General features: G+C 70.9%; 113 protein-coding genes, 4 tRNA genes, 1 pseudogene and 2 riboswitches (2 of these 120 running past the window's edge). Of the genes and pseudogenes, 76 read left to right on the top strand and 42 right to left on the bottom strand.

Annotated features, from left to right (window positions below):
- The 10 genes from ACF09C_RS20135 to ACF09C_RS20090 form a co-directional block, all read left to right on the top strand.
- Positions 1-1,233, top strand: partial view of an extracellular solute-binding protein gene (locus ACF09C_RS20135; RefSeq protein ID WP_392092909.1) — the 3' portion only. Its footprint begins 72 nt before the window's first position; the window shows 1,233 of its 1,305 coding nt (coding positions 73-1,305); its start codon lies beyond the left edge, outside the window; it ends in the stop codon at positions 1,231-1,233.
- Positions 1,234-1,238: 5 nt separating this feature from the next.
- Positions 1,239-2,198 (top strand): carbohydrate ABC transporter permease, encoded by a 960-nt coding sequence (locus ACF09C_RS20130; RefSeq protein WP_392092907.1) that lies wholly within the window; start codon positions 1,239-1,241, stop codon positions 2,196-2,198.
- Positions 2,195-3,043 carry a carbohydrate ABC transporter permease gene (locus ACF09C_RS20125; RefSeq protein ID WP_392092906.1) on the top strand — a complete coding sequence of 283 codons (849 nt, stop codon included), beginning with the start codon at positions 2,195-2,197 and terminating at the stop codon, positions 3,041-3,043. The genes ACF09C_RS20130 and ACF09C_RS20125 overlap by 4 nt, the downstream gene beginning before the upstream one ends.
- Before the next feature lie 4 nt (positions 3,044-3,047).
- A complete protein-coding gene (locus ACF09C_RS20120) occupies positions 3,048-4,673 on the top strand; it encodes a beta-N-acetylhexosaminidase (RefSeq protein ID WP_392092904.1) in 1,626 nt (541 codons plus the stop codon).
- A 225-nt stretch (positions 4,674-4,898) separates the two neighbouring features.
- Positions 4,899-5,774, top strand: coding sequence for an FAD binding domain-containing protein (locus ACF09C_RS20115; RefSeq protein ID WP_392092902.1), 876 nt, complete (start codon positions 4,899-4,901; stop codon positions 5,772-5,774).
- The gene (locus ACF09C_RS20110) at positions 5,771-7,198 is read left to right on the top strand and encodes a 2Fe-2S iron-sulfur cluster-binding protein (protein WP_392092900.1); all 1,428 of its coding nucleotides are present in this window, start codon (positions 5,771-5,773) and stop codon (positions 7,196-7,198) included. The genes ACF09C_RS20115 and ACF09C_RS20110 overlap by 4 nt, the downstream gene beginning before the upstream one ends.
- Positions 7,195-9,516, top strand: coding sequence for a xanthine dehydrogenase family protein molybdopterin-binding subunit (locus tag ACF09C_RS20105; protein WP_392092898.1), 2,322 nt, complete (start codon positions 7,195-7,197; stop codon positions 9,514-9,516). Before ACF09C_RS20110 ends, ACF09C_RS20105 begins: the two co-directional genes overlap by 4 nt.
- Positions 9,517-9,614: 98 nt before the next feature.
- Positions 9,615-10,040 (top strand): hypothetical protein, encoded by a 426-nt coding sequence (locus ACF09C_RS20100; protein ID WP_392092896.1) that lies wholly within the window; start codon positions 9,615-9,617, stop codon positions 10,038-10,040.
- Positions 10,041-10,051: 11 nt separating this feature from the next.
- Positions 10,052-12,418: a hypothetical protein gene (locus ACF09C_RS20095; RefSeq protein WP_392092895.1), complete on the top strand. Its 2,367-nt coding sequence runs from the start codon at positions 10,052-10,054 to the stop codon at positions 12,416-12,418.
- Between the two features lie 208 nt (positions 12,419-12,626).
- A complete protein-coding gene (locus tag ACF09C_RS20090; protein WP_392092893.1) occupies positions 12,627-13,136 on the top strand; it encodes a hypothetical protein in 510 nt (169 codons plus the stop codon).
- A gap of 37 nt (positions 13,137-13,173) precedes the next feature.
- Here the strand turns inward: ACF09C_RS20090 and ACF09C_RS20085 are convergent, their stop codons facing one another.
- Both ACF09C_RS20085 and ACF09C_RS20080 read right to left on the bottom strand, forming a co-directional pair.
- Complete coding sequence (locus ACF09C_RS20085; protein WP_392092892.1) at positions 13,174-13,560, bottom strand: hypothetical protein; 387 nt, start codon at positions 13,558-13,560, stop codon at positions 13,174-13,176.
- A 44-nt stretch (positions 13,561-13,604) separates the two neighbouring features.
- Positions 13,605-13,679: transfer RNA gene (locus tag ACF09C_RS20080), tRNA-Cys, on the bottom strand.
- A gap of 169 nt (positions 13,680-13,848) precedes the next feature.
- Here ACF09C_RS20080 and ACF09C_RS20075 point away from each other — a divergent pair.
- From ACF09C_RS20075 to ACF09C_RS20055, 5 genes are all read left to right on the top strand, one after another.
- A complete protein-coding gene (locus ACF09C_RS20075; RefSeq protein WP_392092891.1) occupies positions 13,849-15,297 on the top strand; it encodes an MFS transporter in 1,449 nt (482 codons plus the stop codon).
- 36 nt (positions 15,298-15,333) lie between these two features.
- On the top strand, positions 15,334-15,534 hold the full coding sequence (locus ACF09C_RS20070; RefSeq protein ID WP_392092890.1) for a CopG family transcriptional regulator: 201 nt from the start codon (positions 15,334-15,336) through the stop codon (positions 15,532-15,534).
- Entirely contained in the window at positions 15,531-15,914 is a 384-nt protein-coding gene (locus ACF09C_RS20065) for a type II toxin-antitoxin system death-on-curing family toxin (protein WP_392092888.1), read from the top strand. Before ACF09C_RS20070 ends, ACF09C_RS20065 begins: the two co-directional genes overlap by 4 nt.
- 102 nt (positions 15,915-16,016) lie before the next feature.
- Positions 16,017-17,807 (top strand): DEAD/DEAH box helicase, encoded by a 1,791-nt coding sequence (locus ACF09C_RS20060; RefSeq protein ID WP_352187429.1) that lies wholly within the window; start codon positions 16,017-16,019, stop codon positions 17,805-17,807.
- A gap of 444 nt (positions 17,808-18,251) precedes the next feature.
- On the top strand, positions 18,252-18,893 hold the full coding sequence (locus ACF09C_RS20055) for an IclR family transcriptional regulator (RefSeq protein ID WP_260229619.1): 642 nt from the start codon (positions 18,252-18,254) through the stop codon (positions 18,891-18,893).
- 177 nt (positions 18,894-19,070) lie between these two features.
- Here ACF09C_RS20055 and ACF09C_RS20050 read toward each other — a convergent pair whose 3' ends face one another.
- Positions 19,071-20,039: an ArsR/SmtB family transcription factor gene (locus ACF09C_RS20050; protein WP_392092886.1), complete on the bottom strand. Its 969-nt coding sequence runs from the start codon at positions 20,037-20,039 to the stop codon at positions 19,071-19,073.
- Positions 20,040-20,162: 123 nt separating this feature from the next.
- Between ACF09C_RS20050 and ACF09C_RS20045 the strand changes: the two genes are divergently transcribed.
- Both ACF09C_RS20045 and ACF09C_RS20040 read left to right on the top strand, forming a co-directional pair.
- On the top strand, positions 20,163-21,320 hold the full coding sequence (locus ACF09C_RS20045) for an alpha/beta hydrolase family protein (protein ID WP_392092884.1): 1,158 nt from the start codon (positions 20,163-20,165) through the stop codon (positions 21,318-21,320).
- A 9-nt stretch (positions 21,321-21,329) separates the two neighbouring features.
- Positions 21,330-22,121 carry a S16 family serine protease gene (locus ACF09C_RS20040; RefSeq protein ID WP_392092882.1) on the top strand — a complete coding sequence of 264 codons (792 nt, stop codon included), beginning with the start codon at positions 21,330-21,332 and terminating at the stop codon, positions 22,119-22,121.
- Here ACF09C_RS20040 and ACF09C_RS20035 read toward each other — a convergent pair.
- From ACF09C_RS20035 to ACF09C_RS20020, 4 genes and pseudogenes are all read right to left on the bottom strand, one after another.
- Positions 22,054-23,431: pseudogene (locus tag ACF09C_RS20035) on the bottom strand (MFS transporter). The gene ACF09C_RS20040 and the pseudogene ACF09C_RS20035 overlap by 68 nt on opposite strands.
- A complete protein-coding gene (locus ACF09C_RS20030) occupies positions 23,428-23,631 on the bottom strand; it encodes a hypothetical protein (protein ID WP_392092881.1) in 204 nt (67 codons plus the stop codon). Before ACF09C_RS20030 ends, ACF09C_RS20035 begins: the two are co-directional and overlap by 4 nt.
- Before the next feature lie 44 nt (positions 23,632-23,675).
- The gene (locus ACF09C_RS20025; RefSeq protein ID WP_392092879.1) at positions 23,676-24,314 is read right to left on the bottom strand and encodes an ArsR/SmtB family transcription factor; all 639 of its coding nucleotides are present in this window, start codon (positions 24,312-24,314) and stop codon (positions 23,676-23,678) included.
- An 85-nt stretch (positions 24,315-24,399) separates the two neighbouring features.
- Positions 24,400-24,876, bottom strand: a complete 477-nt coding sequence (locus tag ACF09C_RS20020) for an Lrp/AsnC family transcriptional regulator (RefSeq protein ID WP_362011812.1) — start codon at positions 24,874-24,876, stop codon at positions 24,400-24,402.
- Between the two features lie 121 nt (positions 24,877-24,997).
- Between ACF09C_RS20020 and hppD the strand changes: the two genes are divergently transcribed.
- Positions 24,998-26,143: a 4-hydroxyphenylpyruvate dioxygenase gene (hppD, locus tag ACF09C_RS20015; protein WP_362425017.1), complete on the top strand. Its 1,146-nt coding sequence runs from the start codon at positions 24,998-25,000 to the stop codon at positions 26,141-26,143.
- 184 nt (positions 26,144-26,327) lie between these two features.
- Here hppD and ACF09C_RS20010 read toward each other — a convergent pair whose 3' ends face one another.
- On the bottom strand, positions 26,328-27,914 hold the full coding sequence (locus ACF09C_RS20010; protein ID WP_392092876.1) for a tetratricopeptide repeat protein: 1,587 nt from the start codon (positions 27,912-27,914) through the stop codon (positions 26,328-26,330).
- A gap of 97 nt (positions 27,915-28,011) precedes the next feature.
- On the opposite strand from ACF09C_RS20010, the gene ACF09C_RS20005 reads away from it, so the two are divergent.
- Positions 28,012-29,391 (top strand): FAD-binding oxidoreductase, encoded by a 1,380-nt coding sequence (locus ACF09C_RS20005; protein ID WP_392092874.1) that lies wholly within the window; start codon positions 28,012-28,014, stop codon positions 29,389-29,391.
- Positions 29,392-29,480: 89 nt separating this feature from the next.
- Here ACF09C_RS20005 and ACF09C_RS20000 read toward each other — a convergent pair whose 3' ends face one another.
- Positions 29,481-29,972, bottom strand: a complete 492-nt coding sequence (locus tag ACF09C_RS20000) for an SsgA family sporulation/cell division regulator (protein ID WP_392092873.1) — start codon at positions 29,970-29,972, stop codon at positions 29,481-29,483.
- 322 nt (positions 29,973-30,294) lie between these two features.
- Here ACF09C_RS20000 and ACF09C_RS19995 point away from each other — a divergent pair, with 322 nt between their 5' ends.
- Positions 30,295-31,794 (top strand): RDD family protein, encoded by a 1,500-nt coding sequence (locus tag ACF09C_RS19995; protein WP_392092872.1) that lies wholly within the window; start codon positions 30,295-30,297, stop codon positions 31,792-31,794.
- An 85-nt stretch (positions 31,795-31,879) separates the two neighbouring features.
- Positions 31,880-32,641, top strand: a complete 762-nt coding sequence (locus tag ACF09C_RS19990; protein ID WP_392092871.1) for an RDD family protein — start codon at positions 31,880-31,882, stop codon at positions 32,639-32,641.
- 24 nt (positions 32,642-32,665) lie between these two features.
- Here ACF09C_RS19990 and ACF09C_RS19985 read toward each other — a convergent pair whose 3' ends face one another.
- Complete coding sequence (locus tag ACF09C_RS19985) at positions 32,666-32,953, bottom strand: hypothetical protein (protein ID WP_392092870.1); 288 nt, start codon at positions 32,951-32,953, stop codon at positions 32,666-32,668.
- A gap of 380 nt (positions 32,954-33,333) precedes the next feature.
- Here ACF09C_RS19985 and ACF09C_RS19980 point away from each other — a divergent pair, with 380 nt between their 5' ends.
- Both ACF09C_RS19980 and ACF09C_RS19975 read left to right on the top strand, forming a co-directional pair.
- Positions 33,334-35,778, top strand: a complete 2,445-nt coding sequence (locus ACF09C_RS19980) for an immune inhibitor A domain-containing protein (RefSeq protein WP_392092868.1) — start codon at positions 33,334-33,336, stop codon at positions 35,776-35,778.
- A 124-nt stretch (positions 35,779-35,902) separates the two neighbouring features.
- Positions 35,903-36,220, top strand: coding sequence for a hypothetical protein (locus ACF09C_RS19975; protein ID WP_392092867.1), 318 nt, complete (start codon positions 35,903-35,905; stop codon positions 36,218-36,220).
- 30 nt (positions 36,221-36,250) lie between these two features.
- Here ACF09C_RS19975 and ACF09C_RS19970 read toward each other — a convergent pair whose 3' ends face one another.
- Both ACF09C_RS19970 and ACF09C_RS19965 read right to left on the bottom strand, forming a co-directional pair.
- The gene (locus ACF09C_RS19970) at positions 36,251-36,838 is read right to left on the bottom strand and encodes an isochorismatase family protein (RefSeq protein ID WP_392092865.1); all 588 of its coding nucleotides are present in this window, start codon (positions 36,836-36,838) and stop codon (positions 36,251-36,253) included.
- Positions 36,839-36,949: 111 nt separating this feature from the next.
- A complete protein-coding gene (locus ACF09C_RS19965; RefSeq protein ID WP_392092863.1) occupies positions 36,950-38,278 on the bottom strand; it encodes a nicotinate phosphoribosyltransferase in 1,329 nt (442 codons plus the stop codon).
- Positions 38,279-38,414: 136 nt separating this feature from the next.
- Between ACF09C_RS19965 and clpS the strand changes: the two genes are divergently transcribed.
- The 10 genes from clpS (at position 38,415) to ACF09C_RS19915 (ending at position 46,132) form a co-directional block, all read left to right on the top strand.
- The gene (clpS, locus tag ACF09C_RS19960) at positions 38,415-38,729 is read left to right on the top strand and encodes an ATP-dependent Clp protease adapter ClpS (RefSeq protein ID WP_315892238.1); all 315 of its coding nucleotides are present in this window, start codon (positions 38,415-38,417) and stop codon (positions 38,727-38,729) included.
- A complete protein-coding gene (locus tag ACF09C_RS19955; protein ID WP_392092861.1) occupies positions 38,729-39,316 on the top strand; it encodes a DUF2017 domain-containing protein in 588 nt (195 codons plus the stop codon). Before clpS ends, ACF09C_RS19955 begins: the two co-directional genes overlap by 1 nt.
- Before the next feature lie 291 nt (positions 39,317-39,607).
- Positions 39,608-41,059 carry an amino acid permease gene (locus ACF09C_RS19950; protein ID WP_392092860.1) on the top strand — a complete coding sequence of 484 codons (1,452 nt, stop codon included), beginning with the start codon at positions 39,608-39,610 and terminating at the stop codon, positions 41,057-41,059.
- 130 nt (positions 41,060-41,189) lie between these two features.
- Positions 41,190-41,618 (top strand): Mov34/MPN/PAD-1 family protein, encoded by a 429-nt coding sequence (locus ACF09C_RS19945; protein WP_392092858.1) that lies wholly within the window; start codon positions 41,190-41,192, stop codon positions 41,616-41,618.
- 4 nt (positions 41,619-41,622) lie between these two features.
- Positions 41,623-41,748, top strand: a riboswitch (cobalamin riboswitch).
- Positions 41,749-41,784: 36 nt separating this feature from the next.
- Positions 41,785-42,759, top strand: a complete 975-nt coding sequence (locus tag ACF09C_RS19940; RefSeq protein WP_392093015.1) for an ABC transporter substrate-binding protein — start codon at positions 41,785-41,787, stop codon at positions 42,757-42,759.
- Complete coding sequence (locus tag ACF09C_RS19935) at positions 42,756-43,832, top strand: FecCD family ABC transporter permease (protein WP_392092856.1); 1,077 nt, start codon at positions 42,756-42,758, stop codon at positions 43,830-43,832. Before ACF09C_RS19940 ends, ACF09C_RS19935 begins: the two co-directional genes overlap by 4 nt.
- Positions 43,829-44,644 carry an ABC transporter ATP-binding protein gene (locus tag ACF09C_RS19930; RefSeq protein WP_392092855.1) on the top strand — a complete coding sequence of 272 codons (816 nt, stop codon included), beginning with the start codon at positions 43,829-43,831 and terminating at the stop codon, positions 44,642-44,644. Before ACF09C_RS19935 ends, ACF09C_RS19930 begins: the two co-directional genes overlap by 4 nt.
- Before the next feature lie 44 nt (positions 44,645-44,688).
- A complete protein-coding gene (locus tag ACF09C_RS19925) occupies positions 44,689-44,787 on the top strand; it encodes a putative leader peptide (RefSeq protein WP_361962636.1) in 99 nt (32 codons plus the stop codon).
- Positions 44,788-44,896: 109 nt separating this feature from the next.
- The gene (locus ACF09C_RS19920) at positions 44,897-45,175 is read left to right on the top strand and encodes a MoaD/ThiS family protein (RefSeq protein ID WP_392092853.1); all 279 of its coding nucleotides are present in this window, start codon (positions 44,897-44,899) and stop codon (positions 45,173-45,175) included.
- A gap of 6 nt (positions 45,176-45,181) precedes the next feature.
- Positions 45,182-46,132: a PLP-dependent cysteine synthase family protein gene (locus ACF09C_RS19915; RefSeq protein WP_392092851.1), complete on the top strand. Its 951-nt coding sequence runs from the start codon at positions 45,182-45,184 to the stop codon at positions 46,130-46,132.
- A gap of 56 nt (positions 46,133-46,188) precedes the next feature.
- Here ACF09C_RS19915 and ACF09C_RS19910 read toward each other — a convergent pair whose 3' ends face one another.
- Complete coding sequence (locus ACF09C_RS19910) at positions 46,189-46,686, bottom strand: type II toxin-antitoxin system PemK/MazF family toxin (RefSeq protein ID WP_392092849.1); 498 nt, start codon at positions 46,684-46,686, stop codon at positions 46,189-46,191.
- Positions 46,687-46,874: 188 nt separating this feature from the next.
- On the opposite strand from ACF09C_RS19910, the gene ACF09C_RS19905 reads away from it, so the two are divergent.
- On the top strand, positions 46,875-47,627 hold the full coding sequence (locus tag ACF09C_RS19905; protein WP_392092847.1) for an MBL fold metallo-hydrolase: 753 nt from the start codon (positions 46,875-46,877) through the stop codon (positions 47,625-47,627).
- Between the two features lie 94 nt (positions 47,628-47,721).
- Here ACF09C_RS19905 and ACF09C_RS19900 read toward each other — a convergent pair whose 3' ends face one another.
- Both ACF09C_RS19900 and ACF09C_RS19895 read right to left on the bottom strand, forming a co-directional pair.
- The gene (locus ACF09C_RS19900; RefSeq protein ID WP_362426162.1) at positions 47,722-48,987 is read right to left on the bottom strand and encodes a PTS transporter subunit EIIC; all 1,266 of its coding nucleotides are present in this window, start codon (positions 48,985-48,987) and stop codon (positions 47,722-47,724) included.
- Positions 48,988-49,256: 269 nt separating this feature from the next.
- Positions 49,257-50,558, bottom strand: coding sequence for a PTS transporter subunit EIIC (locus ACF09C_RS19895; protein WP_362426164.1), 1,302 nt, complete (start codon positions 50,556-50,558; stop codon positions 49,257-49,259).
- Positions 50,559-50,746: 188 nt separating this feature from the next.
- Between ACF09C_RS19895 and ACF09C_RS19890 the strand changes: the two genes are divergently transcribed.
- The 4 genes from ACF09C_RS19890 (at position 50,747) to rdgB (ending at position 53,070) form a co-directional block, all read left to right on the top strand.
- Positions 50,747-51,028: a glucose PTS transporter subunit EIIB gene (locus ACF09C_RS19890; RefSeq protein ID WP_392093014.1), complete on the top strand. Its 282-nt coding sequence runs from the start codon at positions 50,747-50,749 to the stop codon at positions 51,026-51,028.
- Positions 51,029-51,261: 233 nt separating this feature from the next.
- Entirely contained in the window at positions 51,262-51,993 is a 732-nt protein-coding gene (gene rph / locus ACF09C_RS19885; RefSeq protein ID WP_362426170.1) for a ribonuclease PH, read from the top strand.
- Positions 51,994-52,075: 82 nt separating this feature from the next.
- Positions 52,076-52,459, top strand: coding sequence for a hypothetical protein (locus tag ACF09C_RS19880; RefSeq protein ID WP_362426173.1), 384 nt, complete (start codon positions 52,076-52,078; stop codon positions 52,457-52,459).
- An 8-nt stretch (positions 52,460-52,467) separates the two neighbouring features.
- Complete coding sequence (rdgB, locus tag ACF09C_RS19875; protein ID WP_392092844.1) at positions 52,468-53,070, top strand: RdgB/HAM1 family non-canonical purine NTP pyrophosphatase; 603 nt, start codon at positions 52,468-52,470, stop codon at positions 53,068-53,070.
- A gap of 50 nt (positions 53,071-53,120) precedes the next feature.
- Here rdgB and ACF09C_RS19870 read toward each other — a convergent pair.
- The 4 genes from ACF09C_RS19870 to bcp form a co-directional block, all read right to left on the bottom strand.
- Positions 53,121-53,204, bottom strand: a tRNA-Leu gene (locus ACF09C_RS19870).
- 49 nt (positions 53,205-53,253) lie between these two features.
- A complete protein-coding gene (locus ACF09C_RS19865) occupies positions 53,254-53,919 on the bottom strand; it encodes an HNH endonuclease signature motif containing protein (protein WP_392092842.1) in 666 nt (221 codons plus the stop codon).
- On the bottom strand, positions 53,916-54,554 hold the full coding sequence (locus ACF09C_RS19860) for an HNH endonuclease signature motif containing protein (RefSeq protein WP_392092841.1): 639 nt from the start codon (positions 54,552-54,554) through the stop codon (positions 53,916-53,918). The genes ACF09C_RS19865 and ACF09C_RS19860 overlap by 4 nt, the downstream gene beginning before the upstream one ends.
- A 155-nt stretch (positions 54,555-54,709) precedes the next feature.
- Positions 54,710-55,177 carry a thioredoxin-dependent thiol peroxidase gene (gene bcp, locus ACF09C_RS19855; protein ID WP_392092839.1) on the bottom strand — a complete coding sequence of 156 codons (468 nt, stop codon included), beginning with the start codon at positions 55,175-55,177 and terminating at the stop codon, positions 54,710-54,712.
- A 123-nt stretch (positions 55,178-55,300) separates the two neighbouring features.
- Between bcp and ACF09C_RS19850 the strand changes: the two genes are divergently transcribed.
- From ACF09C_RS19850 to ACF09C_RS19840, 3 genes are all read left to right on the top strand, one after another.
- The gene (locus tag ACF09C_RS19850) at positions 55,301-55,621 is read left to right on the top strand and encodes a DUF3618 domain-containing protein (protein WP_362426188.1); all 321 of its coding nucleotides are present in this window, start codon (positions 55,301-55,303) and stop codon (positions 55,619-55,621) included.
- A gap of 82 nt (positions 55,622-55,703) precedes the next feature.
- Entirely contained in the window at positions 55,704-56,042 is a 339-nt protein-coding gene (locus ACF09C_RS19845; protein WP_392092837.1) for a GroES family chaperonin, read from the top strand.
- A 52-nt stretch (positions 56,043-56,094) separates the two neighbouring features.
- Positions 56,095-56,164, top strand: a riboswitch (guanidine-III (ykkC-III) riboswitch).
- Between the two features lie 34 nt (positions 56,165-56,198).
- Positions 56,199-56,519, top strand: coding sequence for a multidrug efflux SMR transporter (locus tag ACF09C_RS19840; RefSeq protein ID WP_362011746.1), 321 nt, complete (start codon positions 56,199-56,201; stop codon positions 56,517-56,519).
- Here the strand turns inward: ACF09C_RS19840 and ACF09C_RS19835 are convergent.
- Positions 56,513-58,786, bottom strand: a complete 2,274-nt coding sequence (locus tag ACF09C_RS19835) for a transglycosylase domain-containing protein (protein ID WP_392092835.1) — start codon at positions 58,784-58,786, stop codon at positions 56,513-56,515. The genes ACF09C_RS19840 and ACF09C_RS19835 overlap by 7 nt on opposite strands.
- Before the next feature lie 178 nt (positions 58,787-58,964).
- Here ACF09C_RS19835 and ACF09C_RS19830 point away from each other — a divergent pair, with 178 nt between their 5' ends.
- The 4 genes from ACF09C_RS19830 to ACF09C_RS19815 all read left to right on the top strand — a co-directional run bounded on the left by ACF09C_RS19830 (position 58,965) and on the right by ACF09C_RS19815 (position 63,026).
- Entirely contained in the window at positions 58,965-59,765 is an 801-nt protein-coding gene (locus tag ACF09C_RS19830; RefSeq protein WP_392093012.1) for an ABC transporter permease, read from the top strand.
- 82 nt (positions 59,766-59,847) lie between these two features.
- Complete coding sequence (locus ACF09C_RS19825; RefSeq protein WP_392093010.1) at positions 59,848-60,624, top strand: ABC transporter permease; 777 nt, start codon at positions 59,848-59,850, stop codon at positions 60,622-60,624.
- 60 nt (positions 60,625-60,684) lie between these two features.
- Entirely contained in the window at positions 60,685-61,683 is a 999-nt protein-coding gene (locus ACF09C_RS19820; RefSeq protein ID WP_392092834.1) for an ATP-binding cassette domain-containing protein, read from the top strand.
- A 17-nt stretch (positions 61,684-61,700) separates the two neighbouring features.
- A complete protein-coding gene (locus tag ACF09C_RS19815; protein ID WP_392092832.1) occupies positions 61,701-63,026 on the top strand; it encodes a DUF445 domain-containing protein in 1,326 nt (441 codons plus the stop codon).
- A gap of 171 nt (positions 63,027-63,197) precedes the next feature.
- Here ACF09C_RS19815 and ACF09C_RS19810 read toward each other — a convergent pair whose 3' ends face one another.
- The 6 genes from ACF09C_RS19810 to ACF09C_RS19785 form a co-directional block, all read right to left on the bottom strand.
- Positions 63,198-63,503, bottom strand: a complete 306-nt coding sequence (locus tag ACF09C_RS19810) for a hypothetical protein (RefSeq protein WP_392092830.1) — start codon at positions 63,501-63,503, stop codon at positions 63,198-63,200.
- Positions 63,504-63,552: 49 nt separating this feature from the next.
- A complete protein-coding gene (locus tag ACF09C_RS19805; protein ID WP_392092829.1) occupies positions 63,553-64,140 on the bottom strand; it encodes a class IV adenylate cyclase in 588 nt (195 codons plus the stop codon).
- A 5-nt stretch (positions 64,141-64,145) separates the two neighbouring features.
- A complete protein-coding gene (locus tag ACF09C_RS19800) occupies positions 64,146-64,814 on the bottom strand; it encodes a class I SAM-dependent methyltransferase (protein WP_392092827.1) in 669 nt (222 codons plus the stop codon).
- On the bottom strand, positions 64,732-65,373 hold the full coding sequence (locus ACF09C_RS19795) for a hypothetical protein (protein ID WP_392092825.1): 642 nt from the start codon (positions 65,371-65,373) through the stop codon (positions 64,732-64,734). Before ACF09C_RS19795 ends, ACF09C_RS19800 begins: the two co-directional genes overlap by 83 nt.
- Complete coding sequence (locus ACF09C_RS19790; RefSeq protein WP_392092823.1) at positions 65,366-66,268, bottom strand: radical SAM protein; 903 nt, start codon at positions 66,266-66,268, stop codon at positions 65,366-65,368. Before ACF09C_RS19790 ends, ACF09C_RS19795 begins: the two co-directional genes overlap by 8 nt.
- Positions 66,269-66,341: 73 nt before the next feature.
- Complete coding sequence (locus ACF09C_RS19785; RefSeq protein WP_392092821.1) at positions 66,342-67,067, bottom strand: HAD family hydrolase; 726 nt, start codon at positions 67,065-67,067, stop codon at positions 66,342-66,344.
- A 95-nt stretch (positions 67,068-67,162) separates the two neighbouring features.
- Between ACF09C_RS19785 and ACF09C_RS19780 the strand changes: the two genes are divergently transcribed.
- Positions 67,163-67,936 carry an XRE family transcriptional regulator gene (locus tag ACF09C_RS19780; RefSeq protein ID WP_392092819.1) on the top strand — a complete coding sequence of 258 codons (774 nt, stop codon included), beginning with the start codon at positions 67,163-67,165 and terminating at the stop codon, positions 67,934-67,936.
- Entirely contained in the window at positions 67,923-68,390 is a 468-nt protein-coding gene (locus tag ACF09C_RS19775; RefSeq protein ID WP_392092817.1) for an NUDIX hydrolase, read from the top strand. The genes ACF09C_RS19780 and ACF09C_RS19775 overlap by 14 nt, the downstream gene beginning before the upstream one ends.
- On the opposite strand, the gene ACF09C_RS19770 is transcribed toward ACF09C_RS19775, so the two are convergent.
- From ACF09C_RS19770 to ACF09C_RS19760, 3 genes are all read right to left on the bottom strand, one after another.
- Positions 68,378-68,962, bottom strand: coding sequence for an HD domain-containing protein (locus ACF09C_RS19770; protein WP_392092815.1), 585 nt, complete (start codon positions 68,960-68,962; stop codon positions 68,378-68,380). The genes ACF09C_RS19775 and ACF09C_RS19770 overlap by 13 nt on opposite strands.
- A 959-nt stretch (positions 68,963-69,921) precedes the next feature.
- Positions 69,922-70,125 (bottom strand): DUF397 domain-containing protein, encoded by a 204-nt coding sequence (locus tag ACF09C_RS19765; RefSeq protein WP_392092813.1) that lies wholly within the window; start codon positions 70,123-70,125, stop codon positions 69,922-69,924.
- A complete protein-coding gene (locus ACF09C_RS19760; protein ID WP_392092812.1) occupies positions 70,125-70,970 on the bottom strand; it encodes a helix-turn-helix domain-containing protein in 846 nt (281 codons plus the stop codon). The genes ACF09C_RS19765 and ACF09C_RS19760 overlap by 1 nt, the downstream gene beginning before the upstream one ends.
- A gap of 218 nt (positions 70,971-71,188) precedes the next feature.
- On the opposite strand from ACF09C_RS19760, the gene ACF09C_RS19755 reads away from it, so the two are divergent.
- The gene (locus ACF09C_RS19755; protein WP_392092810.1) at positions 71,189-71,818 is read left to right on the top strand and encodes an ATP-binding protein; all 630 of its coding nucleotides are present in this window, start codon (positions 71,189-71,191) and stop codon (positions 71,816-71,818) included.
- 50 nt (positions 71,819-71,868) lie between these two features.
- On the opposite strand, the gene ACF09C_RS19750 is transcribed toward ACF09C_RS19755, so the two are convergent.
- A complete protein-coding gene (locus ACF09C_RS19750; RefSeq protein ID WP_392092808.1) occupies positions 71,869-72,474 on the bottom strand; it encodes a hypothetical protein in 606 nt (201 codons plus the stop codon).
- 403 nt (positions 72,475-72,877) lie between these two features.
- On the opposite strand from ACF09C_RS19750, the gene ACF09C_RS19745 reads away from it, so the two are divergent.
- The 3 genes from ACF09C_RS19745 to ACF09C_RS19735 are packed head-to-tail and all read left to right on the top strand — an operon-like array spanning position 72,878 to position 76,835.
- Positions 72,878-73,561 carry a hypothetical protein gene (locus ACF09C_RS19745; protein WP_392093008.1) on the top strand — a complete coding sequence of 228 codons (684 nt, stop codon included), beginning with the start codon at positions 72,878-72,880 and terminating at the stop codon, positions 73,559-73,561.
- A gap of 11 nt (positions 73,562-73,572) precedes the next feature.
- Positions 73,573-75,009: a hypothetical protein gene (locus ACF09C_RS19740; RefSeq protein WP_392092807.1), complete on the top strand. Its 1,437-nt coding sequence runs from the start codon at positions 73,573-73,575 to the stop codon at positions 75,007-75,009.
- Positions 75,009-76,835, top strand: coding sequence for a DEAD/DEAH box helicase (locus ACF09C_RS19735; RefSeq protein WP_392092805.1), 1,827 nt, complete (start codon positions 75,009-75,011; stop codon positions 76,833-76,835). Before ACF09C_RS19740 ends, ACF09C_RS19735 begins: the two co-directional genes overlap by 1 nt.
- Here ACF09C_RS19735 and ACF09C_RS19730 read toward each other — a convergent pair.
- On the bottom strand, positions 76,808-77,845 hold the full coding sequence (locus tag ACF09C_RS19730; RefSeq protein ID WP_392092804.1) for a DNA cytosine methyltransferase: 1,038 nt from the start codon (positions 77,843-77,845) through the stop codon (positions 76,808-76,810). The two genes, ACF09C_RS19735 and ACF09C_RS19730, sit on opposite strands and share 28 nt — an antisense overlap.
- A 136-nt stretch (positions 77,846-77,981) precedes the next feature.
- Here ACF09C_RS19730 and ACF09C_RS19725 point away from each other — a divergent pair, with 136 nt between their 5' ends.
- Together ACF09C_RS19725 and ACF09C_RS19720 are read left to right on the top strand one after the other, a co-directional pair.
- Positions 77,982-78,689, top strand: coding sequence for an HNH endonuclease (locus tag ACF09C_RS19725; RefSeq protein ID WP_392092803.1), 708 nt, complete (start codon positions 77,982-77,984; stop codon positions 78,687-78,689).
- 93 nt (positions 78,690-78,782) lie between these two features.
- Positions 78,783-80,015, top strand: a complete 1,233-nt coding sequence (locus tag ACF09C_RS19720; RefSeq protein WP_392092801.1) for a DNA cytosine methyltransferase — start codon at positions 78,783-78,785, stop codon at positions 80,013-80,015.
- Here the strand turns inward: ACF09C_RS19720 and ACF09C_RS19715 are convergent.
- Together ACF09C_RS19715 and ACF09C_RS19710 are read right to left on the bottom strand one after the other, a co-directional pair.
- Complete coding sequence (locus ACF09C_RS19715) at positions 79,926-80,405, bottom strand: very short patch repair endonuclease (RefSeq protein ID WP_392092799.1); 480 nt, start codon at positions 80,403-80,405, stop codon at positions 79,926-79,928. The two genes, ACF09C_RS19720 and ACF09C_RS19715, sit on opposite strands and share 90 nt — an antisense overlap.
- Before the next feature lie 78 nt (positions 80,406-80,483).
- On the bottom strand, positions 80,484-81,494 hold the full coding sequence (locus ACF09C_RS19710; protein ID WP_392092797.1) for an SEC-C metal-binding domain-containing protein: 1,011 nt from the start codon (positions 81,492-81,494) through the stop codon (positions 80,484-80,486).
- A gap of 63 nt (positions 81,495-81,557) precedes the next feature.
- Between ACF09C_RS19710 and ACF09C_RS19705 the strand changes: the two genes are divergently transcribed.
- The 4 genes from ACF09C_RS19705 to ACF09C_RS19690 all read left to right on the top strand — a co-directional run bounded on the left by ACF09C_RS19705 (position 81,558) and on the right by ACF09C_RS19690 (position 84,504).
- Positions 81,558-82,346, top strand: coding sequence for a class E sortase (locus ACF09C_RS19705; protein ID WP_392092796.1), 789 nt, complete (start codon positions 81,558-81,560; stop codon positions 82,344-82,346).
- Positions 82,347-82,400: 54 nt separating this feature from the next.
- Positions 82,401-82,691 (top strand): DUF6412 domain-containing protein, encoded by a 291-nt coding sequence (locus ACF09C_RS19700; protein WP_392092795.1) that lies wholly within the window; start codon positions 82,401-82,403, stop codon positions 82,689-82,691.
- A 95-nt stretch (positions 82,692-82,786) separates the two neighbouring features.
- On the top strand, positions 82,787-83,509 hold the full coding sequence (locus ACF09C_RS19695) for a YidC/Oxa1 family membrane protein insertase (protein WP_392092793.1): 723 nt from the start codon (positions 82,787-82,789) through the stop codon (positions 83,507-83,509).
- A gap of 137 nt (positions 83,510-83,646) precedes the next feature.
- Positions 83,647-84,504, top strand: a complete 858-nt coding sequence (locus ACF09C_RS19690; protein ID WP_392092792.1) for a fumarylacetoacetate hydrolase family protein — start codon at positions 83,647-83,649, stop codon at positions 84,502-84,504.
- A 1-nt stretch (position 84,505) separates the two neighbouring features.
- Here ACF09C_RS19690 and ACF09C_RS19685 read toward each other — a convergent pair whose 3' ends face one another.
- Complete coding sequence (locus ACF09C_RS19685; protein WP_392092791.1) at positions 84,506-84,985, bottom strand: heme-degrading domain-containing protein; 480 nt, start codon at positions 84,983-84,985, stop codon at positions 84,506-84,508.
- A complete protein-coding gene (locus ACF09C_RS19680; protein ID WP_392092790.1) occupies positions 84,982-86,064 on the bottom strand; it encodes a Gfo/Idh/MocA family oxidoreductase in 1,083 nt (360 codons plus the stop codon). Before ACF09C_RS19680 ends, ACF09C_RS19685 begins: the two co-directional genes overlap by 4 nt.
- Here ACF09C_RS19680 and ACF09C_RS19675 point away from each other — a divergent pair.
- From ACF09C_RS19675 to ACF09C_RS19615, 13 genes are all read left to right on the top strand, one after another.
- Positions 86,063-87,388 carry an ROK family protein gene (locus ACF09C_RS19675; protein WP_392092788.1) on the top strand — a complete coding sequence of 442 codons (1,326 nt, stop codon included), beginning with the start codon at positions 86,063-86,065 and terminating at the stop codon, positions 87,386-87,388. The two genes, ACF09C_RS19680 and ACF09C_RS19675, sit on opposite strands and share 2 nt — an antisense overlap.
- Positions 87,389-87,536: 148 nt before the next feature.
- Positions 87,537-88,382: an LPXTG cell wall anchor domain-containing protein gene (locus ACF09C_RS19670; RefSeq protein WP_392092786.1), complete on the top strand. Its 846-nt coding sequence runs from the start codon at positions 87,537-87,539 to the stop codon at positions 88,380-88,382.
- A gap of 69 nt (positions 88,383-88,451) precedes the next feature.
- Positions 88,452-89,216, top strand: a complete 765-nt coding sequence (locus ACF09C_RS19665) for a GntR family transcriptional regulator (RefSeq protein WP_362427725.1) — start codon at positions 88,452-88,454, stop codon at positions 89,214-89,216.
- Positions 89,217-89,396: 180 nt separating this feature from the next.
- Entirely contained in the window at positions 89,397-90,533 is a 1,137-nt protein-coding gene (locus ACF09C_RS19660) for a TIGR03364 family FAD-dependent oxidoreductase (RefSeq protein WP_392092784.1), read from the top strand.
- 5 nt (positions 90,534-90,538) lie between these two features.
- A complete protein-coding gene (locus tag ACF09C_RS19655; protein ID WP_392092783.1) occupies positions 90,539-91,231 on the top strand; it encodes a phosphonatase-like hydrolase in 693 nt (230 codons plus the stop codon).
- Positions 91,232-91,317: 86 nt separating this feature from the next.
- Positions 91,318-92,379: an ABC transporter ATP-binding protein gene (locus tag ACF09C_RS19650; RefSeq protein ID WP_392093007.1), complete on the top strand. Its 1,062-nt coding sequence runs from the start codon at positions 91,318-91,320 to the stop codon at positions 92,377-92,379.
- On the top strand, positions 92,372-93,268 hold the full coding sequence (locus ACF09C_RS19645; protein WP_392092781.1) for a 2-aminoethylphosphonate ABC transporter permease subunit: 897 nt from the start codon (positions 92,372-92,374) through the stop codon (positions 93,266-93,268). The genes ACF09C_RS19650 and ACF09C_RS19645 overlap by 8 nt, the downstream gene beginning before the upstream one ends.
- On the top strand, positions 93,255-94,052 hold the full coding sequence (locus ACF09C_RS19640) for an ABC transporter permease (protein ID WP_392092779.1): 798 nt from the start codon (positions 93,255-93,257) through the stop codon (positions 94,050-94,052). Before ACF09C_RS19645 ends, ACF09C_RS19640 begins: the two co-directional genes overlap by 14 nt.
- A gap of 79 nt (positions 94,053-94,131) precedes the next feature.
- Positions 94,132-95,199 (top strand): 2-aminoethylphosphonate ABC transporter substrate-binding protein, encoded by a 1,068-nt coding sequence (locus ACF09C_RS19635; RefSeq protein ID WP_392092778.1) that lies wholly within the window; start codon positions 94,132-94,134, stop codon positions 95,197-95,199.
- A gap of 152 nt (positions 95,200-95,351) precedes the next feature.
- A complete protein-coding gene (locus ACF09C_RS19630) occupies positions 95,352-96,887 on the top strand; it encodes an alkaline phosphatase family protein (protein WP_392092776.1) in 1,536 nt (511 codons plus the stop codon).
- Positions 96,888-96,968: 81 nt separating this feature from the next.
- Complete coding sequence (locus ACF09C_RS19625) at positions 96,969-97,748, top strand: HAD-IIA family hydrolase (protein ID WP_362427746.1); 780 nt, start codon at positions 96,969-96,971, stop codon at positions 97,746-97,748.
- An 88-nt stretch (positions 97,749-97,836) separates the two neighbouring features.
- Positions 97,837-98,454 carry a hypothetical protein gene (locus tag ACF09C_RS19620; protein WP_392092774.1) on the top strand — a complete coding sequence of 206 codons (618 nt, stop codon included), beginning with the start codon at positions 97,837-97,839 and terminating at the stop codon, positions 98,452-98,454.
- A gap of 82 nt (positions 98,455-98,536) precedes the next feature.
- Positions 98,537-99,178 (top strand): class F sortase, encoded by a 642-nt coding sequence (locus ACF09C_RS19615; RefSeq protein ID WP_392093005.1) that lies wholly within the window; start codon positions 98,537-98,539, stop codon positions 99,176-99,178.
- Positions 99,179-99,617: 439 nt separating this feature from the next.
- On the opposite strand, the gene ACF09C_RS19610 is transcribed toward ACF09C_RS19615, so the two are convergent.
- Positions 99,618-99,691 (bottom strand) — tRNA-Lys (locus tag ACF09C_RS19610).
- Between the two features lie 184 nt (positions 99,692-99,875).
- Here ACF09C_RS19610 and ACF09C_RS19605 point away from each other — a divergent pair.
- The 6 genes from ACF09C_RS19605 (at position 99,876) to ACF09C_RS19580 (ending at position 108,203) form a co-directional block, all read left to right on the top strand.
- Positions 99,876-101,228, top strand: coding sequence for a peptidoglycan-binding protein (locus tag ACF09C_RS19605; protein ID WP_392092773.1), 1,353 nt, complete (start codon positions 99,876-99,878; stop codon positions 101,226-101,228).
- Positions 101,229-101,252: 24 nt separating this feature from the next.
- Entirely contained in the window at positions 101,253-103,718 is a 2,466-nt protein-coding gene (locus ACF09C_RS19600; protein WP_392092772.1) for an SPFH domain-containing protein, read from the top strand.
- Between the two features lie 191 nt (positions 103,719-103,909).
- Positions 103,910-104,500: a lytic polysaccharide monooxygenase gene (locus ACF09C_RS19595; RefSeq protein ID WP_392092771.1), complete on the top strand. Its 591-nt coding sequence runs from the start codon at positions 103,910-103,912 to the stop codon at positions 104,498-104,500.
- Between the two features lie 25 nt (positions 104,501-104,525).
- Positions 104,526-106,196: an AMP-binding protein gene (locus tag ACF09C_RS19590; protein WP_392092769.1), complete on the top strand. Its 1,671-nt coding sequence runs from the start codon at positions 104,526-104,528 to the stop codon at positions 106,194-106,196.
- Positions 106,197-106,311: 115 nt separating this feature from the next.
- Entirely contained in the window at positions 106,312-107,610 is a 1,299-nt protein-coding gene (locus tag ACF09C_RS19585) for a sensor domain-containing protein (RefSeq protein WP_392092767.1), read from the top strand.
- Entirely contained in the window at positions 107,547-108,203 is a 657-nt protein-coding gene (locus ACF09C_RS19580; protein ID WP_392093003.1) for a response regulator, read from the top strand. The genes ACF09C_RS19585 and ACF09C_RS19580 overlap by 64 nt, the downstream gene beginning before the upstream one ends.
- A gap of 67 nt (positions 108,204-108,270) precedes the next feature.
- Here ACF09C_RS19580 and ACF09C_RS19575 read toward each other — a convergent pair.
- The 6 genes from ACF09C_RS19575 to ehuB form a co-directional block, all read right to left on the bottom strand.
- Positions 108,271-108,344, bottom strand: a tRNA-Lys gene (locus tag ACF09C_RS19575).
- Between the two features lie 95 nt (positions 108,345-108,439).
- A complete protein-coding gene (locus ACF09C_RS19570; protein WP_362011669.1) occupies positions 108,440-109,198 on the bottom strand; it encodes an IclR family transcriptional regulator C-terminal domain-containing protein in 759 nt (252 codons plus the stop codon).
- Between the two features lie 167 nt (positions 109,199-109,365).
- Entirely contained in the window at positions 109,366-110,118 is a 753-nt protein-coding gene (ehuA, locus tag ACF09C_RS19565; protein ID WP_392092765.1) for an ectoine/hydroxyectoine ABC transporter ATP-binding protein EhuA, read from the bottom strand.
- Positions 110,108-110,758 carry an ectoine/hydroxyectoine ABC transporter permease subunit EhuD gene (ehuD, locus tag ACF09C_RS19560; RefSeq protein ID WP_392092763.1) on the bottom strand — a complete coding sequence of 217 codons (651 nt, stop codon included), beginning with the start codon at positions 110,756-110,758 and terminating at the stop codon, positions 110,108-110,110. Before ehuD ends, ehuA begins: the two co-directional genes overlap by 11 nt.
- On the bottom strand, positions 110,755-111,414 hold the full coding sequence (gene ehuC, locus ACF09C_RS19555) for an ectoine/hydroxyectoine ABC transporter permease subunit EhuC (protein ID WP_392092761.1): 660 nt from the start codon (positions 111,412-111,414) through the stop codon (positions 110,755-110,757). Before ehuC ends, ehuD begins: the two co-directional genes overlap by 4 nt.
- A protein-coding gene (ehuB, locus tag ACF09C_RS19550) for an ectoine/hydroxyectoine ABC transporter substrate-binding protein EhuB (protein ID WP_392092759.1) crosses the window boundary here: on the bottom strand, positions 111,411-111,423 show its end. The gene runs 854 nt beyond the window's last position; the window shows 13 of its 867 coding nt (coding positions 855-867); its start codon lies beyond the right edge, outside the window — the gene reads right to left on this strand; it ends in the stop codon at positions 111,411-111,413. Before ehuB ends, ehuC begins: the two co-directional genes overlap by 4 nt.

Below are 111,423 nucleotides of genomic sequence, written 5' to 3'. Positions count from 1 at the left end.
GCCCCGCAGACCTCCGACGGCAAGGCCGCGAGCGACGAGAAGAGCGGCACCCTGCGCGTCTGGCTCTTCCAGGAGGTCGACAACGCGCCCAAGAAGAAGGTCGTCGACGAGGCCGTCGCCGCCTTCGAACAGCGCAACAAGGGCGCGCGGGTGGAGGTCGAGTACATCCCGGTCGAGACCCGCGCCCAGCGCGTCAAGGCCGCCTTCAACGACCCGAAGTCCGCCCCCGACCTCATCGAGTACGGCAACACCGACACCGCCGGCTACGTGAAGGACGGCGGACTCGCCGACATCAGCGCCGAGTTCGGCGCCTGGGACCAGGCCAAGGACACCGACGCCACCGCCAAGGCCTCCGTCACCGTCGACCGCAAGATCTACGGCGCGCCCCTCTTCGTCGGCGTCCGCGCGCTCTACTACCGCACCGACGTGTTCAAGGACCTCGGCCTGGCCGCGCCCAAGACCCAGACCGAACTGATCGCGACCGCGAAGAAGGTCCGCAAGGCCAAGCCCGAGCTCTACGGACTCGCCGTCGGCGGCGCCTACACCTACGGCGCCATGCCCTTCATCTGGGCCAACGGCGGCGAACTCGCCACACAGAACGGCACCTCGTACACCTCGGCCATCAACAGCGAGGCCGCCCGCACCGGCATCACCGCGTACACCTCCCTCTTCGGCGACGACAACTGCCCGGCCGCCAAGTGCGCCCAGATGGGCGGCAACGCCACCGTCACCGCCTTCGCCTCCGGCAAGGCCGCCATGGCCATCGGCGGCGACTTCAGCCACGCCGCGATCGAGGCCGGCGCCGTCAAGGGCAAGTACGCCGTCGTCCCGCTGCCCGGGCTGACCCCCGGATCGATCGCCCCGGCCTTCGCGGGCGGCAACAACATCGGCCTGATGAAGAGCAGTTCGCACCGGACCCTCGCCGTCGACCTGATGAAGTCGCTGACCGGCAAGGAGACCCAGGGCAAGCTCTTCGACGCGATGGGCTTCCTGCCCACCTACACCGACGTCCGGGCGAAGGCCGCCGAGAAGCAGCCCTTCGTGAAGCCGTTCATCGACACCCTCGGCGCCGGCGCGAAGTTCGTCCCCGCCTCGCCCGGCTGGGGCCAGATCGACGCCTCGCTGGTGCTGCCGACGATGTTCCAGGAGATCGTCAGCGGCCGTAAGGACGTGAAGACGGCCTCCGACGAGGCCGCGAAGAAGATGGACGCGGCGTTCGCGGCCGCGGGCTGACCGGCATGACCCTGACCACCGCCCCCAAGACGCCCGGGGCGCCGACCGCGCCCGCCGTCCGCCCGCCCCGCCGCCCCCGGCACCCCGGGGGCGGCTCCGGCTGGACCCCCTGGCTCTATCTGCTCCCCGCCCTCGTCGTCCTCGGCGGGCTGCTGCTCTACCCCATCTACCAGCTCGGGCTCATCTCCTTCCTGGAGTACACCCAGGCCCAGGTCAGCGGCGGGGAGCCGACCTCCTTCCAGGGCTTCGGCAACTACGCCACCCTCTTCGGCGACCCACAGTTCTGGCAGGTCCTCCTCGCCACCGTCCTCTTCGCAGCCGCCTGCGTCGTCACCACCCTCGCGGTGGGCTGCGCGCTCGCGGTGCTCCTGACCCGCGTACGGGCCGTGCCCCGGCTCGCGCTGATGCTCGCCGCGCTCGGCGCCTGGGCCACCCCCGCCGTCACCGGCTCCACGGTCTGGGTCTTCCTCTTCGACCCCGACTTCGGCCCCGTCAACCGGCTGCTCGGGCTCGGCGACTTCTCCTGGACGTACGGGCGCTACAGCGCCTTCGCGCTCGTCCTCTTCGAGGTCGTCTGGTGCTCGTTCCCGTTCGTGATGGTCACCGTCTACGCGGGCATCAAGGCCATCCCCGGCGAGGTCCTGGAGGCCGCGGCCCTCGACGGCGCCTCGCAGTGGCGGATCTGGCGCTCGGTCACCGCGCCGATGCTCCGGCCGATCCTGGTCGTCGTCACGATCCAGTCGATCATCTGGGACTTCAAGGTCTTCACCCAGATCTACGTCATGACGAACGGCGGCGGCATCGCCGGCCAGAACCTCGTCCTCAACGTGTACGCGTACCAGAAGGCCTTCGCCTCCTCCCAGTACAGCCTGGGCTCGGCGATCGGCGTCGTCATGCTGCTGATCCTGCTCGCGGTGACGCTGGTGTACCTCCGTCTGCTGCGCCGTCAGGGGGAAGAACTGTGAGCAGCCTCCGCACCCTCCGCGTCAGGCGGCCCGGGCGCCTCGCCGCCGAGGCGACCGCCCTCCTCGTCGCCGTCGTCGTCGCCTTCCCGCTCTACTGGATGGTCCTCTCGGCCTTCAAACCGGCCGGCGAGATCCAGTCGACCCAGCCGCGACCATGGACCCTCGCCCCGTCCCTCGACTCCTTCCGGCGCGTCTTCGAACAGCAGGACTTCGGCCGGTACTTCCTCAACTCCCTGACGGTCGCCTGCGCGGTGGTCCTCGCCTCCGCGCTCATCGCCTTCCTCGCGGCGACCGCCGTCACCCGGTTCCGGTTCCGCTTCCGCACCACGCTGCTGATCATGTTCCTCGTCGCGCAGATGGTGCCGATCGAGGCGCTGACCATCCCGCTCTTCTTCCTGATGCGGGACTTCGGGCAGCTCAACACGCTCGGCTCGCTGATCCTGCCGCACATTGCCTTCTCGCTGCCGTTCGCGATCTGGATGCTGCGCGGCTTCGTCAAGGCGGTGCCCGAAGCGCTGGAGGAGCAGGCCGCGATCGACGGCGCGAGCCGCACCCGCTTCCTCTGGCAGATCCTCTTCCCGCTGGTCTTCCCGGGTCTCGTGGCGACGAGCGTCTTCTCGTTCATCTCCACCTGGAACGACTTCCTGTTCGCGAAGTCGTTCCTCATCAGCGACACCTCGCAGTCCACCCTCCCGATGGCGCTGCTCGTCTTCTTCAAGCCCGACGAGAACGACTGGGGAGGCATCATGGCGGGATCGACCGTGATGACCATCCCGGTGCTCGTCTTCTTCGTACTCGTACAGCGCCGCCTGGTCTCCGGACTCGGCGGGGCGGTGAAGGACTGACGTCATGACCGACTTCAAGGACCTCGTTCCGGCGCCCTCGAAGGTCGAGGGACCCCACAACGACGCCCTGGTACTGGACTCCCGTACGTCCCTGACGGCCGCGCCCGGCACCGAGTCGACGGAGCGCTGGCTGCGCGCCGCCCTCGGCGCCGCCTTCGGCCTGCCGCTGCCGCCCGCGCCGGAGGGCGCCCCCGGCGGCCTGTCGCTGCGCGTCGACGGCGCCCTGGGCCCGGAGGCGTACCGGCTGACCGTGACGACGGACGGCGCCGAGATCGCGGGCGGCGACCCGGCCGGTGTCTTCTGGGGCGCCCAGACGCTGCGTCAGCTCCTCGGTCCCGACGCCTTCCGCAGGGCCCCGCGCCCCGGCGCGGTCGCGTCCGTGCACACCCAGGTCGTCACCGACGCCCCCCGGTTCGGCTGGCGCGGGCTCATGCTCGACGTGTCCCGGCACTTCCTGCCCAAGGACGACATCCTGCGCCAGCTCGACCTGCTGGCCGCGCACAAGCTGAACGTCTTCCACTTCCACCTCACCGACGACCAGGGCTGGCGCGTCGAGATCAAGCGCCACCCGCGCCTCACCGAGGTCGGCGCCTGGCGGGCCCGTACGAAGTGGGGGCACCGGGCCTCCCCGCTCTGGAACGAGACCCCGCACGGCGGCTTCTACACCCAGGACGACATCCGCGAGATCGTCGCGTACGCCGCCGAGCGGCACATCACCGTCGTCCCCGAGATCGACATCCCGGGCCACTCCCAGGCCGCCATCGCCGCCTACCCCGAACTCGGCAACACCGACGTCGTCGACACGAGCGCGCTCACCGTCTGGGACACCTGGGGCGTCAACCCGAACGTCCTCGCGCCCACCGACGCCACCCTGCGCTTCTACGAGGGCGTCTTCGAGGAGATCCTCGACCTCTTCCCGTCCACCTTCGTCCACGTCGGCGGCGACGAGTGCCCCAAGGACCAGTGGAAGGAGTCCGCGACGGCCCAGGCCCGCATCAAGGAGCTGGGCCTCGCCGACGAGGACGAGCTGCAGTCCTGGTTCATCCGCCACTTCGACAGCTGGCTCGCCGACCGGGGCCGCCGTCTCATCGGCTGGGACGAGATTTTGGAGGGCGGCCTCGCGCCCGGCGCCGCCGTCTCCTCCTGGCGCGGGTACGCGGGCGGCGTCACCGCCGCCGAAGCCGGCCACGACGTCGTCATGTGCCCCGAGCAGCAGGTGTACCTGGACCACCGTCAGGCGCCGGGCGAGGACGAGCCGATGCCCATCGGCTACGTACGGACCCTGGAGGACGTCTACCGCTTCGAGCCCGTCCCGCCGGGCCTGAGCGACGAGGCCGCCGCCCACGTCCTGGGCACCCAGGCCAACGTGTGGACGGAGGTCGTGGAGAACCGCTCCCGGGTCGACTACCAGACCTTCCCGCGCCTCGCCGCCTTCGCCGAGGTCGCCTGGTCCGCCCTGCCCGCTCCGGCCGAGCGGGACTTCGCCGCCTTCGAGCGCCGGATGGCCGCCCACTACCGGCGCCTGGACGCCCTCGGCGTCGACTACCGGCCGCCCGCGGGACCCCACCCGTGGCAGCAGCGGCCCGGCGTCCTCGGCAGGCCCATCGAGGGGGCGCCCCCGATCGTGTGAGGCACCTCGCTTCCCCACGTCACCCAAGAGCGGCAAAACGGAAGTTAACGTCTCCGGTGGGGCTTCCTGGACGGAACCGTCCTTCGCGGACCCTCGCGTCGGACGGCTCGGAAGATGTGCCAGAGTTGCCACGATCAGCCTGTGAGCACGTACGGTACGGCCACACAGGCAGGGCAGCCGGGGACGAGTCGGGGACCGCCGGGGACACCGGGAAGGGGCAGCGGGTTGACCACGCACGCACCACAGACGGCGCAGTCCGTGACGCTGCCGGCCTCGCTCGACGAGGCCGTGGCGGCGCTCACCGCCATGCCCGCCGCCGTACCCGTCGCGGGCGGCACGGACCTGATGGCCGCCGTCAACAAGGGGCAGCTCAGGCCGGCCGGCCTGGTCGGCCTCGGCCGGATCAACGAGATCCGCGGCTGGCAGTACCAGGACGGCCACGCCCTGCTCGGCGCCGGCCTCACGCACTCCCGGATGGGCCGGCCCGACTTCGCCGCCCTCATCCCCGCCCTCGCCGCGGCCGCGCGCGCCGCAGGGCCGCCCCAGATCCGCAACGCGGGCACGCTCGGCGGCAACATCGTCACCGCGGCGCCCACGGGCGACTCGCTGCCCGTCCTGGCGGCCCTGGAGGCGGACCTCGTCGTCATGGGCCCGCTCGGCACGCGCGAGATCCCGGTCTCCCACCTGCTCGCCGGCCGCGACCTGCTGGCCCCCGGCGAGCTGGTCGCGTTCGTCCGCGTACCCCTGCTGCACGCCCCGCAGGTCTTCCTCAAGGCCACCGGCCGCACCGGCCCGGCCCGCGCCACGGCCTCCGTCGCGGTCGTCCTCGACCCGGCGCGGCGCGGCGTGCGCTGCGCGGTCGGCGCGATCGCCCCGATGCCGCTGCGGCCCCTGGAGGCCGAGCACTGGATCGCCTCGCTGGTCGACTGGGACGCCGACCGGGGCCTCGCCCCGGAGGCGCTGACGGCCTTCGGGGAGTACGTGGCGGCGGCCTGCATCCCGGACCCGCCGGGCGAGGAGCAGCTGCCACCGGCGGTACTGCACCTGCGGCGCACGGTCGCCGCGCTGGCTCGACGGGCACTGGGGAGGGCGCTGTCGTGAGCAACGAACCGAACGAGAACCAGCACGGCAACGGCTACGCGGGCGGCTGGGAGCCGATCCCGCAGAGCGAGGGGTACGACGGCGACGCCACGGCCTTCGTCCACCTGCCCCCGGAGTTCATGCTCGACGGCGTCCCGCTGGAGGCCCCCGGCCACGGCTACGTACCGCCGATGATCGTGCCGCTGACCCCGCTCACTCCGGCCGCGGGGACGGACCCGGCGGCGACGGGCCAGTGGGTGGTGCACACGCCGACGGCGGCGGAGCACGTGGAGCAGCCGGCCGCCGCCCCCGTGGCCGAGCCGGACCCGCAGGCGACGGCCGAGTGGACGTTCCCGGAGGCCGCTGCGGCGTCGACGCCGGGCGAGCCCGACCCGCACGCGACGGGCCAGTGGAACTTCACCGACCCCGGAGCGACCGGCCAGTGGACGATCCCGGTCGTGGCGGAGGGCGCCGAAGCCTTCGAGGAGTCGGGCGAGTACACGACGTCGATGCTGGCGCAGTACGCGAGCAGCGCTCCGGCGACCCTGCCGGGCGGCGCTCCGGCGCCGTGGGCGGTGCAGCAGCCGGAGGCGGCGGCCGAGGAGCACCCGGCGGAGGAGGAGCCGACGGAGGAGGCGATGGCGGGGGCCGAGGAGCAGTCGGCTGCCGTGTCCGGGGACCTTCCGTTCGAGGAGCACCTGTCTGAGGAGCACCCGTCTGAGGGGCACCCGGATGGGGACCATCCGCTCGAAGACCATCCGCTCGAAGACCATCCGGTCGACGAGCATCCCGTCGACGAGCAGTCGGCCGGGGAGCACCCGGCCGAGGAGCCCGTTCCCGCGGCTTCCACGGGCAGCAGCGCGGACAGCGACGAGCACCCGCACATCTCGTACGTCCTGCGTGTGAACGGCGCGGACCGTCCCGTGACGGAGTCGTGGATCGGCGAGTCGCTGCTCTACGTCCTGCGTGAGCGGCTCGGCCTCGCGGGTGCCAAGGACGGCTGCTCGCAGGGCGAGTGCGGCGCGTGCAACGTCCAGGTCGACGGCCGGCTCGTCGCGTCCTGCCTGGTGCCGGCGGCGACGGCGGCCGGCAGTGAGGTGCGTACGGTCGAGGGCCTGGCCACGGACGGCGAACCCTCGGACGTCCAGCGGGCCCTGGCCCGCTGCGGGGCCGTCCAGTGCGGCTACTGCGTACCGGGCATGGCCATGACGGTCCACGACCTCCTCGAGGGGAACCACGCTCCGACCGAGCTGGAGACCCGCCAGGCGCTCTGCGGCAACCTCTGCCGGTGCTCGGGCTACCGGGGCGTGCTCGACGCCGTGCGCGAGGTCGTCTCCGAGCGCGAGGCGCACGCCCAGGCGCAGGCGGCGGCCTCGGCCATGGCGTCGGACGAGGCGCGCATCCCGCACCAGATTCCCCACCCGCACGACGGAGGCATGGCGTGAGCAGCGACGCGACCACCGCGCCACCCACCCCCACGGTGGTCGACCCCCTCGAACTGCCGGAGGAGGCGCCCCACGGCCTGGGCACCTCCCTCCCGTCGGCCGACGCGCGGGCGAAGGCCGAGGGCACCTTCCCGTACGCCTCCGACCTGTGGGCGGAGGGCCTGCTGTGGGCGGCGATCCTGCGCTCGCCGCACCCGCACGCCCGGATCGTGTCGATCGACACGAGCGCGGCGGCGGACCTGCCGGGCGTACGGGCCGTGGTCACGCACGCCGACGTGCCCGGGGAGGCGACGTACGGCAGGACGGTCGCCGACCGTCCGGTCTTCGCCTCCGAGCTGGTCCGCCACCACGGTGAGGCGATCGCGGCCGTGGCCGCGGACCACCCGGACACGGCCCGGCTCGCGGCGGCGGCCATCGCGGTCGAGTACGAGGTCCTCGAACCGGTCACGGACCCGGAGAAGGCCTTCGCGGCCGAGGCGCTGCACCCCGACGGGAACCTGATCCGGCACATCCCGCTGCGGTTCGGGGACGCGGACGCGACGGGCGAGGTCGTGGTCGAGGGCCTGTACCGGATCGGACGGCAGGACCCGGCCCCCATCGGTGCGGAGGCCGGCCTGGCCGTGCCGCGCCCCGACGGCGGGGTCGAGATCTACACGGCCTCCACCGACCCGCACACCGACCGGGACCTCGCGGCGGCCTGCTTCGGCCTGGCGCCCGAGCAGGTCAAGGTGGTCGTGACGGGCGTTCCCGGGGCGACGGGCGACCGCGAGGACCCGGGCTTCCAGATCCCGCTGGGCCTCCTCGCCCTCCGCACGGGCTGCCCGGTCAAGCTCACCGCGACGCGCGAGGAGTCCTTCCTCGGCCACGCCCACCGCCACCCGACGCTGCTGCGCTACCGCCACCACGCGGACGCGGAGGGACGCCTGGTGAAGGTGGAGGCGCAGATCCTCCTCGACGCCGGCGCCTACGCGGACGCCTCGTCGGAGTCGCTGGCGGCCGCGGTGTCGTTCGCCTGCGGCCCGTACGTCGTGCCGCACGCCTTCATCGAGGGCTGGGCGGTCCGTACGAACAACCCGCCGTCCGGCCATGTGCGGGGCGAGGGCGCGATGCAGGTGTGCGCGGCGTACGAGGCGCAGATGGACAAGCTGGCGGCGAAGCTGGGCGTGGACCCGGTGGACGTACGGCTGCGGAACGTGCTGGCGACGGGCGACATCCTCCCGACGGGCCAGACGGTGACGTGCCCGGCCCCGGTGGCCGAACTCCTGGCCGCCGTCCGTGACTTCCCGCTCCCGTCCCTTCCGATGGACACACCGGAGGAGGACTGGCTGCTGCCGGGCGGACCGGAGGGTGCGGGCGAACCGGGCGCGGTGCGCCGGGGCGTGGGCTACGCCCTCGGCATGGTGCACATGCTCGGCGCGGAGGGCGCGGACGAGGTCTCGACGGCGACGGTGAAGGTCCAGGACGGCGTGGCGACGGTCATCTGCGCGGCCGTGGACACGGGTTCGGGGTTCGCGACCCTGGCGCGCCAGATCGTCCAGGAGACGCTGGGCCTGGAGGAGGTCCACGTCGCGTCGGTGGACACGGACCAGCCGCCGGCGGGCGCGGCGACGCACGGCCGCCACACATGGGTGTCGGGCGGCGCGGTGGAACGCGCGGCGAAGATGGTCCGCACCCAGCTCCTACAACCCCTGGCCCACAAGTTCGGCATGTCGACGGAGCTGCTGCAGATCACGGACGGCAAGATCACGTCGTACGACGGCGTCCTGTCGACCACGGTCACCGAGGCGATGGACGGCAAGGAGCTCTGGGCCACGGCCCAGTGCCGCCCCCACCCGACGGAGCCGCTGGACGAGTCGGGTCAGGGTGACGCGTTCGTGGGCCTGGCGTTCTGCGCGATCCGCGCGGTGGTGGACGTGGACATCGAGCTGGGCTCGGTGCGCGTGGTCGAGATGGCGGTGGCCCAGGACGTGGGCCGCGTGCTCAACCCGGCCCAGCTGGCGGCCCGTATCGAAGCGGGCGTGACCCAGGGCGTCGGCGCGGCCCTCACGGAGAACCTCCGCACGGCCCGCGGCCTCCTGCGCCACCCGGACTTCACCGGCTACGCCCTGCCGACGGCCCTGGACGCCCCGGACATCCGGATCGTCAAGCTCGTCGAGGAGCGTGACGTGGTGGCCCCCTTCGGCGCGAAGGCGGCGAGCGCGGTGCCGGTCGTCACCTCCCCGGCGGCGGTCGCCTCCGCGGTCCGCGCTGCCACGGGCCGCCCGATCAACCGCCTCCCGATCAGGCCCCAGGCGGCGGTGGGGGCACCGAACGCGTAGGGGGCGTTTGCTGGCCGGAACCCATCGCCGACCACGATCCGCGACCTGCCGCTTCGCTAGAGTGACGGCCCTTGTTCGTGTCAACGGGGGAGGCGCGTGTGTCGTTCGAGGCCGAGTGGAGCGGGCTCAAGAAGGCCGTGGCGGACCGCGATTCGCGCATGCGACTCAACCAGCTGCCGTCCGAGAGCGGCAGCGGTGGCCCCGCCGACCTCAGCGTCAACCAGGACAGGCTGGGGGCGATCGGCGGCGCGGCGTACGCCCTGCACGGCCGGCTCGTGAAGGACGGCAACCACGCCCGGACGACCACCGAGGCCGCGGCGACGGGCCTGTCGAGCACGGGCTTTCGCACGGGCGCGGCGCTGACGACGGTCCAGGACACCTGGCGCTCCCAGCTGAACACCCTGCTGGACGCCTGCGCCCACATCTCCAACCACCTGGACTACAGCGCGGCGCAGCACGCCAAGGACGACGAGGACATCAGAGCCTCCCTGTCGGTCTCCGCGATCACCGGCTACTTCACGTAAGGCGGGCGGACATGCTGACGTTCGACCACGTCTACCGGGCGCCGCTCGCGAAGATGAAGGCCGCCGCCGACGACTGGTCGGAGATGAAGGCCAAACTGGACAAGCTGGCCGAGGACGCCCGTACGACCATGGCGGCGAAGGCCAAGGACGACTACTGGCGCGGCCTGAACGCCGAGGTCACCAAGCCCTTCGTGGCGAAGACGGCCAAGGAGTTCGAGGACGCGGCGAAGGCGGCGGCCGGCATCCACAAGATCCTCGACGACGCGCACCAGGCCTTCAAGAAGGCACAGGACGAACTCAAGAGGATCGTGGAGACGGAGGCGCCGGCGCAGGGCCTGTTCGTGAGCGCGGACGGCACGGTCGCCTCCCGGCAATCGGTCCTGGGTACCAGGGAGAAGGTCGGTCCACAGAACCCCGACTTCCACGTCCTCGTCGACAAGGAGCGCGCCGCTGTGGAGGCGATGCGGCGACGGATCGACGCTGTGATCGAGACCTGCGACGACGCGGACGTGGCCTGCTCCAACGCCCTCAAGGCCAACATCACCTCGGACAAGCACAACTTCAGCGCTCCGAAGTACGGCAGCCTGGACGCGGAGGAGGCGCACCGCGCCCTCGACCTCGCCAGGAAAGGCCGTGACCTCTCCCACGAGGAGCTGCAGCGGCTCAACGAACTCCTCAAGGACAACCACGCGTCCAAGGACTTCGCCCGGACCTTCTACAACGGCCTGGGCCCCAAGGGCGCGCTGGAGTTCTTCGGTCAGCTCTCCACGGACACGTACCGGTACGCGGAGCTGGACACGCAACGGCTCGCCGATGTGCAGGCGCTGCAGCGGAACCTGGGCCTGAACCTCGCCGCCGCCACCCAGGGCGGTGACCAGTGGACCGAGAGCTGGTCGGCGGAGATGCGCCGGCTCGGCACCGAGCGGATGCCGCTCGCGAGAAACGACTACAACGGGCCATTCGGCTACCAGTTGCTCGGCGGCATCCTGCGCCACGGCGACTACGACCCGAAGTTCCTCACCCCGATCGCGGAGCACGTGACCCAACTGCACGCGAAGGACCCGCACATGTTCGCCGGCAGTGGATCCATGGGCGGCTGGCAGAAGAACCCGTTCAACCCCTCGGGGATCAACGGCGCGGGCCATGACCCCGTGGTGGCCGTGCTGGAGGCTCTGGGGCACAGTCCCGAGGCGGCGAAGCAGTTCTTCTCGGCCGAACCGACCGCGTACAACAGGGACGGCACGGCGGGCGGGACCCTCGACCTGGGCAAGCACAAGGACGGTGCCAAGGTCACCAGCTATCTGGACTTCTTCGGCAACGAGAAGTACGCGTCCTTCCCCGACATCGACGGGCACCACCCGGACGACGTGAAGAAGTCCGGGGCGTACATGCCCGACGCCCTCGGCCACGCCCTGTCCGCTGCGACTCTCGGCCATGCCTGGGACGATCCGTCCCCGAAACTCCTCAAGGACGCGACGACCGTCGAGATCATGGAGGCGGTCGTCGAGAAGTACGGCAACGACCCGGGGCTGCTCAAGAAGCAGGAAGCAATGGCCGACAGCCTTGGAGTCATGGGCGCCGGCTACCTCGACGACATCAACTGGGCACTCAACGAGAACCATCCCGGCGGCATCTACGCTCCGAACACGGCGGACATGGACCAGGCCGCGAAGGACCGGATCCTCAGCAGCCACGCCACCTTCGGACGCGAGGGGGCGCTGAACTTCCTCAGCACCCTGGGGCAGCATCCGGACTCGTACGCGACGATCGCAACCGCCGAGCGCGTCTACGCGAACGGCATGCTCGAAGTCCACGCGGTCGACTCGAACGGAAGGATCGACCCCGGCCATGCGCGCTCCGTCATCTACACGGGCTCCGAAGTGCAGGGCATCCTCGACCAGGCGCGGGCCGACCAGGTGACGGAGGAGACCCTCAAGACCGACGAGGAGTACAACAAGGCCCTGGAGGAGAGGGCCGGTTGGATGCAGTTCGGCGCTGCTGCGGTCGTCGGAGCAGGTGTGGCCTTCTTCCCGGCGACCGTTGCCGCGGCGGGAGCCGCCGCCATCCTCGTCCCGCTTGCGGTGGACACCGGCAGCGGTGCGGTGGAGCAGCTTGCCGGTCAGTTCATCGGGGACTGGTCCGAGGCCAAGCAGGAGGAGCACAAGGACGCGGTCGACGAGCAGATCCGCGAACAGAGGACGAACATCTACACGGCCGGGGAGGAGAACTCGAAGGCCGTCATGCGGGACTTCGTCGAGCGCCACGGCATCGCGCCGGACAGCTCCTTCGGGCAGGACCTGAAGGAGTCGGCCAACGGGGGCTACAACAACGGGAATTCCAAGGAAGACCAGCAGGGGCAGGACCCCGAGACGGGCTGACAGGACGGACCAGGTGGACAAGCGTTGGCGAGCGGCATCGAGTGCGGCAAGCGTCCTGCTGCTTCTCGGCGCCGCGGCGTGTGCGGAATCGGGCGACGAAGCGGTACGGGGGCGTACGAACTCGGGGACCGCTTCTTCGGCGTCGGCGGAGCTGTGTGGGGGAGCTGTCACCGCACGGGCGCGGGCCGCCGTGGTGGAGCTGACGGGTGTGTCCGCACTCCACCCGACGGACGCGGACGAGACCCCCCGAGTGACCGCCGAGGCACTGGTCGCGAACTGGGCGCCCTCGGACCGGCCGCCGCATCGGCGGGAACCGGTCCCGCTCTGCGCGATCTCCACCGAGGAGAACCTCGGGTCGGGCCCGCCGGACCTACGCATCGACTTCCTGCTGTCGGATGCCCAGGCCGCCCAGGGTGAAGGGAAGATCGCCCCGTCCCTGGAGTCGTACGAGATGGGCGTGCGGTCCTCCATCGGTACCCAGCGGGCCTACTTGTGGTTCTCGTGCGAGAGCAACCGGTTGAACGGATCGGACCGGACACCCGCGTATGTCCTCGGGCAGGTGGAGGCGCGGAGCGCGCCGGAGGGTGACGAGGGACGGCTCAAGGATGCCAATGCCACGCTCGTGCACTCCGCCTCGACCGCGGTGGCGCGTGAACTCGGCTGCGCGGAGGGCGCAGGACTCGGCGAGAAGCCGGTGACGAAAAACCCGCGCACATGACCCGCCCGTGGCCGCCGACGGTTGGTGTCCGTCGCCGTCAGTCCGTCGCCGGCTCCGGGGAGCGGCCCAGGAGGGACAGGGTCAGGATCGAGGCGCGGGTGATCAGGGCGGCCAGGAGGATCGGGGTGAGGCCGTCCACGGTGAGCATGCCGCTTTCGGTGCCCAGCCAGGACAGGAGCCACCAGATCAGGGCGTCCTGGAGGAAGCCGGCGGCCGCGAAGGCCAGCAGGGGGGCCGGGGGGACCGGGGCCGACGGGCCTATGTAGATCAGTTGGGTGAGGGTGGCGATCACCAGGCCGGTCAGGACCACGGCGAGGATCGCGTCCGCCGTGTCGCCGGTCGGCGTGATGCCCGGCAGCAGCGCGCAGGAGAGGCCGGCTCCGACGAGGGCGCCGAGGCGGCGCCGCGTGCCTGTGTCAGTCATGCCACGGACTCTGGCACAGGCCGGACGCGCTTGTGAAGATCTTGTGGAGGCCGTGATCGGAATCGAACCGACGTAACTCGCTTTGCAGGCGAGCCCCTGAACCACTCGGGCACACGGCCGTGTTGTGCACGAGTACGACCGTAGGCGGGGCGGGGCGAGGGGCTCAAGGGATTCCGGTGGCGTGCAACATGACTGTCATGGCGCGTTCATGGTCGTAGGTCCAAGGGACCAGGGGAGTGCCTGCTCCGGACAGGGGTCATCCCGGGTCATGCCTCTTACTCTGGGGGTATGAGCGCCCTCGAACCCCGCGACGCAGACGTCGCACCCGCCACCGCCGTCCCCGCCCCGGGCGGCGGCTCCGTGCTCGATCGGGAGCATCGGGCGCTCAGCGTCGGCATCGTCTCCGTCGTGCTGCTCATCGCCTTCGAGGCGACCGCCGTCGGGACCGCCATGCCGGTCGCGGCGCGCGAGCTGAACGGCATCGGGCTGTACGCCTTCGGCTTCTCCGCGTACTTCACCACCAGCCTCTTCGCCATGGTCCTCTCCGGGCAGTGGTCCGACCGCAGCGGGCCCCTCGCGCCGCTCACCGTCGGCATCAGCTCCTTCGCGGCCGGGCTCGTGCTCTCCGGGACCGCCGGGACGATGTGGCTGTTCATCCTCGGGCGGGCCGTACAGGGGCTCGGCGGCGGGCTCGTGATCGTGGCGCTGTACGTGGTGGTGAGCCGCGCGTACGCGGAGGAGCTGCGGCCCGCCATCATGGCCGCCTTCGCCGCGAGCTGGGTCGTCCCGTCCGTCGTCGGGCCGCTCGCCTCCGGGACCATCACCGAGCACCTGGGCTGGCGGTGGGTGTTCGTGGGGATTCCCGTTCTGGTTGTCTTTCCGCTTGCGCTCGCTCTGCCCGCGATACGGCGGACCGCCTCCGGGCCCGCCGACCCCGCCGCGCCGCTCCCGCCGTACGACCGGCGGCGCATCCGGCTCGCGCTCGGCATCTCCGCCGGCGCCGGGCTCCTGCAGTACGCCGGACAGGAGCTGCGCTGGCTCTCGCTGCTCCCGGCCGCGGCGGGCGCCGCGCTGCTCGCGCCGGCCGTGCTCGGGCTGCTGCCGCACGGGACCTACCGGGCGGCTCGGGGCCTGCCGTCCGTGGTGCTGCTGCGCGGGATCGCGGCGGGGTCGTTCATCGCGGCGGAGTCCTTCGTGCCGCTCATGCTCGTCACCCAGCGCGGCCTCAGCCCCACGCTGGCCGGTCTCTCGCTCGCCCTCGGCGGCCTGACCTGGGCGCTCGGTTCGTGGCTCCAGGCCCGGCCGTGGATGGAGCCGTACCGGGAACGGTCGGTGGTCGTCGGCATGGTGCTCGTCGCCGCCGCCATCGCCGCCGCGCCCAGTGTGCTGATCCCCTGGATGCCCGCCTGGATCGTCGCCCTCGCCTGGGCGTGGGGCTGCCTGGGCATGGGCCTGGTGATCTCCTCGACGAGCGTGCTGCTGCTCAAGCTCTCCGCGCCGGATGAGGCGGGCGCCAACTCCGCCGCCCTCCAGATCTCGGACGGGCTGTCCAACGTGCTGCTGCTCGCCGTCGGCGGGGCGGCGTTCGCGGCGCTGGGCGGGGGCGCGGTCGGGCACGCGGTGACCACGGGCGGGGCCGCCGCCCACCCAGGGGCCTTCGCCGCCGTCTTCCTGCCGATGGCGGGGGTGGCGCTGGTGGGGGCGTGGGTCGCTACGCGGTTGGGCGTACGGAAGTAGTACCACCCTGGCCCCAGAGGGTGGGACCATTCTCGTATGGCCATGAACCTGCGCCTCCGTGACGACCAGCACGAAGCTCTGAAGCGGCGCGCCCAGGAAGAGGGCGTCAGCATGCACGCGCTCGTCCTTCGGGCCGTGGACGACTACCTGGCGCGAACCGCACACGAGGCCAGAGTGCGGCAGGTTTCCCGCGAGCAGGCGGCCAAGTGGAGCGGGCTCCTGGAGCGCCCTTCATGACGTACGTCCACCTCTCGGGCGAGGACCTCCTCGGCATCGCCGAGGAGGCATGCGGGCGCAAACCCTACGCACGGGACGTGGGCCTGGTCGCGACAGCCGCCTACCGCGCAGCGTCCGGGGGAGACGCGTACTACCCCAGCGTCCTCGACAAGGCCGCCGCCCTCCTGCAGTCGCTGGCCTTCACCAGACCGTTCGTCGACGGGAACAAGCGGACGGCGTGGCTGGCCTGCGTCACCTTCCTGAGCCTCAACGGAGTAGAACTGCGCCCGGACGCCGACGCCGCCGTTCGCCTGGTCAGCGCCGTGACGGCAGGCGAACCGGACGACGTGGCGACGATTTCAGGGGCGCTGCGCGCGATGGCCCTCTCCGACGTGAGCTGAGTCGCACCCGCCCGTACCCCGGGGCGTTCGCACGAGGTTCCGGCCGGGCCGCCGGTAAGGTGGCCCGGTTGTCATATCTGGACGAGCGTCGAACCGGAGACCGTGACTACCACCGCCACCTCCTCCCATCACCTCTCTCCCGCCTTCCCCGGCCGGGCCCCCTGGGGTACCGCGAACAAGCTGCGAGCCTGGCAGCAGGGCGCGATGGAGAAGTACATCCAGGAGCAGCCGCGCGACTTTCTCGCGGTCGCGACGCCCGGCGCCGGCAAGACCACCTTCGCGCTGACCCTCGCGTCCTGGCTGCTGCACCACCACGTCGTGCAGCAGGTCACGGTCGTCGCCCCCACCGAGCACCTGAAGAAGCAGTGGGCCGCGGCCGCCGCGCGGATAGGGATCAAGCTCGACCCCGACTACAGCGCCGGGCCGCTCAGCAAGGAGTACCACGGCGTCGCCATCACCTACGCCGGTGTCGGCGTGCGCCCCATGCTCCACCGCAACCGGTGCGAGCAGCGCAAGACCCTCGTCATCCTCGACGAGATCCACCACGCCGGTGACTCCAAGTCCTGGGGCGAGGCCTGCCTGGAGGCCTTCGACCCGGCGACCCGGCGCCTCGCCCTGACCGGTACGCCCTTCCGGTCCGACACCAACCCCATCCCCTTCGTCACGTACGAGGAGGGGAACGACGGCATCCGGCGGTCCTCGGCGGACTACACGTACGGATACGGGAACGCCCTCGGCGACGGGGTCGTCCGGCCCGTCATCTTCCTCTCCTACAGCGGCAACATGCGCTGGCGCACCAAGGCCGGCGACGAGATCGCCGCCCGCCTCGGCGAGCCCATGACCAAGGACGCCATCTCCCAGGCCTGGCGCACCGCCCTCGACCCGCGCGGCGACTGGATGCCGAACGTCCTGCGCGCCGCCGACCAGCGGCTGACGGAGGTCAGGAAGGGCATCCCCGACGCCGGCGGCCTCGTCATCGCCTCCGACCAGGACTCCGCCCGCGCCTACGCGAAGCTGATCCGCGAGATCACCGGCACCAAGGCCACCGTCGTCCTCTCCGACGAGGCCGCCGCCTCGAAGCGGATCGACGAGTTCAGCGAGAACAACGAGCGCTGGATGGTCGCCGTCCGCATGGTGTCCGAGGGCGTCGACGTCCCCCGCCTCGCCGTGGGCGTGTACGCGACGACGATCTCGACCCCGCTCTTCTTCGCCCAGGCCGTCGGACGCTTCGTACGTTCGCGCAGACGTGGCGAGACCGCCTCGGTGTTCCTTCCGACGATCCCGAACCTCCTCGGCTTCGCCAACGAGATGGAGGTCGAGCGCGACCACGTCCTCGACAAGCCGAAGAAGGACGGCGAGGAGGACCCGTACGCCGAGTCAGAGAAGGAGATGGCGGAGGCCGAGAAGCAGCAGGACGAGGACACCGGCGAGCAGGACATGCTGCCCTTCGAGGCGCTGGAGTCCGACGCCGTCTTCGACCGCGTCCTCTACGACGGCGCCGAGTTCGGCATGCAGGCCCACCCGGGCAGCGAGGAGGAGCAGGACTACCTCGGCATCCCGGGCCTGCTCGAGCCCGACCAGGTCCAGCTGCTGCTGCAGAAGCGGCAGGCCCGGCAGATCGCGCACAGCCGCAAGAAGCCCGACACCGAGGCCGACCTCCTCGAACTGCCCGCCGAGCGGCGGCCCGTCGTCTCCCACAAGGAGCTCCTCGAGCTGCGCAAGCAGCTCAACACGATGGTCGGCGCGTACGTCCACCAGAGCGGCAAGCCCCACGGCGTGATCCACACCGAGCTGCGGCGCGTCTGTGGCGGCCCGCCGAGCGCCGAGGCCACCGCCGGGCAGATCCGCGAGCGGATCAAGAAGGTCCAGGAGTGGGCCACCCGGATGCGGTGACGTCCGCCTCCGCCTGAGTGGGTGGGTGGGTGGGTGGGTGGTGAGTGGGTGTCGGGTCCTCGTTGTGTCGGGGTCTGGTGGTGTTCCCGTATCTCCCTGCCGCCGTGTTCTGTCCGTACGTACGAGACGTGCGGCCGCACTCCCTTGGCCTGAATCGCTCGCACGACAAAGCCGATCTTGTCCGGCGAAGTCCCCCGACGGGCCTACGTACGCCCCGAACCCGCCCTAGTCGGGGCGTCCGCGCCCGGATTCTGGACGAGGTCTTCCGCTGAGCGGAGTGGCTCGCTACTGTCCCCGCAATGCAAACGCCCCGTGGCAGCGCCGCCGCGGAGCGCAGCCGGTGCGCATGGCCTGCCGGCGGCCTCTGACGTGCGTCGCCGCGGGACCGGTGTCGCAGCTCTCGTTTGAAGGACCGCCGTCACTCACTCCGAAGGAGAGGGCGTCGTGACCGCGGAAACCTCCCAGACGCTCGACCGGGGCCTCAGGGTCCTCAAGCTGCTCGCCGACACCGACCACGGCCTGACCGTCACCGAGTTGTCCAACCGACTCGGGGTCAACAGGACCGTCGTCTACCGTCTGCTCGCCACACTTGAACAGCACGCCCTCGTCCGACGCGACCTCGGTGGTCGTGCCCGGGTGGGTCTCGGCGTGCTGCGGCTCGGCCGCCAGGTCCACCCGCTCGTACGCGAGGCAGCGCTGCCCGCGCTGCGTTCGCTGGCCGAGGACATAGGCGCCACCGCCCACCTCACCCTCGTCGACGGGGCGGAGGCGCTGGCGGTCGCCGTCGTCGAACCCACCTGGACCGACTACCACGTGGCCTACCGCGCGGGCTTCCGGCACCCGCTGGACCGGGGCGCGGCCGGCCGCGCCATCCTCGCGGCCCGGCAGGGCAGCCTCATCGAGCCCGGGTTCACGCTCACCCACGGTGAGCTGGAGGCGGGCGCGAGCGGGGCCGCGGCGCCGCTGGTCGGCATCACCGGCATCGAGGGCAGCGTCGGCGTCGTCATGCTCGCGGACGCGGTCCCCGAGCGCGTCGGCCCGAGGGTCGTCGACGCGGCCAGGGAAGTCGCCGACGCCTTGCGCTAGCCAGGGCGCGGTGCTGCGGGCGGGGTCGCCCTCTGGTGATTCCGGGGGCGTAGACCCGCGGTGGTACCGGAGGGGCGTTGCCCTGCGGGGTAGCTGCGCGATGACCCCGGGGGCGTAGGCCCTGAGGCGTGGCCCTGAGCTGTACCTGTCGTGCCCCGCCCCGGGCGGCCCCCGCCGTCAGCCGCCCTCGCCCGCCAAGAGCGTGCCCAGGGGCGTTCTGCGGTGTTCCACCGCCCGGCCCGCCCGAACCGTCGTGATCAGGCCCGCCCCGCGCAGCGCGGAGGCGTGGGCCGAGGCCGTGGCGTTGCTGATGCCCAGGCGGCGGGCCAGGGTCGTCGTCGTGTGGGCGTCGGCGAGGGCGCGGAGGAGTTCCAGGCGGGTGCGGCCGAGGACTGCTGCGAGGGACTCGTCCGTGCCGGGCGCCGCGTCCGGGGTGAGCGGCAGGCCGGGGCCCGCCGCGTACGTCACCACCACGGGCCGGTCCGGGAGGTTCTGGACCAGCGGCCCGCCCGTCCAGTGGAAGGTCGGCAGGAGGACGAGGCCGCGGCCGTCCAGCGCGATCTCCCGTGTGACCGCCGCCCGCGGCGCCGGCCATTCCCAGGTTCCCTCCCGCAGCCGCGTGCCCGGGACCTGAGCCTGCAGGGCCGTGGCCACACCGTGGGTGGCGACCGCGAGCGCGTAGCGCGTGAACTCCGCCCGGTGCAGGTCCTGCACCAGCGGCCACACCGGTGCCACGGTCGCCTCGAACGCCACCCCGTGCGCTCGGCGCAGTATCCGCCGGGCGCCCGCCCCGCCGGCGTGGAGCTCGCGGATCCACCCCGGGGCCGGGCGGCCCGCGTGGACCCGTTCCAGCTCCGACCGCACCAACTCCGGCCGGGCCGCCTCCACCAGATCGAGGCCCTCGGTGAGCGACTCGCCCAGAACGTCCAGGAACAGCGGGGGATCGCCTGCCGGGACGAGGTCCCCGAGCGGCGCCGCGGAGTCCGGCAGGGAGCGCAGCACCCGCCGCCGCCAGCGGCCGAAGAGCAGCTCGTCGCCGCCGCCGAACACCATCTGCAAGGTCGCGTACAGCTCCGGCAGCGGGGCCGGCCGCGCGGCGAACCGCACCCGGGCGAAGTCCTCCGCCGTGAAACGGATCCGGATCACCAACGCGTCATCACCGCACAAGCCTTTCGGTCAGGGCCTCAACCTTCGCCCGGGGCGACCGCCCGGCGCCAGCCTGTCCGTATGACATCGCCACGATTGAACCGATTGAACCGAGTGACCCAAGTGACCCACGTGACCCGGCGGACCTTCACCCGCGCGGGACTGCTCGCCGTCGCCTCTGCCGTCCTCCCCGCGGCCACCGCCCACGCTGCCGCCCCGCGCGACCTCGTCCTGCGGCTGCCCGCGCCCACCGGCCCGTACCCCGTAGGTGCCACCACGCTCCACCTCGTCGATCCGTCCCGCAACGACCCCTGGGCGCCCGAGATCGGGGTACGGGAGGTCATGGCCACCGTCCTCCACCCCGCCCGTACCGTCCGCGGGTACCCGCGCGCGCCGCAGCTGACCCCGGGCGGGGCCCCGGTCTTCGGCTTCCTCGCGCACGTCGTCCACGGGCTGCCGGCCGCCGGTGTCGACTGGGCCGCCACCCTCACCCACACCCACCCGGGCGCCCCCGTGGCGCCCGGCCGGCGGCCCGTGCTGCTCTACAGCCCCGGCGGTGGCGAGGCCCGCACCATGGGCACCTTCCTCGCCGAGGAGCTGGCCAGCCACGGCTGGGTCGTCGTGACCGTCGACCATCCCGGCGACGCCGGCCAGGTGGAGTTCCCGAGCGCGCGGCCGGGGCGCGGGAAGGTGCGGGAGACGGTCTTCGTCGGCCCGCCCGACGCCGCGCAGTTCCGCACCATGATCGAGACCAGGCTCGCCGACCTGCGGTTCGTCCTCGACCGGCTCGGAACCCTGGGAGGACCGCTCGGACGCGCCCTCGACCTCGGTCGGGTCGGGATCTACGGGCACTCCGCCGGTGGCACGGCGGCCGCGCAGGCGCTCCACGACGACCGGCGGATCGCCGCCGCCGTGAACCTGGAGGGCCACCTCGACCAGGTCGACGGCACGCTCTTCCCGGTGGCCAGGGACGGCGTCGACCGGCCGCTGCTCCTGCTCGGCACCGACGGCTTCCGTGACGCGCGGCTCGACCGCTCCTGGGGCATGCTGCTCGCCCACCCGGGCCTGCGGATCCGCAGGCGGCAGCTCGACGACGCGAACCACCAGGTCTTCAGCGACCACGCCGCCCTCGTGCCCCAGCTCCAGGCCGCCGGTCTCGTGACCGCGGCCGACCGCGTCCGGCTGGTCGGCGCCGTCGGGGCGGAGGCCGCCGTGCGCGCGGTGCGTCGCCAGGTGCGGGGGTTCTTCGGGGGTCGGCTGCCGGTCGGGACCGACCAGTAGATTGGGGGAGTGCTCACCAGTCTCTCGCGTCACCGCGCGCTCGCGCTCTGCGCCCTGCCCGTCGCCGCGCTCTTCGCCGTCGTCGGGCTCGCGCCGCTGCCGTTCGCCATCGCCTCGCCCGGAACCACCGCCGACGTGCTCGGCGCGGTCGACGGGCGGCCGGTGATCACGATCAGCGGCGCACCCGTCCAGGAGACCGAGGGCAAGCTCCTGATGACCACGATCGTGGCCACCGGGCCGAGCGTGGACAACGACTTCGCCGACATCGCGGACGCCTGGTTCCGGACCGACCAGGCCGTGCTGCCCCGCGACTCCGTCTACCCGCCGGGCAAGTCGGACGCCGAGGTGGAGAAGCACAACCTCGGTGAGATGAAGGAGTCGCAGGACGCCGCCACGGTGGCCGCCCTGAACTATCTGAAGCTCGACCCGAAGGACGTGAGGGTCACCCTCCACCTCGCCGACATCGGCGGGCCGAGCGCCGGGTTCATGTTCTCCCTGGGGATCGTCGACAAGCTCGACGGCCAGGCCGGCGGCCGGCTCACCGGCGGGCGGACCATCGCCGGTACGGGGACGATCGACCCTCAGGGCGGGGTCGGCGCCGTCGGCGGGGTCTCGCTGAAGACCCAGGCCGCTGCGCGCGACGGGGCGAGCGTCTTCCTCGTACCGAAGGCGGAGTGCTCCGACGCGCAGGCCGAGCTGCCGAAGGGGATGCGGCTCATCCCGGTCACCACGCTCAGCGAGGCGGTGGACTCGCTCCGGGCGCTGGAGCAGGGGCAGGACGCGAAGGTTCCGAGCTGCTGACCTCCTTCCCCTCCGCCTCCCGCGAGACGCGCTTCCCGGCCGGGGCCGGACGGGCGTCCATGCCGCGCCAGGACGGGAAGACCATCGGGGCGAGGGTGGCCAGGAAGTAGACCCCGCCGAAGGCGACCAGCGCCGTCGTGAGCCCGGCTCCCTCGACCAGCTGCCCCGCGACCAGGCCGCCGAGCGGGGTGGCCAGGAGCACGGCGGCCGTGTTCACCCCGGAGACCCGGCTGCGCAGCTCGTCCGGGACCGTCTCGTACGCCACCGTCGCCAGGATCGGGTTCAGTACCCCCGCCCCGAAGCCGCCCGCCGCGAGGACCACGAGCAGCGGCGCCGTGGTGTCGGTGAGCGCGGCCGCGACGTACGGCGGGGCGCCGCACAGCAGGAAGCCCGCCGCGAAGACGGCGCGCCGCGGGAAGCGGTGCCCCACCGCCCCGTAGAAGAGCGCGCCGAGCAGCGCGCAGCCGCCGAACACGGCGACCAGCAGGCCGAGCGCGGCCGGACCGCCGAGGTGCTCCCGGGTGTGGACCGGCAGGAGCACCGAACTCCAGCCCTGGTTCAGGCCGTTGGTGACCATCACCATGACGAGGATGCCGAGGATCAGCCGGGAGCGCAGGACGAAGGTGTACCCCTCCCGGAGGTCGGCGCGGTAGCCGGAGAGGGAGAACGGTGCCGGGTCGGACAGCGGCGCGGCTTCCGGCACGCCCCGCAGCCCGACGAGGACCAGCAGGGCGGAGAGCCCGAAGGTGACGGCGTCGAGGGTACAGGACGGAGTCGGCGCCGAGGACGGCGACCAGGAGGCCCGCGAGGGCGGCGCCGGTCATCCGGGCGCCCCTGGACACGGCGTCGTAGAGGCTCGCGGCGCGGGTGAGCGGCGTCCCCGCGCGGCGGGCGAGGGTGGGGACGAGGACGGAGCGGGCGGTCTCGCCGGGGGCGTGGAAGAGGCCGGTCACGGCCATCAGCGCGCACAGCATCCAGAACTGGAGCAGTCCCGCCCGGTGCAGGAGCGGGATCGCGGCGAGCGCGAGCGCGCAGACGAGGTCGGAGGCGACGCTGATCCGCCGGCGCCCGATCCGGTCGATGACCGGGCCGCCGACGATCGCGGAGACGACGACGGGGACGGCCGCGCAGAACGCGACCAGGCCCGCCTTGCCAGGGCTGCCCGTGGTGTCGAGCGCGAACCACGGGACGCCGATGAGGGTGAGTGAATTGCCGGTGATGGAGATGGCGTTGGCGACCAGGACGGTGGCCAGGGGCGCGCGGTCCGAGGCCGGGCGGGATGGTCGGACGCGTTCCCCCCGCCCGCTCACGCGGCGACGGTGGCTGCCGGGCGGACCGTGACCGGCCTGACGCCGGGGACGGCGAGGCGAAGCCCCAACTCCACCAGGGTCCAGCCGAGTCGGGTGCGCATCGGGGTGCCTGGGAGGGTGTGCTTGCCGGATTCGGTCGCGGTGTCGTGGAGTTCGGCGGCTCGGAGGTCGTGGAGCAGGAGGTGGACGTCTGCGTGCATGGCTTCGTGATCCCTTCCGGCTGGTGGTGCGCGGGTCGCTGGTGTCAGTTCTCGGACTGCGGGAAGGCGTGCAGATGCACGCGTACGCGACGGGCTTCCGGGTCATCGGCGGCGGGGGAGGTGCGGTAGCTCTCGATGAGTTCGTGGAGCTTGTCGTCGAGTTCGCGCAGTGCGGCGGGCGGGAGGCGCAGAGTGAAGTCGCTCATGTCGGAGGCGCCGAGCCACTTCTCGTCCCACTCGTGGCGGGTGCCGAGATAGGTGTTCAGCTCCTGGGTGTGGATCGTCGCGATCTCGTGCAGGTAGACCGCCACCGCGCCCTGCACCTCGGGGTCCCGGTTCCGGTACAGCGACTCGTCGAACGTCGTGCCCTGCTGGGCGGACTTCCACCAGCGCTCCCGGCCCTTGCCCCGCGTCGGGTCGTCCTCGACGAAGCCGTGGGCGGCGAGCTGGCGCAGGTGGTAGCTGGTCGCTCCGCTGGACTCGCCCAGCCGCTCGGCCAGTTGGGAGGCGGTGGCGGAGCCGTGGGCGCGCAGGCTGCGCAGCAGCTGGATGCGCAGCGGGTGGGCGAGCCCTCGCAGGGAGCGGGGATCGAGCGAACGGACGTCGAGCTTCTCGGGCCGCGGTGCGGGCTCTGGTGTGGGCTGCTGCTGGTCGGGCTGCTTCTTGGGCTCGGGCTCGGGCATGGCATGAGCATAGGCATGCAAAGAAGTGGTTGCAAGGATTTTTTGCAACCACTTCTTTGCAACTCCGCGGGGCGAGCCGAACGGCCTACTCCGCCCCGTCCTCCGCCGCCTGCTCCACCAGCGGGATGATCCGCAGCGGCACCGGGTTCTCCATGACGATCGCCGTCGACGCCCGCACGATCCCCTCGAAGCCGACCACCCGGTCGATCACCCGCTGGAGGTCCGCGTTGGAGCGGGCGACCAGTCGGCAGAGCATGTCGCCGTGGCCGGTCGTCGTGTGCAGTTCGAGCACCTCGGGCACGGTCGCCAGGTGCCCCCGTACGTCCGCACCCTGCCCCTGCTTGATCTCCAGGGTCGCGAACGCCGTCACCGGGTACCCCAGCGCCGCCGGGTCCACCTGGGGGCCGAAACCGCGGATCACCCCGTTCGCCTGGAGGCGGTCCATCCGCGCCTGCACGGTGCCGCGCGCCACCCCGAGCCGGCGTGAGGCCTCCAGGACCCCGATCCTCGGTTCGCGTGCGAGGAGCACGATCAGCCGGCCGTCCAGATGATCGATCGCCACGGCGACCTCCTCATGGTCATCCTGTACAACTCTTCCGTTCATACTGGCCCTACGCTGTGCATATTGCCCAGCCCTCCGACGAACTATTGCGCAGCTTGCCGATCGGCGGGACTCTGCCCCCATGACTGAGACCATCGATCACACGCCCTCCACCGCGCGGCAGGCCGACCCCTTCCCCGTGAAGGGAATGGACGCGGTCGTCTTCGCCGTCGGCAACGCCAAGCAGGCCGCGCACTACTACTCCACCGCCTTCGGCATGAAGCTCGTCGCCTACTCCGGACCGGAGAACGGCAGCCGCGAGACCGCGAGTTACGTCCTGACGAACGGCGCCGCCCGTTTCGTGTTCACCTCCGTCATCAAGGTCTCCACCGACTGGGGCCGCTTCCTCGCCGAGCACGTCGCCGAGCACGGCGACGGCGTCGTCGACCTGGCGATCGAGGTGCCCGACGCCCGCGCCGCGTACGCCTACGCCGTCGAGCACGGCGCCACCGGCATCACCGAGCCGCACGAGGTCAAGGACGAGCACGGCACCGTCGTCCTCGCGGCCATCGCCACGTACGGCAAGACCCGCCACACCCTCGTCGAGCGCTCCGGCTACGACGGCCCCTACCTGCCGGGCTTCGTCGCCGCCGCCCCGATCGTCGAGCCGCCGGCCAAGCGCACCTTCCAGGCCATCGACCACTGCGTCGGCAACGTCGAGCTCGGCAAGATGAACGACTGGGTCGGGTTCTACAACAAGGTCATGGGCTTCACGAACATGAAGGAGTTCGTGGGCGACGACATCGCGACCGAGTACTCGGCCCTGATGTCCAAGGTCGTGGCCGACGGCACCCTCAAGGTGAAGTTCCCGATCAACGAGCCGGCGATCGCGAAGAAGAAGTCGCAGATCGACGAGTACCTGGAGTTCTACGGCGGCGCGGGCGTCCAGCACATCGCCCTGGCCACCAACGACATCGTCGCGACCGTGCGCTCCATGCGCGCCGCGGGCGTCCAGTTCCTCGACACCCCGGACTCGTACTACGACACCCTCGGCGAGTGGGCGGGCGAGACCCGCGTGCCCGTGGAGACCCTGCGCGAGCTGAAGATCCTCGTCGACCGCGACGAGGACGGCTACCTGCTGCAGATCTTCACCAAGCCGGTCCAGGACCGCCCGACCGTCTTCTTCGAGATGATCGAGCGCCACGGCTCCATGGGCTTCGGCAAGGGCAACTTCAAGGCCCTCTTCGAGGCGATCGAGCGCGAGCAGGAGAAGCGCGGCAACCTGTAGTCCCGCGAGGGCCGGCGGGCCGGGGACACCCCGCACCCCGCCGGCCTCGCTCCCACACCCCGGGCCACGGCCCGGGACCGTACGGCGCCGGCACGCCGCGGCGCCCGCGGGGGTGGCGCCGCCGCGTCGCCGGCGCCCCGGACCCGGCCGTGCGCGCCCGGCCCCGCGACCGTGCGCCCCGGTCCTACCCGGGCGACCGTTGCGTCGTCGGTGCCGTGCGGGGCGCGGGTGTCTGCCCGCTCGCCGCCCCGGCGGGAGCGGTGTTCCCCGCGTCCGACGTACCTGACGGCTGCGACGCGCTCGACGTGCCCGAGGCCTCCGACGCGCTCGACGTGCCCGACGGCTTCCCCGGCTTCGCCGGACGGGGCGCCCCTCGTTCCGGCTCCGGCTCCGGCTCCGGCTGAAGTTCCTTGGGCAGGACGTCCGGCGGGTCACCGAGCGCCGTCACCGCCTCGCGGGCCTTCGGGGCGAGCAGCGGCGAGAAGGCCGGGTTGATGCGGAGCGCCTCCGCCAGATGGCGCCGGGCCGGGCCGAACGCCTCCACCGCGCGCTCGATCTCGCCCCGGTGGTACGAGAACAGCGCGCTGCGCAGCCCCTCGTCCGTCGCCCTCTTCGCGTAGTCCAGCGCCTCCTTCGGCTCCCCGGCCCGGAACAGCGCCCACCCCAGCGCATCCGCCACCTGCACCGACCGGTGCCCGCGCGCCCACTCCTCCTTCAGCCGCCGCACCGCCGCCGCCGGGTCGCCGTGGTCCGCCTCGAAGAGGCCGAGGACGGCCTCCGCGCCCACCCACGCCCGCGTCCGCAGCAGCTCGTACTGGCTCCGCGCGTCCCCGTCCATGCCCAGCGACTCGTAGAGCTCGCCCGCCTCCAGGACGTACTCCGGGCGCGGCAGCCGGGCCAGGGCCGCCCGGTAGTCGGCCAGCGCCTCGTCCGTGCGGCCGAGCGCCGCGAGTGCGCGGGCCCGCCCGGCCAGGGAAGGGCCGTGCTCCGGTACGAGCCGCAGTGCCCTCCCGTACTCCTCCACGGCCTCCGCGGGCTCACCCCGCTCCCACGCCAGATCCCCGAGCCGCGCCAACGCCGCGGCCTTGTCGGTGCCCGACTCGGCCTGCGCGACCGCGTCGTTCGCCGCCGCGGCGGCGTCCTCGCGCCAGCCCCGGTTGCGGTACATCTGGGCCGTCCGCGCGCTCACGGCCGCGCCCGAGTGCAGCTCCTCCAGGGCCGTGAGCGCCTGCTGCGCGGCCTTGTAGTCGCCGAGCCCGTTGTACGCGTCGATCAGCACCGGGTACGCCGACCAGCGCTTCGGGTCCTCCTTGCGGACAGCCTCGCCCCAGGTCCTGGCCGTCCGCCAGTCGCCCCGCGCGTTCGCCAGGGCACCGAGCCCCAGCTGCGCGTCGAGGTTGCCGCGCGCGGCGGGCCGTACCTCCAGCGAGCGCTTCAGGGCGCGCTCGGCGCGCGGGAAGTCGGCGGAGTCGGCGCGCCGCGCGCCCCGCTCCGTGTACGCCGTCCCAAGGACGGCCCATGACGCCTCGTCCGCGGGATGGTCCTGCAGCCACTTCTCCCGGTCGCCGATCAGCGCGGCCAGGTCGGGCAGCGAGGCCTGCGCCCCCGCGTTCGCCGCGAGCACCGCGCGGTCGGCGGGGCCGGGCGGGCGCTGCGGACCGCCGCCGAACAGGCCGGGCGCCAGATCGGGGGCGTAGAGCAGCGCCGTCGCCGCGAGCACCGCGCCCACCCCGGCGGCCAGGACCGACCGGGACACGTTCTCCGTCTTCATGCCGCTCACTGTGCGCCGTCGCCGTGCCTGTACGAAGAGCACACAAGGTCCACGGCGGCGGGTTCACACCGATGGCCCCGAGTGCCAGGCTGGACGCATGGACGATCTTCTGACGCGGCTCCACGCGGACCTGCGTGCGGGCCTGCCCGCCGAGGCGCTGATCACCGACCCGGACGTCACCGCCTCCTACGCGAACGACATGGCGAGCTTCTGCGCGGCGGGCGACCCCGCCGTCGTGGTGCTCCCACGCACCGTCGAGCAGGTCCAGCACGTGATGCGCACGGCGACCGCGCTGCGCGTCCCGGTCGTCCCGCAGGGCGCGCGCACCGGCCTGTCCGGCGCCGCGAACGCCTCCGACGGCTGCATCGTGCTCTCCCTGGTCAAGATGGACCGGATCCTGGAGATCAACCCGGTCGACCGGATCGCCGTCGTCGAACCGGGCGTCGTCAACGCCGTCCTGTCCCGGGCCGTCGACGAACACGGCCTGTACTATCCGCCGGACCCGTCCAGTTGGGAGATGTGCACGATCGGCGGCAACATCGGCACCGCGTCCGGCGGGCTGTGCTGTGTGAAGTACGGGGTGACGGCGGAGTACGTCCTCGGTCTCGACGTGGTCCTCGCCGACGGGCGGCTGCTCTCCACCGGCCGGCGCACCGCCAAGGGCGTCGCCGGATATGACCTGACCCGGCTCTTCGTCGGTTCCGAGGGCAGCCTCGGCATCGTTGTCGGGGCGACCCTCGCGCTCCGTCCGCGACCGCCGCGCCAGCTCGCGCTCGCCGCCGAGTTCCCCTCTTCGGCGGCCGCCTGCGAGGCCGTCTGCGCGATCATGGAGCGCGGCCATACGCCGTCGCTGCTGGAACTGATGGACGGCACCACCATCCGTGCCGTCAACAAGCTGGCGAACATGGGGCTGCCCGACACCACCGAGGCGCTGCTCCTGTGCGCCTTCGACACCCCGGACCCCGCTGCCGATCTGGCCGCCGTCGGGGAGCTGTGTGCGGCGGCCGGAGCCACCCAGGTCGTACCGGCGGAGGACGTCGCCGAGTCCGAACTGCTCCTCCAGGCCCGCCGTCTTTCGCTCACCGCCCTTGAGACGGTCAAGTCCGCGACGATGATCGACGACGTGTGCGTACCGCGCACGAATCTGGCTGCGATGCTCGACGGCACGGCCGCCATCGCCGCCAAGTACGACCTGACCATCGGCGTCTGCGCGCACGCGGGCGACGGCAACACCCACCCCGTCGTCTGCTTCGACCACGCCGACGAGGACGAGTCGCGGCGGGCGCGGGAGTCCTTCGACGAGATCATGGCGCTCGGCCTGGAGCTGGGCGGCACGATCACCGGCGAGCACGGTGTGGGGGTGCTGAAGAAGGAGTGGCTGGCACGGGAGTTGGGGCCGGTCGGGGTGGAGCTGCAGCGGGGCATCAAGCAGACCTTCGACCCGCTCGGAATCCTGAACCCCGGAAAGCTCTTCTGACCGTCTCGCGTCTCCTGACCCTCTCGCCTCTTCCGACTCTTTCGCCTCTTCCGACCCTCTCTCCTCTTCCGACCCTCTCGCCTCCCCGCTCACGCCTCGCCGTCCTGGGACTCGTCCGACGGCCACGGGTCCCTCAGCCAGAGGTCGTCGGCGACCGAGGTCGTGGCGAGCAGGTCGGCCAGTCCTTCGTCGATGCCGAGCTGCTCGGACTCGGTGCCCGGCGGGACGGCGCGCAGGGTCCGCTCCAGCCAGGCGGACACCTGCGCCGAGGGCGCCTCCAGGAGCGCGTCGCCGTCGGGGGAGGAGAGCGCCATCAGGACGACGTTGCGGCCGTCGACCTTCGTGGGCCAGATCCGGACGTCCCCGTGCCCGCAGGGCCGGAAGACGCCCTCCACGAGCAGCTCGCGGGCGAAGGTCCAGTTGACCGGGTACTCCGAGCCGATGTGGAAGGTGATGTGGACGGCGTACGGGTCGTCCGTGCGGTAGACGAGACGGGCCGGGACGGGGATGGAGCGCTCGGGGGAGAGCACCAGCTTCAGCTCCAGCTCGCGCTCGACGACGGTGTTCTCGGTGTTCTGCATGGCGGCACGTCCTCTCGGGTGTGGGGCCCCGGGTGGGCCTTCACAGGGAGAGAGCGGGGTGGATGCGGGTCATTACGCGACTTCGGGAAAGTTTTTCGCGGAGATTTTCCGGGGGCGCGAAGGGAGCCGCGAGACGAGCCCGCGAGACGGGCGGATCGACGGCCTGAACGTGACGGTGAGTCGCGGGTTCTGTGGGTATGTCGCTCGAAGGCGGGTTTCTCGCCTCCTCCGTCTTCTTGCGGCGCCGTTCTTCGTTACTGTCCTCCTTGGGCCCGCGGGCCCCTGAGTCGTAGAAGCGTCGTCACGGAACGGAGTCGGGGCAGTGGCTACTCCTCCTGGAGCCGGCGGGGAGGTCCCGCACGCCGGGTACTACCCGGACCCCTCCATTCCCGGATACATCCGGTACTGGAACGGGGGCGCCTGGGTACCCGGGACGAGCCGGCCCGCTCCCAAGGACGGCGAACTCGCGCCGTCCGCCCCGGTCGCGGCCACCCCGCCGGCGCCCGCGCCGGTCCCGAGCCCGTCACCCGCGCCCGTGGTGCCCGCGGTGGAGGAGACAGGACCTCACTTCTTCGACGAGGAGCCCGTCGCGTCCACCGTCGAGCCCGAGCCGGCCTCCGCGTGGCAGGCTGACGCCTCCCGGCAGACCGGCTTCGGCGGCGACCGCGACCAGAAGGTCTCCTGGGGCGCGCCCGAGCCGTCGACGCCGGCCGCCGCGTCCCCTGCGGGGTCCGGCCCTGCGTCCGGCCCCTCCGCAGGCCCTTCGGCCGGTCACGTGTCCGGCGCGCGGGACCCCCGTGTGTCGGCGAACCCCGGGCCGCAGGCCCGGCTCGGCGGGATGCCGGTGACCCCGGCGGCGCAGTCCGCCGACCCGACGGGCGGCGCGCTCCCCGGCGTACGTCGGCCAAACGCGCCGGTCTCCGACGGCACGATGACCATCCGCGCGCAGGGCGCCGCGTCGGCCGCGCAGGCCGCCCCGCCCGCGCAGGGCCCCCAGGCCGCTCCCAGCTCCCCGGGCGCGCAGGCCCCGCTCTCGCACATCCCGGCACCCGCACCGGCACCCGCACCGGCACCCGCCCCGGCGCCCGCAACGGCCCCGGCGCCCGCCCCGGCCACCCCCGCGACCCCTGCCGCTTCCGCCACTCCGGCCGCTCCCGCTCCCGCCCCCGTGGTCACCGGGGCAGGCGGTGGGGCCGCTTCCTGGCCGCAGCAGGTGCAGCAGCTCGCCCAGTCGGCGCCCACCCCCGCCCCGGCCGCCTCCGGTGCAGGCGAGCCGCCCGTCGTGCCCTGGAAGCCGCCCGTCGAGGACCCGTTCCTGCAGGCGGCCCGGGCCCAGGCGGCCGCGCGGCCCGCCGGGCTCGGCAAGCGGCTGGTCGCCCGGTTCGTCGACACCCTCGTGCTCGGCGCGCTCGCGGGCGCGGCGGCGTTCCCCTTCGTCACGACCGCGCTCGACCACATCGACGCCAAGATCGAGGCGGCGAAGCAGTCCGGTGTCACCGTCCAGGTCTGGCTCCTGGACGGCACCACCTCCCTCAACTTCGGGATCGCGCTCGCCGCCCTCCTCGTCCTCGGCGTCCTGTACGAAGTGCTGCCCACCGCCAAGTGGGGCCGTACGCTCGGCAAGAAGCTCTGCGGTCTCCAGGTGCGGGACATCGAGGCGCACGAGCCGCCGACCTTCGGTGCGGCCCTGCGCCGCTGGCTCGTCTACAGCGTCCTCGGGCTGCTGGTGCTCGGGGTCCTGAACGTCCTCTGGTGCCTCTTCGACCGTCCGTGGCGGCAGTGCTGGCACGACAAGGCGGCCCACACCTTCGTGGCAGGCTGACAAGGAGTCAGCCAGGAGGGGCCGCCGTCCCTCGAACGGGCTGCGATTCCTTGCGGGCACCGCCCGCCCGGGATGCACTGCCCACATGAGCAACGATCAGCCGACGCCCGGCGAGCGGCCCGAGGACGACCCGTTCCTCAAGAGGCCGCAGGAGCCGCAGCAGCCCACGCCGCCGCCGTCGGCGGGGTCCCCGTACGGGAGCGAGCCCCCTCCGCCCGAGGGGCCGCCCCCGGGTGGCCCGCCCCCCGGCGGCCCGCCGCCCGGGCCCCCGCCCGGGTCGCCGTACGACAACGCTCCGCCGCCGCCCCCGCCGTACGGCTCCCAGCCCTACGGCGGCGGTGGCGGCTACGGCGGTGCGGATCCGCTCGCCGGAATGCCCCCGCTCGCCGACTCCGGCAAGCGGATCTTCGCGAGGATCATCGACTGGCTGCTGGTCACCATTCCGCTCGCCATCATCGGCATCCCGTTCGACGTGTACGACCGGGCGACCGACAACACCGACGACTTCGGCGACGCGATCAGCGCGACCAGCACGGGCAGCGGACTCGTCTTCCAGCTCATCTCGATCGTGGCGTACGTCGCCTACGACACCGTGATGACGGCCAAGAAGGGCCAGACGTTCGGCAAGAAGTGGCTGAAGCTGCGGGTCGCGATGCTCAACGACGGCTCCACGCCGCCGACGAACGCCTCGCTGATCCGGGCCATCGTGCTGTGGGTGCCGGCCCTGGTCTGCTGCGCCTGCCTGTGGCCGCTGCTCCTGCTCATCCTGATCCTGGTCGACAAGCCCTACAAGCAGGGCCTGCACGACAAGGCGGCGAAGACCGTGGTGGTGTCCGTGCCGCAGTAGGGGAGGAGCGCGCCGGCGACGGCGCTACGAGCTGGAACCGATCCGGGTATCGGCCCCCGCACCCACGCGGACGGCCGGTACCCGGATCTCGTCCGTCCTGGGGGGCGCGGCCGGCACCGGCGACGCGGGGGTCCCGCGGTGCTTCGTGGCCGGCAGCGTGATCGCGACGAGTACGCCGAGCAGCAGCCCGGCGGTGCTGATCGCGACGATGCCGAGCGCGGTCGTGGTGCTGGACAGCAACAGCAGGGCGACGGTCGAGAAGACGACGGTGGCCGAACCGTAGGCGAGCTGTGCGGCGTTCGGACGCGGCATGACGGGTACCGTCCCTCGATCCATCGGCTGGTCGGCGGCAGTCGCTCCCCCTGGCTGGGGCCGGGGGGACCCCCACCCGAGCGACTCTACGTCGTTGGATGCCCGGGCGAAACAGGTAGTAAGCGTGACCTAACCCACGGTGCGGGTGCACGGGGGGCGCATGGAGTCACCGATTCCCCGAATGACCCCTTCTGGTGCGCCCGATGACCGTCCGGATAACGGAAACCGACTTCTGCATAGTGCAGTTGGCCTGTTCAAGTCAAGGACTGTCTTTTCGCGAGCAACTCCGGTCGAATGTCGTCACTTGTGACGCGCGTACCCGCCTGCGGACACCCCACCTCAGGTCCGCGGTCGCGGGCGCCGGAGGGGACAAACATCAAGTGACCAGCAGACGACGGGCGATCAGAGCGTCCGCAGTCGTCGTGGCGCTCGCGGCCACCGCCGCCACCGCCTCGACCTTCACCACCTCGTGGGCCGACGACAAGGGGCCGGGCGCACCCGCCTCCATCGAGCGTCACGACCCGGCGCAGGGCGCCGGCGTGGACAAGACCGCGGTCGACCACGACCTCGAAGGTCCGTACAGCAAGCAGCAGGAGCAGCAGCGCAAGGCCGCGCTCGAGCAGGTCCTGAGCGGCGAGACCAAGGTCGAGCGCCGCGGGGGCTCCCAGGTCGTCAAGCTCGACAGCAAGAAGTACGTCGAGCTGGGCCGGGAGAAGACCGACAAGATCTTCACGATCCTCGTCGAGTTCGGCGACAAGGTCGACAGCACCACGCTGGTCGACCGCGCGGACGACGACACCACCGAGCCCAAGCCGAAGTTCGGCGGCACGCCCGGCCCGCTGCACAACCAGATAGCCGAGCCGGACCGTGCGAAGGACAACTCCACGGCCTGGCAGAAGGACTACAACCAGCAGCACTTCCAGGACCTGTACTTCGGCACCGGCAAGGACAAGAAGACCGGCCAGCCGAAGCAGTCCCTGAAGACCTACTACGAGAAGACCTCCTCGGGCCGCTACTCGGTCGAGGGCGGGGTCTCGGACTGGGTCAAGGTCGAGTACAACGAGGCCCGTTACGGCTCGAACTACTGCGGCAACAGCAACTGCGCCAACGTCTGGGACGCCGTCCGCGACGGTGTCGCCGCGTGGACCGCCGACCAGAAGGCCAAGGGCCGTACCGACGCCCAGATCAAGGCCGACATGGCCCAGTACGACCAGTGGGACCGGTACGACTTCGACGGCGACGGCAACTTCAACGAGGCCGACGGCTACATCGACCACTTCCAGATCGTCCACGCGGGCGAGGACGAGTCGGCGGGCGGCGGCGTCCAGGGCGGCGACGCCCTGTGGGCCCACCGCTGGTACGCGTACGGCACCGACGCCGGCAAGACCGGCCCGGCGAACAACAAGTCCGGCGGCACGCAGATCGGCTCGACCGGCATCTGGGTCGGCGACTACACGATGCAGCCGGAGAACGGCGGCCTCGGCGTCTTCGCCCACGAGTACGGCCACGACCTCGGTCTGCCGGACCTGTACGACACCTCCGGCAAGCCCGGCGCCGAGAACTCGACCGGCTTCTGGTCCCTGATGTCCTCCGGCTCCTGGCTCGGCCGGGGCAAGGAGTCCATCGGCGACCTGCCCGGCGACATGACCGCCTGGGACAAGCTGCAGCTCGGCTGGCTCAACTACACGAAGGTGAGCAACGAGCAGCGCGGTACGAAGTCCACCCACAAGCTGGGCGTGGCCGAGTACAACACCAAGAACCCGCAGGCGCTCGTCGTCGAGCTGCCGAAGAAGCAGGTCACCACCGAGGTCGTCGCGCCCGCCGAGGGTGCCACGCAGTGGTGGAGCGGGATGGGTGACGACCTCAAGAACACCCTGACCCGCTCGGTCGACCTGACCGGCAAGTCGAAGGCCACCCTTGAGCTCAAGGGCTGGTACGACATCGAGCTGGACTACGACTACCTCTACACCGAGGTGTCGACGGACGGCGGCGCCAACTGGACCGCCCTGGACGGCACGGTGGACGGCAAGCCGCTGCCGCGCGACGCGAGCGGCGCCCCGGCGCTGACCGACGTCTCCGGCGCGTACAAGCCGCTCGTCTTCCCGCTGGACGCCTACGCCGGCAAGAAGTTCGACCTCCGCTTCCGCTACCAGACGGACGGCGGCGCGGGCGGCAAGGGCTTCGCGGCCGACGCCATCACGCTGACCGCCGACGGCGCCCCGGTCTTCACGGACACCGTCGAGGGCGGCGACAACGGCTGGACGGCCAAGGGCTTCTCGCGCATCGGCAAGGGCTTCACGAAGGAGTACGAGCAGTACTACCTCGCGGAGAACCGCCAGTACGTGTCGTACGACGCGACCCTCAAGGTCGGCCCGTACAACTTCGGTTTCACGGGTGACAAGGCCAGCTGGGTCGAGCACTACCCGTACCAGAACGGTCTGCTGATCTGGCTGTGGGACACCTCGCAGAAGGACAACAACACGGCCGTCCACCCGGGCCAGGGCCTCGTCCTTCCGGTCGACGCGCACCCGACGCCGCTGAAGTGGTCGAACGGCACCCTGATGCGCAACCGCATCCAGTCGCACGACGCGCCCTTCGGCACCTACCGCACCGACGGCTTCACGCTGCACAGCGCGGACGCCCCGGCGTGGATCAAGCCGCAGGCGGGCAACCCGGTCTTCGACGACCGGAAGGGTACGTACTGGTACCAGGAGACCGAGCGGGCCGGTGTCAAGGTAACTGACACCAACACCAAGATCGCGGTCGTCAAGGAGCCGAAGAACGGCGAGACGATCACCGTCCAGGTGGGTCCGTCCACGAAGTAATCAGTAAAACCGCAGGTCAAAGCATGATCGGCCGTCGCCCTCTAGCGGGCGGCGGCCGATCGTGTTTGAGTGCCCCTGACCGAGTTCTTATTGACAGCAAACGCACAGGGGGAGTGGTTCCGGCATGCCCGGTGGAGGTTTCTGCAAGTTGCCAGGTGGCAGTGTGGTCGTCGCGATAGGGCTCCCGAGCCCGGCCGGAGACGGGGCCACGGTCCGCTTCCTGGTCCACGCCGCCAACCGTGCCCGCGCCCTGACCCGGCTGCGGAACCTGGGCCTGCGCGCGGTCTACCTCCGGGGCAACGCGGAGCCCCCGACCCCCGACGAGATCACCGCCGTCCTGCACCACCCGGACGGGCTCCTGTGGCGCTCCGCGACGGGCGCCACGGGCACGACCACCCAGGAGCTGTGGCACTCCATACGGAGCCTGCCCACGGCCTCCTAGGGCCGTCCCGGAGGGAGGGCCGGGCGTAGGTCAGACCACGGGCTTGCCCGTGAGCTCCACCCCGGCCCCACGCAGCTCCTCCAGGGCCCGCTCGGTCGTCTCCTTGGCCACGCCCGCCGTGAGGTCGAGGAGGACCTGCGTACGGAACCCCTCCCGGGCCGCGTCCAGCGCCGTCGCCCGGACGCAGTGGTCCGTCGCGATGCCGACGACGTCGACCTCGGCCACGTCGTGCGCCCGCAGCCACTCGGCCAGGGTCGCGCCGTTCTCGTCGCGCCCCTCGAAGCCGCTGTACGCCGCCTCGTACGCCCCCTTGTCGAACACCGCGTCGATCGCGCCGGAGGCGACCGCGGGGGCGAAGTTCGGGTGGAAGCCGACGCCCTCGGTCCCGGCCACGCAGTGCACCGGCCAGGACGTCACGTAGTTCGGCGTCTCGGAGAAGTGGTCGCCCGGGTCGACATGGTGGTCACGGGTGGCCACGACGTGCCGGTACGCGGCGCCCGCCGCCTCCCCGACCAGGTCGGTGATGGCGGCGGCGACATCCGCACCCCCCGTCACCGCGAGGCTGCCGCCCTCGCAGAAGTCGTTCTGAACGTCCACGACGATCAATGCGCGGTGCATGGCGGGTGTCCTTCGGTGGGCCGGCGACGGGTTTCGGGCGGGTGTCGGGCGGGGGAATGGCTTCGAGCCTAGAGACTTCCCCCGCCCTTCGGGAGGGGGCCTCGCAGGGTGTTACACGTACTCCGTGGGCAGCACCGGCTCGCCCCGCGACAGCTGGGTCGCCGACAGCGGCAGCCCCGCGCGCGCCGCGATGTGCCGCGCCCTGGCCGCCTCCAGCGGCTCCCTGGCCACCACGTCGCCGCCCTTCACCAGCTCCACCAGCAGCTGCCGGTCGGCGAGCTCCGGCGGCACCGGGCCCGTACCGACGACCTCGGCCTCCGCGACGCCGTCGGCGTCCGCCCGGCGGGCCGCCCACTTGCGGCCGCCGACCGAGGCCTTGCCGCCCAGCGACTTCTTCGCCACCGCCGTCAGCGGCGCCTTGAGGTCGGCCGACTGGGCGCGGGCCACCAGCTTGTAGACCATCGAGCAGGTCGGGTGCCCGCTGCCGGTGACCAGCTGGGTGCCCACCCCGTACGCGTCGACCGGCGCCGCGGCCAGCGAGGCGATGGCGTACTCGTCCAGGTCCGAGGTGACCACGATCTTGGTGGTCGTCGCGCCCAGCTCGTCCAGCTGCGCCCGCACCCGGTGCGCGACGAGCAGCAGGTCACCGGAGTCGATGCGCACGGCGCCAAGCTCGGGGCCGGCCACCTCGACGGCGGTACGGACGGCCTCGGCCACGTCGTAGGTGTCGACGAGCAGCGTCGTACCGCGGCCGAGGGTCTCGACCTGGGCCCGGAACGCGTCCCGCTCGCTGTCGTGCAGCAGGGTGAAGGCGTGCGCGGAGGTGCCGACCGTCGGGATGCCGTAGCGGAAGCCGGCGGCCAGGTCCGAGGTGGAGTCGAAGCCGCCCACGTAGGCGGCGCGGGCGGAGGCGACGGCGGCCAGCTCGTGGGTGCGCCGGGCGCCCATCTCGATGAGCCGCCGCCCGCCGGCCGCCCCCGACATCCGGGAGGCCGCGGCCGCGATGGCCGAGTCGTGGTTGAGGATCGACAGGATCACGGTCTCCAGGAGCACGCACTCCGCGAAGGAGCCCTCGACCCGCAGGATCGGGGAGCCGGGGAAGTACACCTCGCCCTCGGGGTAGCCCCAGATGTCACCCGAGAAGCGGTAGCCGGCCAGCCAGCGGAGCGTCGGCTCGTCCACGATGGACTGCTCGCGCAGGAAGCCGAGGACGTCCGCGTCGAAGCGGAAGTTCTCGACCGCGTCGAGGACCCGTCCGACGCCCGCCACCACGCCGTAGCGCCGGCCCTCGGGCAGGCGGCGGGTGAAGACCTCGAAGACGGAGCGCCGGTCGGCGGTGCCGGCCCTGAGGGCCGCCTGGAGCATCGTCAGCTCGTACTGGTCGGTGAAGAGCGCGGTCGACGGCACGTCCACCGGCAGCCCAAGGTCCGCAGCGTTCATGTCAGCGATGCTACCGCAGAAATCGTCAGTTTGACGATTTCTAGCCTGCGCCGCCTCCGTGCCGCCTCCGTGCCGCCTCCGTTCGAGCGTCGCCGGGGCTGACCCGTTTGTGCGACCCCCCTCCCGAGGTGGCAGCATGGGTTCAGTGAGCGTCGCGCCAATTGAGATCGAACGCACGGAATCGGCGGAGGAGACCTTCGCCGTCGTCGAGCCGGACGTGCCGTGGGTGACCCTGGTCCACAACGACCCGGTCAATCTGATGAGCTATGTCACCTACGTCTTCCAGGCGTACTTCGGCTACTCCAAGGACAAGGCGCACAAGCTGATGCTCGACGTGCACAACAAGGGCCGCGCGGTGGTCTCCAGCGGTACCCGCGAGGAGATGGAGCGGGACGTGCAGGCGATGCACGGCTACGGCCTGTGGGCGACCCTCACCCAGGACCGCGGCTGATGGCGGGCCACTTCGAGGTCCTGCCGGGCGGCGGCGCCGCCGTCGCGCTCGACGAGGTCGAGGTCTCCATCCTGCGCTCCCTCGCCGTCCAGCTCATGGAGCTGATCGGCCCGGGCGACGAGCCCGTCGAGGGCGAGGACCCGCTGGCCGCGCTCTTCACCGAGGGGCCGAGCGAGGCCCCGAGCGACCCCGCGCTCAAGCGGCTCTTCCCCGACGCGTACGCGGACGAGAGCGAGGAGCTGCGCTCGGCGTCGTCCGAGTTCCGCCGCTACACCGAGAACGACCTGCGCGCCCGCAAGCGGCAGGACGCGCTCGCGGTGATCCGCAGCCTCGACGCGCTCAGCTCCGCCGCCGGCGAGGGCGAGGCGGTCCTCAAGCTCACCCCCGACGAGTCCCGGGCCTGGCTCGGCGCCCTCAACGATCTGCGGCTGACGATCGGGACGCGCCTGGAGGTCACCGACGAGGACGAGAGCGGGGAGCTGTACCGCCTGCCCGACTCCGATCCGCGCAAGCCGATGGTGATGGCGTATCTCTGGCTGGGCGCGCTCCAGGAGTCACTCGTCGAGACCCTGATGTCCGGCGCGTGAGATCGCGGCGCCCGATACCGATCGGTAGGGCGCCGTTCGCTCAGCGGACACTCAAATCCGGATAACGAATACGTCACCAAAGTGTTCTTACTGGTCCTGTTGAGTGGCTTTTGACCCCTTTTTCCTGTGGCCTGCGCCACAACGCCCCTCCTCGATCACTGTTTCCCCCGTGATAAATCTTCACGACCACTCGGGGACGCCACCCATGTTCCCGAGGGCGCTTGGCCGGCTGACCGCCGGTAGCACTCCAGCCATATCCGGGGGGATCAGCGTGGAGAAAGGCGCATCAACATGACCTCAGTGCAGGTCGACAAGCAGCACGACGGCAATGAGGCCGCGGACTCCGCCGACGGCGAGGGTTACCACCGGGCACTCGGCGCCCGCCAGATCCAGATGATCGCGATCGGCGGCGCCATCGGCACGGGCCTCTTCCTCGGAGCGGGCAAGGGCATCTCCAAGGCGGGACCCAGTCTGATCCTGGCGTACGCCATCGCGGGCCTCGTCATCTTCTTCATCATGCGGGCGCTCGGCGAGCTCCTCATGTACCGGCCCGTGTCCGGCTCCTTCTCGGAGTACGCACGCGAGTTCATCGGCCCGTTCTGGGGCTTCGTCACCGGCTGGACGTACTGGCTCTTCTGGGTCGTGACCGGCATCACCGAAGTCACCGCGGCCTCCGCGTACATGCAGTACTGGACCAAGAACGCGGACGGCTGGCTCAATCAGCCGCAGTGGGTCTTCGCCCTGATCTTCACGGTCGTCCTGTTCCTCGCGAACCTGATCTCGGTCAAGCTCTTCGGCGAGCTCGAGTTCTGGTTCTCGATGGTCAAGGTCACCGCGATCGTCGGCATGATCCTGATCTGCGCCGGTGTCCTCACCGTCGGCTTCTCCGACGCCGGTGACACCGCCTCGATCACCCTGCTCTGGTCCGAGGGCGGCTTCTTCCCCAAGGGCATCGGCTCCACCCTGATGACCCTGCAGATGGTCATGTTCGCCTTCCTCGCGGTCGAGCTGGTCGGCGTGACGGCCGGCGAGTCCAAGGACCCGAAGACCGTCCTGCCCAAGGCGATCAACACCGTGCCGTGGCGCATCGCCGTCTTCTACGTCGGCGCGCTGATCATGATCCTGTCGGTCGTCCCGTGGACCCACTTCCAGCCGGGCGTCTCCCCGTTCGTCGCGGCCTTCGAGAAGATGGGCCTCGGCATCGGCGCCGCGATCGTCAACTTCGTCGTGCTGACCGCCGCGCTCTCCTCCTGCAACTCGGGCATGTACTCCACCGGCCGCATGCTGCGCGACCTCGCGCTCAACGGCCAGGGCCCGAAGTTCTTCACCAAGCTCACCAAGAACGGCCTGCCGCTGGTCGGCACGTCCTTCTCGGCCGGGCTGATGATGGTCGGCGTCTGGATCAACTACCAGTGGCCCGGCGACGCCTTCAACTACGTCGTCTCCTTCGCCACCATCTCCGGCATGTGGGCCTGGATCATGATCCTGGTCTGCCAGGTCCGCTTCCGCCTCAAGGCCGACCGGGGCGAGCTGCCCCAGTCCTCCTTCAAGGCCCCGGGCGGCATCTGGCTCAGCCTCTTCTCGCTCGCCTTCATCGGCATGGTCATCGTGATGATGGGCATCGACAAGGACGCGCGGATCTCGCTGTACTGCGCCCCGCTGTGGGGCCTGATCCTGGGTGTCGCGTACCTGGTCCTCAAGGCGCGCAACCCGCAGGGCGCGGCCTTCGTGAAGCGCTCGTAACGCCTGCCTGTCCAGCATCCGGGCCGCTCCGTACCACTCCTCGGTACGGGGCGGCCCACCCGTCGCCCACCACCACCCTGCCTGACGCGCTCCGCGCGGCCCCTCTTGATCCGATGCTTATCCTGTCGCCATGCTGACCATCACCCGGGCCCTGTACGACCAGATCGTGGAACACTCCCGCGCGGACCACCCCGACGAGGCCTGCGGCGTGGTCGCGGGTCCCGCCGGCAGCGGCCGCCCCGAGCGGTTCATCCCGATGCTGAACGCGGCGCGCTCACCCACGTTCTACGAGTTCGACTCGGCCGATCTGCTGAAGCTCTACCGCGAGATGGACGACCGGGACGAGGAGCCCGTGATCGTCTACCACTCGCACACCGCCACCGAGGCGTACCCCTCGCGCACCGACATCACCTACGCGAACGAGCCGGGCGCCCACTACGTCCTGGTCTCCACCGCCGACGTCGACGGCGCCGGCCCCTTCCAGTTCCGCTCCTACACGATCGTCGAGGGCGTGGTGACCGAGGAGGAGGTCAAGGTCGTCGAGGCGTACGACGCCTGAGAGACTGACCCGACACCAGGGCGGCAGGACCCAGGAAGCCGGTGCGAATCCGGCACGGTCCCGCCACTGTGACCAGCGACTTCGGACGCTGGGAGCCAGGAACTGACCTGCCGCCTCTCACCACCGACTGGGGACGTGGAAATCCCCGGAGGAGGCTCGTTCCGTGCTGACCAGGCACCGCCGTACCCTGCTGCCCGCCGCAGCCCTCGTCCCGCTGCTCGCCGCCTGCGCGGCCCCCGCCGAACAGGCCGCCCCCTCGGGGAAGTCCGCCGCGGGATTCCCGTACACCGTCACCAACTGCGGTGTGAAGACGACGTTCCAGGCGCCGCCGAAGCGGGCCGTGACCATGAACCAGCACGTCACCGAGGTCATGCTCGCGCTCGGTCTGGAGAAGTCCCTGGTCGGCACCGCCTACCTCGACGACCGGATCCTGCCCGCGTACAAGAAGGCCTACGACGCGGTGCCGGTGCTCGCCAAGGAGTACCCCTCCAAGGAGGCCCTGCTCGCCGCCAACCCCGACTTCGTGTACGGGGGTTACGCCAGCGCCTTCGACGCCAAGGCCGGCCGCGGCCGGGACGACCTGAAGAAGTCGGGCATCGAGAGCCGCCTCAACATGGAGTACTGCCCCTCCGGCGCCTCCTCCCTCGCCGACCTCTACCGGGAGGTCGACGAGGTCGCCCGCACCTTCGGCGTCCCCGAGCGCGGCACGGACTGGACCGCCGAGGCGAAGAAGACCGTCGCGGCGACCGAGAAGCGGCTCAAGGGCGTCGCCCCGGTCTCCGTCTTCGTCTACGACAGCGGCGACAAGACCGCGTTCACCGCCGGCGGCAAGGGCATCGGCAACGAGCTGATCACCCGGGCCGGCGGCCGCAACGTCTTCGCCGACCTGGACAAGACCTTCGGCGACGCGACCTGGGAGCAGGTCGTCGCCCGCAAGCCCGACGTGATCGTCATCTACGACTACGGCTCCACGACCGTCGAGCAGAAGAAGAAGCGCCTCCTGGACGACCCGGCCCTCAAGGACGTCCCGGCGATCAAGAACAAGCGCTTCGCCGTCATGCCCCTCTCGGACGCGGTCCTGGGCGTCCGCGTCCCGGCCGCCGTCGACAAGCTCTCCGCCCAGCTGCACCCGAACCGGTGACGGCGGTGACGGGACCGGCGGCGGCCACCGAGGCCGCCGCCGCCCGGCGCCGGCGCCGGGGCCGCCTGCCGTACGGGCTCGTCGTCGCAGGCCTCCTCGCGGCCCTCGCGGCCGCCGTCGTCGCCGGGGTCGCCCTCGGCTCCGTACGGATACCCGTGGGCCAGGTCGTCGAGATCCTCACCGGCCGCGCCGCCCCCTCCCCGTACCGCACGATCGTGCTCGACGTCCGGCTCCCGCGCGTGCTGCTCGGCGCGGTCGTCGGCGCCGGACTCGCCGTCGTCGGCGCCGTCCTGCAGGCCCTGGTCCGCAACCGGCTCGCCGACCCCTTCCTGCTCGGGATCTCCTCCGGGGCGTCCAGCGGGGCCGTCCTCGTCCTGGTCCTCGGCATCGGCGGCGGGGTCACCACCACCGTCGCCATGCCCGCAGGGGCCTTCGCGGGCGCCCTGCTCGCCCTGGTCCTCGTCTACGCCCTGGCCCGGCGCGGCTCCACGATGACCGGCGCCCGGCTCGTCCTCGCGGGCGTCGCCGTCTCCTACATCCTGTCGGCGCTGAGCACCCTGTTCCTCGTCCTGTCCCGGCGGCCCGAGCACTTCCAGGAAGCCATGTTCTGGTCCCTCGGCGGCCTCGGCAGCGCCCGCTGGGACACCCTCGCGCTTCCCTCGGTCGTCGTCGCCCTCGGCACCGCGGTCCTGGTCGCCCTCGCCCGCCCGCTCGACCTGCTCCTCGTCGGCGAGGAGGGCGCCACCGTCCTCGGCCTGGACACCGCCCGCTTCCGGGCCGCCGTCTTCGTCCTCGCCTCGCTCGTCACCGCCGTCATGGTCTCCGTCAGCGGCGCCGTCGGCTTCGTCGGCCTGATGGCCCCGCACGCCGCCCGGATGGCCGTCGGCGCACCGCACCGCCGCCTGCTTCCGGTCGCCGCGCTCGGCGGCGCGCTCGCCCTGATCCTCGCGGACCTCGCCGCCCGGACCGTCGCCGCGCCGCAGGACATCCCGGTCGGCGTCCTCACCGCCCTCATCGGCGGCCCCCTCTTCCTCTGGCTCATGCGCCACCGCGCGGAAGGGAGCCCGGTGTGACCTCCCGGCCCGCCCCCACGGAACTGGTCCTCAAGGGAGTCTCGTACGACACCCGGCTGCACGACGCCGACCTCACCGCCCGCCCCGGCGAGACCATCGGGCTCGTCGGCCCCAACGGCAGCGGCAAGTCCACCCTCCTGCGCTGCGTCTACGGCACCCTCACCCCCACCGCCGGCCGCGTCCTGCTCGACGGCGACGACCTGTCCGCCCTCGGACCCAAGGCCCGCGCCCGCCGGATCGGAGTCGTCCCGCAGGACAGCTCCACCGAGTTCGAGCTGACCGTCCAGGAACTGGTCGCCCTCGGCCGCTCCCCGCACAAACGCTTCTGGGAGGGCGACACGGCCGCCGACGGCGCGCGCGCCGAGGCCGCCCTCGCCCGGGTCGGCATCGCCGAGCTGGCCGACCGGCCGTACCCCACGCTCTCCGGCGGCGAACGCCAGCGCGCCCTCGTCGCCCGCGCCCTCGTCCAGGACCCCGCGCTCCTCGTCCTGGACGAGCCCACCAACCACCTCGACATCCGCTACCAGCTCGAAGTCCTCCGCCTCGTCCGCGACTTGGGCACCACCAACCTCCTCGCCCTGCACGACCTCAACCTCGCCGCGGCGTACTGCGACCGGCTGTACGTCCTTCAGCGCGGCCGGGTCGTCGCCGAGGGGCCGCCGACCGAGGTCCTCACCCCCGCCCTCCTCGCCACCGTCTACGGTGTGGAAGCCGAGGTCATCCCGCATCCGAGGACCGGAACGCCGACCGTCGTCTATGTCCCGGTCGTCGACCCCGGTCCGCCAGTCGAGCACGAAGCGTCCGCCATGTGAGATCACATTCCGGAACCCGGACCGGGAATCGATACGATGACCGCATGGTTTCCCACGACGTGAGCGAAGTGACGACGCCGGGCAGCGCGCTGCTCGTGGCGCGGCTGCACGTCGACCTGTGCCGTCTCGCCAGCGCGATGTGAGCGGGGGCGCTCACCGACCGGCGCCCCACGAAGCACCACCCCGCGCGGGGCCCACGGCCGCGCGCCCTTTCACGCCACTTCCCGACTCCCGAAAACAGGAGCCCACGCCATGGCCATCGAGGTCCGCATCCCGACCATCCTCCGCACCTACACCGACGGCGAGAAGGCCGTCGAGGGCAGCGGTGCGACGCTCGCCGAGCTCTTCGCCGACCTGGAGACGCGCCACGCCGGGATCGAGGCCCGCATCGTGGACAAGGGCCAGCTGCGCCGCTTCGTCAACGTCTACCTCAACGACGAGGACGTCCGCTTCCTCGACGGCATCGACACCAAGCTGGCCGACGGCGACAACGTCACGATCCTGCCGGCCGTGGCCGGCGGCATGGTCTGATCCACCATGCGCTACGACTCCCCGCTCGCGGCGGTCGGCAACACGCCCCTGGTCCGCCTGCCCCGGCTCTCCCCGTCGGACGACGTCCGCATCTGGGCCAAGCTGGAGGACCGCAACCCCACCGGCTCGGTCAAGGACCGCCCCGCGCTCCACATGATCGAGCAGGCCGAGAAGGACGGCCGGCTCACCCCCGGCTGCACCATCCTGGAGCCGACCAGCGGCAACACCGGGATCTCGCTGGCGATGGCGGCCAAGCTCAAGGGCTACCGCATCGTCTGCGTCATGCCGGAGAACACCAGCGAGGAGCGGCGCCAGCTGCTCACCATGTGGGGCGCCGAGATCATCTCGTCCCCCGCGGCGGGCGGGTCGAACACGGCGGTTCGGGTCGCCAAGGAGATCGCGGCCGAGAACCCCACGTGGGTGATGCTCTACCAGTACGGCAACCCCGACAACGCGGGCGCGCACTACGCCACGACGGGCCCGGAGATCCTCACGGACCTCCCGTCCATCACCCACTTCGTGGCGGGCCTCGGCACCACCGGCACCCTGATGGGCGTCGGCCGTTACCTGCGCGAGCACAAGCCCGACGTCAAGATCGTCGCCGCCGAACCCCGGTACGACGACCTGGTCTACGGGCTGCGGAACCTGGACGAGGGCTTCGTCCCCGAACTGTACGACGCCTCGGTCCTCACCACCCGCTTCTCGGTCGGCTCCGCCGACGCGGTCACCCGCACCCGGGACCTCCTCCAGCAGGAGGGCATCTTCGCGGGCGTCTCCACGGGCGCCGCGCTGCACGCGGCGATCGGCGTCGGCCAGAAGGCGCTCAAGGCCGGCGAGAGCGCGGACATCGTCTTCGTGGTGGCGGACGGCGGCTGGAAGTACCTGTCGACCGGCCTGTACACGGCGGCGACCACCGAAGAGGCCATCGAGACGGTCCAGGGCCAGCTCTGGGCGTAGCGGCCCGGCCCCCGCACCTGTCTCTCAGGTCGGGGCGTGGCCCCTGCACCTGTCTCTCAGGTCGCCAGATGGCGGACCTGGTCCCACACGACCGGGTCCGCCGTTCCCACTCTGCGGCGGAACTCCCACACCGGGACCTCCCGCAGCTCATCGGTCTCCAGAAAGCTCGGCCGCCCCTGCGCGTCGCCCACGGACCCCGGCGGCAGCGCGATGACCCCCGGCCGCTCGTCGTGGTACTTGCTGGTGATCTTGGCGACGAGCGCGGAGTCCCCGCGCAGCGCGAGCACCAGACACGGCCGGTCCTTCGACCCAGGCCCGTCCTCGTAGGGCACGTCCGCCCACCAGATCTCGCCCGCACGGGGGAGCCGCTCGGGCGCCTTCCCCGGGGCCCGGGTGGGTGTTTTCGGCCGTACGGGTGGACGCCCGGAGGGCCGCGTCGGCGGGCGCGTCCGGCCGCCGGGCCGCCGGTCCGCGCGCTTGCGGCCGTCGGCCAGCGCCACGACCAGCGCGATCACCACGACCGCGACGAGCGCCGGCCACCAGGACGTGTCCATACCCCAAGACGTTACCGGCCACCCGTACCCCGCGCGCTCCCGCCCCAGGTCCATCCGAACCGGTGACAGAGCCCGTGAGTTCGCCCACAACGGGCCGCCGCGGAGGAGCGACGAGCGGAGTCGCGCCTTACGCTCGACGCATCGCACGACCTCCCCCGCCGCTCTCCGCCCTCGGAGGTTCACGCTCCATGAAGCTCACCGTCGTCGGCTGCTCCGGGTCGTTCCCGTCCGCGGATTCGGCCTGTTCGAGCTACCTCGTAGAGGCCGACGGCTTCCGGCTGCTCCTCGACATGGGCAACGGCGCCCTGGGTGAGCTGCAGCGCCACATCGGTCTGTACGACCTCGACGCCATCTTCCTCAGCCATCTGCACGCCGACCACTGCATCGACATGTGCGGCTACTTCGTCGCGCGGTACTACCGCCACGAGGGCGGCCGCTGCGACGCGATCCCGGTCTACGCCCCGGAGGGCGCCGAGCAGCGCCTGACCACGGCGTACGCCGACACCCCCTCCGACAAGTCGATGAGCGAGGTCTTCGACTTCCGCACGCTGAAGTCGGGCTCCTTCGAGATCGGCCCGTTCTCCGTCCGTACGGAGAAGGTGTGCCATCCGGTGGAGGCGTACGGGATCAGGATCGAGCACGCCGGCCGTTCGCTGACGTACTCCGGCGACACGGGCGCCTGCGAGGCCCTGCACGAACTCGCGGAGGGCGTGGACCTGTTCCTCTGCGAGGCGTCCTTCACCCACGGCAAGGAGGACATCCCGGCCCTCCACCTCAACGGCCGGGAGGCGGGCGCGGAGGCGACCCGCTCCTCGGTGGGGCGCCTGGTGCTGACCCACATCCCGCCGTGGACGGACGGCGAGCAGAACCTGGCGGACGCGCGGGCGGTCTACGACGGACCGTCGGAGCTGGCGTACGCGGGCGCGGTGTACGAGATCTGAGTCTTCGCCGACGTACCTTCGCCGATGTACGGAAACGGCCGAAGCCCCGCCCTTCGTGAAGAAGGGCGGGGCTTCGGTCTGAAGGGCGTACGGCTTACTTGGCCTCGGCCTTGAGCAGCTCGGCCAGCTCCTCGTCGGACTCGCGGCCCGGCGTCGGGAGGTTGAACTTGGTGATCGCGAAGCGGAAGACCACGTAGTAGACCGCCGCGAAGCAGAGGCCGACCAGGGCCAGGCCCCACGGGTTGGACGCGATGCCCAGGTTCAGGAGGAAGTCGACCGCGCCGGCGGAGAAGCCGAAGCCGTCCTTCATACCGAGCGCCCAGGTCAGCGCCATCGAGACACCGGTCAGGACCGCGTGGATCGCGTACAGCACCGGGGCGATGAACATGAAGGTGAACTCGATCGGCTCGGTCACACCGGTGACGAAGGAGGTCAGCGCGAGGGAGAACATCATGCCGCCGACGACCTTGCGGCGCTCGGGGCGGGCGCAGTGGACGATCGCGAGGCAGGCCGCCGGGAGGGCGAACATCATGATCGGGAAGAAGCCCGTCATGAACTGGCCCGCGGTCGGGTCGCCGGCCAGGAAGCGGGCGATGTCGCCGTGCTTGCCGTCGAACTCGCCGGCCTGGAACCAGGGGAAGGAGTTCAGCAGGTGGTGCATGCCGATCGGGATCAGCGCACGGTTGGCGACACCGAAGATGCCCGCGCCGACGGCGCCGGAGCCGACGAGCCACTCACTGAGGTTGTGCAGACCCGCGCCGAGGACCGGCCAGATCAGACCGAAGACGATACCGACGACCAGGCCGGCGAAGGCCGACAGGATCGGGACCAGACGGCGGCCACCGAAGAAGCCGGCCCAGTCGGGCAGCTTGGTCCGGTAGAACTTCTGGTACAGCAGGGCGACGACGATGCCCATCACGACACCACCGAGGACACCGGCGTTGACCGGGGCGTCGTTCATGACGATCTTGCCGTCGACGACCGAGGCGACCTGCGGCAGGTTCTTGTCGGTGAAGGTCGCGAGCACCTTCTGGAAGACCAGGTAGCCGGTGACCGCGGCCAGGGCGGTCGAGCCGTCCGACTTCTTGGCGAAGCCGATGGCGATGCCGACGCAGAACAGCAGCGCCATGTTGTCAAGGAGAGCGCCACCACCGGCGGCCATGTAGCCGGCGAGCTTGTTGATGAAGTCCGGGAAGGACTCCTTGCCGAGCATGTCTCCCTGGCCGAACCGGACCAGGAGCGCGGCGGCGGGCAGCACCGCGACCGGCAGCATGAGGCTGCGGCCGATGCGCTGCATGACAGCCATCGCGCCGGAGCCCTTCTTCTTGTCGGCCGCGGGAGCGGCGCTAGCCGTGGACACAACTTCCTCCAGTGGGCAAGGCGCCGCCAGGGGACAGGTGTCACGGGGGACGGCGGCGTCTCGTGGAAACGCGGTGGACTGGACCGCGTGGTCTACACCAATGAGTGGTGTAGACCAGTTGTAGCACGTGAGACTTAGATAAGGAACCTGCGAATTCTGTGTGGTTGAGGGGTAGCGGGGCGTGAACGACGAAGGGCCCCCGGACCATGAGGTCCGAGGGCCCTGAGGGGTGTCGGGAGGCGGGTCGAAAGCCCCTTTTCGGGGTGCCCCTAGGCCTTGGTCACGTCCTGGTCCATCTGCTCCGCCAGCTCCTCCGGCTCGCGGCCCGGGGTCGGGAGGTTGAACTTGGTGATCGCGAACCGGAAGATCACGTAGTACACGACGGCGAAGCCGAGGCCGATCGGAATGATCAGCCAGGGTTTGGTGGCCAGGTTCCAGTTGATGACGTAGTCGATCAGACCGGCCGAGAAGCTGAAGCCGTCCTTCACGCCGAGCGCCCACGTCACGGCCATCGAGACACCCGTGAGCACGGCGTGGATCGCGTACAGGACCGGGGCGATGAAGAGGAACGAGTACTCGATCGGCTCCGTGATCCCGGTGACGAACGAGGTCAGGGCGACCGAGAGCATCAGGCCGCCCACCTCCTTGCGGCGGTTCGGCCGGGCGCAGTGGGTGATCGCGAGCGCCGCCGCCGGCAGGGCGAACATCATGATCGGGAAGAAGCCCGTCAGGAACTGACCGGCCTCCGGGTCGCCCGCGAGGAACATCGGGATGTCGCCGTGCACCGTCGTGCCGTCCGGCCTGGTGTAGGTGCCGAACTGGAACCAGATCGGCACGTTCAGGAACTGGTGCAGACCGATCACGAGCAGCGCGCGGTTGGCGACACCGAAGATTCCCGAACCCCAGGCGCCCAGCCCCACCAGCCAGTCGCTGAAGTTCTCCAGGCCGTCGCCGATCGGCGGCCAGACCCACAGACACAGGGACGCGAAGGCGATGGCGACGAAGGTCATGATGATCGGCACGAGACGGCGCCCGTTGAAGAAGCCCAGCCAGTCCACCAGCCGCACCCGGTGGTAGCGCTGCCAGAACCAGGCCGCGAGCAGGCCGATGACGATGCCGCCGAAGACGCCCGGGTTCTGGTACGTGTACCCGCTGAAGGCCTGCTCGGGAGCCAGGCAGCCGCCGTTGATGTCCACCGTGCCCCGCGGGCAGTCCTCGGGGAACTGACGCAGCACGTTGTAGTAGACGAGGAAGCCGACCGTCGCCGCGAGCGCCGTCGAGCCGTCCGCCTTCTTCGCCAGGCCGATCGCCACGCCGATGCAGAACAGCAGGGGCAGACCCAGGTTGCCGTCGAGCAGCGCGCCACCGGCGCCCGCCATCACCTTGGCCACGTTGTCCCAGCCCAGGCCGTCGGCGCCGAAGACGTCGGGCTGGCCGAGCCGGTTGAGGATGCCGGCCGCCGGGAGTACGGCGATGGGGAGCTGGAGGCTCCGCCCCATCTTCTGCAGCCCCTGGAAGAGGCCGCCCCACATCGACTTCTTCGGCGCGGCGGCCGCGCTGTCCGTACTCATCGGCGTCCTCCCTGACCCGGAACGAACCGGGCCCGAATCGCGTTGCACACTGGTGTAGACCAGTTGCGATAGGCTCCCGGAGCCCCCTCGGGGCAGGCTGCCGGTGATCGTCATCATTCGGCAGAACGAGGGCACTCGCTCGCGAAGTTGGGCCAACCGTGCGTTACCGTGACAAAGCGGACCGCCGGGTGCGCCGAGACTCACGTTCTTCGAACAGAACGGACAGGGAGAAAGACATGGCCAGCAAGGCTGAGAAGATCGTCGCCGGCCTCGGCGGCATCGACAACATCGAAGAGGTCGAGGGCTGCATCACCCGCCTCCGCACCGAGGTCGTCGACCCGAGCCTCGTCGACGAGGCCGCCCTCAAGGCCGCCGGCGCGCACGGCGTCGTCAAGATGGGCACTGCGATCCAGGTCGTCATCGGCACCGACGCCGACCCGATCGCCGCCGACATCGAAGACATGATGTGAGCACCCACTGACGCACGCTGCCACACCCGAAGGGGCCCGGTCCGACAGGGGACCGGGCCCCTTCGCGCGGGCCCACGGCACGGACCGGGCACGCGCCGGGCACGCGCCGGGTACGCCCGCGGCTCGGCGACGCGGGCCCCTTCGCGCATGGCCACGGCGGGTGCGTCGAGCCTCCGTCGCGCACCACCCCTGACGGGGACCGGCGGCCCGGCCGCTACGGCTAGGCTCGTGACATGTCTCGTATCGACGGCCGTACCCCCGAACAGCTCCGCCCCGTCACCATCGAACGCGGATGGAGCAAGCACGCCGAGGGCTCCGTCCTCATCTCCTTCGGCGACACCAAGGTCTTCTGCACCGCCTCCGTCACCGAAGGCGTCCCGCGCTGGCGCAAGGGCAGCGGCGAGGGCTGGGTCACCGGCGAGTACTCGATGCTCCCGCGCGCCACCAACACCCGCGGCGACCGCGAGTCCGTCCGCGGCAAGATCGGCGGCCGCACCCACGAGATCTCCCGCCTCATCGGCCGCTCCCTGCGCGCGGTCATCGACTACAAGGCCCTCGGCGAGAACACCATCGTCCTCGACTGCGACGTCCTCCAGGCCGACGGCGGCACCCGCACCGCCGCCATCACCGGCGCGTACGTCGCCCTCGCCGATGCCGTCGCCTGGGCCCAGACCAAGAAGCTCGTCAAGGCCGGCCGCAAGCCCCTCACCGGCACCGTCGCCGCCGTCTCCGTCGGCATCGTCGACGGCACCCCCCTCCTCGACCTCTGCTACGAGGAGGACGTCCGCGCCGACACCGACATGAACGTCGTCTGCACCGGCGACGGCCGCTTCGTCGAGGTCCAGGGCACCGCCGAGGCCGAGCCCTTCGACCGCAAGGAGCTCAACGCCCTCCTCGACCTCGCCTCCGGCGGCTGCGCCGAACTCGCCGAGATCCAGCGCCGCGCGCTCGACGGAACCCTGTAGGACTCGACCGCGTCTGGCTGGGTACGGACGTACGGCGGATACCGTGCGTCCGTACATTCGTACCCACTGGGGAGGACCCGTAGTGAAGCGCCGTCTCGCAATAGCCGTGGCGTCGGCAGCCGTACTCGCCGGCACCACCCTCGTCGGCTGCGGAGCACTCGACAAGGCCATGGACTGCGTCGCGACCGCCGACGCGATCGCCACCAGCGTCGACAAGCTCTCGCAGGCCGTCTCCAACGCCTCCAACGACCCGACGCAGCTCAACGAGGCCCTGAACGAGATCTCCACCGAGCTCGGCAACCTCAAGGACACGACGGACAACGCCGACCTGTCCAAGGCCGTGGACGACCTCACCAAGGGCGTCGAAACGGTGAAGACCGCCGTGAACAACGGCGACACCACCCCGGACATCAAGCCCATCACCGACGCGGCCACCGAGATCGGCAAGGTCTGCACCCCGGGATAATCGGGGGCATGACCCGTCTGATCCTCGCCACCCGCAACGCCGGGAAGATCACCGAACTGCACGCCATCCTCGCCGGCGCAGGTCTGCACCACGACCTCGTCGGCGCGGACGCGTACCCGGAGATCCCCGACGTCAAGGAAACCGGCGTCACCTTCGCCGAGAACGCCCTCCTCAAGGCCCACGCGCTCGCCCAGGCCACGGGCCTGCCGGCCGTCGCCGACGACTCCGGCCTCTGCGTCGACGTCCTCAACGGCGCCCCCGGCGTCTTCTCGGCCCGCTGGTCCGGCACCCACGGCGACGACCGCGCCAACCTGGAGCTGCTCCTGGCCCAGCTCGCCGACATCGCCGACCCCCACCGCGGCGCCCACTTCGCCTGCGCCGCGGCCCTCGCCCTCCCGGACGGCCGCGAGCGCGTGGTCGAGGGCCGGATGAGCGGCGTACTCCGCCACACCCCGATCGGCACGAACGGCTTCGGCTACGACCCGATCCTCCAGCCGGAGGGCTACGAGGTGACGTGCGCGCAGCTGACCCCGGAACAGAAGAACGCGATCAGCCACCGAGGCAAGGCCTTCAGGGAGCTCGTACCGGTGGTGCGGGAGCTGCTGGGCTGAGCATGGCTGTGGCCTGCGAATCGAACCTTCGATTCGCAGGCCACGATAGGTGCGGCCGGAGGGATTCGAACCCTCACGGGATTTCTCCCACTGGGATCTAAACCCAGCGTGACTGCCAGTTCCACCACGGCCGCTAGCCGCCTGCCCATGTTAGCGGGCAGGTGGCTTTGCGGAGTGGGGTGGCTAGCGAGAAGTGCGGTGTCTGCCTCCCCTGCACCAAGTGTCGGTGATTGCATGGCAATTGGGGCAGAGTAGCCGCAGGTTATCGGCGCGGTCGTCGCTCCAGTCGCCATTGATGTGGTCGATTTCGAGCGTCATGGGCCTGCCGCCCCACTCGGGGCCCGTGCCGCATTCGGCACACTCCTCAGGTACGCCGATCTCGCAGAGGGCGCGGCGCAGAATCGCCGTTCTGGTTCGGCGATGGCCGTCGTGCTTCACCAGCACGTCTGCGGCTCGGCGCATGGGAGTCGTGCCAGGTCTGCCTTGCTGATGCCTCTGGCCCAGGAAGTGCGCTGTGGACAGCCGCTCCTCTGTGATCCATGTCTTCAGCAACTCCCTCTGGCTTGAGCTCTCCGGACGGCCGAGGCGGCGCAGTGTTCCTGCCACCGAAATGGAGGCGCCTACGGCTTCGGCGAGCGCTGCCGTTGAGGGCCGAGGTCCACCCCTTCGGTAGCTGCGCCTGTGGAAATGGGAGACGTCGATGCCGTAGTGCTCGAACCGACGCCAGAGGTATTGGCGCAGGCGCCCGTATGGTTGGACACCGAAGAAGGCGATGGCCTCCTCGATGGTTCGGCACTGCTGGGCAGCCTCGATCAGTCGTTCCCTCGTGTAGTGGACCCTCTCGCTCACGCGCGGCACCCCTTCCCGCGTCCCCGGTAGGTGTCCGTCGTCGAGTGGCAGTTGGGGCAGAGGAATCGCAGGTTCTCGATCCGGTTGTCGCGCCAGTTGCCGTCGATGTGATCGACCTCCAGGGGGAGTACGTGTCCCCGCCAGGTCGCATCGCAGCCGCAGAGGGTGCAGCGCTCCGTCACGCCCAGTTCTGCCATCGCACGCCGAAGGCGATCGCTCGGGATCCTCCGTGCCTGGCTCGGAACCTGCTCCACGAGTAGTGCAACCGGTGACCGATGTCGCCTCTCACCCGCCCTCGGCGGCGGCCGGAAGTGCGAGGTGTCGATGCCGTACGCCCTGATGCGGCGGCTGATGTTCGTGTGGTGGCCGCCGACGACCTCGACCCCCAGGCGCCGCAGCACCTCGCACACGCTCGTCGACACCGCCACCACCGGCTCAAGGATGTCCCGCGTCCACTTCGCCCCCTCCCGCTCGAAGTGCGCCGTGTCCACCCCCAGCTTCCTCATCCGGTCCCGCACGTACCTCCGCGTCCCGCTCCTCGGATCCACCCCCAACCGCTCCAGCGCCTCCGACAGCGTCCTCGACGTGCTCGCCGCCTCCGCGAGCCGTTCCTTCGTGTACGGACTTTCCGGCATCCCCAGCACCCCTCCGCCCCGGCCACCTGTTCGTGGTCTCGTACGGAGTAACGAGCCGAATATCGGACGGTCACGTCATCGGGTGTCCGGAATGCGGAACGGCCCGCGCCGCTTCGAGCGGAAGCGCGGGCCGTTCCGTGCAAGGCGCGGTCGGGTCAGATACCCAGGTCCTTGATGATCTTCGCGACGTGGCCGGTCGCCTTCACGTTGTACAGGGCGCGTTCGACCTTGCCGTCCTCGTCGACGACGATCGTCGAGCGGATCACCCCCGTCACCACCTTGCCGTACAGCTTCTTCTCGCCGAACGCGCCGTACGCCTCCAGGACCGACTTGTCCGGGTCGCCGACCAGGGTGACCTTCAGGTGCTCCTTCTCGCGGAACTTCGCGAGCTTCTCCGGCTTGTCCGGCGACACGCCGATCACGTCGTAGCCCGCGCCGGCCAGCAGGTCCAGGTTGTCGGTGAAGTCGCAGGCCTGCTTCGTGCAGCCGGGGGTGAGCGCAGCCGGGTAGAAGTAGACGATGACCTTGCGGCCCTTGTGGTCCGCGAGCGAGATCTCGTTGCCGTCGGCGTCGGGAAGGGTGAAGGCGGGGGCGGTGTCGCCGGGCTGAAGTCGCTCGCTCATGGCTCTCCTCGGTGATGGTCCGGGCGTACACGCCCGAGCCTAATGGGGGCCTGAGACAGACCACGGACCGAGAAACTGAGAGACTGTCCGTCAAGGACCGATTACGACTACGGAGGCAGCGCGGTGTCGGACGCCAGGACCCCTGCGCAGATCGAGGCGGACATCGTCCGCCGGCGCGACCAGCTTGCCGAGACTCTCGACGAGATCGGCATTCGGATGCATCCGAAGACGATCGTCGGGGACGCCAAGGCGCGGGTCGCCTCGACGGTCGACCACACCGCCGGCCGGGCGTTCGCCGCGGTGAACCGGACCGTCTCCGACGTGAAGGCCCGCTTCACGAACGAGGACGGCGCGCCGCGCCTGGAGCGGGTGGTGCCGGTGGCGATCGTCGCCGTGGCCCTCGTCGGGCTGCTCGCCCTCTCCTCCCGCAAGCGCGGGGCATGACGCGACGCGTGACGCGACGGATGACGCGGCGCATGGCCCCTCCCGCGTACGGGCGACACGCCCGGGCAGGTAGGTTCGGACCGTGAGCGAGAACACCGACGACAAGCTGCCCATCCGGATGCTGCACGACCGTGTCCTGGTCCGGACCGACAACCCCGAGGGTGAGCGGCGCTCGGGCGGGGGCATCCTGATCCCCGCGACCGCCGCCGTCGGGCGCCGGTTGGCCTGGGCCGAGGTCGTCGCGGTCGGCCAGAACGTCCGCACGGTCGAGACCGGTGACCGGGTGCTGTACGACCCCGAGGACCGCGCCGAGGTCGAGGTGCGGGGCATCGCGTACGTCCTGATGCGGGAGCGCGACCTGCACGCGGTGGCCGCGGACCGGTTCGAGGGGTCCAAGGACACCACGGGGCTGTACCTCTAGCTCCGAGCCGACCGTCGGCGAGGCCTGGTGACCGGTGTCACCAGGCCTTTTGCCTGTTCTTTGCTACTCTGGGGACACCCGACGAGACGCGCCGTACCGGGCTCACGCAAAGACGACGCACCCCTGTTGATCCGTCTCGCGGAGGTGTTCGTCGTCATGGCCTGGGTTCTTCTCATCGTCGCCGGTCTGCTCGAAGTCGGCTGGTCCATCGGCATGAAGTACACGGACGGTTTCACCCGTCTCTGGCCGAGCGTCTTCACCGGCGCCGGGATCGTCGCCTCGATGGTGCTCCTCTCGCACGCCGCCAAGACCCTGCCGATCGGTACGGCCTACGGCGTCTGGGTCGGCATCGGCGCGGCCGGTGCGGCGGTGCTCGGCATGGTGGTGCTCGGTGAGCCGGCGACCGCCGCCCGGATCTTCTTCGTCTGTCTGCTGCTCGTGGCCGTGGTCGGTCTGAAGGCGACCTCGGGTCACTGACGCGGCTGCGGAACCGGCTGCGGTAGAGGCTGCTGCAGAGCCGGCTGCGGCAGCGGAGCCGGCTGCGGTACTACCGGCTGCACGGCGTCCTCGCCCGGGCGGCGCGGGCGCTCCGGGCCGGCCTGGGCGGTGTCCGCCGGTGCGGAGTCCTCCTGGACGGCCCCTGCGTCCGGATGCCCGTTCGTCCCTTCCTCCCCCTCCGCCGGCGGCTCCGGCAACTCCTGCTGAGGGGGGTCGAAGGGGTCGAGCCATCCCTCCGCGCCCGCGCCCGGCTGGAGATCGAAGTCCCGGGGCTCGGTGCCCGCGAGGGCCTCCCGGGTGAACTGGGCCCAGATCTCCGCCGGCGCTCCGCCCCCGTTGATCCGGGGTAGCCCGAGCGCCCCGTACAGCGGTTTCTGCTCACCCGTCTCCGGGTCCTGGCCCATCATCGTGACGACCGTCGCGAGCTCCGGGGTGTACCCCGCGAACCAGGCGGCCTTGTCGTCCTCGGCCGTGCCCGTCTTGCCGGCCGCCGGCCGTCCCGCCGCGAGCGCCGCCGTTCCCGTACCGCTCTCCACGACGCTCCGCAGCACGGCCGTCGTCCCGTCGGCGGCCTCCCTGCTCACGGCCTGCCGGCTCTCGGCGGCCGGCAGGCCGATCACCTCGCCGTCCTTGGTGACCTGCTCGACGAGGCTGTACGTGCCGTGGCGGCCGTGGTTGGCGAGGGTGGCGTACGCCTCGGCCATGTCGAGGACGCTCGCGGTGGCCGGGCCGAGGGCGATGGATGGGGAGGAGTTGAGGTCGGGGGTGCGCGCGGGCAGGCCGAGGGCGACGGCGGTCTCCTTGACCCTGGCGGGTCCGACGTCCACGGCCATCTGCGCGTAGACCGCGTTGACCGAACTGTCGGTGGCGGTCCGGACGGTGATGTCGCCGTACGAGGCGTCGTCCTCGTTGGCGGGGGCGTAGAAGGCCCCGGTCCAGCCCTGGACGGGGCGCTTGTCGGTGCCGTCGTAGTAGGTGTTCGGGGTGATCGGCTCGCCGTGCTGGGTGAGTGAGGCGTGCTGGAGGGCGGCGGTGAGCACGAAGGGTTTGAAGGTGGAGCCGACCTGGTAGTCGCGGCGGGTGGCGTTGTTGACGTACTGCTTGGTGTAGTCGATGCCGCCGTAGAGGGCGAGGACGCGGCCGCTCGCGGGGTCGATGGCCGCGCCGCCGACCCGTACGTAGCGGTCGGTGGGGTTCTGGGCCGGGTCGAGCCGGGACATGACCTGTGTGTCGACGGCGGCGACGAAGGCGTCCTGCTTCTCCTTCTCCAGGGTGGTGGTGATGCGGAAGCCGCCGCCGGCGAGGGTCTTCTCGTCGATGACGCCGTGGTCGGTGAGGTAGTCCTCGACCGCCTGGACGAGGTAGCCGCGCTGGCCGGAGAGGCCGGTGGCGGGGCGGGCGGTCTGCGGGGTCGGGAAGGTGGCGGCGGCGCGGCCGGCGCGGGAGAGCCACCGTTCCTTGACCATGCCGTCCAGGACGTAGTGCCAGCGGGCGAGGGCCTTGGCCCGGTTCTCGGGGTGGGTCGCCACGTCGTAGGCGTTGGGTGCCTTGAGGAGGGAGGCGAGGTACGCGCCTTCGGCGGTGTCGAGGTCGGTGGCGTCCTTGCCGTAGTAGGCGCGGGCGGCGGCCTGGATGCCGTAGGCGTTGCGGCCGAAGTAACTGGTGTTCAGGTAGCCCTCGAAGATCTGGTCCTTGCTCTTCTCGCGGTTGAGTTTGATCGCGATGAAGAACTCCTTCACCTTGCGGGTGACGGTCTGTTCCTGGCCCAGGTAGTAGTTCTTGACGTACTGCTGGGTGAGGGTGGAGCCGGACTGGCGGCCCTTGCCGGTGAGCGTGTTCCAGGCGGCGCGGACCATGGCCTTGGGGTCGACGGCGCGCGCGGAGCGGAAGTCGCGGTCCTCGGCGGCGAGTACGGCGTGCCGGACGGTGAGGGGGACCTGCGCGAGGCGGACGTTCTCGCGGTTGACCTCGCCGTCGCGGGCGAGGGGGGTGCCGTCCCGGTAGAGGTACACGTTGGACTGGGCGGTCGCGGCGGCGTTGGCGGGCGGGATCTCGACGAGCAGGTAGCCGGCGGCGAAGGAGCCTGCGCCCAGCAGGACGGCGAGGAGGAACGTGCCGGCGACGGCTCGCAGGAAGCGCACGGGACGCGAGCGCCGGGGGCGGCGTTTTCGGGGTGGTGCGGGGACGGTGGGGTCCCTGGGCGCCCAGCCGGGCCGGTGGGGACGATCTGGCTGGTCGTCGCTCATGTCTGGAGCTCCCGTGCCGGATGGAGGAGGGGATGGCCTCCCCATAGTGCACGTTTCATGCCAAAACCTACGTAATCCTACGTATGACGACTCGAAAAGTACGCGCGGTGGCGGAAGGCCGCCCGCTAGGGTTGTGCGCTTTGGTGTGGTTCGGCGATCGACGGAGGGCGGGGCCATGCTGCGGCTGTACGCGACGGTGGCCGCGGGTGGGTTCCGGCGCCATGCGACGTACCGGATGGCCACGGCGGCGGGGGTGTTCACCAACACGGTCTTCGGCCTGGTCCTGTCGTACACGTACATCGCCCTCTGGAACGAGCGACCCCAGCTGGGCGGCTACGACATGGCGGACGCGCTCGCCTATGTGTGGATCGGCCAGGGGCTGATCGCGGTCTGCGGGCTGATGGGCGGCGGGTTCGAGGAGGAGCTGATCGAGCGGATCCGTACGGGTGACATCGCCGTCGACCTCTACCGCCCGGCGGACCTGCAGGCCTGGTGGTTCTCGGCCAACGCGGGCCGGTCCGCGTACCAGTTCCTCGCGCGCGGGGTGGCGCCGATGGTGGTCGGTGCGCTCGTCTTCGACTTCCGGCTGCCGACACGGCCGGTGACCTGGCTCGCCTTCGTGGTGGCCGTCGCGCTGGGTACGGTGGTCAGCTTCGCGATCTGGTACCTGGTCGCGATGTCCGCCTTCTGGCTGATGGACGGTCAGGGGGTGGTGCAGGTCGCGTGGCTGGGCGGGCTCTTCTTCTCGGGGATGCTGCTGCCCCTGAACGTCTTCCCGGGCGCGCTGGGAGAGGTGGCGCGGGTGCTGCCGTGGGCCTCGATGCTGCAGATCCCGGCGGACGTGTACCTGGAGAAGTACCAGGGGTGGGGGCTCGTCGGGGCGTACGCCTTCCAGCTGGCCTGGGCGACGGTGCTGCTGACGGCGGGCCGGCTGGCGCAGTCGCTCGCGACGCGGAAGGTGGTGGTGCAGGGTGGCTGACGCGTGGCGGCGGGACGCGGGACGGCCCGCGCGGAGGGACGGGTGGCCGGACGCGTGGCGAGACGCATGGCGTACGTACCGGATGGTCGCGGGGATGTGGATCCGTTCGACGATGACGTACCGCACCTCCTTCGCACTGACCCTCGTCTCCTCCTTCACGGTCACGTTCTTCGACTTCGTAGTGATCCTGCTGATGTTCGGTCAGGTGCGGGGCCTCGGCGGATTCTCCTTCGCCGAGGTCGCGTTCCTGTACGGGACGACCAGCACGTCCTTCGGTATCGCGGACCTCACGATGGGTTCGCTGCAGCGGATGGGCAGGCGGGTGCGGGACGGCTCGCTGGACCTGTTCCTGCTGCGTCCGGCGCCGGTGCTCGCACAGGTGGCGGCGGACAAGTTCGCGCTCCGGCGGCTGGGCAGGGTGGCGCAGGGCGTCTTCGTCCTCGTCTGGGCCCTGTGCGTCGTCGACGTGGAGTGGACGGCGGCGAAGGTGCTGCTCCTGCCGGTGACGGTGGTGAGCGGCGCGGTGATCTTCATGGCGGTGATGGTGGTGGGCGCGTCGGCGCTGTTCTGGGCGCAGGACGCGGCGGAGGTGACGAGCTCGTTCACGTACGGCGGGAACACGCTGCTCCAGTACCCGCCGTCGATCTTCGCGCAGGAGCTGGTGCGGGGTGTCGTGTACGTCGTACCGCTGGCGTTCGTGAACTGGCTGCCGGCGCTCCACATGCTGGGGCGGGAGGCGCCCGCGGGGGTGCCGGGGTGGCTGGCGTACGGGTCGCCGCTGGTGGCGCTGGGGTGCTGCGGCCTCGCGGGGCTCGCGTGGCGGGCGGGCCTTCGTGCGTACCGAAGCACAGGAAGCTGACGGCTGAAGGCGGAGGGTGGCGGGTGGCGGGTGGCGGGTTTCGAGGGAGGAGCCGGGGCGATGACGTTCATCGACGTACAGGGTGTGGAGAAGGTCTTCTCGGTACGCCGGAAGACGGGACTGCTGCGCAGGGAGCGACACGAGGTGCGGGCGGTCGACGGGATCAGCTTCGGCGTGGCGCGCGGCGAGATGGTCGGCTACATCGGCCCGAACGGCGCGGGGAAGTCGACGACGATCAAGATGCTGACGGGCATCCTCACGCCGAGCGGCGGCAGGCTGCGGGTCGCGGGGATCGACCCTTCTCGGGAGCGGACGCGGCTCGCGCAGCGGATCGGGGTGGTGTTCGGACAGCGGACGACGCTCTGGTGGGACCTGCCGCTGAGGGACTCGTACCGCCTCGCCCACCGGATGTACCGCATCCCGGACGACCGCTTCGCGGAGAACCTGGCGCGCTGCGTCGACCTCCTGGACCTTGGCGAGCTCCTGGACGTCCCGGTCCGGCAGCTGTCGCTCGGGCAGCGGATGCGCGGTGACATCGCGGCGGCGCTGCTGCACGACCCGGAGGTGCTGTACCTGGACGAGCCGACGATCGGCCTCGATGTGGTGTCGAAGGCGCGGGTACGGGAGTTCCTGCGTGAGCTGAACGCGGAGCGGGGCACGACGGTCCTGCTGACGACCCACGACCTGACGGACATCGAGCAGCTGTGCCGTCGGGTGATGGTGATCGACCACGGCCGTCTGATGTACGACGGCGACCTGGTGGGCCTGCACGAGGCGGGCGGCAGCGAGCGACAGCTGGTGGTGGACCTGGAACGCGAACTGCCGCCGATCGAGGTCGGCGGGACCCGCTTCGTCCGCCGGGAGGGCCCGAGGCAGTGGCTGGCGTTCCCTGCGTCGTCCTCGGCGGCCCCGCTGGTGGCGGCGGTGGCGGAGCGGTACCCGCTGGTGGACCTGTCGGTGCGGGAGCCGGACATCGAGGCGGTGATCGCGAAGATGTACGGGGAAAGCTCGGAAACAGGCGGCCACCGGGAACTTGAGGTGCGCCCGGAAAGTCGTTGATGTAGGGAGGTGGGGTGATGAGCGAGACGGAGAGCGAACTGGCTCCTGCGGGGGAGGCGCGACGCCGGCCCCCGCTGGTGGCGTTCTCGTACACGGCGGCGGACGCGGAGCGCCACCGCGGGGTGCGCCGGATGAAGACGGTGGCGACGACCCTGCTGGTGGCGGTCGCGATCGTGTACGCCCTGGCGACCTGGGCGGAGCACGCGGGCTGGGGTGCGTGGACCGGCTATGTGGCGGCCGCGGCGGAGGCCGGCATGGTGGGCGCGCTGGCGGACTGGTTCGCGGTGACGGCGCTGTTCCGGCGGCCCCTCGGGCTGCCGATCCCGCACACGGCGATCATCCCGACGAAGAAGGACCAGCTGGGCGCGACGCTCGGCTCGTTCGTGGGCGAGAACTTCCTCTCTCCCGACGTCGTACGGGGCAGGCTGGCCGGGCTCGGCATCGCGGGCCGTCTCGGCGGCTGGCTCGCGGACCCGGACCACGCGGACCGGGTGACCCGCGAACTCGCCACCGCCCTCCGGGGCGCCCTCACGGTCCTGCGGGACTCGGACGTCCAGGCGGTGGTCGGCGAGGCGATCACGCGGCGGGCGGAGGCGGCGGAGATCGCGCCGGGGATCGGCAAGACGCTGGAGAAGATCGTCGCGGACGGGGCGCACCGCAGGGCCGTGGACCTGATCTGCGCGCGGGCGCACGACTGGCTGGTCTTCCACGCGGACTCGGTGATGGACGCGGTCCAGGGCGGGGCCCCGGGCTGGACGCCGCGCTTCGTGGACCGGAAGGTGGGCGAGCGGGTCTACAAGGAGCTGCTGCGCTTCGTCACGGAGATGCGGGACATGCCCGCGCACCCGGCGCGTGACGCGATCGACCGCTTCCTGACGGACTTCGCGGCGGACCTCCAGGCCGACACGGAGACGCGGGCCCGCGTGGAGCGCCTCAAGGCGGACCTGCTGGCCCGCCCGGAGGTCCAGGACATCATCGCCTCGGCGTGGGCGTCGGTACGCGGCATGATCATCGCGGCGGCGGAGGACGACCGCAGCCAGCTCCGCCTGCGCGCCCGGGCGTCCCTGATGTCCCTGGGCGGCCGCCTGGTGACGGACGGCCGTCTGCAGGCGAAGGTGGAGGGCTGGGTCGAGGACGCGGCGGCGTACGTGGTCACGACGTACCGGGACGAGATCACGTCCCTCATCAGCGACACGGTCGCGGGCTGGGACGCGACCCAGACCTCGAAGAAGATCGAGGCCAACATCGGCCGCGACCTCCAGTTCATCCGCATCAACGGCACGGTGGTGGGCGCCTTGGCGGGCCTGCTGATCTACACGGTGAGCAGGGCGGTGGGGGCGTAGGCCTTGGGGGCAGGAGGGGACTGGGCGCTGGGGGCCGGGTCTCGGGGACTGGGCGCTGTGCGGAGCCGGATCCGGGTCTCGGGGACTGGGCGCTGGGCGGGGGTAGGGAGCCCGCCCAGCGCCACCCATGGGGAGGGGCACCGTCCTATACGGACGGAACCCCGCCCCCGTTCAGCCCTTGGCGCCCCGAGTAACAACCCACGAGGTTCCGGCCACAACCCCGGCCACGCCGAACACGGCCGGCCAGGCCCCCACCTTCTTGGCCAAGGGATGCGACCCGGCGAACGCGGCCACATACGCCACGGTGAGCCCGGCGGCCGCCTTCCCGCCTGCGACCCGCTGCCACTCCCGAGCGGAGACCGCCCCGGCCGCCGCAAGCACGACCCCACCGAGGGGCCGCTTCTTGGTCCACCGGGCGACGGCGTATCCACCGACGAGCCCGGCGGCGGCTATGGCGGGAGAGGGGATGCTGGGCATGGCGGGGCCTTTCTCGAGGAGCGGGTCTGACATCGAGCGTAATGCCCGGCTACTCGGCCTCGACTGCCAATCGAGTCGGAGCGTCCCGGTCGGCGTCAGCGAACAGGAGGGTGGGCTCGGTGAGAATGTCGCGGCCGGCTTCGCTCTTGTAGATCTCGTCGACGCTGCCGAAGCGGGCTTCGGAGTAGTCGAGTTCGAGCAGGATGGCAGCCTGTCGGACGGACGCCTCGTCGGGGCCCTCGATCTCCAGGAAGGTGGGGAGGCCGGGCCAGGTGTCGAAGTCGAAGGCGACCTCGCCCAGGCGCCACTCCTCGCGGTAGTTCTCCTGGTAGCGGACCTCGGTGAGGCCGAGCCGGCGGAGGATGTCGGCCATGGCGTGCAGGTCGGTGACCTCGGTCTCGATCTCGGTCGTGCCGTCGATCGTCGTGGCGTCGGTGACCTGCTTGAGCGTGAGCGTCGAGCGAGTCCCCTCATCCCGCAGGCGGAGCCACGCACCGCCCGGGAGGGAGTCGTTCTCGAAGATCTTGCGGGTAAGGAGAGTCCGCGGGAACGCCTGGACTGCGCCGAGGGCGGTGAGCTTGGTCTGAAGGCCGGCGACGTCGACGGCCAGGAACTTCGCCTCGTACTCGTGCTTCATGAGTCCTACTTTCCGTACCAGCGGGGGAGGGTGGACGTTCGGGCCGCAAGGAACAGGCCCATGCGGTGGGTGTGGTCCTGGAGCTGGCCGATGTGTGCCCGCTCGGTGAACTCGTTCGTGCGCAGCGTGAGCAGCACCTCCCAGTCACCGATGAAGTGCTGCCGCAGGCGTTCGGGGGAGGTGTAGTGCTCGACCAGGTGGTGGCGTTTCTCGACGGGCATCATGAACTCCGCGCCGAACAGCCCGCCCGGACGTACCAGACGCTGCATGCGGTCGACGAACTCGGCGAGCGGGCGGTGGTGGTTGGCACTGTAGTGCCATGAACAGCTCGTCCAGACTGCGTCGCACGGGATGCTCAGGGGCTCGCCGTGAAGGAGATCTTCCTCTACGACCCGTACGCGGTCGTGGAGTTCCTCTAGTTTGAGCCGGTCGATCAGGCCCAGCGCGTGGGCGCGATTGTCACCCGGGAGGTGGACCTCGCCACCGTGCAAGGCGAGAGCGTCGCGTTCGATGGCGATGACTCGGTAGTCGGCGGCGGCGAGCGGCAGGACGAACTTGCCGTCGCTCGCGCCGACGACCGCGATGGTGGCCTCAGGGGCAACGCGCTCCCTCAGCCTGGCGAGGAACTGAGGGAAGAAGGTAAGGGTGTGTTCCCACAGGCTCTGTGTCTGCACGGGAGTGTGCTCCTTGCATGTCGGTGGCGACGATCGCCCGGAGGACCTCTTCGGGGCTGAGGTCCGTGGTGTCCACGCGGTGCATCGGGAACGGGGCGTAGGCGTCGGTCACCCGGCCCGTGACGGTCTCGACGAGGGCATCCCAGTGGGAAACTGGCCTGTCCCGCGAGGCCAGGCGTCGCAGGCGCTCGTCCTCGGCACAGACGAGGTAGTAGGTGACGGGCTGGGGCAGGGCGGGCGGCAATGTGATGCCAAGGCCGGCCCCGAGGGCGCGGTGGTTGGCCAGGCAGCGGGCGAAATAGCTCTCCACGACGACCGGGACACCGGCCGCCAGGTGTCGCCCTATCTCGTCGGCCGCGGTGAACAGCGCGGAGAGGTAGAAGCACATCCGCGCCTCGACATTCCTGCGCCTGTCCACCTCACGCCTCAAGGGCTGGAACACGGGTGGCACGGTGGGGACGAGGACGGCCCGGCGGGCCTCGGCCAGCATCGGCGCGATCGTCGACTTACCAGTGCCCCGCAAGCCTTCGAGGCTCTCGAACAGCGGGTGGTCAGGCACGGGCGTACACCACGTCCGGCACCGCGAGCGTGAGCTCGTCCGTGGCAGAGGGCCGGTGGACGACGTTGTTGGCGGACTTCTCGTACCAGAACGCGTGCGAGTCCTTGCCGACGGCCTTGCAGGACATGGTGAGCGCGCCGCGCGGGTCGGCCTCGATCCGCTCGATCTCACCCGGGCCGTCGGCCGGCGCGCAGATCTCAGGCGCGCCATGCTCGGACAGGTCCTCGTCGACGATGACATCGATGGACAGCTCGGCCGTCTGGAGCTGTTCGCGGAGCCTGCTGTACGCGGTCGGTTCGGCGACCAGCAGTTCGGGGTGGTCCGCGGCATTGCCGACCGGCCGCAGGTGGTGCAGCTTCAGCTGACGTACCCCGAAGCGTGTGAGGGTACGGGCCAGGGGCAGCACCTCGCTGATGTTCTGGGAGGTGACCGTCATGGTCACCCCGGTGGGAACACCGAGCCGTCGGGCGAGGGCGAGGGCTTCGAGCGCGCTCTGGTAGCTGCCTGCCTTACGGATACGGTCGTTGGTCGAGCCGATCCCTTCCAAGGAGACACGCAGCAGGTCCAGGTGGGGAGCGATCTCGGTCAGGCGGCGCTCGATCCGGTACCCGTTGGTGCAGATCTCGACCTGCTGGCCCAGTTCCTCCTTGGCGTACTGGACGACCTGGGCGAGGTCCCTGTAGACAAACGGCTCTCCGCCGAGCAGGGTGACGGCCTCGGTGCCGTACTGCTCGCGCATCAGCGTGATGAGGTTGATGGCCTGCTCCGGGGTGAAGGCGTCGGCGTGCTGGAGCCTCTTGCCGTGGAAGCAGTGGTCGCACTCGAAGTTGCAGCGGTACAGCAGCTGGAGGTACAGCATCCGGATCTTCCGGATCCCGGTGACTTCCCCGATCACGTGGGCTCCTTGGGCTGGTTGCCTGATGGGAGCCCTGATAGTGGCCGAGCGTCCCGGGACCCCATCACCGCGTCTAGGGACAGCCCAAGGACGTCCTGGGACGTTTTCCGCGCGCGGCGAGGCTCTCCAGGATCCCGAGGAGTTCTGCCGTGTCCGACAGATCTGGGAGGACCACAGAGGCACCGGCGGCGGCCAACTCCTCGGCGCTGTGGATGCCGGACGCGACCGCGATGATCGCGGAGTCCGTGGTGAGGGCAGCTTCGACATCTCTCGGTGTGTCCCCCACCAGCACGACGGGTACGTTGGCAGCCACGTCGTGGAGCCGGCGGGTACGCTCGCGGGCGACCGCTACCAGGTCAGGACGGAGCTCAGCGTCCGCGCCGTAGGCGCCTGCAGCCAGGTCCAGCAGGGGATCGAGACCGAAGGCGGACAGTTTCACACGGGCGTTGGCGGCGATGTTGCCGGTCAGGACCGAGGACACCCAGCCGTCGTGTGCCGAAGCCGCCTTGAGTGCCTCGTGCACGCCTGGCAGAGCGGTCCCCCGTATCCGGAGATCGTCGAGGCGGTCCTCCCCAGCATGGGCGAGGGCGGCCTCGACAGCGGGCCAGTCCGGCTCGGGCAGACCGTCCCGAAGGAACATGTCGCGCATGATCAGGCGATCCGTACGCCCCTCCGTGCGCGCCGGCCCGGTGGGCCGACGTCCTGCAAGTGCCGAGAATGCGGCCGCGTAGATCTCTTTGCTCACCCCCGCGTTCTCGATGAGGGTGTGGTCGATGTCCCACAGGACGATGAGCTCCATTCCGCCAGGGTAGGTACCTGACGCGACAGAGGTTCCCCGAGAACGTCCCATAACGTCCTTGCGTGATCACGGCGGGCACCGCTTCCATTTGCTCCGTGAACGACCGACTGCACTCCGTGCTTGCCCAGCGCGGCGTCTCACCTGAATCGCTTGCGGAAGTCTGCGAGGTGGACCCCAAGACGGTAAGTCGCTGGCTGGGCGGGCGCGTTCCCCACCCGCGGCACCGATTCCGGGTCGCACGTCATCTGCGGGTGGAGGAGACGTTCCTCTGGCCCGCACCGTCACGACGGGCCGCACGGTCCGGTGAAGGGTTAGGCGCCGAGCTGGTCGGCACCTACCAGAACCGCGCGAGTGTCCCCCGGGACGTGTGGATCTCTTTGCTCCGGGAGGCCCGGGAGGAGATCGGCGTCCTCGTCTTCTCCGGCACCTTCTTCGCACAGTCCAACCCGCACGTCGCCAAGATGCTCGCTGAGCGCGCCGCCGACGGCGTCCGGGTGCGTCTGTGCTTCGGCGACCCGGAGGGGCAGGCAGTCGCCATCCGGGGCCGAGAAGAAGGCATCGGGGACACCCTGGCCGCCAAGGTCCGCGCCTCGATGACGTATTACCGCCCCCTGGTGGCCGAGCCCGGATGCGAAGTACGGCTCCACGACACCACGCTTTACACGTCCCTGTTCCGCTACGACGACAACCTGCTGGTCAACCCGCACGTATGGGGCCAGCCTGCCAGCGCCAACCCCCTGCTCCACCTCAACAAGGCTGACGGCACGGGTTGGTTCGACAACTACGCTCAGAGCTTTGAAGCAGTCTGGGCCGGCGCACGGCCCTGGACACCCGACCAGGAGGCGACCGCCGCACATGGGCAGGACTGAGTACTACAACGACCCCAGCGCGCCGAAGGCGAACACCCTCATCCCCGCCAGCAACCTGCTCGTCGTCGACGACAGCGGCGCGATCCTCCTCCAGCGCCGCCGCGACACAGGTCAGTGGGCTCTCCCGGGCGGTGCCCAGGACATCGGCGAGACGGCGGCGCAGTGCGCGGTACGGGAATGCCTGGAGGAAACCGGCATCGTCGCCGAGATCACCGGATTCCTCGGCGTCTACACCAACCCGAACCACATCGTCGCCTACACCGACGGTGAGATCCGCCAGCAGTACGAGAACACCTACATCGGCCGCCCCGTCGGCGGTGAGCCCACCATCAACGACGAGGCCGACGGAGTCCGCTTCGTCCAGTCGGCCGACCTCGACGCGTACGACATCCACGCCAGTATGCGCCAGCAGATCGGCGACTACCTCGCCGGCACCTACCCCTACCTGGGCTGAGCCGCCAACGCCGCCTCCACCCGTTCCACGGAGGCGAAGATCTCGGGCGACGCTCGACGGATGAAGCGCCCGACAATGCTGTCGGCCCCGTAGCGGCCGAGGATCTCCGCGACGCGCTCCTGCGCGGTGGTCGGGCAGCCGTCGGGCGTGGTCGTCATGTCGCTGTAGACGAGCGCATCGACCAACAGCGGCTCCTCCAACAGCGGGAACTCCGCCCCCAGCTCCTCCCGAAGCCCCCGCTCCTCGGCCTCAAGCAGGGCGAACGAGTGATTCGCAACCAACCGCACCAACCGCTCGTCGGCCCCATGCTCGTCCCGGAGGAACCGGGCACCGTCGAGTGGGTGGAACCCCGTCGCGGCCAGCCGGGGCGCGTAGCCAACGTCATGGAGCACGGCAGCTGCTGCCAAGAGGTCGGCATCCCTATCCAGGATCCGAGCAAGCTCGCTGGCGCGGCGAGCTACCCCCTGCGAGTGTGCCCATCGACGAGGAAGCACATCACGGAGCTCAGCCTCCGCCAGGCGCACTGCCCAGTCGGCGAGGACCTCCTGTGTGGAACCATGCATGCTGCTCATACCAACAAGGCTCTCTTCCTGGCCGCCCCATTCCCGGAGGCTGCCTTCAGATATCCGCGCAGCGAGGCACGCCGTGCTGGGTCCATCGTGGCGTCCGGTGCTTGTCCGCTTCTGCTTCGGCCGCCCTCGTTCCGAGTGTGGCGCCCGGCCCCGGCCCGTCAAGGGCGCTCCTTCGTCGCGTCGGCTTCGCCGATCCCGCTTCGCTCCACCCTTGACCGCCCGACTCCGGGCGCCTCTTCACACTCGGAGGGCGGCCGGGGGCGTGGCCACGCCGCACTGTGTCCGAGCCCGGGGATGTGCGGCGTCTGCGGGTTCGTGGGTGGACTCGCGGCAGTTGCATGGGGCTGCCGGGCCCGGCTTAGCGCGCGCAGGTCGTGGGGCAGCTAGGGTTCATGCCCCGCTGGTCCGGTCGACAGCGGTGGGGGCTTTGGTGGCGCGGGATCGGGGCGCAGACACCGTCGGTCAGGGGGACGAGGCAAGGGCCTAACCACCCGCCGGGCAGGACCAGCGGGGCATGAATCCCGGCTACCCGCTCGCAGCCTGTCGCTGAGCCGGTGCCGTCACCGCCCCATGCCACTGCCGCGCACCCAGAGCCGACCGGCATTGCTGCCCCCACACCCGCCGCAAGCCGAGCCCCTACCCACCGGGCTGCGGCGCTCCCGCGACTGGAGCGATGCCCGGCCCCCCACCCACCGAGCCGCGGGCCGGGCTCGCCACCGGAGCGATGCCCGGGCTGCCCGGTGGCCCCCGCCCCGGGCCGCCCTCCGAGTGTGAAAAGGCGGGTGGAGGTGGTGGGTCAAGGGTGGAGCGGAGCGGAATCGGCGGAGCCGACGCGACGGAGGAGTGCCCTTGAGGCGCCGCCTCCACCCGCCACACTCGGAGAAGAGGGCGGCCACACCAGAAGCTCGCGGACCCGGCCCCGCCCCAGGTCCCAATCCCCGCTGTTCCCAGCGAATCGCTCACCCCAGGCTCCCTACAGCCCCCACGAAAGCTCGCCATGCTCCCGCCTCCACGGCAAGGACGGGCCCCTCAGGTCGCTTCGAGTCTCGTACCAAGGTGCCTGCTGCCGTCCGCGCACACTCCACACATTCAGTGGTGTTCCCCCCGCTGTAGGACGACTTGAACCAAACGTAATTGCGGACGTGCGGCTGAGGTGCGGGCACTACAGCTCCTTGCGAATGCGGTGGATCAGGGATGAAGAGGCTTCCATGTCCAACGCTTGTGCGCGCAGGTACTCGAACGCAAGTCTGTATCGGTTCAGTTCCTGCTCTGTCTCCATGAAGAGCGAGCCGGTGTGCAGGTCAACGTAGACAACATCGAGCGAAGGCTCGGCGCCGCCGAGGATCACGAAGCTGCCCAGTGCTGCGGCGTGCGCGCCCTTGGAGAAGGGCAGTACTTGCAGGGTGATCTGTGCCGTCTCGTTGGCTTCGAGGAGGCGCCCGAGCTGGGTCTTCATGATCTCAGGGGAGCCGACGACGCGGCGCAGAACCGACTCGTCCAGTACGGCCCACAGATGTGGGGGCTTGGGCCTGGTGAGGATCTCCTGGCGTTTCATGCGGATGTCCACCAGTCGCTCGATCTCCGCTGTTTCCAGGCGTAGCTCGTTCGCCCTCTGCAGGCCGATGCTGTAGTCCCGCGTCTGCAGGAGCCCCGGAATGTAGACACAGGAGAAGTGGTCTTCGCGGACAGCCTCGTCCTCAAGCGTGAGCAGCAGGTTCATGTTCTCGGGAATGGAGTCGGCGAACGAGCTCCACCACCCTTGCTGCTTGGCGTCCTTGGCCAGTCCGACGACTGCAGCCCGCTCCGCCTGGCTGGCACCGTACTCGCGGCACAAGGCATCCACGATGGGCCACTTCACTGGACCGGCCTGGGTCTCGTAACGGCTCACGGTGGCCTTGGAAACCCCGACGAGTCGGCCGGCTTCCTCCAGGGTCATGCCTGAGCGTGCCCGCAGCTTGCGCATGGTCGCGCCGAGCTGACGGCGGCGGGTCGTCGTCCTCGATGACAAGGTGGCTGCCCCTTAACTTCGCTTCGTTTGCCACACTCCGGGCGCCAATCAGGCTATGCAGCAACGCCGTGGGAGCCAGTGGAATCACCCGAACGAGTCCGGTGAGAAGTTACATGAGGAGAATTCTCACTGCCATACTCGGGAACCCGGTCACGCAGTGTCGCCGTATGGATGCGGTGGGCGCAGCGCTGGCGTGGCCACGGAGAGGAGCTCTCGTCATGGCTGACTACACACACTCCGAACCGCGACTCCGCAGCGTCATGCCGTTCAAGGCCGAGCCGGCGGAATTGGCGATCTTGCGGAGGCAGGTTCGCTCGGCGCTCGGGCGATGGGGGATCGAACCCGCCGCCAAGGAGGAGGCGGAGCTGGTTGTTACTGAACTTGCGACGAACGTCATCAAGCATGTAGGGGGCGGAGCGGTCGCAACGCTGGTGCTTGAGGCTCTGGATACGGCACTGCGGGTGGAGATCCACGATGAGAGTTCGGTGGCGCCCGTGATCAGCGGCGTCGACGACCACTCTGAGTGCGGGCGGGGGCTGCACCTCTTGGCCGGCATGTCCATGGGCTGGGGCACGCTGGTAACGGTGAGTGGCAAGGCTGTCTGGTGCGAACTGGCGCTGACGCCGTCGGGACAGTGCCTTCGCGTGCAGCGGGCAGCCGCAGTTCTTGAGAGCTACCGGCAGAGCGCCGGGGGCCGGAATCTCGTGCCTACCTATCCTGTGCTGGAGGAGTCGGCCACTGACCTGATCGCCGACCTGCTCCACTGGCTGGCGGCGCAAGGAGGAGACCCGGACGACATCCTCGACCGGGCGCAGATGCATTTCGAAGCGGAGTGTGAAGCTGCGTAGGCCTGATGGTCGAGTTCCGCCCGCACAGTGCGGGCGGAACTCGCCGGCGGCTATTCGATGGAGGCCCGGAGGACTGCGCCGGCATCATCGGGCAAGCCGAACTCGTGCAGCTCAAGCGCGATGCGTATGACGTCTCCTTCGGGGCGATTTCGTCCGTGGATGCCGATGGCCGTGTCCGCCAGCAGAGCCTCCCGCTGGCGCAGTAGGGCGATGGATGCCGCGCTTTCCAGTGGTGTCAGTGACGCTGAAGCGTCTTGGAGCAGGGCGACCGCGTAGCTCGTCTGGCCGGTGCTATGGAGGTGGGCGGCACTGGCGGCTAGCTGCTGGGCGGCAGCCACATCGCGGGCACTCCGCTGCCGGTCCCCTGCTTCGGAGGGGACCGGCAGCGGAGTGCCGCGTACGGATTTCGCACGGGTGCTCGCGCCGCCGATAGTAGAAGTCTGGGATTCGGCCTGATCCTGGTCGGCGAGGAGCCGGCTGATTTCCTCCAGGAGGCGCTCGTTCTCCTGGCGTAACGGAGCGCAGGTCCGGCAGAACCTCGTCTCGGCAGACGCGTGGATCTCCCGCACCTTGTCCAGCGTCAGCCCCACCTCTCCGGGCTCCGCCCTCTCGGTGGCAAGGGCGTGCAGCAGCTCAACGAAGCCGAGGGGAGGCATCCGTCTGCCCCTGCGGTAGCGGGAGATCTGGGTCGGATCCGTATGCCAATTCCTCGAAGCCAGAAGCTCTACGGCTTGCGCGTCTGTGGCTACTGCCAAGTGCCGGTAGAGCTCGGCTATCGCATCGGCAAGAGACTGACGACCCGGCGGAATGTCTGTTCTGCTCTTGCTTCCTGCGCTTCTGGCCGCCATTGCCGCTCCCCTGAGTTGTAGTCAGACCATTGTGAGACAAGGGGTTTGACTACATCGGGCGCAATGATGATTCGGGGTAGACGCCCGGTGCGTAGCCCATGCTCAATAGATGTGCCAGCCGGAAGTTCCGGGGTTGTTGTGCTGTCAGGGAGTTGCGCCTCCTGCAGCACGGCTCCAGATGGTGCTCCTTGAGCGGAGGTTGCACGTGGCAATGCCGTCGTGGCTCGACAAGAAGTTCGGCAGCAAGGTGCGGGCCGGGCTCTGGCTCGCGTCCGAGGTGGGGGAGGGCAATGTCTTCACGAAGGGCCAGCTGCGTGCCGCCTTCCCTGATGTTGCACAGATCGACCGCCGAGTGCGGGACCTGCGTGACCATGGCTGGCAGATCGACACCCGCCGTGAGGACGAGTCGCTCCATCTCGATGAGCAGCGCTTCGTCAAGCAGGGCGCGGAGGTCTGGCTTCCGGGGCAGTCCAAGTCTCCGAAGGAGAAGACGGGCCTAACCTCGGCTCAGCGGACCAAGGTGCTGGTGGCGGACAACTTCCTCTGCCGGTCCTGTGGAATCGGCGCTGGCGAGTCGTTCGGCGATGGCGGTCAGGATGCGCAGCTGGATCTCGCCCGCCGGCAGGTGCTGATGCTGGACGGGACGCGCCAGACGCAGCTTGTGATCGAGTGCAACAGGTGTCGGGTCGGCGGCCGTGAGCGCGCGGCAGATCTCGCCGGCATCATCAGGACGCTGGGACGTCTCTCGCAGTTGGAGCGTGACGTGTTCGCGGGGTGGCTGAACGCCGATCGCAGGGACCCGAGTCCGATGGAGAAGCTCTGGGGTGAGTACCGGACCCTGCCAGAGGAGGCGCGCAGCGCGGTGCGGGACGCCGTCCGCGGCATGGGTAAGTAGCAGACGAGGGGATGCAGGAGCAGATGACGCAGGCTTTTCCGCCGCCGCCGCGCGCTGATGAGTTCAGTGAGCTGGTCAAGAAGCGGCTTGACGATGTGAAGAACTCCGGGAGCACCCGGGAAACGGTTACGGTTGACTGGAATGGTCAGTCGCTGCACTGCGAAGTGATCGACTGTCCGATCGGCGCCGTCTATTTCAACCCCAGTACGCACCGCATCCGGGCGCAGCGCAGTCACAACCCGGCCAAGGATGAAGCGCTGAGCAACGACCCCTGGGGAGGGGAGAGCCAGGAGTACCTGCAGTTCCTCCTTCAGGCCGATCCGGCCAACCCGAGCCGGCGGGATCCGGACTTCGACAAGCTTAAGGAAGACCTCGAAAAGTTCGGGCAGAACGACCCCGGCCTCATCACGCACTACGGGATCCTGGTCAACGGCAACACGCGTACGGCTGCACTTCGTGAGCTTGGTCAGCAGACGATGAGGGTGGGTGTTCTTCCCGAGTCGTTCACCCGGGCGGACATCGACGCGGTGGAGCTGTCTCTGCAGCTCCGCCGGGACCACCGGCGAGACTATTCGTACATCAACCGCCTGCTCGCCATGGAGGAGCAGGCGAAGCTGGGGCGGACGCCCGAGGCCATCGCCAAGGACTTCCGTATCCGGGTGTCCACCTTCCAGCAGGAGCGCTGGATTCTCAGCACCATCCGGGAGCAGATCGACCGCAGTAAGAATGGTGGCGGCATCGGGCTGAGGCTGGTCGATTTCGAAGACCACCAGGAGAAGCTCAAGGAACTGCACCGAGCTTACGAGAAGCTTGCGGCTGCTGAGCCTGACCGAGCGGATGTTCTAAAGGAGCTCCGGATGGCCGCCATCACCCTGGGGTTCGCGAAGACTGATGTGCGGCACATCGATGAGAGCTTCCGGGACCGGTACCTCTCGCAGACGATCCCGGCCGGTTTCAGCGAGCCGACGGTGGAGCAGGCAGCCGTCACTGTGCCGGGATTGGGCGGGGTGACGCTGCCGGGAGCCTCCTCCGCGGTATCCGTGGCTCGCGCGCTCAACGACAAGGTGCTGCGTGCCAAGGCGACGGTCGGCACATCGGGAACCCTGGTCCCGGAGGAGGATAGGCGCAAGGCTCAGGATGTCTTCGAGGGGGCAAAGGACGCCTTCGACAAGGCGATTGACGCGGCTGGCCGTGATGCCCGCCTGAAAAAGCGTAAGCAGCTTGCGCCTGCCCGGCTCGCCGACGCTTGTGCCAACATCGACCAGACTGTTGTTGAGCTTGTGCAGGCGCGGGCCTCGCGCAGCCTCGATGAAGAGGCGTTCGACGAAGCAGTGTTGAAGCTGCGGGCGAGTCTCCGCAAGCTTGCCCAACAGGCGGGTCGCGGGACCGCGACGCCTGGTGACGGCGTGGCTTGGTTGCTTGAGGCCGTCGCCCTGGAGGCTTCCTGATGACGGAGGCTACCGCCACGGTCTCGCTCCGCCTCGACTTTGATGAGACCCGTACCAAGGTCGTCCTCCGGACGACTGATGACTACCGAGACGATCTCGTCCAGCTGGCCGCCCGCTTCCGTTCGGGCGGCCAGCTGGGCCCCCTCGCCGCCGCTGTTGAGCTCAATGACCTGCTTGGGGGGCTTAACGCACTCTCCTCCTGGCCACATGCGGCAGGAGTTGAGTGGGCACCAGAGCTGCAGGAGCTGGTGGTTGGAGTCCTTCAGGACGCCCAGGCGGTCAAGCAGCGCTTGGACTCTCCGGACCACCATGGAGAAGTCCTCTCCGACGAAGTGCCCTTCCTGCTCGGTGAGGAATGGAAAGCCGACCTCAGCGACTTTCAACGGCGGGATGTCGCGAAGTTGCTGTCGCTTCAGCACGGTGCCAACTTCAGCGTTCCTGGCGCCGGTAAGACTCGTGTTGGCCTCGCCGTGTACGCCACGCAAAAGGCGCAGGGGAAGGCTAGCCGACTGCTTATTGTCTGCCCGAAGTCCGCGTACGAGTCGTGGCAGTACGAGAGCGCTGTCTGCTTCCGACACCCTCTGCGCACCGACATTCTGGACAAGGCCTACGACCAGTGGGCGGAGGTGTTGATCGTCAACTATGAACGGCTGGACCGTTCGCTTACGATGCTCGCGGCCTGGCTAAAGGCCGGACCATCAATGATCATCCTTGACGAGGCGCACCGTATGAAGCTCGGTGCCCGTGGGACGTACGGTGCTGCCTGTATGGCGCTCGGCCCCCTTGCCCGGCGCAGGCTGATCCTCACCGGTACGCCAGCCCCCAACGGGGCGAAGGACTTGGAAAATCTTCTCGGCTTTGTCTGGCCTGGGCACGGGCAGAGGACCGTGACACAGGCGGTAGCCGGCGGCGATCTCGCCTACGCGAGCACGGTCTTGCGACCGTTGTTCACCCGTACGACCAAGCAGGAACTCGGTCTTCCGCCAATGTCGCTCCAGATGCGCTACGTCGACATGCCGCCACTGCATGAGGAGATCTACACCTCGCTGGTCGGGGGTGAGGGCAGCGGCGCGGTCCGGGATGACCTCAGTGCTCTGGGTAAGACTGCCCTGCGCTTGCTGATGGCTGCTGTTTGCCCCGCTCTCCTGACGGAAGGCGCGAACCGCTACGACCCGCTTGCTTACCAACTGCCCCCGCTGGACGTGCCGCAGGGAAGCTCGCTGTACTCGCTGATGCAGAACCTGCCGGACCACGAGATGTCCCCGAAGTACCAGGAAGCTGCGTTCATTGTTGCCGAGAATGCGGAGAGAGGCCGCAAGACGCTGGTCTGGACGACATTCGTCAGGAGCCTTGCCACGCTGGAAAGGCTGCTGGCCAAGTTTGGTCCCGCGGTGGTGTACGGCGGTACTCCAGACCGGGAAGAGCAGCTGCGCCGCTTCCGAGAGGACCCGGACTGCATGGTGCTGGTCTCAAACCCCGCCACTCTAGGCGAGGGCATCAGCTTGCATCAGGTTTGTCACGACGCCGTATACGTGGACCGGGACTTCATGGCTGGGCGCTTCCTTCAGAGTATGGATCGCATTCACCGTCTTGGACTGGCGCCTGACACGGACACCAACGCCACGGTTTTGGTGGCCCGCAACACGATCGATGAGGTGGTCATGACGAGGATGGAACAGAAGCTTGAGTTCATGGGCAAGATCCTCGATGACCCGTCCGTACAGCAGCTCGCGGACCTTGAGGAGGAGCCCTCGGTGGCTGCCGGGCTCGCCCCGAGCGACATGGAGGCCCTGCTGAGTCACATGGGAGTGCGTGCAACGGGCTGATCGCTTCGTGATGGGCGGGGCGGGGTGGTGCTGTAAGCCCGCGCCAGTGCATCAGCGATGGCTCGGCCCACCGCTTCCGCTACCGGTGGCGGGAAGGCGTTGCCCACCTGCCGGTACGCGGATGTCTTACGTCCGGCGAATACCCAGTCCCCAGGGAACCCTTGCAGGAGCGCCATCTGGCTAAGTGTGAGCTTGACCGGTAGAGGGTCCCCTGGTGCCGGAGGTGCGTCGGCAATGCCAGAGCCGTTGACACCCATCTCCGCCCAGGCCTGCCGTGCGCGGGAGGGGCCGAGATCTGGGCCGCCGTGTTTGCGTGAGCCGCCGCAGAGCGTGGGCGCGATGCGCTGCGCCTGCTGTGCCCAGGCATCGGCGAGTTCCCACCCCCGGGAGGCCATCGACTGGTGGAGCACGGACCCCACAAAGGGAGCTGGGGATGCACTGGCGGTGGGATCTGGCCATCGGAAGTGCGGGAACGCACGTTGTTCCAGAGCGACGAGCACCGCCCGTGGGCGGAGCTGGGGCACGCCATAGTCGCAGGCGTAGAGCAGCCGCCACCCCGCTGTGTACCCAAGCTGGGTGAGCTGGTCGAGGATGCGGGCCCGATATGTTGCGAACCTTTCCTGAAGGAGTCCCCTGACGTTTTCGATCAGCACTGATCGGGGCCTGAGGTCACGGACAAATGAGATGGCCACAGGGAAGAGGTCGCGTTCGTCTTCGGCTCCGAGCTGACTGCCGGCCATGGAGAACGGCGGGCAGGGGACGCCCGCCGCGAAGAGGTCGAGCGGTTTGGAGTCTGGCCGCAGTGACTTGCGATCAAGGCTCCGGACGTCTGCCTCCACCACATTCCACCAGGGTCTGTTCGTGCGGAGTGTCCGGCAAGCGTCCTCGTCCTGCTCTACGAGCGACAGGTGTCGGAACCCGGCAGCGTGAAGCCCCAGAGCCTGTCCTCCGGCGCCGGCGCAGATTTCGACACAGAGGAGCGTTGGGCTGGCAGGAGGCGCGGTCGGCACGGTGAGTCTTCCCTCGGCGTCAGGGGTTCGTACTGCAGTGCAGCTTGCCGCCACTTGCCGCGGCAAGTGGCGGCAAGCTACCCTCTTCACTCGAAGGGGTTACATTTCGAATCTTTGAGCGATGATTGGTGGGGTTGTGACCGACGCAGGGATGAGCTGGCGGAATGAATCGCTGGGTGCGCGTGTGCGTGTGGCGCTGTGGCTCCGCGACGAGGTGGGGGAGGGAGGGGTCTTTTCTAAGGCCTCGATCCGCGAGGCGGTCAAGGGGACGGAGCAAGTGGACCGTCGCATGCGCGATCTGCGTCCTGCTGACTGGTCGATTTTGACCTACCGCGACAAGCCCAGCCTCCAGCCCGACCAGCTGTACCTGGAGAAGATCGGCTTGCCGATCTGGGAGCCGGAGTATCGCGCAGCTGGCTTGCGGCAGATCAGCGCGAAGACGAGGCGGTATGTCTACGAGAGGGACGGCCACATGTGCCGGCGCTGCGGAGTCGCTGCCGGCGAGGAGTATGCGGACGAGCCTGGCACTCGTGCGCGGCTCACCCTCGGCCATGTGCGTCCACATCAGTCCGGCAGCGGGGCGAATTCTGAAGATTTGATCACGGAGTGTGCCCGCTGCAACGAGACAGTGAAACACCTCACTGGCGTGCAGATGACCAAGGAGCAGGTCTGGGACCGGATCAAGGAGCTGCCAGGTCGCGGCAAGCGCGACCTGCTGGTCTGGATGAAGGCCGACTGCCGGCCGCTCAGCGCTGCGGAAAAGGCGTGGGGCATGTACCGCCAGCTGCCCGCTGCGGTCCGCGAGGAGCTGGAGGGTGACCTGGAGACGCTCATGCGGCGCTAGGGGCAGGGCGAGGTGTGCGGGCCGGTCTCGTGATTCCTGTCGGTGCGGGATGCGACACTTGCGTGTCTGTAAACATCGCACCAGGAGGAGCCCATGGGTACCGCCGACCGCAAGCTGACCTCGATTGAGATCTGTGCGGGTGCCGGTGGCCAAGCTGTAGGGCTTCACCAAGCTGGCTTCCGGCACCTTGCGCTGGTCGAGATCGACAAGCACGCCGCGGAAACACTCAGGTACAACATCGAGAACCGGCCAGAGTGGAGCTGGGAGAAGGAGCACTGCCTGGTTCGCGAGGCAGACGTCAAGGAGTTCCGGCCTCTTGAGGAGGTGTCCGCTCCTGATGCGTATGAGGAGAGGCGTGACGTATCGGAGGGTGTGGAGCTGATCAAGCCTCGGCAGCTTGATCTTCTTGCGGGTGGTGTTCCGTGCCCGCCCTTCTCTGCGGCGGGAAAGCAGCTTGGCCGCGAGGACGAGCGCGATCTCTTCCCCAAGATGCTTGACCTTGTTGAGGAGCTCCTGCCGCGCGCGGTCATGATCGAAAACGTGCGTGGACTGCTTGAGCCCGAGCGGAAGTTTCGCTACTACCGGAATCACATCAAAAACCGGCTTCGCAAGGCCGGATACGTGATCTGCGGCTGGCAAGTCCTGGAGGCGCAAGATTTTGGTGTGCCTCAGCTCCGCCCCCGAGCCATCCTCGTTGCGATCCGTGAAGATGAGTACCGAGGCTTTGACTGGCCCAAGCCACAGGATGAACTGGTAACGGTGGCCGATAAGTTGTGGCCCTCCATGATGCGCAGGCTTGGTGGTGCGGACTCCCCGCGATACGCGAACTGGCTGGACAAGGCCTCGCAGGGTGTCGCCCCTACGCTCGTTGGCGGCTCCAAGAAGCACGGTGGAGCCGATCTCGGCCCTACGCGTGCGAAGAAGGCCTGGGAAGCGCTCGGCGTCGACGGTATGGGCGTAGCCAACGATGAGGACAAGATGGTCGACCCCGGCCGAGACCTCGGCACGCTGGAGCGTGGGCCCAAGCTCACTGTCGCCCAGGCGGCCCTTATCCAGGGCTTCCCCGACGACTGGGAGTTCAAGGGTGGTGGGAAGACAGCACGCTACCGGCAGGTGGGTAACGCATTCCCGCCGCCCGTCGCCGCTGCTGTCGGAGAGTGCATCAGGGAAGCGCTGTCCCGGACTGGTCCGCTTCACGAAGATCCCAGCCCTGACTTCGAGCCCGAGGACGACCCGTCACTCGTTGCTGGTCAGCTTCCTCTCCAGCAACCTCTGTCGGCGGTCGAGGACGACGCCGAGGACAGTGCCCGCGCACTCCTCGGGTGATTCGTGTTCCCAGAACCGCAGAACCGTCCAGCCGGCATCCGTTAGGCGGCGATCAGTGTCCCGGTCGCGGGCTATGTTGCCCGCGACCTTGCCTGACCAATATCCGGGGTTGGTTCTCGGCGGAACGTAATGCTCAGGGCAGCCGTGCCAGTAGCAGCCGTCGACGAATACGGCCACCTTGACCGGACGGAAAACGATGTCCGCAGTTCGCCGAAGATCAGGTAGAGGCTTGGCAGCAACCCTGTAGCGCAATCCCTGAGCGTGGAGTAGCCGACGTAGCAGCCGCTCTGGCTTGGTGTCCCTGCTGCGAATCGCCTGCATGTTGCGGCGACGCCCAGCGGATGACGCCCAAGAACCCTCTGGCGGGACCCATGGCTGGGGATCGTTCATCTCCCGCTCCCGTGCTCTCTTCGATCACATCTCCATCCTCACCCGACGGAGCTGAAGTGCGAATTTCCCGAGGGGCGCTCAGTGCTCTCCGCCCCCGTGGCACTCCCCATAAGTCCGGCCCGACCCGCACCAGCAAGCCGCCCCCCGTGCCGGCGGCCAAGCCGTTGCGCGGCCCCTGGCTGCCAGCGTCGTCGCGTACTGGGGGAGGAGGTCGGCGTTGGCGGGGGAGGAGGATTCCGAGGCGGCGAAGGCTTCGTAGGAGGGGACCGTGGCCGGGACGATGCCCAGGTTGGGGGTGCCGGCGGCGGCGAGTTCGCGGAGGGAGGCTTCGATGTCCGTGAGGTGGGCGCGGTACGTGGGGTACTCGGATTCCAGTTCCGGGTACGAGGCGAGGAGCTCGTCCAGTTCCGCCTCCGGCCAGTGGAGGACCGCCACCGGGAAGGGGCGCGAGAGGGCCGTGCGGTAGGAGCCCAGTTCGGTGCGGAGGCGGGTGATCTCCGCCTGGAGCTCCGCCGGGTCCGAGGAGCCCAGGGACCACAGGCGCTTCGGGTCGTGGAGCTCGTCCAGGGGGACCGCCGCCGTGTGGAGGGTGTCCGCCAGGGTGTCCCAGTCGTCGTGCGGGAGCGCCAGCATCCGGCGGATCCTGTGCCGGGTCACCAGGAGGGATTGGGTGGCGTGGGGGAGGTCCTGGTCTGAAGCCTCGCCGGTCAGGAGCGTGGCGGCCTGCGTCGCTGTCTCTTCCGCCAGTTCCAGTTCGTCGTGAGCCTCCAGCGTCTCCGCCATGATCTCCCACGGCCCCGCCTCCGCGGGCATCGCCGTACGGAGGCCCTCGATGATCGCCCTCGCCTCCGCCTCGTGGCCGTACTCCCAGAGGTTCGCCGCCTTCAGGGACCTGATCAGGTGCGGGTTCGCCGGCGACGACGACAGGAGTTCGTCGTACAGCGTCGTCGCCCGTTCGCGGTCGCCCGCCAGTTCCAGGTGGGCCGCCGCCTGGAGAAGCAGGGCTTCCCGGTCCTCGGGATACCGCGCGGCGGTGCGCAGCAGGCGCTCGGCTTCGGTGGTGTGGTCGGCAGGCATGTCGGGACGCATGCCGACCACCGTACTGCTGTACGGCCCTGGAGAGTTGGCGCCTCAGCACCTATCGTGCCCCGCGTGCGGGCCAGGGTGCGGGAGAGAGTGCCGGTCGTCGTCCAGACGCGCGGGGTGCGGAGCACGCCCGCCCGTGTGCTGTGGGTGGGTGCCGAAGCCGTTGTCACCTGCGGCGTCGTCCTGATGCTGCTCGTCGTCCACCAGCTGTGGTGGACCAACCAGCAGGCCCGCGCCGACGCCGGCGAGCAGGTGCGCGTCCTTGAGCGAGAGTTCCGGAGCGGGGACGAAGGGGAGTTCCCCAGCGTCGTGGAGCCGGAGTCCGGCGCCGCGCCTTCTCCCAGTAGCCCCCGTAGCCCCTCGCCAAGCCCGGACCCGACCGACTCGTCCCGGGCCTCCGGCGGCGCCGGGCGCCCCGACACCCCCGCCTACGCCATCATCCGCATCCCGCGCATCGGCCTCACCGCCCCCGTCGCCCGTGGCGTCTCCAAGCGGTCCGTCCTCGATCGTGGGTACGTCGGGCACTACCCGAATACCGCCGGCCCCGGCCAGACCGGCAACTTCGCGCTCGCCGGGCACCGCAACACCCACGGCGAGCCCTTCCGCTACATCAACCGGCTCAGGAAGGGGGACCGGATCGAGGTGCAGACCCGGGGGGCCTCGTACGAGTACGTCGTCGATCGGGTGCTCGCCCAGACCTCGCCCCGCGACACCGGCGTCATCCAGCCCGTCCCCCGCTCCCTCGTCAAGCCCTCCTACGGCTACTCCGAGCCCGGCGCCTACCTGACGCTCACCACCTGCACTCCCGAGTTCAGCTCCGCCTACCGCCTCGTCGTCTGGGCCAAGCGTGTATAACGGATCTGTTCGGTCTGTTCGGTCTGTTCGGAAGCTACGGAGAGAGGAGTCGTCTTGAGCCGTCTGTTGCTGCGTCTCGCCGCTCCCCTCCTCTTCCTCCTCGCCCTCGGCGAGCTCTTCCTCTCCGACGGATCCAGCCTCTCCGCCGCCGTCGCCCTCGCCGCGACCAGCGTCGTCTGCGCCCTCATCGGCGCCCACGCGCCCGCGCCCGTGCCCCCCACCCGGGTACGCACCGCCCTGCGCGACCGCGAGCAACGCACCGCCTTCCTGCCCCAACGCGACCCCGACGCCTCCGGGCGCCGTCGGCCCCGGGCACCCGGACGCCTCCTTCCGGCGGCCGTGTAGGGATCAGCCCGTCCCCTCTCTGATCCACCCTGCGCGGATTCGTCGTGCCGAGCTTTTTCGTTCTTTTCCGGCACTTGCGACCCCGGAGGGTCCCCATGTCCGTTTTCGCCACCCTGGTCGAGCGTCTCGCCGACCTGCTCCAGCCGCTCTTCGCCACCACCGCGACCGCCGCCGCCATCGTCCTGTTCACCATGGTCGTCCGGCTCGCCGTCCACCCCCTCTCCCGCGCCGCCGCCCGTGGCCAGAAGGCGCGCGTCCGGCTCGCCCCGCAGCTCGCCGAGCTGCGCGCCAAGCACGCCAAGAACCCCGAGCGGCTCCAGAAGGCCGTCATGGAGCTGCACGCCAAGGAGAAGGTCTCGCCCTTCGCCGGCTGCCTGCCGAGCCTCCTCCAGGCGCCCGCGTTCTTCCTCATGTACCACCTGTTCTCCGGCGACCGCATGGCCGGGCACAGCCTCTTCGCCGCCCCGCTCGGCGACCACTACGCCGACGCCCTCGCCGCGGGCGGCGTCTTCGGGCCGGCCGGGGTCGTGTACCTGGTGCTGTTCGCGATCGTCGGCGCCGTCGCCACGTTCAACTTCCGGCGTACGAAGCGGCAGCTCGCCGCCCAGCCCCTGAACACCGGGCTCCCGGACACCCCCGGCGCCCAGACCATCAACAAGCTCATGCCGCTGCTCTCCTTCGCCACCCTCATCACCGTCGTCGTCGTGCCGCTCGCCGCCGCGCTCTACGTCGTCACCAGCACCACCTGGACCGTCTTCGAGCGGGCCCTCCTCTTCCGCGACCAGGCTCCGGCGGGCGCTCTTGCTACTGGTGCGTAAGGGTCCAGTCCGTGAACGGGGTCTTGCAGAGTGGTCCGAACTCTTGGAGGATCGACCAACCTCCGATGGCCGCAACCCATCGGCCGGGGATCTGTAGGGCCGCACTCCGGGCCCACCTCGACCACAGGGAGAAGACCATGAAGCTGCTGCGAGTCGGCCCGGCGGGTGCCGAACGTCCCGCCCTCCTCGACGAGGACGGCACGCTGCGCGACCTGTCCGCCCTGGTGGGCGACGTCGACGGCAGCCTGCTGGCCGACGGGCCCGCCCTCGACCGGATCCGCGCCGCCCTCGCCGCCGGCGTGCTGCCCGCGCTCGACGCGACCGGTCTGCGCATCGGCCCGCCGGTCGGCCGCATCGGCAAGGTCGTGTGCATCGGGCTGAACTACCACGGCCACGCCGCCGAGACCGGTGCCGCGGCCCCGGCCGAGCCCGTCGTCTTCCTCAAGGCCCCCGACACCGTCGTCGGCCCGGACGACACCGTGCTCGTACCGCGCCGCAGCACCAAGACGGACTGGGAGGTCGAGCTCGCCATCGTCATCGGCCGCACCGCCCGCTACCTGGAGACCGACGAGCAGGCACTCGCCCACGTCGCCGGGTACGCCGTCGCCCACGACGTGTCCGAGCGCGAGTTCCAGATCGAGCGCGGCGGCACCTGGGACAAGGGCAAGAACTGCGAGACCTTCAACCCGCTCGGCCCCTGGCTCGTCACCGCCGACGAGGTGCCGGACCCGCAGGCCCTCGGCCTCCGGCTCTGGGTCAACGGCGAGCTGAAGCAGGACGGCCACACCTCCGACCAGATCTTCCCGGTCGCGGAGGTCGTCCGGTACGTGAGCCAGTTCATGACCCTGTACCCCGGCGACATCATCAACACCGGCACCCCGGCCGGCGTCGCCATGGGGCAGCCCGAGCCCAAGCCGTACCTGCGCGCCGGTGACGTCGTGGAGCTGGAGATCGACGGGCTCGGGCGTCAGCGTCAGGAGCTCAAGGACGCCTGAGTCAGGAAGCGGGTCGGTGGAGGCGCTCCAGTGCCTCCACCACCAGCGCGTGGTCCTCGGCCTGCGGCAGGCCCGACACCGTGACCGAGCCGATCACCCCCGCGCCCTCGACCGCGATCGGGAACGAACCGCCGTGCGCGGCGTACCGGTCGGGGTCGAGGCGCGAGGAGTCCTCGAACGTCGTCCCCTTCGCCCGGAAGCGGGCGCCGACCAGGAACGAGCTCTCGCCGTACCGCTCCACGACCCGGCGCTTGCGGTCGATCCAGGCGTCGTTGTCCGCGCTCGAACCCGGCAGCGCGCAGTGGAAGAGCTGCTGCGCCCCGCGCCGGATGTCGATCGCGACCGGCGCCCGGCGCTCGCGTGCCAGCCGGACGAGGAGTGTGCCCAGGGTCCAGGCGTCCTCGTACGTGAATCGGGGCAGGATCAGGTTCCGCTCCTGGGCCTCCAGGGCCTCCACCTCGCTCACGGCGTCAGCGCTCACAGGTTCACCGCGATTCCCTCGTGGGCCGAGCGGCGCGCCGCCTCCAGCACGTCCAGGGCCGCCGCGGCCTCGTGGGCCGTCACCGGGTTCGCGCCGTCGCCCCGGACGGCGGCGGCGACGGCCGCGTAGTACGCCGGGTAGTCGCCCGGCACCGACTCCACCGGAAGCCCGCCGCCGGTCAGCGGCGACTCGCCGGCACCGAGTCGGCCCCACAGCGACTCCGGCTCCACGCCCCACGCCACGCCCGGCCCGGGGAGCAGCCCCTCGCGCAGATCGGCCTCCTGGGGGTCGAGACCGTACTTCACGAAGCCGGCACTCGAGCCCAGGACGCGGAAGCGCGGGCCGAGCTGGGCCGTCGTGGCGCTCACGTACAGGTGGGAGCGCACCCCGTTCGCGTGCGTGATCGCGAGGAACGTGTCGTCGTCCGCCTCGGCGCCGGGGCGGCGCACATCGGACTCGGCGTACACCCGCACCGCCGGGCCGAAGAGCACCAGGGCCTGGTCGACGACATGGCTGCCCAGGTCGTAGAGCAGACCGCCGATCTCCTCCGGAGCGCCCGACTCGCGCCAGCCGCCCTTCAGCTGCGGGCGCCAGCGCTCGAACCGGGACTCGAAGCGCTGGACCTCGCCCAGTGCGCCCTCCGCGAGCAGGCCGCGCAGAGTCAGGAAGTCGCTGTCCCAGCGGCGGTTCTGGAAGACCGAGAGGAGCAGGCCCCGCTCCTCGGCGAGGGCGGCGAGCCCGCGCGCCTCCGCGGCCGTCCCGGCGACCGGCTTGTCCACGACCACCGGGAGCCCTGCGGTGAGCGCGGCCGTGGCGATCGGCACATGCGTCTTGTTGGGGGAGGCGACGACGATCAGATCGAGTTCGTCCGCCCGGGCCCACAGCTCCTCGGGCGCGTCCGCGATCCGTACGCCGGGGTGTGCGGCCCTCGCCTGTTCCTGGCGCTCGGGGTTGCCGGTCGTGACCGTGTCGAGGACGAGGCCCTCGGTGGCGGCGATCAGCGGGGCGTGGAAGACGGAGCCCGCGAGGCCGTAGCCGACGAGTCCGACGCGGAGGGGGGCGGGGGCGGTGTCGGTCATGGTTCCACTTAAGCAACGCTGTTGCCAAAGTGCAAGCGGGGGTGACAATGGGGTGGTGAACAGGGAAGTAAGGCGTGCTCGGTCGGACGCCGGAGTCAATCTGCCCGCCCTGCGCGGCCACAACGCGGCCCTCGTCCTCGACCTGCTGCGCACGGCGGGCGAGGCCGGGATCAGCCGCCTGGAGCTGGCCGAACGGACCGGCCTCACCCCGCAGGCGGTCAGCAAGATCACGGCCCGGCTGCGGGGGGAGGGGCTGGTCCGGGAGGCGGGTCGGCGCGCCTCGACCGGAGGCAAGCCCCCTACCGTCCTGCGCCTCGTCCCCTCGGCCGCGTACGCGGTCGGCGTCCACCTGGACCGCGACGAGCTGACGACCGTCCTGGTGGACCTGGCGGGGGTACGCGTCGCGGCGCGGCGGACACCGCTGGACCTGGGCGCGGGGGCGGAGGCCGTCTTCGACGCGGTGGCGCGTGAGGTCGGTGCGGTGACGAGCGCGGTGCTCCCCGGAGCGGCGGGGGGCGCGGGCGCGGACGCGGTGGTCCCCGAGGCGGGGAGCACGGACGCGGTGGTTCCCGAGGCGGGGAGCACGGACGCGGTGGTTCCCGAGGCCGGTGCCGCGCAGGGTGGGGGCACGCAGGGTGGGGGCACGCGCGCCGCGCTGAGTGCGGGTACGAGCCCCGTCGCGGCCGAACTCCTCGGGCTCGGGGTCGCCATGCCCGGGCCGCTCGATCATCTCTCCGGTACGCCCGGGCGCGTCACCGGCTTTCCCGAGTGGGAGGGCGTTCCGCTCCGGGCGGAGCTCGCCCGGCGCCTCGGGCTTCCCGTCGCCCTCGACAAGGACACCAACGCCGCCGCCCTCGGACTCGCCCTCCGCTCCTCGGTCCGCGCCGCCGACTCGTTCGCGTACCTCCACCTCGGCACCGGCCTCGGCTCCGGGCTCGTTCTCGGCGGTGCCCTCCTCCGGGGGGCCAGGACCGGGGCGGGGGAGTTCGGGCACCAGACGGTCCTGCTCGACGGGCCGCCCTGCGGCTGCGGCGGGCGCGGCTGCCTGGAGGCCCTCTGCCTGGCGGCCGTCGCGCGCGGTGACGTGCCCGAGGCGGCGCGCGTGCTCGGGACGGGTGCCGTGAACCTCGTACGGCTCCTCGACATCGACCGGGTCGTGCTCGGCGGCCGGGTCGTGGCCGGCGAGCCCGAGGCGTTCGTGGGCGGAGTCGGCGCGGTCCTCGCCGGGGCGGGCCTGGACACGCCGGTCAGCGGTGCCACCTCTCCCTGCGCCGTCGCGGAGGGCGCGGCGCAGCTGATCATCGCTCCGATCTTCGGTAAATAGGGGGATAGGGGGATAGGGACATCGGCTGATCGGGTGGAATGCGCGGGCCGTCCGGGGGCGTGCCCCGCGTCGCAGCCCGGACCCGCCCCGCCCGTGTGGCAGCGTCGCGGCCGTCCCGTACGCCCGCGAGCAGCAAAGGCACCCGACCATGCGACTGCGCAACGCCCTCGCCCTCGGTGTCACGGCGGCCACGACCGGAACCGCCGTCCTCGCCCTCACCGTCGGCCCGTCCTCGGCCCAGCCGGGCCCGAGTCCCACCTGCGGCCGGGCGACGGACCCGGACTTCCCCATCGACACCCGGATCCAGGGAGTGCCCGGTACGTACGTCCCCGGTGCCGACTTCCGTACCTTCGAGGTCGAGCTCACCAACACCACCACCGAGCCCTGCCACGGCATCCACCCGGTCCTGGCCCTCGCCGACCGCGACCGTGTGCTCCAACCCGGGCAGATCCGCCTCGACTTCTACGACTCCGAGGCCCGGAGCTGGCGTCCGGTGACATTCGAGGGAACCGAGGAGGACGAGAACGTCGGCGTCTTCGCGGACACGCCGGGCCCCGCCGCCATCCCCGTCCTCCCTCCCTTCGCCGGCTTCTCCGTCCCCGCCGGCCGTACCCTCGCCGTCGGCGTCCGGCTCGCCTTCCGCGAGGGCACCGCGCCCAACGAGGTGGTGGCCAATGCGGCGGTCGTGCAGCGGCAGGGCGATGACGGCGACTGGGTCGGCGAGTCCGGCGACTACCGCCTCACCATCGCGCCCGGAGGCGCCGGAGAGAACCCGGAGTCCGACGCTCCCGCCGGGACCGCCCCGCCGCGCGGTGACACCGACCGCCTGCCGCGCCTGCCGCGCCCGCCCGCCCGCCTTCCCCTGCCCGCCCCGCCTCAACTCGCCGAGACCGGCGCCGAGTCGACCGCCCTCCTGCTCCCCGTCTCCGGTGCGCTGCTGGTCGCGGGCGTGGTCCTGCTCGTCGCGGCCCGGCGCACGCGCCGGACCGCCTGAGCGCGCCCCGAACCGCCGCGCCACCCTCCGTACACCCTCCCGTTCATTCCCATCTGCGAGCATCCCCCGGTGGACTACCCGAACGACCAGGCACCTGGCGCACCCATCCGCTCCGGCATCCCCGAGCACGGCCGCATCCCCAAGTACTACGCGGTGAAGGCGAAGGTCGCCTCGCTGATAGACGAGTTGGGCGAAGGCGGGCTCCTGCCCACCGAGCGGGACCTCGCCGTCCGGTACGAGGTCTCCCGCGAGACCGTCCGGCAGGCCCTGCGCGAGCTGCTCCTCGAAGGCCGGCTGCGCCGCCAGGGGCGCGGGACCGTGGTCGCCGGGCCGAAGCTGGAGCAGCCGCTCTCGCTCGCCAGCTACACCGAGGGCGTACGGCGGCAGGGGCGCACCCCCGGCCGTACCCTCATCACGCTCGACCGCTTCCCCTGCCCCGACGCCCTCGCGCCCGAGATCGGGGTACGACGGGGCGAGCCCGTCTGGCACATGGAGCGGGTCCTGCTCGCCGACGACGAGCGGGTCGGTCTGGAGAGCACGTACGTGTCAGTGGCTCGTGCGCCGCGCCTGGACAGCGAGTTCGACCCGGACTCCTCCTTCTACCGCTACCTCCGCGAGCAGCTCTCCATCACCTTCGGCGACGCCGACGAGCGGATCGAGACCGTGCTCGCCACGCCCCGCGAGGCGCTCCTCATCGGCACCCCGCCCGCGCTGCCGATGCTGCTCATCCACCGGATCTCCCGGGACACCTCCGGCAGCCCGCTGGAGCGCGTCCGCACCCTCTACCGGGGCGATCGCTTCAGCTTCACCGCGCACCTCGGCCACCAGGGCTGACCCCGAGCCGCCCCCGAGCCGCCCCCGAGGCGCCCCTGAGTCGTCCCCGCGCGGCCGCTCACCACGAGGCCCTTAAGGTCACAAGAAGGTAACGGGTCTAGGCCAACCTTGTCGCCCCGTTCACCGTCCCGTTCCCCACCGGATCGTTCCGGGTCACCAACCCCCAGGACCGTGAACGGCATGAAGGTGATCGTCGTAGGAGCCGGCGTGGTGGGAACCATGCACGCCTGGCACGCAGTGGAACGCGGCCACGAGGTCGTACACATCGAGCGCGAGGCCGAGGCGCGCGGGGCCTCGCTCCGCAACTTCGGCCAGATATGGGTGAGCGGCCGCGCGGGCGGAGAGGAGCTGGACACCGCGCTGCGCGCCCGCGAACTCTGGGAGTCCATCGGCGCCCGCGTCCCCGAGCTCGGCTTCCGGGCCATCGGCTCGCTCACGCCGGTACGCAACGACCTCGAACTGGCCGTCGCCGAGGCCGCCCTGGCCCGCCCCGACGCGGCCGCCCGCGGCTACAAGCTGCTCGACCCCGACGAGGCGCGCCGCATCAACCCCGCCCTGCGCGGCGACTTCCAGGCCGCCCTGTTCTGCGAGCGTGACGCGGCCGTCGAGCCGCGCACCGCCCAACTCGCGCTCCGCAAGGCCCTGCTGGCCTCCGGGACGTACACGTTCCTGCCGAACCGCGAGGTCCGGGACGTCTCCGGCGCCGAGGGCATGCGCAACGCCGCCGTCCGCGACGACCGCGGCGAGGTCCACACCGGCGACGCCGTCGTCCTCGCCACCGGCGCCGCGCTCAGCGGCCTGGTCCGCGAGATCGCCGGCGACATCCCGGTCCGCAAGGTCCGGCTGCAGATGATGCAGACCGACCCGCTCGGCGAGCCGCTCACCACCTCCGTCGCCGACGCCGACTCCTTCCGCTACTACCCGGCGTACACGTCCGACGCCCTGGACGCGCTCAACGCGGGCCAGGCGCAGGACCCGACCGCCGCCGCGCACAAGATGCAGCTCCTGATGGTGCAGCGGCTCGACGGCGGACTGACCATCGGCGACACGCACGAGTACGAGCACCCCTTCGCCTTCGACACCCTCGAAGACCCCTACGAGCACCTGGTCCGCGTCGTCGAGTCCTTCCTCGGCCGCCCGCTGCCGAAGATCCGCCGCCGCTGGGCGGGCGTGTACGCGCAGTGCACCGACACGACCCGGGTCGTGCACCGCCAGAAGGTCCGCGAGGGCGTGTGGCTCGTGACCGGACCCGGCGGACGCGGCATGACCTGCTCGCCCGCCATCGCCGAAACGACCGCTGACGAACTGGGCTGGTGAACACCATGACCGACAACCTCATGTACAACCTCGTCGTCCTCGACATGGCCGGCACCACCGTCGCCGACGGCGGCCTCGTCGAGCGGGCCTTCTCCGCCGCCGCCGAGCGGCTCGGCGAGGACCCGGCCACGATGATCGACTACGTCCGCGCCACGATGGGCGAGTCCAAGATCTCCGTCTTCCGGCACCTCTTCGGCGGCAACGAGAACCGCGCCCAGCAGGCCAACGTCGCCTTCGAGGAGGCGTACGGCGAGCTGGTCGCCGGTGGCCTGATCGCGCCGATCCCCGGCGCGGCCGAGGCGATCGAGGAGCTGAAGGGGCAGGGCAGGACCGTCGTCCTGACCACCGGCTTCGCCCGGGTCACCCAGGACGCGATCCTGGACGCGCTCGGCTGGCGCGACCTGGTCGAGCTGACCCTGTGCCCGGCGGACGCGGGCGGCCGGGGCCGCCCCTACCCGGACATGGTCCTCGGCGCGTTCCTCCGTACCGGAGCCGTCGGCGACGTCCGGCACGTCGCGGTCGCGGGCGACACGTCGTACGACATGCTGAGCGGAGTCCGCTCCGGCGCCGGGATCGTCGCGGGCGTCCTGACCGGCGCGCACGACGAGGCGGCGCTCAAGGAGCACGGCGCCACGCACGTCCTCGGGTCGGTCGCGGACCTGCCGGCGGCGATAGCCCGGGCGGAGGCGGACCGGTGACGGCGCCCGGACCGGCCACCGCGGCGCCCGGCCGAGCCACCACGGCGCCCGGACCGGCCGACAGGGCGCCCGGCCGAGCCACCACGGTGCCCGCCCCGCGCAGCGGCATCCGCTTCGACGCCGTCTCCGTCGCCTACGGCCGCACCACCGTCCTCGACTCCCTCGACCTGACCGTCGAGCCCGGCGAGGTCATGGCCCTCCTCGGCCCCTCGGGATCCGGCAAGACCACCGCCCTGCGCGCCGTCGCCGGGTTCGTGCGGCCGGCCTCCGGGCGGGTGTTCATCGGCGACCGTGACGTCACCGCCCTTCCGCCGCACAAGCGGGGGATCGGCATGGTCGTCCAGCAGTACGCCCTCTTCCCGCACATGCGGGTCGAGGACAACGTGGCCTTCGGCCTGAAGGCACAGAAGGCGCCGAAGGGCGAGATCCCCGGCCGGGTCGCCGAGGCCCTGGAGATGACCGGGATGGCGGCCTACGCCAAGCGCTACCCGCGCGAGCTGTCCGGTGGCCAGCAGCAGCGCGTCGCGATCGCCCGGGCGCTCGCCATCCGCCCGAACGTCCTGCTCCTCGACGAGCCGCTGTCCGCGCTCGACGCCCAGCTGCGCTCCGGGATGCTCGCCGAACTGGCGCGGCTGCACCGCGAGTTGCCGGACGTGTCCATCCTGTACGTCACCCACGACCAGGTCGAGGCGCTGACCCTCGCGGACCGGATCGCGGTCATGGACCGGGCCCGGCTCCAGGACTGCGGCACCCCGCAGGACCTGTACCGCCGTCCCCGTACGGAGTTCACCGCCTCCTTCGTCGGCAACGCGAACCTGCTGCCGGTGACGGTCGGGGCGGGGGCCGTGCGGTTCGCCGGCACCGAACTGGCCGTCGCCACCGACGGCGTGGCCCCGGGCGCCGCCGCCACCCTGTGCGTACGGCCGCACCTCATCGGCCTCGGCGACGGCCCGAACGCGTTGCGGGGCCGGATCGCCGAGGTGCAGTGGCGGGGGTCCACGCACCGGCTGTACGTCGACGTGGACGGGCACCGCCTGAAGGCGGACGTCCGCGAGCTGCGGGAGACCCCGGCGCTCGGTGACCACGTCACCCTGCACTTCGCCCCGGAGGACGGGGTGCTGCTCGGCGCCGGGGTGTCCGATGGGTAGCCCCGGCGCGCCGGTCCTCACGGCCGAGCGGGAGCGTGCGGCCGTGCCCGCCGGTCCCGCCCCCGTGGACCGGACGCCCCGCAGCGGACGGAAGGTGCCGACCTGGGTCTGGGCCCTGCCGCCCGTCGCGGTCCTCGGGCTCGTCTTCCTCTACCCGCTCGCGCTCGTCGTCCAGGAGTCCCTCGCCCCCGGCGCCTACGCCGACGTGTTCTCCTCGGAGGCCTTCCGGGACGCGCTCGTCACCACCGTGTGGCTGGCCGTCGGGTCGACCGTCGGGTGTCTGGTCCTCGGGTTCGCGCTCGCGCTGATCATCGCGTTCGTGCCGTTCCCCGGCGGGAAGGCGGTGTCGAAGTTCATCGACGTCTTCCTCTCCTTCCCCTCCTTCCTCATCACCCTCGCCCTGCTCTTCCTCTACGGCACGGTGGGCATCGGCAACGGCCTGTGGACGGACCTCACGGGCGCGCAGACCGGGCCGTTCCAGTTCCTGACCACGCCCTGGGGCGTCCTCCTCGCCGAGATCACGTACTTCACGCCCTTCGTGATGCGCCCCCTGCTCGCCGCGTTCTCGCAGCTGGAGACCGCGCAGCTGGAGGTCGCCTCCTCGCTCGGGGCGAAGCCGGCCCGGATCATCCGGCAGGTCATCCTGCCGGAGGCGCTGCCCGCTCTCGCCGCCGGCGGCAGCCTCGTCCTGGTCATGTGCCTCAACGAGTTCGGGATCGTCCTCTTCACCGGCGCCAAGGGCGTCACGACCCTCCCGATGCTCGTCTACGGCAAGGCCATCCTCGAATCCGACTACGCCGCCGCCTGTGTCGTCGCCGTCGTCAACGTCGCGATCTCCGTGGGCCTCTACGGCCTCTACCGGGTGGTGAGCCGCCGTGTTGGTGCATAGCCGTACGGGCAGGTGGACGACCTGGGCCCTCTTCGCGGTCCTCTTCGTCCCGCTCTTCGCCCTCCCGCTCCTGGTGATCCTCGCCGCCTCGTTCGCCACCCACTGGTCCGGGGCCTTCCCCTCCGGGCCGACCGCCGAGCACTACACGGCCGCCGTGCGCGGCGAGTCGCTGCGGGCGCTGACCACCAGCCTGATCACCGCCGTCACCGCGAGCCTGCTCGCCCTGACCGTCGGCACCTGGGCCGCCCTGGTGGCGAACTCCCTCCGGAAGAACGGCCGTCGGTTCCTCGACGCGCTGTTCATGCTGCCGGTCGCCGTGCCCTCGGTCGTCGTCGGCCTTGCCGTCCTTGTCGCCTTCTCGCAGCCGCCCGTGCTGCTCAACGGCACGCGCTGGATCGTGATCCTCGCGCACACCGTTCTTGTCACGGCGTTCGCCTACCAGTCGGTTTCGGCGGCCATCCTCCGTCTCGACCCGATGTACGAGCAGGCGGCGGCGAGCCTCGGTGCCCGTCCCGCGTACGTCCTGCTCCGGGTGAAGCTGCCGCTCCTGCTGCCGTCCCTGAACGCGGCGGCCGGGCTCTGCTTCGCCCTGTCCATGGGCGAGTTGAGCGCCACGATGATGCTCTACCCGCCGGACTGGCTGCCGCTTCCGGTGCTGATCTTCACCGCCACCGATCGTGGATCCCTCTTCACCGGCTCGGCGCTGGCCGTGGTCCTCATGGCCACGACCCTGATCGTCCTGCTCGCGGTCTCCCGTATCCGCACCAAAGCGTCCTACCGATAAGTCGCCCGACAAGTCGCTCGACAAGTCGCTCGACAAGTCGCCCCGTAAGTCGCCCCGTCCTCAGGAGAAGAACGACGTTATGCGTACCTCGTCCAAGTTCGTCAAGCCGATCGCCGCCGTCACCGGCAGCCTCGCCCTCGCCGCCACCCTCACCGCCTGCGGCGGCTCCTCCGCCGCCTCCGACGAGAAGGTCGTCACCGTCTACAGCGCCGACGGCCTCAAGGGGGAGAAGGGCGACGGCTGGTACGACAAGGTCTTCGCCGACTTCGAGAAGGAGACCGGCATCAAGGTCAAGTACGTCGAGGGCGGTTCCGGTGAGATGGTGCAGCGCGCCGTCCGCGAGAAGAACAACACCCAGGCCGACGTCATCGTGACCCTGCCGCCTTTCATCCAGCAGGCCGACTCCAAGGGGCTGCTCCAGGCGTACACGCCGAAGGGCTCCGAGCAGGTCGACGGCGCGAACAAGGCCGTCGACGGCAAGTGGACCTCGGTCGTCAACAACTACTTCGGCTTCATCCACAACAAGCAGCAGCTGAAGGAGGCCCCCACGACCTGGGAGCAGCTTCTCGACCCGAAGTTCAAGAACAAGCTGCAGTACTCCACCCCCGGTGTCGCGGGTGACGGCACGGCCGTCGTCATCAAGGCGATGCACGACTTCGGCGGCCAGGAGCCGGCGATGGCGTACCTCAAGCAGCTGCAGGCCAACAACGTCGGCCCGTCCTCCTCCACCTCCAAGCTCGCCCCCAAGGTCGACAAGGGCGAGATCCTCGTCGCCAACGGCGATGTCCAGATGAACTTCGCGCAGTCCAGGTCCATGCCGAACCTCGCCATCTGGTTCCCGGCCAAGGAGGGCGGCAAGCCGACCACCTTCGCCCTGCCGTACGCGGCCGGCCTGGTGAACAAGGCCCCGCACAGCGAGAACGGCAAGAAGCTGCTCGACTTCATGCTGGCCGAGCAGGCCCAGCGCGAGGTCAGCGCCGTCGGTGGCGGCTTCCCGGCCCGCAAGGACGTCAAGGCGACCGATGCCAACGCCATCGAGCTGGCGAAGCTGATCGAGGGCGTCGAGATCTTCGAGCCGGACTGGGCCGACATCGACAAGAACCTGACCACGTACGTCGACGCGTGGAAGACGGCCACCGGAAGCTGACACCGGCAGCCAACCACCGGCCGCCAAGAGTTCACTTCACCACCCCTGGAACACCTCCGTTCATCGCGGAAAGATAACGGGTACGGACCAACGCCCCCGAGGAATCGGGGGCGTTGGCGCGTCCTCGCCCCCTTCCCTACGGAGGATCCGAGATGCCGATCACCGGCATTCCCCGCCGCACCGTGCTCGCCGCCGCAGGTGCCACCGCCGCCCTCGCCGCCACCGGCGTCGCCACCGCCCCCGCCGCCCAGGCCGCCGCGCCCACGCTCCCGAACGGCACCAGCAAGGACAAGGTGCTCGTCGTCGGCATGGACGGACTGCGCCACGACCGGATCGACGCCGCGAACGCGCCGACCCTCAAGTCCCTGATGACGAACGGCACGTACGGCCTGTCGCTGCTCTACGCCAACCCGATGGCCGCCACCTCCTCCGGCCCCGGCTGGTCGACGATCTCCACCGGAGTCTGGCCCGACAAGCACGGCGTGAAGGACAACACCTTCACCGGCAAGAACTACGGCCGGTACCCCGGCTTCCTGGCCCGTCTGAACCAGGTCCGCCCCGACCTCTCGCTCTTCGCCGCCGTCGACTGGCCCGAGCTGGACACCCACGGCACGGTCACCCCCGGCGCCGACGCCAAGCTGGTCTACAACAACAACTACGCGGTCAACGACAAGGTCATCACCGACGCCACCGAGGACATCCTCCGGAACCAGAACCCGGACGTCCTCTTCGTCTACTTCGGCGAGACCGACGAGATGGGCCACTCCTACGGCGCCGCCAGCCAGAAGTACCTCGACGCCATCGCCGTCCAGGACGGCTACCTCGGCCGCCTCCTGGCCGCGATCAAGGCCCGCCCCTCCTACGCCACCGAGCGCTGGACGGTCATCGTCACCACCGACCACGGCCACACCGACGGCGGCGGCCACGGCGGCTCCGCCATCGAGGAGCGCCGTACCTTCGTCCTCGCCCAGGGCCCCGGCATCGCGGCCGGCGCCCGCCCGATCGACACCCGGCTCGTGGACGTCGCCGCGACCGTCTTCCACCAGCTCGGCATCGTGCCCGACCCGGCCTGGGGCCTGGACGGCAAGCCGATACAGCAGCGCTCCACCGACCCCTTCGACGCGCTGCAGCCCAGCCTCACCGGCCGGGTCGACGAGACCGGCATACCGGCCGGCGTCCTCGGCTTCACCCACACCGCCCCCAGCGGCTGGTCCGTCATCAACAACGCGATGGGCACCGGCGGCATGACGGAGTGGCGCGGCTGGGCCTTCGCCACCGACGAGTTCTGGTCCCGCACCCAGCGCGACCAGTCCCGCGAGCTGAACGTCCGCGCCCGGGGCGTCTTCGCCGTCGCCGACTCCGACGAGTGGGCGGACAAGTCCTTCTCCGGTACGTACGACTCGACGCTGGTCACCCCGGCGTACAGCGTCTCCGGCAAGACGCGGGCGACCCTCGACTTCACCACCTTCTACCGCCAGGAGGGCAGCCAGAGCGCCCAGGTCCAGGCGGTCTTCAACGGCGGCACCCCGACCGTCGTCAAGAGCTACACCTCCGACGTGATCTCGCAGCCCCAGTCCCTCACCGTGAACGTCCCGGCGGGCGCCTCAAGCGTCAGCTTCCGCTTCCGCTACACCGGCTCCAACAACTGGTACTGGGTGATCGACGGGGTCAAGGTCACGACCTCTTGATTACTCTGGGGGCGTCGCCACAGCGCTGTCGCGGCGTCCCCAGCACACCGCACGATTTCTGTACGGCAGGAGTCCCCGCACATGGCAGAGCGCAAGCCGATCGAATCCTGGCTCACCGACATGGACGGTGTCCTCATCCACGAGGGCGTTCCGATCCCCGGCGCCGACGCGTTCATCAAGAAGCTGCGGGACACCGAGAAGCCCTTCCTGGTCCTCACCAACAACTCCATCTACACCGCCCGCGACCTGCACGCCCGCCTCGCGCGCATGGGCCTGCAGGTGCCGGTGGAGAACATCTGGACCTCGGCGCTCGCGACCGCCAAGTTCCTCGACGACCAGCGCCCCGGCGGCACCGCCTACGTCATCGGCGAGGCCGGCCTGACCACCGCGCTGCACGACATCGGCTACGTCCTCACCGACCACGACCCCGACTACGTGGTCCTCGGCGAGACCCGGACGTACTCCTTCGAGGCCATGACCAAGGCCGTCCGGCTCATCAACGCAGGCGCCCGCTTCATCTGCACCAACCCCGACGAGACCGGCCCCTCCCTGGAGGGCCCGCTGCCGGCCACCGGCTCCGTCGCCGCGCTCATCACGAAGGCCACCGGCAAGGAGCCGTACTTCGCGGGCAAGCCGAACCCGCTGATGATGCGCACCGGCCTGAACGCGATCGGCGCCCACTCCGAGACCAGCGCCATGATCGGCGACCGGATGGACACCGACATCCTGGCCGGTCTGGAGGCGGGCATGCAGACCTTCCTGGTGCTCACCGGACTGACGACCCAGGCGGAGATCGACCGCTTCCCCTTCCGCCCCTCCAAGATCGTCGACTCGATCGCCGACATCGTCGACCGGGTCTGACACGGACCCCAGGTCGAACACCCGACCGGACCCCTGCGGATGCGGGAGCGGGCGAACCGGGTGACCCTGCCATTACCAGGAGGTCACGATGCGTTCAGGTCCCATTGCTCTCCGTGCCGCAGGGGCGGCCGTCATTCTGGTGCTGGCACCCACGGCCGGTACCGCCTTCGCGGGCGACAACGACAAGGCCAAGGTCGTCGCCACGGTCACCCCGTCCACCGCCCGGCCCGGTGCCGATGTCGACGTCCGCGTGCAGGGCTGCAAGGGGACGACCGGCGCCGCCAAGTCGAAGGCGTTCGTCGCCGACGCCGAGCTCACCGGCCGTGACGGCGGCGACTACCCGCTCTTCGGCGACACGACGATCAAGTCGAACCTCGAACGCGGCAGCTACAAGGTCAGCGTGACGTGCGACGGCCGTGAGCACCGTGACGTCGGCGTGGTCCACGTCGAGAAGCACAAGCCCGAGCCGACGCACGACCCCACGCACCAGCCGACGCACCACCCCAGCCCGCACGCCCCGGTCCGCGCCGGTGGCGGAGGCGCCGCCCTGGCGGTCCCGGCGGCACCCGTGGCACCGGGTGTCGCCCAGACCACCAGCGCGAACGGTCTCGGCACGCCGTACACCCTGGTCGGCCTGGGTCTCGCCGCGGTCGCGGCGGTGGCCGTCGCCTTCCGCAGCGCACGCCGCCGCCGCGCGGGCGACTGACGTGCCCGCCGGGTCCGCCCCCGGGACCGGGTCCGACCCGGAGGCGGGCGGCGGGTCCGGGTCCGGGGCGGGCCACGGGCGGATGGTGACCGGTGCGGCCTGGGCGGTCCTGGTCCTGGGGCTCTGGCTCTGGGGCCGGGAGATCGCGGACGGCCCCGGGGGTGCCTCGGCTCCCTCCACCGGCGATATCGCGGCCGTCGGCCGCCCCCTCGGTGCGCCGCTTCCCCCGGCGCACCGGCCCCTGGCGCCCGCCGAGCCGCGCCGGGTCGAGATCCCCTCGCTCGGCATCACCGCGCCGGTCGTCGGACGCGGTCTGGACGCGTCGGGCGCGGTCGACCCGCCGCCGTTCGAGATGCCCCACTCGGTCGGCTGGTTCCGTCCCGGCACGCAGCCGGGTGCCGAGGGTGTGGCCCTCTTCGTCGGTCACGTCGACACCGAGACCCGGCCCGCCGTCTTCTACGGCCTCAGCGCCGCCCGCCCCGGCGCCCTGGTCCGGGTGACCCGTACGGACGGATCGGTCGCCGAATTCACCGTCGACGACGTCCGGGTCTTCCCCCGGGACCGCTTCGACGCGGCGAAGGTGTACGGGCAGCACCGGGCCGACCGGGCCGAGCTGCGCCTGATCACCTGCGGCGGCACCTTCGACCGCGTGACCGGTGCGTACACGGCGAACGTGGTCGTCTCCGCGTATCTGACGGGCGCGCGTACGGGTGCGGGCGCGTGAACGGAGCGGGTGCGTGAGCGGGGCGGGGGCGTGAGTGAGCGGGGCGGGTGCGGCCTGACGTCGCGGCGACGCTGATCACCGTGCCCGGCCGGCGGACCGCTGCGCGCGCGACCCGACGGCCGGGCCGGCCTCGACCGCGGGCACGCGGGCCGCGGGAGGAGCCCGGCGCCGGCGCGGGAGGTTCGGGTTCCGCAACTCTAGAACGGGCCTCCGGCTCCGGCCCGGATCACGGTTCCGCCGCGCGAAGATCGACTGGTTCCGTACGGGGGTCAGGCCGCCGGACAGCCAACCGGCCAGCCGGGATGAGCGGTTGGGGGCGCTTGCGCCGCGCGGCCGGACTGGCCGGAACGTGACCGAGGGGCTACGGAGCGCAGTCGCGATCCGGACGGGGAAAAGATCGAGGCCCCCTCACCATCGGTGAGGGGGCCTCGATCGCGCGTGCGCCGCCAGGGACTCGAACCCCGGACCCGCTGATTAAGAGTCAGCTGCTCTAACCAACTGAGCTAGCGGCGCCTGCTGACCTGGATAACTCTACCCGACGTCCAGGGGTGCTCCTGACCAATACCGGCCCCTCCCGGCCTGTCGGATGGTCGTATCAGGTCTTCGATCCGTCAAAATGCGATTTGTCCAGACAGTTGAGACACTGACGCCCGTACCCAAGGGTCAAAAGATCTTGACGAGTGTGGAGGGGAATCGCATGAGTGTGCCGGTCTTCGAGGAGTTCGAGCCCGCCGCCGACTGCGGCTGCGCGGGCTGCGCCCAGCAGCGGCGTGACCTCGTCCTGGGGCTGCCCGTGCGCGCGGGCGGCCATCCCGCGGCGCACGGGGCGCGCCGCGCGCTGGTCCTGGTGACCGCGGCGGGCGTGGTGCTCGGCGGCGGGGGCGCGAGCGCGCTTGCCCTGCCGTCGGACGGACCGGTCGCGCCGACCGGGCTGCTCACGGACCTGGACGCCGCAGGCCCGGCCGACGACACACCGCAGGGCGGCGCGGGTCCGCTGCACGGAGCCCCCGGGCCCGGGGGCCGGCCGGCCACCGGCGCTACCCCGACGAACAGTCAGATCGCCACCGAGTCCCTGCGGAAGAGCACCCGGGCCGAGATCATCAACCGCGCCAAGCGCTGGGTGAGCGCCCAGGTCCCGTACTCGATGGAGCGGTACTGGACCGACGGCTACCGCCAGGACTGCTCCGGCTACATCTCGATGGCGTGGAACCTGCGCGGCAACGAGTGGACCGGCAGCCTGGACCGCTTCGGCGAGAAGATCGACCGCACCGAGCTGCAGCCCGGCGACATCCTGCTCTTCCACAACCCGGCCAACCCGACCAAGGGCTCGCACGTCACGATCTTCGGCGGCTGGACCGACTACACCCACACCTCGTACATCGCGTACGAGCAGACCAAGCCGCGGACCCGCCGCCAGGCGACGCCGCTGGCGTACTGGAACAACTCCGACCGCTACGTCGCCTACCGCTACAAGGGTGTCGTGAGCGGTGGCAGCGGCGGAGCCGGCTCGGCCACGCAGGCCACGCCGTACCCGGGCCCGGAGATGTTCGGGACCGGCGCGAACAACGCGTACGTCACCCAGCTCGGGAAGCTGCTCGTGCAGCGCGGCGGCAAGAAGTACTACAGCCAGGGCCCCGGCCCGCGCTGGGGCGAGGCCGACCGGCGGGCGACGCAGGCGTTCCAGCAGGCGCAGGGCTGGAAGGGCGCGGAGGCGGACGGGATGCCGGGGCCGCAGACCTGGCGCCTGCTGGTGTCGGGCCAGGGGCGGAGCATCGGCGGTTCGAGTGGTTCGGGGGGTTCGAGCGCGAATGTGCCGGGCTTTCCCGGGCGTGGCTACTTCCGTCCGGGCCAATCCAACGCATATGTGGAGAAGCTGGGCAAACAGCTGGTGAAGCGGGGCTACGGCAAGCACTACCTGTCGGGTCCCGGTCCGCGCTGGAGCGAGGCGGACCGTCGCAATGTCGAGGCGTTCCAGCGGGCACAGGGATGGCGCGGCGGCGCGGCCGACGGCTACCCGGGCCCGGAGACCTGGCGGCGCTTGTTCCGATGACCCCGAGAGCATGAGGTGGACTCCATGACCGCAACGACCCCCAACCCGGACTCGGGAGCGGCGGCCAGCCGTGACGCGGCCCGGACGGCCCGCCGTCTGTCGACGGAGCCGCGCGCCGCGAGACCGGCGGGTCACCCGCCGGAGCCGGGCGCGGAGCACCCCGAGGGCGCGTCCGCCGAACGGGAGGCCGGGCAGGCGCGCGGCGGTCCGGAGCCGGGCGGCCCGGAGCGGGCCGGGGCGGTCACGGCCTCCGCGGCGTCCGAGGTGGTCACGGCCCCGCCGGGTGCCACCCCGGCTCAGGACCCGGGCACGGCGGTCGTGACGCCCGCGGGCCCGGGAGCCGCTGCCGCGTCGCCGACGGGCTCGGCCCCGTCGGCCCCGTCCGTCACGGGCGCGGCGCCGTCCCCGCCGTCCCCGCCGTCCGCGCCGGGTGCGGTCGACTCGGACGCGCCGGCTCCGGGGGAGTCGGAGCCGCGCGCCGGCTCGCCTCGCCCCGGGAGCGACACCGGCGGAGCCAGTGCGGTGACAGGCCGTCATGGGCCGCGCCCCTCGGGGGCTTCCGAACCGCTCGGCGCCTCGGGCACCCCCGGCGTCTCAGGCACCCCCGGTGTTTCGGCCGCTCCCGGTGTCTCGGCCGCCCCTGGGGGCTCGGCCGCTCCCGGTGCCTCGGTCACCCCCGGTGTCTCGGTCACCCCTGGTGCCTCGGCCGCTCCCGGTGTCTCGGTCACCCCCGCTGTCCCGAGCGCTCCCGGTGTCTCCGGTGCGGCTGGCCTCTCCGGTGCCGCTGGCATCTCCGGCGCCACCCGCACGCCGGGCAGCTCCCGTTCCGGGGCGGCGGGGTTCCGGTTCCGCCTGGCGGGTGCCGTCGGCGCGACGCCTTCGGCCGCGCAATGGGTGGCACCCGAGCCGGGAGTGGCGCGCGCTCCGGCGCGTGAGCCCGTCGCGGCGAGCGCCGCCACCGCCCCGCGCGGCGGCGGTCCGGCGCGTGAGCCCGTCGCGGCGAGCGCCCCCGCCGCCACCGCCCCACGTGGCACGGCCGCCGAGCGTGGCACGGTCGCCGCCACCGCCCCCGTCGGTGCCCCCGCCTCCACCTCCGCCGCACCCTCGCCCGCGCCGGCCCCGCTGCCCACGAGCCCCGGCGCACCGACCCCCGCCACCCCGGTCGCACCCGCACCCGCACCCAAGCCGGGCCCCCTGCCCACCTCCCCCGTCACCCCCGCCCCGGCCCCGGCCGCCGATCTGCGGCGGATCGTGCGCGGAGAGGTCGGGGTCGTGGCCCTGCCCGTGGCGGCCGAGGTCCCCGTCGCCACCGCCTCCGTCGAGCCCCAGGTCCTTGCGCGGCCCCTGGTGCGGCGGAAGAACGTGATCGGGGCCGAGACCACCGGGTCGATCCCCGTGCACCTGCTCTTCCGCGACCAGCCCGAGCCCGTTGCCGGCGCCGAGGCCGACACGGGCGAGGACGACGGCGGCCCCGCCACCGTCGCCATGTCGCCCCCCACCCCGCCCGCCAAGGCCAAGGCCAAGGGCAAGGCCACCATCCCCGCGCCCACGCGGCCCAAGGCCTCCCGCCCCGCGCCCACCGCCGACCCCAAGCTGGTCGAGCGGGACGGGGCGGTGCTGCCCGGGTGGATCGGGGTCCTCGGCGGGGTCCTCGCGCTCACGGGGTGCGCCGCCGTCCTCTGGTGGACCGGGGCCGTGCCGGATCAGCTCGCGCGGATGCTCCGGCTGCCCCCGCGCCCGTACCAGGGCATCCACCTCGGCCAGTGGGCGCTGCTCGCCCTCGGCGTGCTGGCCACCCTGTTCGCTCTCGGCGGTCTCGGCCGCGGCCGGGTCGGCTACGCCTGGGTCCTCACGCTCTTCGGCGACTACCGAGGGACCGTCCGCCGTACCGGTCTCGTCTGGACCAGCCCGCTCCTGCTGCGCCGCCGGGTCGACGTCAGGCTCCGCCACTGGCGCAGCGAGCCGCTCTCCTCCGTCGACGCCAAGGGCACCGCCCTCCATGTCGTCGTCCTCGTCGTCTGGCGCATCCGGGACACCGTCCGCGCCGCGCTCGGCGTCGAGGGGCACGAGGAGTACCTGCGCGAGCAGGTCGAGGCGGCGATGGCCCGGGTCCTCTCCCAGCTCCCGGCCGACGCCTTCCACGAGGACGCCCCGACCCTGCGCGACGCGGAGGCCGTCGGCGAGGCGCTGACCCGGATGCTCTCCGCCGAGTGCGCCCCGGTCGGCATCGACGTGTTCTCGGCGCAGCCGACCCGGATCGAGTACGCCCCCGAGATCGCGGCGGCGATGCAGCGCCGTCGGATCGCGGCGATCGACGCCAAGCACCGGGACAGCGTGCTGACCTCCGTCGTGGACGCGGTGGACGACGTGGTCCACCGGCTGACCACACGTGGTCTGGTCGAGCTGGACGACTACGAGCGCAAGGCGCTGGTCAAGGACCTGACGGTGGCGTTCTACACCGGCCGGACCGGTCCCGTCGAAGGCGCGTGAGCGCTCTGGACATGCTCAACTTCCGTCAATACCTTGGTACTTGGTCTAGACCGGAATAGGCACTACCGCACAAGCGCAAGCGCAAGCACGACCGCACAGGCACGACCGCACACGCACGACCGCACACGCACCACCCTCCGCACGCGTGCAGCACGGCTCGGAACTCCCCCACGTTCAACAGGAGCGACAGCATGCGCAAAAAGATAGGCGTGGCGGCGGTGGCGCTCGGCGTCGCCGGCGCCTCACTCTTCGCCACGAGCAGCGCCTCCAGCCACGGATACACCGACTCCCCGATCAGTCGTCAGAAGCTCTGCGCCAACGGCACCGTGACCAACTGCGGCGGCATCCAGTGGGAGCCGCAGTCGGTCGAGGGCCTCAAGGGCTTCCCCGGCGCCGGACCCGCCGACGCCACGATCTGCGCCGGCGGGAACTCCCGGTTCGCCGAGCTCGACGACCCGCGGGGCGGCGCCTGGCCCACCACCAGGCTCACGGCGGGCCAGAGCCACACCTTCCGCTGGCAGTTCACCGCCCGGCACAGCACCACCGACTTCAAGTACTACATCACCAAGAACGGGTGGAACGGCACCCAGAAGCTCACGAGGGCGGCCCTCGATCCCCAGCCGTTCCTCACCGTCCCGTACAACAACGCGCAGCCGCCGGCCACGCTCTCGCACGCCGGGACCATCCCGGCGGGCAAGACCGGACGCCATCTGATCCTGGCGGTCTGGACGATCGCGGACACCGGGAACGCGTTCTACGCCTGTTCGGACGTTCAGTTCTGACGCTACGTCAGTTACCGTCCGGCGTATGACGGAACCCACCGTGGCGGAGCTCGTGCGGAGGCAGTGGGGCGACCACCGGGTCGGCCTGAGGGCGCGGGACAGGGTCCTCAGCCATCACCAGGTCGCCGCCGGGGCCGCCGCACGGGCCGCGCTCCTCGTCGATCTGCTGCCCCGGGGTGCCGAGCCGCACCTCGGGGTACTCCTCGACAACACACCGGAATTCCCGCTCTGGCTCAGCGCGGCGGCCCTCGCGGGGGCCGCCGTCGCGGGCATCAACCCCACCCGGCGCGGCGCCGAGCTGGCCCGCGACATCACGCACACCGACTGCCGGGTCCTGGTGACCCAGCGGGCGCACCTTCCCCTGCTCGACGGGCTTCCGCTGCCGGGCGTGCGCGTCCTGGTCACCGACACCGACGCCTACCGGGAGCTGCTGACCCCCTACGAGGGCGCGAAACCGGGCGAGGCCGTCGTCCGTCCCGTGCGGCCCGACAGCCGGATGCTGCTCTACTTCACCTCCGGTTCGACGGGCGCGCCCAAGGCGGCGATCTGCAGCCAGCGCCGGCTCGCGGCCGCGGGGCGCTCGCTCGTCGCCCAGTTCGGGGTGGGACCCGAGGACGTCCACTACATCTGCATGCCGATGTTCCACGGCAACGCGGTCATCGCGGACTGGGCCCCGGCGCTCGCCGCCGGCGCCTCCGTCGCGCTGCGGGACCGCTTCTCGGCCTCCGGTTTCCTCTCCGACGTGCGGGAGTTCGGCGCGATCTACTTCACCTACGTCGGCCGGGCCGTCCAGTACCTCCTTGCCACCCCGCCCCACCCGGACGACCGCGCGCACCCGCTGCGGCTCGGCTTCGGCACGGAGGCGGGGGCGGTGGACGCGGCCCGGTTCGAGGCCCGCTTCGGGGCCAGGCTCGTCGAGGGCTACGGCTCCTCGGAGGGCGGCGCGGCGATCCCGCGTACCCCGGACACCCCGCCCGGCGCGATCGGGCGGGCGGCGCCGGGGGACGACCTGGCGGTGGTGGACGCGGCGACGGGGGAGGAGTGCGCCCCCGCCGTCCTCTCGCCCGAGGGCCGGCTCCTCAACGCCTCCGCCGCGATCGGCGAACTGGTCAACCGGGGCCGGACCCCCTTCGAGGGCTACTGGCGCAACCCCGAGGCGGAGGCCGCCCGGTGCCGCGACGGCTGGTACTGGACCGGCGACCTCTTCTACCGGGACGCCGACGGCTTCCTCTACTTCGCGGGGCGTACGGACGACCGGCTGCGGGTCGACAGCGAGAACCTCGCCGCGGCCGTGATCGAGCAGATCCTCTCCCGCTGGGAGCGGTCCGCGGGCGTCGCCGTCTACGCGATACCCGACCCGGTCGCCGGGGACCAGGTGATGGCGGCCGTCGCCCTGCGCGAGGGCGCCGCCTTCGACCCGGCCGCGTTCGCGGAGTTCCTCGCCGCCCAGCCGGACCTGGGCACCAAGATGCCGCCGCGCTTCGTACGGGTCGTCCCGAAGCTCCCCCTGACCGCCACGAACAAGATCCACCGCGTGGCCCTGCGCCGGGAGTCCTTCCTCTGCGCGGACCCGGTCTGGTGGCGCCCGGCGCCGGGGGCCCCGTACGAAGTGCTGACCCCGGAGGCGCTCACCGGACTGCGGTCGGCGTACGAGGCCCAGGGCCGCTCGCCCCAGGGTCCGGGCGCCGCCGGGTAGCCCGGTCTCGGCGGAACGCGTCGACGTGGCGCGCGGCAGGTAGGGCCAGACCTACCCCTCGTACGCCCGCCAGACCGATGGCCGCGGCCTGAGGCCGCCGCCTACCGTGAACCCCATGACGCCCCGAACCCCCTGGCAGGCCCTCACCCGGGCCCGGTATCCGCGGACCGGCTGGCCCTGGCGGTCGGCCGGGTATCTGGCGACCGGGGTGCTGACCGGGGTGCCCGCGCTCCTCGTCCTCCTTGTGCTCGTCCTCTTCTCACTGCTGCTTGTCGGGCTCCCGCTGCTCCTCCTCGCCGGGGTCGCCCTCGGCGGTCTCGAACGACGGCGGCTCCGGCTCGTCGACCTCGACCCGGCCGCCGACCCGCACCGGGTCCCCGACGCTCCCGGGCTCGCGGCCTGGCTCCGGGTCCGTGTCCGGGAGCAGGCGACCTGGCGGGAGTCGGCGTACGCCGTCCTGCACGCCACCGTCCTGTGGCCGCTCGACCTGATCGTCCTCGCCGTCGCCCTCGGTCTGCCCGCGGCCCTCATGACCGCGCCCGTCCAGCTCGCCGTCGACGGCCAGGAGGCCAAGGTCGTCAAGGCGTTCCTGGTCACCTCCTACCCGCAGGCCTTCGCGGCCGCCCTCCTCGGGGCGGTGCTCCTCGTCGCCCTGCTCTACCCGCTCGCCGCGCTCGCCGGAGCCCGCGCCGCGCTGAGCCGGGCGCTGCTCGCGCCCCGCGAGGCCGAGCTGCGCGAGCGCATCGGCGAGGTCACCGCCTCCCGGGCCCGGCTCGTCGACGGCTTCGAGGCCGAGCGGCGGCGGATCGAACGCGATCTCCACGACGGCGCCCAGCAGCGGCTCGTGGCCCTCACCATGACCCTGGGGATCGCCCGGCTCGACGCCCCGCCCGGACCGCTCGCCGACCAGCTCGCCCGGGCCCACGACGAGGCCGGCCGGGTCCTGACCGAGCTGCGCGAACTCATCCACGGCATCCACCCGCAGGTCCTCGCCGACTACGGCCTCGGCGCGGCCCTCACCGACGCCGCCGACCGCTCGGCCGTCCCCGTCACCACCGACATCGACCTGCCCCGGCTGCCCACCGCCGTGGAGAGCGCCGGCTACTTCGCCGTCTGCGAGGCCCTGGCCAACATCGGCCGGCACAGCGGCGCGACCCGCGCGACCCTCACCGCCCGGTACGCGGGCTCCCTGACCCTCACGGTCGAGGACGACGGGCGCGGCGGCGCCGACCCGGGACGGGGCACCGGGCTCACCGGACTCGCCGACCGGCTCGCCGTCCTCGATGGCACACTGACGATCATGAGCCCGCCGGGCGGGCCGACCGTCCTACGAGTGGAGATCCCGTGCCGATCGCTGTCCGAGCCCTCCGCGTCGTCCTCGCCGAGGACAGCGTCCTCCTCCGCGAGGGCCTGATCGGTCTGCTCGCCCGGTTCGGCCACGAGGTCGTCGCCGCCGTCGGCGACGCGGACTCCCTGCGTACCGCCGTCGCCGAGCACGACCCGGACATCGTCGTCACCGACGTACGGATGCCGCCCGGCTTCCAGGACGAGGGTCTCCGCGCGGCCATCGCGCTGCGCGCCGAGCGCCCCGGCCTGCCGGTCCTCGTCCTCAGCCAGTACGTGCAGCGCAGCTACGCCGCCGACCTGCTCGACACCGGCGACGGAACGGGCGTCGGCTACCTCCTGAAGGACCGGGTCGGGCAGGTGGAGGAGTTCGAGGACGCCCTCCTCCGGGTCGCCGACGGCGGCACGGTCGTGGACCCCGAGGTCGTCCGGCAGCTGCTGCGCCGCCGCCGCGATCCGCTGGAGGCGCTGACCCCGCGCGAGCGCGAGGTGCTCGGTCTGGTCGCCGAGGGGCACTCCAACGGGGAGATCGCCCGCCGGCTCGTCGTCACCGAGGCGGCCGTCGGCAAGCACATCGGCAACATCCTGGGGAAGCTGGACCTGCCCCCGGCCGAGGAGACCCACCGCCGGGTCCTGGCCGTGCTCACCTACCTCAGGGCCTGACGCCTCCCGGGACACGCGGGAGGACACGAAGAAGCCCCCCGCTTCCGCGAGGGGCTTCTTCCGTCTGTGCGCCGCCAGGGACTCGAACCCCGGACCCGCTGATTAAGAGTCAGCTGCTCTAACCAACTGAGCTAGCGGCGCCTGCTGACAGAGAAAATACTACCTGGTCCCCGGGGGTGGTTCTGACCACCACCCCTGAGGACCGGGTCGCACCGCTCCGCACGGCGCCGACCTGCTCAGATCGCCAGCGAGAGCACCACCGGAGCGGCCCGGCGGTTCAGCGTGTCGGCCGCCGCGCGCAGCCGGTGGGCGTGCTCGATCGGCAGCGAGAGGGCCAGGCAGCCCACGGCCGCGCCGGCCGTCAGCGGCACCGCCGCGCAGACCGTGCCCACCGCGTACTCCTGGAGGTCGAGCACCGGGACCGTCGCCGGCTGGCTGTCCAGCTTGGAGAAGAGCACCTTCTCGTTGGTGATCGTCCGGGACGTGAGCCGGGCGATCTTGTGCCGCGAGAGGTGGTCCCGCCTGCCGTTCTGGTCCAGCTGGGTCAGCAGGCACTTGCCGACCGCGCTCGCGTGCGCGGCCGAGCGGAAGTCCACCCACTCGTTGACCTTGGGCGTGCGCGGCCCGTCGGCGAACTGGGTGATCTTCACCTCACCGTCGATGTACCGGCTGATGTACACCGCGGCGCCGACGGAGTCGCGCAGCTCGGTCAGCGTCTCCTGGAGCTTGCCCTCCAGCGCCTCGCGGCGGGTGAGGCCGGAGCCGAGGAGGACCAGGGAGTCGCCGATGACATAGGCGCCGTCGGCGACCTGCTCGACGTAACCCTCGCGACGGAGCATGAGCAGCAGGGAGGACAGATGGGCGACGGGCAGACCGGTCTCACGAGCGATCTGGACGTCCGTCACCCCGCCACCGTGCCGTGACACCGTCTCAAGGACGCGCAGGGCGTATTGCACCGAGTGGAACGGCGCAGTGGGCTCGGGCTTCAGCGCCACGGTTTCCCCCTACCAGGTTGTGACCGCAAGCTTCCGTACCACGATAGCCGTCAAGCTCCGTTTTCGGGGCGGCTGTTGGCGAGATTATGGCGGCTCCCCGGCCCCGTACGCTGGGGCGCATCACCTTGGCATATGCCATAGTCAAAGAACCTTACGAGAGCCTCAGGTCAGAGCACCGCGCCGAGGAACTCGCGGGTACGCGCCTGCTCCGGAGCCGAGAAGATTTTTTCCGGAGAACCGGACTCGATCACCCGTCCCGCGTCGAACATCAGGACCTCGTCCGAGATGTCCCGGGCGAAGTTCATCTCGTGCGTCACACAGACCATGGTGATGTCGGTCGTCGACGCGATCTCCCGGAGCAGATCGAGGACGCCGGCCACCAGCTCCGGGTCGAGCGCGGACGTCACCTCGTCGAGCAGGAGCACCTTCGGCTCCATCGCGAGCGCCCGCGCGATGGCCACCCGCTGCTGCTGCCCGCCGGACAACTGCGCGGGCCTGGCCTCGTACTTGTCCGCCAGACCGACCAGGTCGAGCAGCTCCCGCGCCCGGGCCTCGGCCTCCTCGCGGCTCCTGCCGAGCGTGCGGACCGGCGCCTCGGTGATGTTGCGCAGGACGGACATGTGGGGGAAGAGGTGGAAGTGCTGGAAGACCATGCCGATCTTCTTCCGCACCTCGCGGCGGTGCTTCTCGTCCGCCGGGTGGAGCTTCCCTCCGTTGACCCGGATGGTGCCGGCGTCGGGCTTCTCCAAGGTCATCAGAAGCCGGAGGATCGTCGTCTTTCCGGAACCGGAGGGTCCGATCAGCGTCACGTGCTTGCCGGGACGCACGGAGAAGTTGAGGTCGTCGAGGACCGTCTGGTCCCCGAACCGCTTGCTGACGTTCTCGAATCGGATGAGGTCGTGGACGGTGTCAGTGGGCAAGGCGGCGCTCCAGAGTGCGGACGAGCAGGGAAGCGGGATACGCGATCAGGACAAAGGCCACCCCGATCACGGTGAGCGGCTCGGTGTACTGGAAGGTGGCGGCGGACTCCAGACGGGTCTGCTGGAGGAGTTCGAGGACGCCGATTCCGGCCAGGATCGGGGTGTCCTTCAGCATCGCGATGACGTAGTTGCCCAGCGCGGGCGTGACCCGGCGCAGGGCCTGCGGCAGGATCACCGTCAGCCAGGTCCGGTGGCGCGGCAGGCTCAGCGCCTTCGCCGCCTCCCACTGCCCGACCGGCACGGCGTCGATGCCGGCCCGGTAGACCTGCGCGGTGTACGTCGAGTAGTGCAGCCCGATCGCGAGCGTGCCGGTGGCCAGGGCGGAGAGCTGCACGCCCCACTCCGGCAGCACGAAGAAGAGGAAGAAGAGCTGCACGAGCAGCGGGGTCGTGCGGACGAACTCGGTCACCGCCCGCACCGGCCAGCGCACCGGACGGCTGCGCGCCCCGAACCCGAGCGCCCAGACCAGGCCGAGCGAGAACGAGATCAGCGAGCCGAGCGCGAGGACCTGGAGGGTGACGAGCACCCCGTCCAGGAAGCGCGGCAGGAAGTCCACCACCGCGGACCAGTCCCAGTTCACTTGGCCACCACCCCCAGGTTCGCCTTGGTGCGCCTCTCCAGCGCCTTCATGGAACGGGTGATCACCAGCGCGATCACGAAGTACACGAGCAGGGTGACGGTGTAGATCCCGCCGCTCTCCTGGGTCGCGAGCCGGACCAGGTACGCGGCGAAGGAGACGTCCCCGACGCCGAGCAGCGAGACCAGGGCGGTGCCCTTGAGCAGCTCGACCAGCAGATTGCAGAAGGACGGGATCATCTCGGGCACGGCCTGTGGCAGCAGGACGAGCCGCAGCCGCTGCCAGGGCGTGAAGCTGAGCGCGACCCCCGCCTCGCGCTGCGCCTCGGGTACGGCGTTCAGGGCGCCCCGCACGATCTCGGCGCCGTACGCCCCGTAGGACAGGCCGAGCGCGAGGATCGCCGCCCACATCGGGACGAGCTGCCAGCCGACCAGCGGCGGCAGGACGAAGAACAGCCAGAACATCAGGATCAGCGCGGAGGTGCCGCGGAAGACCTCGGTGTAGAGCCCGGCCAGGAAGCGGACGGCGCGGGAGCGGTGGGTGCGGGCGGTGCCGACGGCGAAGGCGACCACGGCGGCGAGCGCGGTGGAGGCGATCAGGAGCTGGAGGGTGATCCAGATGCCGGGCAGGACCCAGTTCTGCCAGAGTCCGGCGGTCATCGGCACAGC

It is taken from the genome of Streptomyces sp. NPDC014870 (assembly GCF_043081505.1).
Lineage (GTDB): Bacteria > Actinomycetota > Actinomycetes > Streptomycetales > Streptomycetaceae > Streptomyces.
This window is presented reverse-complemented; position numbering and strand designations above follow the sequence as displayed.

Coding starts and splice junctions, on each gene's coding strand:
- ACF09C_RS20010 (WP_392092876.1), bottom strand. CDS start 27,914: ATGAAGACGGAGAACGTGTCCCGGTCGGTCCTGGCCGCCGGGGTGGGC.
- ACF09C_RS19720 (WP_392092801.1), top strand. CDS start 78,783: ATGGGTACCGCCGACCGCAAGCTGACCTCGATTGAGATCTGTGCGGGT.
- ACF09C_RS20075 (WP_392092891.1), top strand. CDS start 13,849: ATGAGCGCCCTCGAACCCCGCGACGCAGACGTCGCACCCGCCACCGCC.
- ACF09C_RS20030 (WP_392092881.1), bottom strand. CDS start 23,631: ATGCACGCAGACGTCCACCTCCTGCTCCACGACCTCCGAGCCGCCGAA.
- bcp (WP_392092839.1), bottom strand. CDS start 55,177: ATGAGCGAGCGACTTCAGCCCGGCGACACCGCCCCCGCCTTCACCCTT.
- ACF09C_RS19740 (WP_392092807.1), top strand. CDS start 73,573: ATGCAGGAGCAGATGACGCAGGCTTTTCCGCCGCCGCCGCGCGCTGAT.
- ACF09C_RS20085 (WP_392092892.1), bottom strand. CDS start 13,560: ATGACTGACACAGGCACGCGGCGCCGCCTCGGCGCCCTCGTCGGAGCC.
- ACF09C_RS19745 (WP_392093008.1), top strand. CDS start 72,878: ATGCCGTCGTGGCTCGACAAGAAGTTCGGCAGCAAGGTGCGGGCCGGG.
- clpS (WP_315892238.1), top strand. CDS start 38,415: ATGGGTTCAGTGAGCGTCGCGCCAATTGAGATCGAACGCACGGAATCG.
- ACF09C_RS19985 (WP_392092870.1), bottom strand. CDS start 32,953: ATGCCGCGTCCGAACGCCGCACAGCTCGCCTACGGTTCGGCCACCGTC.
- ACF09C_RS19775 (WP_392092817.1), top strand. CDS start 67,923: ATGGGCAGGACTGAGTACTACAACGACCCCAGCGCGCCGAAGGCGAAC.
- ACF09C_RS19710 (WP_392092797.1), bottom strand. CDS start 81,494: ATGCGTCCCGACATGCCTGCCGACCACACCACCGAAGCCGAGCGCCTG.
- ACF09C_RS19670 (WP_392092786.1), top strand. CDS start 87,537: ATGCGACTGCGCAACGCCCTCGCCCTCGGTGTCACGGCGGCCACGACC.
- ACF09C_RS19965 (WP_392092863.1), bottom strand. CDS start 38,278: ATGAACGCTGCGGACCTTGGGCTGCCGGTGGACGTGCCGTCGACCGCG.
- ACF09C_RS19805 (WP_392092829.1), bottom strand. CDS start 64,140: ATGAAGCACGAGTACGAGGCGAAGTTCCTGGCCGTCGACGTCGCCGGC.
- ACF09C_RS19970 (WP_392092865.1), bottom strand. CDS start 36,838: ATGCACCGCGCATTGATCGTCGTGGACGTTCAGAACGACTTCTGCGAG.
- ACF09C_RS19695 (WP_392092793.1), top strand. CDS start 82,787: ATGTCCGTTTTCGCCACCCTGGTCGAGCGTCTCGCCGACCTGCTCCAG.
- ACF09C_RS20130 (WP_392092907.1), top strand. CDS start 1,239: ATGACCCTGACCACCGCCCCCAAGACGCCCGGGGCGCCGACCGCGCCC.
- hppD (WP_362425017.1), top strand. CDS start 24,998: ATGACTGAGACCATCGATCACACGCCCTCCACCGCGCGGCAGGCCGAC.
- ACF09C_RS19625 (WP_362427746.1), top strand. CDS start 96,969: ATGGCAGAGCGCAAGCCGATCGAATCCTGGCTCACCGACATGGACGGT.
- ACF09C_RS19660 (WP_392092784.1), top strand. CDS start 89,397: ATGAAGGTGATCGTCGTAGGAGCCGGCGTGGTGGGAACCATGCACGCC.
- ACF09C_RS20120 (WP_392092904.1), top strand. CDS start 3,048: ATGACCGACTTCAAGGACCTCGTTCCGGCGCCCTCGAAGGTCGAGGGA.
- ACF09C_RS19605 (WP_392092773.1), top strand. CDS start 99,876: ATGAGTGTGCCGGTCTTCGAGGAGTTCGAGCCCGCCGCCGACTGCGGC.
- ACF09C_RS19750 (WP_392092808.1), bottom strand. CDS start 72,474: ATGCCTCCCCTCGGCTTCGTTGAGCTGCTGCACGCCCTTGCCACCGAG.
- ACF09C_RS19600 (WP_392092772.1), top strand. CDS start 101,253: ATGACCGCAACGACCCCCAACCCGGACTCGGGAGCGGCGGCCAGCCGT.
- ACF09C_RS19635 (WP_392092778.1), top strand. CDS start 94,132: ATGCGTACCTCGTCCAAGTTCGTCAAGCCGATCGCCGCCGTCACCGGC.
- ACF09C_RS19645 (WP_392092781.1), top strand. CDS start 92,372: ATGGGTAGCCCCGGCGCGCCGGTCCTCACGGCCGAGCGGGAGCGTGCG.
- ACF09C_RS20025 (WP_392092879.1), bottom strand. CDS start 24,314: ATGCCCGAGCCCGAGCCCAAGAAGCAGCCCGACCAGCAGCAGCCCACA.
- ACF09C_RS19860 (WP_392092841.1), bottom strand. CDS start 54,554: ATGCCGGAAAGTCCGTACACGAAGGAACGGCTCGCGGAGGCGGCGAGC.
- ACF09C_RS20000 (WP_392092873.1), bottom strand. CDS start 29,972: ATGCAGAACACCGAGAACACCGTCGTCGAGCGCGAGCTGGAGCTGAAG.
- ACF09C_RS19715 (WP_392092799.1), bottom strand. CDS start 80,405: ATGAACGATCCCCAGCCATGGGTCCCGCCAGAGGGTTCTTGGGCGTCA.
- ACF09C_RS19815 (WP_392092832.1), top strand. CDS start 61,701: ATGAGCGAGACGGAGAGCGAACTGGCTCCTGCGGGGGAGGCGCGACGC.
- ACF09C_RS19810 (WP_392092830.1), bottom strand. CDS start 63,503: ATGCCCAGCATCCCCTCTCCCGCCATAGCCGCCGCCGGGCTCGTCGGT.
- ACF09C_RS19990 (WP_392092871.1), top strand. CDS start 31,880: ATGAGCAACGATCAGCCGACGCCCGGCGAGCGGCCCGAGGACGACCCG.
- ACF09C_RS19785 (WP_392092821.1), bottom strand. CDS start 67,067: ATGGAGCTCATCGTCCTGTGGGACATCGACCACACCCTCATCGAGAAC.
- ACF09C_RS20095 (WP_392092895.1), top strand. CDS start 10,052: ATGCTGACGTTCGACCACGTCTACCGGGCGCCGCTCGCGAAGATGAAG.
- ACF09C_RS19590 (WP_392092769.1), top strand. CDS start 104,526: ATGACGGAACCCACCGTGGCGGAGCTCGTGCGGAGGCAGTGGGGCGAC.
- ACF09C_RS19945 (WP_392092858.1), top strand. CDS start 41,190: ATGCTGACCATCACCCGGGCCCTGTACGACCAGATCGTGGAACACTCC.
- ACF09C_RS19675 (WP_392092788.1), top strand. CDS start 86,063: ATGGTTCCACTTAAGCAACGCTGTTGCCAAAGTGCAAGCGGGGGTGAC.
- ACF09C_RS19975 (WP_392092867.1), top strand. CDS start 35,903: ATGCCCGGTGGAGGTTTCTGCAAGTTGCCAGGTGGCAGTGTGGTCGTC.
- ACF09C_RS20065 (WP_392092888.1), top strand. CDS start 15,531: ATGACGTACGTCCACCTCTCGGGCGAGGACCTCCTCGGCATCGCCGAG.
- ACF09C_RS19840 (WP_362011746.1), top strand. CDS start 56,199: ATGGCCTGGGTTCTTCTCATCGTCGCCGGTCTGCTCGAAGTCGGCTGG.
- ACF09C_RS19915 (WP_392092851.1), top strand. CDS start 45,182: ATGCGCTACGACTCCCCGCTCGCGGCGGTCGGCAACACGCCCCTGGTC.
- ACF09C_RS19835 (WP_392092835.1), bottom strand. CDS start 58,786: ATGAGCGACGACCAGCCAGATCGTCCCCACCGGCCCGGCTGGGCGCCC.
- ACF09C_RS19615 (WP_392093005.1), top strand. CDS start 98,537: ATGGTGACCGGTGCGGCCTGGGCGGTCCTGGTCCTGGGGCTCTGGCTC.
- rph (WP_362426170.1), top strand. CDS start 51,262: ATGTCTCGTATCGACGGCCGTACCCCCGAACAGCTCCGCCCCGTCACC.
- ACF09C_RS19620 (WP_392092774.1), top strand. CDS start 97,837: ATGCGTTCAGGTCCCATTGCTCTCCGTGCCGCAGGGGCGGCCGTCATT.
- ACF09C_RS19905 (WP_392092847.1), top strand. CDS start 46,875: ATGAAGCTCACCGTCGTCGGCTGCTCCGGGTCGTTCCCGTCCGCGGAT.
- ACF09C_RS19950 (WP_392092860.1), top strand. CDS start 39,608: ATGACCTCAGTGCAGGTCGACAAGCAGCACGACGGCAATGAGGCCGCG.
- ACF09C_RS19585 (WP_392092767.1), top strand. CDS start 106,312: ATGACGCCCCGAACCCCCTGGCAGGCCCTCACCCGGGCCCGGTATCCG.
- rdgB (WP_392092844.1), top strand. CDS start 52,468: ATGACCCGTCTGATCCTCGCCACCCGCAACGCCGGGAAGATCACCGAA.
- ACF09C_RS19770 (WP_392092815.1), bottom strand. CDS start 68,962: ATGAGCAGCATGCATGGTTCCACACAGGAGGTCCTCGCCGACTGGGCA.
- ACF09C_RS19735 (WP_392092805.1), top strand. CDS start 75,009: ATGACGGAGGCTACCGCCACGGTCTCGCTCCGCCTCGACTTTGATGAG.
- ACF09C_RS19680 (WP_392092790.1), bottom strand. CDS start 86,064: ATGACCGACACCGCCCCCGCCCCCCTCCGCGTCGGACTCGTCGGCTAC.
- ACF09C_RS19895 (WP_362426164.1), bottom strand. CDS start 50,558: ATGAGTACGGACAGCGCGGCCGCCGCGCCGAAGAAGTCGATGTGGGGC.
- ACF09C_RS19630 (WP_392092776.1), top strand. CDS start 95,352: ATGCCGATCACCGGCATTCCCCGCCGCACCGTGCTCGCCGCCGCAGGT.
- ehuC (WP_392092761.1), bottom strand. CDS start 111,414: ATGACCGCCGGACTCTGGCAGAACTGGGTCCTGCCCGGCATCTGGATC.
- ACF09C_RS20070 (WP_392092890.1), top strand. CDS start 15,334: ATGGCCATGAACCTGCGCCTCCGTGACGACCAGCACGAAGCTCTGAAG.
- ACF09C_RS19690 (WP_392092792.1), top strand. CDS start 83,647: ATGAAGCTGCTGCGAGTCGGCCCGGCGGGTGCCGAACGTCCCGCCCTC.
- ACF09C_RS19955 (WP_392092861.1), top strand. CDS start 38,729: ATGGCGGGCCACTTCGAGGTCCTGCCGGGCGGCGGCGCCGCCGTCGCG.
- ACF09C_RS19820 (WP_392092834.1), top strand. CDS start 60,685: ATGACGTTCATCGACGTACAGGGTGTGGAGAAGGTCTTCTCGGTACGC.
- ACF09C_RS19755 (WP_392092810.1), top strand. CDS start 71,189: ATGGCTGACTACACACACTCCGAACCGCGACTCCGCAGCGTCATGCCG.
- ACF09C_RS19825 (WP_392093010.1), top strand. CDS start 59,848: ATGGTCGCGGGGATGTGGATCCGTTCGACGATGACGTACCGCACCTCC.
- ACF09C_RS19595 (WP_392092771.1), top strand. CDS start 103,910: ATGCGCAAAAAGATAGGCGTGGCGGCGGTGGCGCTCGGCGTCGCCGGC.
- ACF09C_RS19910 (WP_392092849.1), bottom strand. CDS start 46,686: ATGGACACGTCCTGGTGGCCGGCGCTCGTCGCGGTCGTGGTGATCGCG.
- ACF09C_RS19920 (WP_392092853.1), top strand. CDS start 44,897: ATGGCCATCGAGGTCCGCATCCCGACCATCCTCCGCACCTACACCGAC.
- ACF09C_RS19655 (WP_392092783.1), top strand. CDS start 90,539: ATGACCGACAACCTCATGTACAACCTCGTCGTCCTCGACATGGCCGGC.
- ACF09C_RS20005 (WP_392092874.1), top strand. CDS start 28,012: ATGGACGATCTTCTGACGCGGCTCCACGCGGACCTGCGTGCGGGCCTG.
- ACF09C_RS19925 (WP_361962636.1), top strand. CDS start 44,689: ATGGTTTCCCACGACGTGAGCGAAGTGACGACGCCGGGCAGCGCGCTG.